This is a genomic window from Pseudomonas segetis (genome assembly GCF_900188155.1).
GTDB classification, from domain to species: Bacteria; Pseudomonadota; Gammaproteobacteria; order Pseudomonadales; family Pseudomonadaceae; genus Aquipseudomonas; species Aquipseudomonas segetis.
Window position 1 is genome coordinate 57,672 of sequence record NZ_FZOG01000007.1, and the last position, 112,738, is coordinate 170,409.

Below are 112,738 nucleotides of genomic sequence, written 5' to 3' on the forward strand. Positions count from 1 at the left end.
ATCCCTTGTTCGTGCGTACTGCCCAAGGCATGGTGCCGACGCCGATGTCGCAAAACATCATCGGGCCGGTACGCAATGCCCTCCAGCAGCTGCGCATATCGGTGCAGGAAAGCCGTACCTTCAACCCCGCCCAAGCCAACAAGACCTACCGCATCAGCATGACGGACCTCAGTGAGGCAATGGTTTTCCCTGTGCTTTTCCAGCGCCTGCGTCGCCTCGCGCCCAAGGTCTGCATCGAAAGCATGCTGGCACGCCGTCGTGAAACGACCAAGGAGCTTGCGGCTGGTCGCCTGGACTTCGCCATTGACGCCCCGCTCAATACCGACCCGCAGGTGCGTCACGTCAAGCTACTGGAAGACCGTTACGTCTGCGCACTGCGTAAAAACCATCCGCTGGCCAAGGACAAGATCAGCCTTGAGGAATACCTGTCGCTAAGCCACATCCACATTTCCAGTCGGCGCAGTGGCTTGGGCTATATCGACCTGGCCCTGGGGAAAATGGGAATTCAGCGCAAGATTGCCCTGCGCTCCCAGCATTACCTGATGGCCAATACGGTTCTACAAAACACCGATATGGCGATGACAGTGCCGGAGCGCTTCGCTCGTAGCAACGAACTGCACTATATCCAGCTACCGGTGAAGGAAATGCCAACCCTGGAAACCCACCTGTACTGGCACGAAAGCACGGACCAGGACCCGGCAAACCGCTGGATGCGTGAGCAGATCATCGAGATTTGCCAGCAAGTGACCTTGCGCGAAAAACAGGCCGAAAAAGCCGAGTAAGCAGGCGTGCAGCTTTAACTGCTACCAGCACTGCCCCTCGGTTTGCTCGTCGTGGCGGCAACCTGGCGTTTCAGGCGCTGTCGCGCATCACGATTTCAAACCCCACATCCACCCGTGGCTGCTTGGGTTTCTCGCCGCGCATCAGGCTCAGGAGCATGTCGGCAGCCAATTCGCCAACCTTGCCGCGGGTCGTGCGTACGGTTGTCAACGCAGGATGTACCCAGGCGGCGGCAGGCAGGTCATTGAACCCGGCAATGGCCAGGCGTTGCGGCACGGCAAGTTCCAACTGCCGCGCCCGGAACAAGGCGCCAAATGCCAAGTCGTCATTGTTGAAGAACACGGCATCGGTTTGCGGATGCTGCTCAAGCAAGCGGTCGAGCAACTCTGCACCCAGTCCAATCGACGAGGCGGCAGGTGTCAGCATTTCCAGCGCCGGGTTGTAGCGCCCCGCCTCGCGCATGGCCTGGCGATAACCTTCGGCACGCTGCAAGGTCCGTGGGTCGAGTTGCGCGGCGGCAAAGGCGATATGCTTGTAACCGCGTTCAATCAATGCCCGGGTCATTGCCGCACCGGCTTCAAACTGCGAGAAACCAACACAGTAATCATCCGCCGACTGGCTCAGCTCCATCATTGTCACTATGGGGCCGTGGTAGTTGGCAAGCACTTCACGGGCAATGCCACTGCGCTCAAAGCCGGTCAAGAGCAATCCGGCGGGCTGATGTGCCAGAAACGAACGTAACAGCCGTTCGTCTTCAGCTTCGCTGTAGTGGCTGACCCCAATCATCATCTCGAAACCTGCGGGCATCAGGACCCGCTGAATGGCTTCGGCGGTATCGACAAATACCGAGTTGGACAATGACGGAAGAATTGCCGCGACCAGGTTCGAACGTGAACTGGCCAGCGCCCGCGCCGCTGAATGCGGCACATAGCCAAGTGCTTTCACGGCTTGCATAACCTGTTCACGCAAGGCATCGGAAACCCGCTCAGGCTGCGACAGGGCCCGAGATGCAGACATCAATGAACAACCTGCAGCCTTGGCTACATCATTTAAAGTGACGCGCTCCGCTGTGCGGCGACGACGCTGACTCATAAACTTGGCTCTTATTCGGGGAAGCAGTTCAAACGGCCAGCAATATTAGCAAGACATCAACCCCCACCGCTGCATGGTTGATAATTCAGCATGCAACGGTGGCATCGAATGTTTACTGGGCTGCTTTCTTGACCTCGGCCTGAACCTGGTCGAACAGTTGCTGGCCAACGGTATCGGTCACTTGCTGGATTGCCGGCTGCGCCTTTTCACGCATGCGCTCGACCTCTGCAGGGCTGATTTCATTGATTTGCATGCCGTTCTCTTTCAACTGGGCCAAGGCCTTGGCTGCTTCCTCACGTGTGTCCTTGCGCTCAAAGTCACGGGCTTTGACCGCGGCCTGCATGATGATGTCTTGCTCGGTCTTGGACAGCCCATCCCACCAGCGCTTGGATGCGGTGACAATCCATGGGCTGTACACGTGATTGGTGATGGTCAGGTACTTCTGCACCTCAAAGAACTTCGAAGACAGGATAGTGTTGAACGGGTTTTCCTGACCGTCCACGGCCTTGGTCTCCAGCGCGGTAAACAGCTCCGAGAACGGCAGCGGCACGGCGTTTGCGCCCATCAACTTGAAGGTTTCGAGGAACACCGGGTTTGGCATCACGCGCAGCTTGATACCGTCGAAATCTTCCATTTTATTGATTGGACGCACGTTGTTGGTCATGTTGCGGAAGCCGTTTTCCCAATAGACCAGGCCTACCAGGCCTTTGTCTTCGAGCTTGTCCATGATTTCGCGGCCAACCGGACCATCAAGCACCTGGTCAGCCTGTTCGGCGCTGCTGAACAGGAACGGCGTATCCCAAACGGCCATTTCCTTGCTGATGCCGACCAAGGTGGCAGTCGAGCCAACCATCATTTCCTGGGCGCCACCGATCAGCGCATTTTGCATCTGGTTATCCGGGCCGAGGCTGGCGGCGCCAAAGGTACGTACTTTCAGCTTGCCGCCAGAAGCCTTGGCCACCTCTTCGGCAAGCAGCTTGGCTGCACGACCCTGGTTGCTGTCTTCGTTGAGGCCGTAGCCAAAACGGATCATGCGCGGACGGATGTCGTCAGCGTGGGCGGCAAAGGTTGCCAGTGGGCTAAGCAGGACTGCGGCAGTCAAGCCGGCGATCAGTGTACGTCTCATGGTTTGCACCTTTTTTGTTGTTGAATGAGTCGGGCCAACAGCATTGAAGCCAGTGTTTTATGCGCCCGTTGCCAGGCGCACGATGGGCAAAGCTGCCAAGGTCAGCGCAGCCAGGCCAGGGGTACCGTGACAATCGCCGGGAACGCGATCAGCAGCAGCACTATTGCCAGGTAAATCAGGAAAAACGGCATGACACCACGCACCAGTATTTCCATGCGCAACTTGCCGATACCACCCACCACGTTGAGTACAGTGCCAACTGGTGGCGTAATCAGGCCAATTGAACCGATCAACACGAACATCACCCCGAAGTACACAGGGTTGACCCCGGCCTTGGCGGCAATTGGCGCCAGCACCGGTGCCAGGATCAAGATGGTCGGCGTCAGGTCAAGCACCATGCCGATGGCGATCATCAACAGCATGATCGCAGCCACCAGCAGGCGCGGATGGTCGGCCAGCGGGCCAAGCATCGAGGCAATCTCGTCCGGTAGCTGAGCCAACGTCACCATGTAGGCAGACACAGTTGCAGCGGCGCATAGGAACATAACCGAGGCCGTTGTGCGGCTGGCACGGGTCATGGCCTCGATCAGTGTTTTCCAATCGAGTTCACGATAAAGCAGGGTCGAGACCGCCAAGGCATAGGTCGCAGCGACAACGGCCGCTTCGGTTGGAGTAAAGATGCCGAAACGCAGGCCGCCAACAATAATCACCGGCAACATCAGGGCCGAGGCACCGTCGATCAATGCTGCACGGCGCACCGCCTTACTGGCTTTAGGTGGCGATGGCTCAGTGAAACCACGGGCAATCAACGTCCAGGCGAAAATCAAACCGGCGCCCATGATCAAGCCAGGCACCAGGCCCGCCATAAACAGTTGACTGATCGAGGTGTTGGTCACCACGCCGTAGATCACGAATGGCATTGAAGGCGGGATGATAGGCGCGATGATCCCGCCAGCAGCCACCAAGCCTGCCGAGGAATGAAGCGGGTAGCCACGTTGGCGCATCATCGGCAGTAGCAAGGTGGCCAGTGCGGCGGTATCGGCCAGGGCTGAACCGGACATGCTGGCCAGCAACACGGCTGCAGCAATGGCCACAAAACCCAGGCCGCCGCGCTTATGGCCGACAAAAGCTTGGGCCATGGTGATAATCCGCCGCGAAATGCCGCCGGCATTCATCAACTCGCCAGCGAGAATGAAGAACGGAACGGCCAGCAGCGGAAAACTATCAGCGCCCGCCAACAGGTTTTGCGCAAGTAATTGTACGTCCCAGAAGTCCAGGTACCACATCAGCACTGCGCCGGTGAGCATCAGGGCAAATGCGATCGGCATGCCAAATGCCATGAAACCAAGCAGTGAAGAAAGGAAAACGGCAACCGTCATGTGCGTGTCCTCGGTGGGCGTTGCCCGTTGTTCTTATGGGTGGATATGGCGGTTAATCAATGGTGACATTGGCTGTTGCATTGGCCAGCGACTGGTCTCTACGCCAGACATTGACCAGCTGCACCATCGCCAGCAGCACCAGCACAGCCATGCTTGCCAGCACCGGCAGCATGGCGATCGCCAGCGGATAACCCACCACCGGGCTGGTATTGCTCCAGCCGTATTGCATCTGTTCCCAAGCGCCCTTGACTGAAAGCGCACTGGCCGCCGCAACCAGCAGCCAACTCAGTGAATCTATGAGTTTGCGCATCAGGTGCGGGAAGCGATCACGAATCAGGGTAAAACTCATCAGTTCGCCACGACGCATGCTTGATGCAACGCCGACGAACACCAGCCAGACAAAGGCCAACCGTGACAACTCTTCGGCGCCGGCCCAGCCGGTGCCAAATGCATAGCGCAGCACCACGTTGCTGAATACCACTATGACCATGAACGCCATGAGCGCCGCCATCATCATGTCGGTTATTTTGTCGAACATCAGCGCAACGCCGCCGGTATAGATAGGCTCGCCGGTCAAACGAGCCCCCTCGTGCTGTTCGTTTACGCTTTGTGCGGACTCGGCATTGTTAGCGCTATCAAATTCAGCGCTATGATCAACCGATTCAGCCAGCAAGCGCTGCTCATTGTGTTGGGCCCAACTGACGATGGCTGCCACCACGGCTTCACGGCTTTGACTGGCATCGACCGTCAATACCCCGCTTTCGTTTGCCGGGGATTCAAGGGTGGCAAACTGGCTGTCGACCAGCGAGGTCGGCATGAAGTGCCCCGGACGAGCCCCCACGCGCTTCAACGCAGTGGCGTGGTCGATCTCCAGGTGAGCAAAGTGCAGGTCGTCGATCGCCGCGCGCAACTGCTCACGGTAGCTGTTTTTCAGTGCTGAGCAGGCCAGGACAAAGCCGTTGCCAGAGGCTTGAACAGCCTGCATTTCGGCAATCAGGGCATCGAGCCACACTTTGCGATTTTCATCACTCAGCGCAATACCAGCACTCATGCGCTGAACATTTTCATCGGGGTGGAACAGGTCGGCTTCGATATGTTGCAAACCGAGTGCACTGGCGACTGCACGGCTGATATCACTTTTACCTGAACCGCTGACACCCATGACAACGAGTGCTTGCATAGCTGGCTCAGCGCCCTGGGCAGGAAGGCTGGTTTTCATTCATGTCTCCGGCACGCTGTCGCTGCAGCGCTATTTTGTTTGCGCAGATGTTAGCGCTACCAAATTTATCAGGCAAGTAAAAATATTAATCCGGGCTAGATGGGCTTATGGAGAATAATCAACGGAACAAGGCTGATAAAGGGGCGTCAGACGCTTGAAAGCCACCAGCATAAACTTATTAAATAGGATTAGATATATAGCTTAACTAATTGTTTTTAATGAATATAAACAAGTTAATGTAAATTCTAGGATAGACTCAAGCTGTCAACACGGCGCTTGCCTGCATACCCAAGCGCCGCTGATCCTGTCCTACGCCTTTAGTCTACAAACCCAGCTCGGCAATGGTCTGCTCGCGCATCCGGAACTTCTGAATCTTGCCGGTTACCGTCATCGGAAACTCATCCACGAAGCGGTAGTAACGTGGCACCTTGAAATGGGCAATATTGGCTTTGCAGTACTCGCGCAACTGGTTTTCATCACAACCACTGCCTGGATGCAGCTTGATCCAGACCGCGATCTCTTCACCATATTTGCTATCGGGCACACCTATCACCTGCACATCGGCAATGGCAGCATGGGTGAACAGAAACTCCTCGATCTCCCGCGGATAGATATTCTCGCCTCCGCGAATGATCATATCCTTGCTGCGCCCGACGATGCGTACATAGCCTTGCTCGTCCATCACCGCCAGGTCGCCGGTGTGCATCCAGCCTCCGGTGTCGATCGCCTCGGCACTGGCCTGCGGGTTGTTCCAGTAGCCAAGCATCACGCTGTAGCCCCGGGTACAGAGCTCACCAGTCTGCCCACGCGAAACAATAGCGCCCTGCTCGTCGATGATTTTACTTTCGAGCTGTGGCTGCGTGCGCCCCACGCTGGTAACCCGAACCTCAAGCGCATCATCCGCAGCGGTTTGCAGCGACACCGGGCTGGTTTCGGTCATGCCATAGGCAATCTGCACCTCACTCATGTGCAATTCCTTGATGACCCGGCGCATTACCTCGATCGGACAGGTTGCCCCGGCCATGATTCCAGTGCGCAGCGAGCTTAGGTCAAAGGCCTTGAGGCGTGGATGATCCAGTTCGGCGATAAACATGGTTGGCACGCCGTACAACACCGTGGCGCGCTCTTGGGCCACCGCTTGCAGGCTTGCCTCAGGCTCGAAGCCGGCACAGGGATAAATCATGGTCGAGCCGTGCGTCACACAGCCGAGATTGCCCATGACCATGCCAAAACAGTGATACAGCGGCACCGGTATCACCATTCGGTCATGCTCGCTCAAGCCCAGGCTTTCACCGACCATATAACCATTATTGAGGATATTGAAATGGCTCAAGGTCGCACCTTTGGGTGCGCCTGTGGTGCCCGAGGTGTACTGGATGTTAATGGCCTGCTCGCAGTGCAGCGTGGCTTGGCGTGCAGCCAACTGCTCAGCGCTCACAGTTTCGGCAAGCTCGGCCAGTTCACGCCAGTGCAGAAAGCCGGCTGGCGCCTGATCCGCCAGACTGATCACACCGCGCAATTCCGGCAAACGACTGCTTGCCAACTGGTCCGGGCTGCTGCTCGCCAACTCCGGCAGCAGCTCGGCCAGCATGGCGTGGTAATCGGATGTCTTGAACGCATCGGCGCAGACCAGCCACTTGCAACCCGATTGCTTGAGCGCGTATTCCAACTCGGAGCAGCGATAAGCCGGATTGATATTGACCAGCACCGCACCGACCTTGGCGCTGGCAAATTGGCTGATGCACCACTGCGCGCAATTGGGTGCCCAGATGCCCAGCCTGTCGCCGGCCTCGATACCCAACGCCATAAAGGCCCGCGCCGCCCGGTTGACCTCCGCCGCCAACTGTCTCCAACTGTAACGCAGTTGCTGATGCACCACGATCAAGGCATCGCGCTCGGCAAAGCGAGTTGCGCTCCTATCGAATGCCTCGCCAATGGTCATGACCAGCAATGCTTTTTCACGGGGTCCCTGGGTATAACTCGGCGCTGTCATTGGATACCTTTCTTATTAGGAGTTGTATAGAGCTTTCAGACCTCTGCCTGCAGCCAGTCAAAAACCGCGAGCAATGACCATGCGCTGAATATCGCTGGTGCCTTCGTATATCTGGCACACCCGCACATCGCGGTAGATCCGCTCCACCGGAAAGTCTTTCAGGTAGCCGTAGCCACCAAGGGTCTGAATCGCCGCCGAGCAGACACGCTCTGCCATTTCCGAGGCAAACAGCTTGGCCATAGAGGCTTCCGTCAGGCAAGGCAGGCCTGCCTGGCGCAAGGTGGCTGCATGCAAGACCATCTGCCGGGCGACTGCGATCTCTGTGGCCATGTCCGCCAAGCGGAAAGCCACGGCCTGATGCTCGATAATTGGCTTGCCGAAGGTCTCGCGCTCATGGGCATATTCCCGCGCGGCCTCAAATGCGGCGCGGGCCATGCCGACTGCCTGTGAGGCGATACCAATGCGCCCGCCCTCCAGGTTGCTCAGGGCGATCTTGTAGCCCTCGCCCTCCTCGCCAAGGCGCAGGCTGGCCGGGATGCGCATGTCGTCGAATTGCAGCTGGCAGGTGTCCGAAGCGTGCTGGCCAAGCTTTTCTTCAATCCGGCTGACGCTAAACCCAGGCGTGTCGGTCGGCACGATAAACGCAGAAATACCACGCTTGCCGAGGCTTGCATCGGTCACGGCAAAGACGATCACCACACCGGCATGGCTGCCAGAGGTGATGAATTGCTTGCTGCCATTGAGCAGGTAATGGTCGCCATCACGTTGCGCCCTGGTGCGCAAAAAGCTTGCGTCGGAGCCTGCTTGCGGTTCAGTCAGGGCAAATGCACCAATCATCGTGCCTTGCGCCAAGGGCAGCAGGTAATCGCGCTTTTGCTGCTCGCTGCCGTATTTCAGGATCGGCATGCATCCCACGGAGTTGTGCACGCTCATGATGGTTGAGCAGGCGCCATCACCAGCGGCGATTTCCTCCAGCGCCATGGCATAGGCAACCTGGCCGGTATCGGCGCCGCCCCATTGCTCGGGCACCAACATGCCGAGAAACCCCAGCTCGGCCATCTCACGCAATGCTTCTGCCGGGAAACGGTGCTCGCGATCCCATTGTGCCGCAAAGGGCTTAAGACGCTCCTGAGCAAACTGGCGGGCAACGTCGCGGATCTGCAACTCTTCGTCTGATGGAATCATCAATTGGCTCCCTTGCTCACCAACTCGACAGCGACGGCAGTGGCTTCGCCACCACCGATGCACACCGAAGCCACTCCGCGCGTCAGCCCTCGTTGTTGCAGGGCATGGAGCAAGGTCACTATGACCCGCGCACCGGATGCACCAATCGGGTGGCCCAAGGCGCAAGCGCCGCCGTGCACATTGACCTTGTCATGGGAAATTGCCAGGTCACGCATGGCCGCCATTGGCACTACGGCGAAGGCTTCATTGATCTCAAACAGGTCAACCTGATCCAGGGTCCAGCCCGTGCGCTTCATCAAGGCCTTGATGGCCCCAACCGGCGCCGTGGCAAATAACCCCGGAGCCTGGGCATGGGAGCTATGCCCGACAACGATTGCCAGCGGTTTCAGCCCGCGCTTTTCAGCCTGAGAGCGGCGCATCAGCACCAAGGCTGCCGCGCCATCCGAAATGGAACTGGCGTTAGCCGCCGTTACTGTGCCGCCGTCACGAAAGGCAGGTTTTAAGCTCGGGATTTTTTCCAACCTGGCCTTTGGTGGCTGTTCATCGCAGGTCACGCTAAGCGTTTCACGTTTGGTTTTGACTTCAACCGCCGCAATCTCCGCCTCGAAATGCCCCTGCTCCATTGCAGCTTGCGCACGCTGTAGGGAACTGATTGCATACTCATCTTGCTGCTCACGGCTAAAACCATAGCTTTGTGCACAATCTTCGGCGAACGTGCCCATTAGACGGCCTTTTTCATAGGCATCTTCCAGGCCGTCAAGGAACATATGATCAAGCACCCGGCCGTGGCCCATGCGGTAGCCGGCCCGGGCCTTGTCCAGTAAATACGGTGCGCTGGACATGCTTTCCATGCCGCCAGCTACCAGCACCTCGGCGCTGCCAGCCAACAGTGAATCATGGGCAAGCATCACCGACTTCATGCCTGAGCCGCACATCTTGTTCAATGTCGAACAGACGGTACCTTCATCAAGCCCGGCACCCAATGCTGCCTGCCGCGCCGGGGCCTGGCCCTGGCCCGCCTGGAGTACGCAGCCCATGATCACTTCATCAACGCCATCATTGGCTAAGCCTGCGCGCTTTACCGCCGCGCGAATGGCGGTGGCACCAAGCTCTGCGCAACTGATGCTGCCCAAATCCCCCATAAAACCGCCCATTGGCGTGCGTGCGGCACTGACAATGACGACTGGATCGCTATTGGTGTTCATCTGCGGACTCCTGTTGTTCGGGGGACTATTTGGCAGACATGCGCAAGGCGCCATCCAAGCGGATGGTCTCACCGTTAAGCATGCTGTTCTGGACGATGTGCAATACCAATGAGGCGTACTCTTCGGGTTTACCCAGGCGCGGCGGAAACGGCACATTGGCCGCCAGGCTCTCACGCACCTCCTGGGGCATGCCAGCCATCATCGGTGTTTCAAAGATGCCCGGCGCAATGCACATGACCCGTATGCCTGAGCGCGCCAGCTCACGGGCCAATGGCAGGGTCAAGCCAACCACTGCGCTCTTGGAGGCCGCATAGGCGGCCTGACCTATTTGACCGTCAAATGCAGCAACCGAGGCCGTGTTGATCATCACCCCACGCTCGCCATCAGCCTGTGGTTGATTGCGTGCAATCGCCTCGGCCGCCAGGCGCAACATGTTGAAGGTGCCGATCAGGTTGATATCAATCACCTTGCGAAAACTCTCCAGCCCATGCACGCCATTGCGGCCCAGCAACTTTTCCGCAGGTGCAATACCTGCACAGTTGACCAGGCCGTGCAGGCCGCCGAAGTGCTCAACAGCCCGGTCAATAGCCATTCGAGTGGCGTCTTCCTGGGTAATATCGACCGCAACGAACAAGGCGTTATCGCCCAGTTCGGTTGCACGTTGCTGGCCTGCTTCGGCATTGATATCTGCCAGCACCACCTTGGCGCCCGCATCGACCAGTTTGCGCGCTGTAGCCAGGCCCAGCCCGGAACTGCCGCCGGTGATTAAAAAGACACGTTGTTCAACCTGCATATTGATTAATCCTGTTTAGTCGCTGCACGTTCAGGCCGTTGCACCAAGCTGGCTCTGCTTGGCGACTTCCTGGTTGCGTAGTAAAAAGCGCTGGATCTTGCCGCTTGGGGTCTTTGGCAACTCATCGACAAACTCGATTTCCCGTGGATAAGCATGTGCCGAAAGCCGCTTGCGCACATGCTGCTGCAACGCTTCGGCAAGGGCTTCAGAGGCCGCAAACTGTGGCTGCAATACGACAAAGGCCTTTACCAGCTCGGTGCGCTCGGGGTCAGGCTTGCCAATTACGGCGGCCTCAATAACAGCCTCGTGCTCGATCAAGGCACTTTCAACGTCAAACGGCCCGATGCGATAGCCCGAAGTCGTGATCACATCATCGGCGCGACCGACAAAGCTGATGCTGCCGTCATCGTTAAGCTCAACCGTGTCGCCGCTCAGGTAATAGCGACCGCTGAAGGAGTTGGTGGGCATGCCTTGATACCCGGGAAACCAGAACAGCGGCGACTGACTCATATCCAGCGCCAGGTTGCCGGGCTGGCCGACACCAAGCTCATTACAGTCGCCATCAACCACCACTACACGATGCCCCGGCACCGCATAGCCAGCCGCACCAATGCGTACCGGATGCGCATAGGCATGATGGTTGCACAAGACCATACCCAGCTCGGTCTGGCCGTAATGGTCATGAATGGTGGTATCCAGCCCATCTGCAAACCAGCGGATGACCTCTGGCGTGAGCGGTTCCCCGGCGCTGCTCACGGCCCGCAAGCGGCCTTTCAACAAGGGCTCGACCTGCTTTTTGGCAGCCAGCAGTAATCGATAAGCCGTTGGCGAACCCGCCAGATTGGTGATGCCGTACTTGCGGATAACCCTGCAGGTGCTTTCGACGCTGAACGCACCTTCGTAAAAGGTCGTGGGATGACCCAGGGCCAATGGCCCGGTCACGGCGTAGTACAAGCCATAGGCCCAACCGGGGTCCGCGACATTCCAGAACGCATCTTCGGGGCGCAAATCCACCGCATCGCGCATATAGCTGACAAACGCCAGAATCGCCTTCAACGGCACGGGAACCGGCTTGGCAGCACCAGTGGTGCCCGAGGTGAACATCATCAGAAAGGGGTCTTCGGCGCTGCGCATCACTGGGGTGAACTGATCGTCATGGCGTTCAAGCTCAGCCCAGAAGCTAAAGTCACCCCGCTCGACACCCTGCCCCTTGGGACCCGATACCGTAACGCGCAGCGCATCATTGGCGACATCATCAAGCTTGGCTCGATTGCTGGCGTCCGTGACTATGACTTTAGAGCCTGCGGTATTGACCCGATGCTCAATCGCCTTGGGACCAAAGGCCGTGAACAGCGGCTGGTAAACCGCGCCCGCACGCCAAGTCCCCAGGATGGTGATAAGCAGCTCAACCTTGCGCCCGAGCATGCCGGAGACACAATCACCCGGCATCACGCCCTGGCTGCGCAGGAAATTGGCAAAGCGTGCAGACTGTTGCTTGAGTTCGGCGAACGTATATGTGGCGCTGGAGCCGTCGGCACCTTCGTAAAACAAGGCCACCCGCCCAGGCAGCGCATGTCGGTCGCAACACTCGATGCAGGCGTTGATCCCATCCAGCGACCCCGCCAGGGTGGCGCTCATGGCGTGGGCAAAATCGAACTCACGGGCAGCAGCAAAGTAGTCACGCATCAGTCAACTCCGAGCTATTTTTGTTTGAGGAGTGGTAACCGATAGTCGCGCCCGGACGCGGTCCGGGCAATGTCTTAAGGGGTCAACCTGTCTGAGCAGTTTTGACAGTGACACCGCCTTGCGGCTGCATCATGGCCTGGTACTGGCCCGGGGTTGAACCTGTCCATTTCTTGAACGCCTTGTAGAACGCACTGGCATCAGCGAAGCCCAGCTCGAACGCCAACTCATTGAAGTTGACTTCACCCTGGTTCAGGCGGTTAAGCGCCAGGTCGCGACGCACATGATCCTTGAGACTTTGGTAAGACTGCCCCTCCTGCGACAGCTTGCGCCGCAATGTCGAAGGCGCCATGAAAAAATGCGCGGAGATGGCTTCGATGTCCGGCCAGCGCTCGGGCTTTATGCCGCGCAGGTAAGCCTTGATGCGGGCCGCATGGCTTTGCGGGTCGCGGTACCTGACCAGAATGCCTTGCGGCGCGGCTTGCAGAAACTGCTTGAGCTCATCGGCACTGCGCCTGATCGGCAGGTCCAGCCATTGCGCATTGAACAGCAGCCTTGAGTACGGACGACCGAACCGCAGGTTGTCACTGAACATCACCCGATAGTCTTCCAGGTAGTCAGGCTGAGGGCGCTGCACATCGATGGCAATGATTGGGATACGTCGCCCAACCAGCCAACACGCCAGGCCATGGACCATCATCCACAGGGTGAAGTCCGCGAATGCCCGAGGCCGCGTGGCCTGGGAATTGGGCGACTGATCAATCGCAATCTCCGCCATGCCGCCGGCGCGCAGCAAGCGCGGGGAAAAGTCTTCAAATATGAGCCCTAAAAAGCGCAAGGCACCGTGCAGAGCGGGCTCCAGGCTGGTTTCCTTGCTTGCGGTACGCGCCATGAATGCAAAGCTGCCAACCTTCATGCGCCGGGCATTGAGGCCAAAGAACTCGTCATCCATTTGCCGCGCCAGGTCTAGCCACAGCCGCGCATATTGCTCGCAGGTAACCCGGGCATAGGGTTTTGCCAATAATGCCGGAGCAATACCCGCTCTTGCGAGCAAGGGGCCGGAGTCCTGGCCTCTGCCCTGCAACTCCAGAACCGCCTCGGTTACCAGCCTTATGGAAATGGTGCCCTTGTCTGACTGCATGAATCCCTTGTTAGATCTTATTGGTCGCGCACATTCTCAGCGAACTTAGTATTTCGCACCTTGCGGCGAAAGTCGTACACCAGATTACGACAGAATGTAGACCGGTTATTTGTAGCACAACAGCTTGACAGCCCTGCAAGGCAGCTTTACGTTTACGTAAAGGTTAATACGAGCAGCCGGCAATGCCTACCTATTCCATTTCCGAACTGGCCCGCGAGTTGGATATCACCACACGCGCCATTCGCTTCTATGAAGAGCAGTCAATGCTCAGCCCAGAACGCCGTGGCCAGGAACGCATCTACAGCGCTAAAGACAAAGTCACCCTCAAGCTGATCCTGCGCGGCAAGCGCATCGGTTTTTCGCTGGCTGAGTGCAAAGAACTGATCGAGCTTTACGATCCCGTCCAAGGCAACCGCAAACAGCTTGAGAGCTTTATGCAGAAGATTTCGGAACGACGCAATCAGCTTCAACAGCAGCTATTGGACATTCAACAGATGCAGCTCGAACTCGATACAGCTGAAGAGCGCTGCCTGAATGCACTGGCTGAAATCGAATAAAAACAATTATTTAGCATTTAAATCTAAAGAAAATAATTACAGGTGAAACCATGAGCTACCCATCACTGAACTTCGCGCTTGGCGAAACCATCGATATGCTGCGCGACCAAACCCGAGCCTTTGTTGCGGCTGAATTGGCACCACGCGCGGCGGCTATCGACAGCGAAAACCTGTTCCCTGCCGATATGTGGAAAAAGTTCGGCGACATGGGTTTGCTCGGTGTAACCGTCAGCGAAGAATACGGTGGCGCGGGCCTTGGCTACTTGGCACATGTCATCGCGATTGAAGAGATCAGCCGTGGTTCCGCTTCGGTTGGCCTGTCCTATGGCGCCCACTCCAACCTCTGTGTCAACCAGATCAACCGCAATGGCACGGCCGAACAAAAAGCCAAGTATCTGCCCAAGCTGATCTCTGGTGAGCACGTCGGCGCACTGGCCATGAGTGAACCCAATGCGGGCTCGGACGTGGTGTCGATGAAGCTTCGCGCCGACAAGCGTGGCGATCATTACCTGCTCAACGGCAGCAAGACCTGGATCACCAATGGCCCAGACGCCAACACCTATGTGATCTACGCCAAGACCGACCTGGAAAAAGGCCCGCACGGCATCACCGCCTTTATCGTCGAGCGCGACTGGAAAGGCTTCAGCCGTGGCAGCAAGTTCGACAAGCTCGGCATGCGCGGCTCCAACACCTGCGAGCTGTTCTTTGATGATGTCGAAGTGCCTATCGAAAACATCCTGGGTGTAGAAAACGGTGGGGTCAAGGTGCTGATGAGCGGCCTCGACTACGAGCGCGTGGTGCTTGCAGGCGGCCCGATTGGCATCATGCAGGCCTGCATGGATGTGGTGGTGCCCTACATTCATGACCGCAAGCAATTCGGCCAGAGCATCGGTGAATTCCAGCTGATTCAGGGCAAGGTGGCAGACATGTACACCCAGCTCAATGCCAGCCGCGCCTATCTGTATGCGGTTGCCCAGGCTTGCGATCGCGGCGAAACCACACGCAAGGACGCTGCCGGGGTGATCCTCTACAGCGCCGAGCGCGCAACGCAAATGGCCCTGGATGCCATTCAGATTCTCGGTGGTAACGGCTACATCAACGAGTTTCCGACCGGGCGCCTGCTGCGCGATGCCAAGCTCTATGAAATTGGTGCCGGCACCAGTGAAATCCGGCGCATGCTCATTGGCCGCGAACTGTTCAACGAGACCAAGTAAGCCTTTGCCTTGGCTGGGCGCCGGTGTCTCGCCGCCCCTTTTCATGGAGTTCGCCTGATGGCTGTACTACACACCCAGATCAACACCCGTTCAGCGGAGTTTGCCGCCAATAGCCAGGCTATGGCTGCACAAGTCGACGCCCTGCATACGCTGCTCGCACAGATTCACCAGGGCGGTGGAGCCAAGACCCAGGAGCGCCACAGCTCCCGTGGCAAGCTGCTGCCTCGCGAACGGATCAATCAATTGCTCGACCTTGGCTCGCCCTTCCTTGAGCTCAGCCAGTTGGCCGCCCATGAAGTCTATGGCGAAAGCGTGCCTGCCGCCGGCATAGTGGCGGGCATAGGTCGGGTCGAGGGCGTCGAGTGCATGATTGTTGCCAACGACGCCACGGTAAAAGGCGGCAGCTATTATCCACTGACCGTGAAAAAGCATCTGCGGGCGCAAACCATCGCCCAACAGAACCGCTTGCCGTGCATCTATCTGGTTGATTCGGGGGGCGCCAACCTGCCCCGCCAGGATGAGGTATTCCCAGACCGCGAACACTTCGGCCGGATCTTCTTCAATCAGGCCAACATGAGCGCCATGGGCATTCCCCAGATCGCCGTGGTGATGGGCTCGTGCACCGCCGGGGGCGCCTATGTGCCAGCCATGGCCGACGAAGCGATCATGGTACGCAACCAGGCCACGATCTTCCTCGCCGGTCCGCCACTGGTCAAAGCGGCAACGGGTGAAGTCGTCAGCGCCGAAGACCTAGGCGGCGCTGATGTACACTGCAAAACCTCCGGCGTTGCTGATCACTATGCCGAAGACGATACCCACGCCCTCGCCTTGTGTCGGCGCAGCATTGCCAACCTAAACTGGCGCAAGCTCGGGCAGATCAATACCCGCGAACCCATTCAGCCGCTGTACGACAGCCAGGAGCTGTATGGCGTGATTCCGGTTGATGCCAAACAGCCTTTCGATGTCCGTGAAGTGATCTCACGGCTGGTCGATGGCTCGGTATTCGATGAATACAAGGCTCTGTTTGGCAGCACGCTGGTCTGCGGTTTTGCGCATATCAATGGCTATCCGGTGGCGATCCTCGCCAATAACGGGATCTTGTTTGCCGAATCGGCCCAAAAAGGCGCTAATTTTATCGAACTGGCCTGCCAGCGCAAAATCCCCTTGGTATTCCTGCAGAACATCACCGGCTTCATGGTCGGGCAAAAATACGAAGCCGGCGGCATAGCCAAGCATGGCGCCAAGCTGGTCAATGCGGTGGCCTGCGCCAAGGTGCCCAAGTTCACGGTCATTATCGGTGGCAGCTTCGGTGCGGGGAACTATGGCATGTGTGGCCGGGCCTATGATCCGCGCTTTCTATGGATGTGGCCCAATGCTCGCATCGGCGTGATGGGCGCCGAACAGGCCGCTGGCGTATTGGTGCAGGTCAAGCGCGAGCAAGCCCAGCGCGCAGGCGAGGCATTCAGCGCCGAACAGGAACAACAGCTCAAACAGCCGATTCTTGACCAATACGAAGCCCAGGGGCACCCGTACTACTCTAGCGCGCGGCTATGGGACGACGGCGTTATCGACCCGGCGCAAACCCGTGAAGTACTCAGCCTGGCGCTTTCAGCCAGCCTCAACGCCGCCATTGAGCCAAGCACGTTTGGCGTATTTCGCATGTAACAGCGCCCCACTCGCGCAAACGCCCTGCCCCGAATATCAAAAGAGTTAATGGCATGACTGACTTCACCACACTCGAACTGACAAAAGCCGCCAATGGCGCTGCTACGCTCTGGCTGGATCGGCCGGACAAGAACAATGCCTTCAACGCGCAAATGATCCGCGAGCTGATTCTGGCACTGGATGATATCCAGGCCGATAAATCCCTGCGTTTCCTGATCGTTCGTGGCCGTGGCAAGCATTTCAGCGCAGGCGCCGACCTGGCCTGGATGCAGGCCAGCGCCCAACTCGACTACAACGCCAACCTGAGCGACGCCCGCGAGCTGGCAGAGCTGATGCACAATCTCTATCAGTTGAAAATCCCGACGCTGGCAGTGGTCCAAGGTGCGGCATTTGGCGGCGCCCTGGGCCTGATCAGTTGCTGCGACATGGCGATCGGTGCCGAGGATGCCTTGCTCAGCCTCAGCGAAGTACGCATTGGTCTTGCACCAGCGGTGATCAGTCCCTTTGTGGTGCAAGCCATAGGCGAACGCGCGGCACGCCGCTTTGCCCTGACGGGGGAACGCTTCAGCGGTAAACAGGCGCAGCAACTGGGCCTGTTTGCCGAATGCTACCCCGCCAGCGAGCTGGAGGCACAAGTCGATGCCTGGAGCGCCAATTTGCTGCTCAACAGCCCACAAGCCATGCGCGCCACCAAGGATTTGCTTAAAGAAGTCGGCAGCGGTGTATTAACCCCAGCCCTGCGCCGCTACACCGAGAACGCCATTGCGCGGATTCGCGTCAGCGCCGAGGGTCAAGAAGGCCTCAATGCCTTTCTCGAAAAACGCACACCCGCCTGGCAGGAGCCTCAAGCATGAGCCAGAAGCTAAATACCATCGACACCATTCTGGTCGCCAACCGTGGCGAAATTGCCTGCCGGGTGATGCAAACCGCCCGGCAACTGGGTTTGCGAACGGTAGCGGTACACAGCTCCATTGACCGCGATGCGCGCCACGTACGCGAAGCCGATGTGGCGGTGGACTTGGGTGGCGCCAAACCTGGCGACAGCTATTTGCGTATAGACGCGATCATCGAGGCGGCCAAGGCCAGCGGTGCCCAAGCCATTCATCCGGGTTATGGTTTTCTTTCGGAAAACGCCGACTTTGCTCGCGCTATCGACAAGGCCGGGTTGATATTCCTCGGCCCGCCCGCCTCGGCAATTGATGCAATGGGCAGTAAATCTGCTGCCAAAGCGTTGATGGAACAGGCTGGAGTGCCCTTGGTGCCTGGCTATCACGGCGCCGCACAGGATGTCGAAACCTTCCTCACCACCGCCGAAGTCATCGGCTACCCGGTGCTGCTCAAGGCCACGGCTGGCGGCGGCGGTAAAGGCATGAAGGTGGTTGAGCACGCCTCGGAAATGGCTGATGCGCTGGCATCGGCGCAACGTGAGGCGCAATCATCCTTTGGCGACTCGCGCATGCTGATCGAGAAATATGTGCTCAAGCCGCGTCATGTCGAAATACAGGTATTCGCCGACCAACATGGCAATTGCCTGTATCTCAATGAGCGCGACTGCTCGATACAACGCCGCCACCAAAAAGTCGTCGAAGAGGCGCCCGCCCCCGGCCTGTCGCCCGCGCTACGCCAGGCCATGGGCGAAGCTGCAGTCAAAGCCGCGCAAGCTATTGGCTATGTAGGTGCAGGCACCGTTGAGTTCCTGCTCGATGCCCGCGGTGAATTCTTCTTTATGGAGATGAATACCCGGCTACAGGTCGAACACCCTGTCACTGAAGCGATCACCGGGCTTGACCTGGTGGCCTGGCAGATCCGTACTGCCCGTGGCGAGCCCTTGCCAATGTCGCAGGACCAAGTCCCGCTTAATGGCCATGCGATTGAAGTGCGCCTTTATGCCGAAGACCCTGCAAATGACTTTCTACCTTCTACCGGCAAGCTCGACATCTACCGTGAAGCGAGCGCTGGCGAGGGTCGGCGCATTGATTCGGGTGTTGCAGAGGGTGATGAAGTCTCGCCGTTTTACGACCCCATGCTCGGCAAGCTGATTGCCTGGGGCGCTAACCGCGAAGAAGCCCGCCTGCGTTTGCTGGCCATGCTCAATGACACCCATGTTGCCGGCGTTCGCACCAACCTGGCCTTCTTGAAGCGCGTACTCGGTCATCCGGCATTCGCCGCCGCCGAACTGGATACCGGGTTTATTCCGCGCTACCAGGATGTGCTCCTACCAGAACCAGGCACCCTGCCCGATGAGTTCTGGCAAGTTGCTGCCGAAGGCTTTGTGCAAAGCCAAACACCACGCCTGGCCGCAGAAGATCCGCACTCACCCTGGGCCCAGCTCAGGGGTTGGCGCGCAGGGTTGCCCGGCGAGGTGGATCTGCACCTTGTCTCTGGAGATCAACAACAGCAGGTACAGCTGCGCAATAGCGCGCCTTCCCAGCTGAGGTTGTACGGCGATCAGCTGCGCGTTGAACGTAACGGGGTACGCACCGCGCACCTGCTTGTCCGCCGTGGTGACAGCCTGTTCATCGAATGGGACGGCGAACTGCACAAGGTCGACAAGCTGGACCCCATTGCAGCCGCCCAACATAGCCACAGCCATCAAGGCGGCCTGGCCGCGCCAATGAATGGCAGCATTGTGCGCATCCTGGCTGAACCGGGCGCCAGGGTTGAAGCAGGTGCCGCGCTGGTGGTGCTCGAAGCGATGAAGATGGAGCACAGCATTCGCGCGCCCCATGCAGGCACAGTCAATGCCTTGTTTTGCACCGAAGGTGAAATGGTCAGCGAAGGCACTGTGTTGGTAGAAATTGCTTTGGATGCAGGGGAAAGTGCGGGCACCTGAATTTACACTTAAGGTTAACTTATGATCATAACCTTTTGATTTTAAAAATAGTTTAATCGCATTGGAGCTAGAGCATGACCCTGCCGCACTATGTTCGACTGGTTGAAGTTGGCCCGCGCGATGGCTTGCAGAATGAGAAGCAACCCATCAGCGTTGGCGACAAAGTCCGGCTGGTCGATGACCTGACCGATGCGGGCCTTGGCTACATTGAAGTCGGGAGTTTTGTCTCGGCCAAATGGGTGCCGCAAATGGCTGGCAGTGAAGAGGTGTTCGCCCAAATCCAGCAGCGCGCAGGCGTAACCTATGCGGCCCTGACACCGAATCTGCGCGGCTTCGAGAGCGCGCTTGCGGCTGGGGTCAAGGAAGTCGCCGTATTTGCTGCGGCATCCGAGTCGTTCTCACGGAAGAATATCAATTGCTCAATCAAGGACAGCCTGGAGCGCTTTGAACCTGTGATGCAGGCCGCCGAGCAACAGGGCATTCGTGTGCGCGGCTATGTATCCTGCGTGCTCGGCTGCCCCTATGAAGGCGAAATCGCGCCTGAACAGGTTGCCTGGGTCAGCAAGGCATTGCTTGATATGGGCTGCTATGAAATATCCCTTGGCGACACCATCGGCAAGGGCACCGCTGGCGCAACCCGCCACTTGCTCGACACCGTTGCTCGGCAAGTTCCACGACACAAGTTGGCCGGACACTTCCATGATACCTACGGCCAGGGTTTGAGCAACATCTATGCAAGCCTGCTCGAGGGCATCAGCGTGTTTGACAGCTCGGTTGCAGGCCTGGGCGGCTGCCCCTATGCCAAGGGCGCCACCGGCAATATTGCCACGGAAGACGTGGTCTATCTGCTCAACGGGTTGGGGATCGAGACCGGGATCGACCTGCACAAGCTCGCGGCAGCAGGCCAGCGAATCTGCAACCTGCTCGGCAAGACCAATGGCTCCCGGGCGGCCAGTGCCTTGCTGGCAGCCGCAGACTAAATGAAGCGGTTAGGATTTGACGTAACCCATCCGCCAACTGATGGCTTCTGCGGTTTGCCTGACACGCTCAGCCGCCATGCCCGCCTCGTCTGCATCAAACACCCTGGCCGAGCCGACAACGGTCAGTACCGCAGCGACGCGTCCATAGGCATCGAACACCGGCGCCGACAACGCATCAACGCCCGGCATCAGCATTCCATGCACCGCATGCAGCCCCTGCTCGCGAACTTGCTGTAGATGTTGCTGATACCGAGTGCTATCCGCCAGCGGATGATTGCAGTCAGCCTGCAACTCGTGTTCACGCAGCTGCCTCGTCTCGGCCTCCGGCAAGTAGGCAGCAAAGGTCAGGCCGGTCGCCGAACTCAACAACGGCAGCACCGAGCCGACCTTGGTCACCAGGGTCACAGCCCGGCTCGCCTGCTGCAACTGGACAACGGTTGCGCCTTTGTTGGCCCAGACAGCCAAAAAGCAGCTTTCATTGAGTGCATCACGCAACTCGGCCAAGGGCACTGCAGCAACCTTGAGTACATCCATGCTGGCCAACGCCGCCAAACCCACCATCAGCGCTTCACGACCAAGGGCGTAATGATTGGTCACTTGATCCTGCTGGGCAAAACCGCTGGCAATCAGTGCCTGGAGGTAGCGGTGAACCTTGCTTGCGGGCATCTGCACATGCTCAGCCAGATTCGACAGGGAGGTCGATGGGCTCAGCTCTGCCAGAGCCTTGAGGATATCGGTGCCAACCTCGGCCGAACGAACCTTATGCTTGTTCGAGACTTCACGACTCAAGGGCTTTTCCATTCAATGCTCGGTAGATGATGATGGCTTTATGGCTTGACGCAAAATTATACACAAATTACGTTAATCAAAATCTGATTACGACTATAGCCGCACAAGCCAATCCAGCGCCTCGCTATATACAACTAAACCAAGCCAGGACGCCCGATTTAGACCTTCTGCGTATAGCCTGGACAGTTTGATTCAGTAACACTGAGCACTCGCTGTCAAACCCGCTGCAACAAAGAACGCTATCTTGGTTGCAGGCATAACAACAACATAGGATCGACCATGCTTTCATCAATTACCACCTTGAGCGTAAAGCTTGTCCAGCGCTACCTGCCCTCACCTTTTGTCTTCGCCATTCTGCTGAGCCTGATCGTGCTGGTCGCCAGTATGCTCAGCACCGGCCAGAGCCTGCCGCAGATGGCCCAACACTGGGGCGGCGGTTTCTGGAACCTGTTGACCTTTGCCATGCAGATGGCCCTCATCCTGGTCACAGGCCATGCCCTGGCCAGCGCGCCCCTGATCCACCGCTTGCTTGGCGCCCTTGCTCGCGTCGCGAAGTCGCCTGGCCAAGCCATTGTTCTGGTGACCTTGGTGGCCTTGGCTGGCGCCTGGATCAACTGGGGTTTTGGCTTGGTCATTGGTGCGGTTTTCGCCCGCGCCCTGGCGCGTGAGGTCAAGGGCGTTGATTATCCACTGCTGGTGGCTTCCGCATATTCTGGCTTCCTGATCTGGCACGGCGGCCTGTCCGGCTCGATCCCGCTGTCGCTGGCCACCGGCGGTGCCGATCTGTCGCGGATGACCGGCGGCGTTGTGACCTCGGCCATTGGCGTGGGCGAAACCCTGTTCACGCCGATGAACCTGACCATTATTGCCCTGCTGGTTATCGGCCTGCCTTTACTCAACCGAGCGATGCATCCCGCCCTTCCGAAGGTTGCAGACCCAAGCCTTTTGGTGGATGCCGAAGACTCGGCACTGCCACGCGAAACGCCAGCACAGCGCCTGGATGACAGCCGTATCCTCAACCTGATCATTGTTGCGGTCGCGGTAATCTATTTCACCTATTACTTCATCAATAACGGCCTTGCCCTCAGCCTCAATATCGTTATTGGCCTGTTCCTCTTTGTTGGCCTGTTCCTGCATGGCTCGCCTGAGCGCTATATGCGAGCGGTACAAGATGGCATTGGCGGCATCAGTGGCATTGTCATCCAGTTTCCGTTCTATGCCGGGATCATGGGCATGATGGTTGGTGCAAATGCCGATGGCATCTCACTAGGCAAGCAGGTCACCGATGCATTTGTCACCTGGTCGAACGCTGACACCTTCCCGGTGCTGGCCTTCCTCAGCGCTGGCTTGGTCAACGTCTTCGTACCATCCGGTGGTGGCCAGTGGGCGGTCCAAGGCCCAATCATGCTGCCTGCGGGCCAGGCACTTGGGGTTGCACCGGCGGTAACCGCAATGGCCATTGCCTGGGGCGACGCCTGGACGAATATGATCCAACCCTTCTGGGCCTTGCCGTTGCTTGGCATCGCCGGGCTGGGTGCTCGCGACATCATGGGCTATTGTCTGCTGATGCTGGTCTACTCGGGCATTGTCATCTCAGGTTGCTTGTATTTTTTCGGCTGATAAAGCCCTTCTAGAGAACAGCAACAAAAGTCGGCGGATTGCTAGTAAATGTCGCTGCAGGTCAAGCCGCCGCAGCCCGGTTAACCTCTACTTATGGACCTAGCCGGGCACTCATCGAGGAGTTAATCAAATGAATAAAATCTACCCCAACGCCCAAGAGGCTCTCGCCGGATTGGTTGAAGACGGCATGACCCTGGCGGTCGGCGGTTTTGGCTTGTGCGGGATTCCCGAGGCGCTGATTGCAGCACTGCGCGAGACCGGCAAACGCAAACTGACAGTGATCAGCAACAACGCCGGGGTCGACGGTTTTGGCCTGGGGCTTCTGCTTGAAAGCCGGCAAATCAGCAAGATGATTTCTTCCTATGTCGGCGAGAACAAGGAGTTCGAGCGCCAGTACCTTGCCGGCGAGCTTGAGCTCGAATTCACCCCGCAAGGCACCCTGGCTGAAAAGCTGCGGGCAGGCGGCGCTGGCATCCCTGCGTTCTACACCAAGACGGGCTACGGCACGCTGGTTGCCGAAGGCAAGGAAACCCGCGAGTTTGACGGCGAGTGGTATGTGATGGAGCGGTCACTGACCGCTGATATCGCCCTGGTCAAGGCCTGGAAAGCCGACAAGTCAGGAAACTTGGTGTTCAGCAAGACGGCGCGTAACTTCAACCCACTGGCCGCAGCCGCAGGCAAGGTTTGCATTGTCGAGGTAGAGGAAATCGTCGAAACCGGCGAGCTTGAGGCAGACCATATCCATCTGCCGGGTATCTACGTACAGCGTCTGGTGCTCAATAAGTCGCCGGAAAAACGCATCGAACAACGCACACTGCGGAGCGCTTAATCATGGCCTGGACACGTGAACAAATGGCGCAACGCGCCGCACAGGAGCTCAACGACGGCTTCTACGTAAACCTTGGCATCGGCCTGCCAACCCTGGTTGCCAACTACATCCCGCAAGGCATGGACGTGTGGCTGCAAAGCGAAAACGGCCTGATGGGCATCGGCCCTTTCCCTACCGAAGCCGAAGTCGACCCCGACCTGATCAACGCAGGCAAACAAACCATTACCACCCTGCCCGGCAGCGCTTTTTTTGATAGCGCCGCAAGCTTTGCGATGATCCGCGGCGGCCACATCAACCTGTCGATCCTGGGCGCGATGCAGGTTTCTGAAAAAGGTGATCTGGCCAACTGGATGATTCCCGGCAAGATGGTTAAGGGCATGGGCGGCGCCATGGATCTGGTCGCCGGGGTCAAGCGTGTGGTGGTGCTGATGGAGCACACCGCCAAAGGTGGCGCCCACAAGATTCTACCCAACTGCGACTTGCCGCTGACAGGCGTCGGCGTGGTTGACCGTATCATTACCGACCTTGCGGTGCTTGATGTGACCGAACAAGGCATGCGCGTCGTTGAGCTGGCCGATGGTGTCAGCTTTGAAGAGCTGCAAGCTGCGACCGGCTGCACCTTGTTGCGCGACTGAACAGCCTCGCCCTGACAGCAAAAAGCCCGGCATGCCGGGCTTTTTGTTGCGCTGCTTGAAAACCGGCTTAAGTAGACTCGCGGTTTTCGGGCATTAGATACCTTGCCTGCCCGGATCTTCCGGCGGGGTATCCACTTCAATGTCTTCAAGCTTCAACTCAAGTCCCCAGTCGGCTGCATCAGCAGTCGGTGCAGGTTTTGCCTGGGCAACCGGCGCCGCTGCCGGGGTTGCTGCAGGCGCAGCGGGTGTTTCGCGATAGAGCTTCAACTTAAGCCGAACGTTGTTTGCAGAATCGGCGTTTTTAACTGCCTCTTCCTCATCAATCGCACCTTGATTAACCAAGTCGATCAAGGCCTGATCGAAGGTCTGCATGCCCAGGTTTTTCGATTTCTCCATGATTTCCTTGATCTCGGAGAACTCGTTGCGCTTGATCAGATCGCGCACCGTCGGCGTGCCCAATAGCACTTCGACCGCCGCGCGCCGCTTGCCGTCCGTGGTCTTGACCAGCCGCTGGGACACGAACGCCTTGAGGTTGTTACCCAGATCATTCAGCAGTTGCGGCCGGCGGTCTTCGGGGAAGAAGTTGATAATCCGGTCGAGCGCCTGATTGGCGTTGTTGGCGTGTAAGGTGGAAATAGCCAAATGACCGGTATCGGCAAATGCCAGCGCGTGCTCCATGGTTTCGCGGTCACGAATCTCGCCGATAAGGATCACATCCGGTGCCTGGCGCAGGGTGTTTTTCAGCGCCGCATGGAAGCTGCGCGTATCAACGCCGACTTCACGCTGGTTGATGATCGACTTCTTGTGCCGGTGCACGTATTCAACCGGGTCTTCAATGGTGATGATATGCCCGCCACTGTTGCGATTGCGGTAATCAATCAAGGCCGCCAGCGAGGTCGACTTGCCTGAACCGGTGCCGCCGACAAACAAAACCAGGCCACGTTTTTCCATCACGGTACTGAGCAGCACTTCTGGCAGTTTCAGGTCTTCAAACTTGGGAATATCGAGCTTGATGTTCCGCGCCACGATCGAGACTTCATTGCGCTGCTTGAAGATATTGATCCGAAAGCGCCCCACTCCCGGCACAGACATCGCCAGGTTCATTTCCAGCTCACGCTCGAACTCTTCACGCTGGGCAACGTCCATGATGGCATCCGCCACCGCAGCAATATCGCCAGGCTTTAACGGCTCTGCGCTCAAGGCCTTGAGCATGCCGTTGAACTTGGCGCAAGGCGGAGCCCCTGTCGACAGGTACAAATCAGAGCCGTCTTGGCTGGCCAGAATTTTGAGTAACGATTGAATGTCCATGTGTGCGTCCGCAAGACAGGTTCTATAACAGTAGGCGAGTTCTGAGGGTCGATAACTCCAGTGTGCAGCCCCCAGATTCACTGCCATCTAGATGTTCGCCGGGATAATTTCAGCGATTTGCTAAATACTGGCACAATACGGCGCATGAACCTGTGAGGAACCGCCCATGGCCAAAGCAATGGCTAAACATATTTTGGTGAAAACTGAAGCCGAAGCGGCTCAACTGAAGAAACGCCTGGCTGCGGGCGAAGCGTTCGACGTACTGGCGCGCAAGTACTCGACTTGCCCTTCGGGCAAGCGTGGTGGTGATCTGGGCGAGGTTCGCCCGGGGCAAATGGTCCGTGCGATCGATCAGGTGATCTTCAAAAAGCCGCTACGCGAAGTCCATGGCCCGATCAAAAGCCAGTTTGGTTACCACCTTGTTCAGGTGTTTTTCCGCGACTGATCCCCCTCAACGCCCACAAATGCGGGCGTTTGGGTCGTAAGCCAAGTCAGAATCAGGAGGCGACTGGATTATTTCTCCAACTCTTGCAACGCCTCATCCAGTTCCTCACGGGCCTCGGCGAGTTTTTCCTTACGTTTGTTGATCTTTTCAAGATCGCCTTTCTTCATGGCTTCATCAAGATCGGACTTGCGTTCGCTGACTTCGTGCTTGGCGTCAAGAACGGCCTTTTCACGGTCTTTCCTAAGCGATTCATCGGTACAGTTTTCATTGATTTCACTGAGCGCTTTTTCCAAACCAGCCTGCTGGTTGGTATTGCCGTGGGATTTTGCAAACTCCAGTTTCTCGATGATGTCCTGCTTCTTGGCGGCACAACCCTTGAGGGTTTCAGGCGCCTGCTCGGCAGCAATCACCGGCACAGCCAATAGGCTGCACAGGGTCAAGATCGACAAGGGGGTAAAAATTTTCATAAAAGATCCATCTAGAATAACAATAGGTGCGATGCGCTAACGCATGCTCAACAAGTGTCATGCTAGCAGGCCCCAGCCCCCAAAGGGACATCATCTCGCACGCTTGCGTAGCAGGAATTTGTTTATATTTCCGGATGTTGACCCAAGTCAGCCCATAAACAAACAGCCCGCCATTAAGGCGAGCGATTTGATAGCACCAACAATCCCGTTGCCTGCCACCGTGCAACTGTAGTCTCACCTATGCGACAATAGGCGTAATGTCTGGCATCACCCCCGCATTCATTTCCCAGCAGCTCAGCCAACCTGTGCCGACGCTGCTCTTTTAGTATGCACGCTGGATCGACTCAAGCTCCGGCCGGAGCTGACTGGAAAAGCCAGGTTTTGGTATCAAATGGGTATCAGGCCAATCCAGACACATCTAAGTTATTGATAGGTAAGCCCTTTGATCTCCACCGCTAACATCACCATGCAGTTCGGCGCCAAGCCACTGTTCGAGAACGTTTCCGTCAAATTTGGCAACGGCAACCGCTATGGCCTGATCGGTGCCAATGGCTGTGGCAAGTCGACCTTCATGAAGATCCTCGGTGATGATCTTGAACCGTCGAGCGGCCAGGTGATGCTTGAGCCAAACGTACGCCTGGGTAAGCTTCGCCAGGACCAATTCGCCTACGAAGAATTCAACGTGATCGATACCGTGATCATGGGCCACGCCGAGTTGTGGCGGGTCAAGGCTGAGCGTGACCGAATCTACTCGCTGGCTGAAATGACCGAAGAAGACGGCATGGCTGTCGCCGAGTTGGAAACCGAGTTCGCGGAAATGGACGGCTACACCGCCGAATCCCGCGCTGGCGAGTTGTTGCTTGGCCTGGGCATTCCGCTGGCCCAGCACTTTGGTCCGATGAGCGAAGTAGCACCAGGCTGGAAGCTGCGGGTATTGCTGGCCCAGGCGTTGTTCTCCGACCCGGATGTGTTGCTGCTCGACGAACCGACCAACCACCTGGATATCAACACCATCCGCTGGCTGGAGAACATTCTCACGGCGCGTAACAGCACCATGATCATCATTTCTCACGACCGTCACTTCCTCAACAGCGTCTGCACCCACATGGCGGACCTGGATTACGGCGAACTACGCCTGTTCCCGGGTAACTACGATGAGTACATGACAGCGGCGACCCAATCGCGCGAACAGTTGCTCGCCGACAACGCCAAGAAGAAGGCACAGATCAGCGAACTGCAAAGTTTCGTTAGCCGCTTCTCGGCCAACGCCTCGAAAGCCAAGCAAGCCACTTCACGCGCCAAGCAGATCGACAAGATCCAACTGGCTGAAGTCAAGCCGTCGAGCCGTATCAGCCCGTTTATCCGCTTTGAACAGACTAAAAAACTGCATCGTCAGGCAGTGACTGTCGAGCACATGGCCAAGGGGTTTGATGGCAAGACCTTGTTCAAGAACTTCAGTTTTACCGTTGAAGCGGGTGAGCGCGTGGCGATCATCGGCCCTAACGGTATCGGCAAGACCACCCTGCTGCGCACCCTGATGGGTGAACTGACGCCGGACGCAGGCTCGGTGAAGTGGACGGAAAGCGCTGAGCTGGGTTACTACGCCCAGGACCATGCCCATGACTTTGAAGATGACCTCACGCTGTTTGAGTGGATGGGTCAATGGACTCAAGGCGGTGAGCAACTGGTACGCGGTACCTTGGGCCGCATGCTGTTCTCCAACGATGACATCCTCAAGTCAGTCAAGGTGATCTCCGGTGGAGAGCAAGGCCGCATGCTGTTCGGCAAGCTGATCCTCAACAAGCCTAACGTGCTGATCATGGATGAACCGACCAACCACTTGGACATGGAATCCATCGAAGCCCTCAACCTGGCGCTGGAAAACTACCCGGGTACGCTGATTTTCGTCAGCCACGACCGTGAGTTCGTAGGCTCGCTGGCCACCCGTATCATCGAGCTGAGCGACAGCGGCGTGACCGACTTTAGCGGCACCTACGATGATTACCTGCGTAGCCAGGGCGTTATCGTCTAAGCGCCCTGCTCTACAGCAAAAAGCCCGCTCTTGTAGCGGGCTTTTTGCTGCGTGTATGACTTGGGCAGCTAGGCTATTGGCGGACAGAAAAGCGCTGTCCGTCCTACGACACCCGTAGGGCGTGACAACGCGAAGCTTGTCCACCATGGGCAGACGATGATCAAGGTCCATCGCCAATAATTCTTTCCCAATAAAAAAGGCCACCCGAAGGTGGCCTCTTTCCAGACAAAAAAGCGATTATGCTTTTTTGACTTCCCAACCAGTCAGCTCAGCCAGGGCTTTGCCGATGTCAGCCAGGGAACGCACGGTTTTAACGCCAGCGTCTTGCAGGGCAGCAAACTTCTCGTCTGCAGTGCCCTTGCCGCCAGAGATGATTGCACCAGCGTGACCCATACGCTTGCCCGCAGGAGCGGTAACACCAGCGATGTAGGAAACGACAGGCTTGGTCACATTGGCCTTGATGTAGGCAGCGGCTTCTTCTTCAGCCGAACCGCCGATCTCACCGATCATAACGATCGCTTCGGTCTTTGGATCTTCCTGGAACAGCTTCAGGATGTCGATGAAGTTGGAGCCTGGGATCGGGTCACCACCGATACCAACGCAAGTCGACTGACCGAAACCGGCGTCAGTAGTCTGCTTGACAGCTTCGTAAGTCAGGGTGCCGGAGCGCGACACGATACCGACTTTGCCTGGCAAGTGGATATGGCCTGGCATGATGCCGATCTTGCACTCGCCCGGAGTGATAACACCTGGGCAGTTAGGACCGATCAGGACAACGCCCAGCTCGTCACACTTAACCTTGGCTTCAAGCATGTCGATAGTAGCAATACCTTCGGTAATGCAAACGATCAGCTTGATACCGCCCATTGCTGCTTCCAGGATCGAGTCCTTGCAGAATGGGGCAGGTACGTAGATAACGCTGGCAGTAGCGCCAGTGGTTTCTACAGCTTCTTTAACAGTGTTGAACACTGGCAGGCCCAGGTGAGTTGAACCACCCTTGCCTGGAGTCACGCCGCCAACCATTTGGGTGCCGTAGGCGATGGCTTGTTCGGAGTGGAAGGTACCCTGCGAGCCGGTGAAGCCCTGGCAGATTACTTTGGTATCTTTATTGATCAGGACGCTCATTACTTGCCCTCCGCAGCTTTGACGACTTGCTCAGCAGCGTCGGTCAAGCTGGTTGCCGCGATGATGTTCAGGCCACTTTCAGCCAGGACTTTAGCGCCCAGCTCAGCGTTGTTACCTTCAAGGCGAACAACAACCGGAATCTTAACGCCGACTTCTTTCACAGCGCCGATGATGCCTTCGGCAATCATGTCGCAACGAACGATACCGCCGAAGATGTTAACCAGAACGGCTTTAACATTGTCATCCGAGAGGATGATCTTGAACGCTTCGGTAACGCGCTCTTTGGTCGCGCCGCCACCAACGTCCAGGAAGTTGGCTGGCTGACCGCCGTGCAGGTTGACGATGTCCATGGTACCCATGGCCAGGCCAGCGCCGTTGACCATGCAGCCGATGTTACCTTCAAGGGCAACATAGTTCAGTTCGAACTTGGCAGCGTGGGCTTCGCGTGGATCGTCCTGCGACGGGTCATGCATGGCGCGCAGCTTAGGCTGGCGGTACATGGCGTTGCTGTCGATGTTGATCTTGGCGTCCAGGCAGTGCAGGTTGCCGTCAGCCTTGATTACCAGCGGGTTCACTTCCAGCAGCGCCAGGTCGTAGTCCTGGAACAGCTTGGCCAGGCCAACGAAGATCTGGGTGAATTGCTTGATCTGGTTACCTTCCAGGCCCAGCTGGAAAGCCAACTCGCGCCCCTGGAATGGCTGAGCGCCAACCAGTGGATCGATAGTTGCCTTGAGGATTTTCTCAGGGGTGTCGTGTGCCACTTTCTCGATGTCTACGCCACCTTCAGTGGACGCCATGAACACGATACGACGGCTGGAACGATCGACTACAGCGCCCAGGTACAGTTCCTTGGCGATGTCAGTGCAGGATTCAACCAGGATCTTGCTGACAGGCTGGCCGCTGGCGTCAGTCTGGTAAGTCACCAGACGCTTGCCCAGCCAGTTGGCTGCGAATGCCTTGGCATCTTCTTTGCTCTTGACCAGCTTCACGCCGCCCGCTTTACCGCGGCCGCCAGCGTGGACCTGGGCTTTAACAACCCACTCATTGCCACCAATTTTGTCGCAAGCTTCTGCGGCTTCTTCTGGGGTGTCTACTGCGAAGCCTTGGGATACGGGCAGGCCGTATTCAGCGAATAGCTGCTTACCCTGATACTCGTGGAGATTCATGCTTGTCTACCGTCTTCGTTTAGGTATTGCGCATTCGGTGCTGCAATTTAATGCCGCACCACCTGTGACCGCCATCTTGAGCAGTCCGACGTACATTCCGCGCTTGACCGGAGTCAAACACGGGCAGTAGTCGTGGTTCTTTTTGTCCAGTAACCGATGGGCCTGCCGTGTAGGCAGACCCAGGGGTTAATAGTCAGTTCACTTAGCGTTTTTTGCGATTGGCAATGTGAATGGCGCCGCCATTTACTGCCAATGCTGCTTCGTGCAACGCTTCGGAAAGGGTTGGGTGCGAGAACACCATCATCCCTAAATCTTCGGCACTGGTGCCGAATTCCATGCCGATTGCACCCTGCTGAACCAACTCAGCAGCGCTTGGGCCAATGACGTGAACGCCCAACACGCGATCAGTCTTGGCATCGGCAATAACCTTGACCATGCCGCCGGTGTCATTTGCAGCCATTGCACGACCACTGGCCGCGAATGGGAAAGTACCGACATTTACAGCAATCCCGTCAGCCTTGAGCTGTTGTTCGGTTTTACCAACCCACGCGATTTCCGGGTGAGTGTAGATAACCGATGGGATCAAGTCATAGTTCATTTGAGCTTTGTGACCGGCGATACGCTCGGCAACCATCACGCCCTCTTCCGAGGCTTTGTGCGCGAGCATTGCACCACGAACCACGTCACCAATGGCATATACGCCTGGAACGCTGGTTTCGCACTGGTCGTTGACGAAGATGAAACCACGCTCATCCATGTCAACACCGCTGTCAGCTGCCAGCAGATCAGTGGTCACAGGACGACGGCCAACCGCGACGATCAGCTTGTCGAAAGTCATTTTCTGCTCGCCATCGGCGTCGGTGAAGCTCACGGTCACTTGCTTCTTCTTCACTTCAGAAGCAGTCAGGCGTGCGCCCAGCAGAATTTTCAGACCCTGCTTGGTCAGGGTTTTCATCGCTTCCTTGGAGATCTGGTCATCAGCTGCTGGCAGGAACTTGTCCTGAGCTTCGATTACAGTCACCTGCGAACCCAGGCGAGACCAAACCGAACCCAACTCCAGGCCAATAACGCCAGCGCCGATAACGCCCAGGGTCTTAGGTACAGCCTGGAAGTCCAGGGCGCCGGTCGAGTCAACGATAACGTCCTGGTCAACAGGTGCTGGTGGGATATCGATCGGCTTGGAGCCTGAAGCGATGATCACATTACCGGCTTCAACAATCTGAGTAGTGCCGTCTTGGGCAGTGACTTCAACTTGCTTGCCAGACAACAGCTTGCCGTGGCCTTCAAGCAGGGTAACGCCGTTGGCCTTGAACAGGGTAGCAACGCCGCCAGTCAGGTTCTTGACGATGGTGTCCTTGCGACCAACCATTGCAGGCACGTCCATGCTCACGCCTTTGGCAGTGATACCGTGGACGGCAAAGCCTTCTTGGGCTTCGTGGTACTTCCACGAGCTGTCGAGCAGGGCCTTGGAAGGAATGCAACCTACGTTCAGGCAGGTACCGCCCAGGGCGATCTTGCCAGCTTTATCCTGATACTTCTCGATACAGGCAGTCTTCAAGCCCAGTTGCGCCGCCTTGATTGCAGCTACATAACCGCCAGGGCCGGCACCGATGACTACCACGTCGAATTTCTGAGACATTACTGATTCCTTCTCAAATAAACCGGGCGGCTCCTTGTGAGAGCCGCCAAGGGAGAAACTGGGTTTAGATATCCAGCAGCAGGCGTGCAGGATCTTCCAGCAGGTTCTTGATGGTCACCAGGAAGGTCACGGCTTCCTTACCATCGATCAGGCGGTGATCGTAAGACAGCGCCAGGTACATCATAGGACGAATAACAACCTGACCATTGATCGCCATCGGGCGCTGCAGGATATTGTGCATACCCAAGATAGCAGCTTGCGGCGGGTTAACGATCGGTGTCGACATCATCGAACCAAAAGTACCACCGTTGGTGATGGTGAAGGTACCGCCAGTCATCTCGTCAATCGACAGTTTGCCGTCGCGGGCTTTCTTGCCGAAAGTGGCGATGCCGTTTTCGATTTCAGCCAGGCTCATCGACTCGGCGTTACGCAGCACAGGTACAACCAGGCCACGGTCGCTCGACACAGCAACGCCAACGTCGGCGTAGCCGTGGTAAACGATGTCGGAACCGTCGATCGAAGCGTTTACAGCCGGGAAGCGCTTGAGTGCTTCGGTGGCTGCCTTGACGAAGAACGACATGAAGCCCAGGCGTACGCCATTGTGCGACTTCTCGAACAGGTCCTTGTACTTCGAACGCAGTGCCATGACTTCAGTCATGTCGACTTCGTTGAAAGTGGTCAACATCGCCATGTTCGATTGAGCTTCAACCAGACGCTCGGCAACCTTGGCGCGCAGACGGGTCATTGGTACGCGCTTTTCAACGCGATCACCAACAGCCATCGCCGGGGCGCTGGCAGGTGCAGCAGCCGGCTTGGCGGCTGGCGCGTTTTTCTTGGCTTCAACAGCTGCGACAACGTCTTCTTTAGTGACGCGACCGCCTTTGCCGGTACCTGTGATGCTGCTTGGGTTGATGCCGTTTTCTTCAGCCAGCTTGCGAGCAGCAGGCGAAAGGATTTGGTCGTCGTCACCAGCAGCCGGCGCGGCAGCAGGTGCCTCTGCCTTGGCAGCAGGAGCCGAGGCAGCGGCAGCCGGAGCAGCGGCGGCAGCGCCTTCGTTCAGGCGGCCCAGCAGTTCGTTGCTCAGTACGGTGTCGCCTTCGTTCTTGACCACTTCAGCGATAACGCCGTCGGCTTCAGCCAATACTTCGATAACAACTTTGTCCGTTTCGATGTCAACAATCAGCTCATCGCGCTTGACTGCGTCGCCCGGCTTTTTGTGCCAAGTGGCAACGGTACCGTCAGCAACCGATTCCGGGAAAGTTGGGGCATTAATATCGATAGCCATTGTGTGTGTCCTTAAATTCGGTTTTCAACGAGGCGGCCTACTCAGGCCGCCTCTTGCGCTCGGGCGTTAAACAGTAAAAGCGTCTTGCAGCAGTTTTTCCTGCTGCTCGGCGTGCAACGATGCATAACCGCATGCTGGAGATGCAGAACCTTCACGGCCGGCATACTCAAGAACCAGGGTTTTCTTATGCGCAGCAACCACACGGCGCATGTGATGCTGGCTGCAATACCAGGCACCTTGGTTCATCGGCTCTTCCTGACACCAGACGATGTGCTTGAGGTTCTTGTACGCAGCAAGCGCCTCAGTCAGATCTTCTTCAGGGAACGGATAGAGCTGTTCGAGCCGTACGATTGCAATGTTGTTCAAACCTTCAGCGCGACGCTTTTCGAGCAAGTCGTAATAGACCTTGCCGCTACACATCACGACACGGTCAACCTTCTTCGGATCGAGTGCATCGACCTCTGGAATCACCGTCTGGAACGAACCTTCGGCCAGATCTTCCAGCGTCGAGATTGCCAATTTGTGGCGCAACAGCGACTTAGGCGTCAATACGACCAATGGCTTGCGCAGCGGGCGAATCACCTGGCGACGCAGCAAGTGGTAGATCTGGGCCGGGGTGGTCGGTACGCAAACCTGCATATTGTGCTCGGCACAAAGTTGCAGATAACGCTCCAAGCGCGCCGAGGAGTGCTCTGGCCCCTGCCCTTCATAACCATGGGGCAAGAGTATGGTCAGACCACAGAGACGACCCCACTTGGTTTCACCGCTGGAGATGAACTGGTCGAATACAACCTGGGCACCGTTGGCGAAGTCACCGAATTGCGCTTCCCAGATAACCAGGCCATTTGGCGTGGTTGTGGAATAACCGTATTCGAACGCCAGCACTGCTTCTTCAGACAGGAACGAGTCGTACAGATCGAAATCCGGTTGCTCGTTATACAGTTTCTGAAGTGGCACGTAGGTGCTGCCATCCTTTTGGTTGTGCAACACAGCATGACGGTGCGAGAAGGTACCGCGACCCACGTCCTGACCGGTAATACGGATCGGATGGCCTTCGAACAACAGGGTGGCGTACGCCATGGTTTCGGCGTAACCCCAGTTGATCGGCAAAGCACCGGCGGTCATCTTCTGGCGATCTTCGTAGATCTTCGAAACCTGGCGCTGAACCACGAAGCCGTCTGGAGTTTCCAGCAGCTTGGCCGACAGCTCTTGCAAGGTCTTCAGATCGAAACGGGTGTCGTGACGCGCAGTCCAGGCGTGGCCCAGATACGGACGCCAATCAACGAACAGCTCTTTGTTAGGCTCTTTGACCAAGCTCTTCACAACATGCTGGCCGTTATCCAGTGCCGCGCGATATTCATCGCTCTTGGCCTGAACTTCCTCGGCGGTCTGGCGCGATGCATTGATCAACATCTCGGCATACAGCTCACGGGTGGTGCGCTGCTTGGCGATTTGCTGATACATCAGCGGCTGGGTGCCGTTCGGCTCGTCGGCTTCGTTGTGACCGCGACGACGGTAGCAGACGAGGTCAATAACCACGTCGCGCTTGTACTGCATGCGGTAGTCGACAGCCATCTGCGTGACAAACAACACGGCTTCCGGATCATCGCCATTTACATGGAAGATCGGTGCCTGGATCATTTTCGCCACATCAGTGCAGTACTCGGTGGAACGAGCATCGTCTACACGGCTGATGGTGAAGCCAACCTGGTTATTGATGACGATATGGATGGTGCCGCCAGTCTTGAAGCCGCGAGTCTGCGACATCTGGAAGGTTTCCATGACCACGCCCTGACCTGCAAAGGCAGCATCACCGTGGATGGAAATTGGCAGAACCTTGTCACCCACATCATCGCTGCGGCGGTCTTGACGGGCACGTACAGAGCCCTCGACAACCGGCGAGACGATTTCAAGGTGAGACGGGTTGAATGCAAGCGCCAGGTGGACTTCGCCACCCGCTGTCATCACGTTCGAGGAGAAACCCTGGTGATACTTGACGTCACCCGAGCTCAGGCCTTCGGTCTTCTTGCCTTCGAATTCGTCGAACAGGTCGCGCGGATTCTTGCCGAAGGTGTTGACCAATACGTTGAGGCGACCACGGTGGGCCATGCCGATGACAATTTCCTTGGTGCCATAGGAGCCACTGCGCTGGATGATTTCATCAAGCAACGGGATCAGGCTCTCGCCACCTTCGAGGCCAAAGCGCTTGGTGCCCGGGTATTTGGTACCCAGGTACTTCTCCAAACCTTCAGCCGCAGTCAGGCGCTCAAGCACATGGCCTTGCACTTCCGCGGAATATTGGGGACGACCACGAACGCTTTCCAGGCGCTGCTGGAACCAGCTGCGCTGCTCGGAATCGACGATGTGGGTAAATTCTGCGCCAATGGTGCGGCAATATGTCTGCTGCAACGCTTCGAGAATTTCCCGCAAACTTGCCTCTTCCTTGCCGATAACAAGGCCACCCGTGCGGAACGTGGTGTCCATGTCAGCGTCGGTCAGGCTGTAGTGATTGATCGACAGGTCAGCCGGCAGCGGGCGCTGCCAAAGACCCAGCGGATCAAGCTGCGCAGCCTGATGACCACGCATGCGGTAGGCCTGAATCAGACGCAGAACCTCGACTTGCTTTTTCTCGTGCTCGCTGCTGACGCTAGCGGCAGAAACCGGTTGCGCACGGGCTTTGTTTTTAGCGAGCAGGACGAAATGGTCGCGAATCGTGGAGTGCGATACGTCTGTTGTGGCGCCACCATCGGCCGGTAACTTCTGAAAGTAAGTGCGCCACTCTTCTGGCACAGCGTTGGGATCGTGCAGGTAAAGCTCATAGAGCTCTTCCACATAGGCAGCGTTTCCACCGGATAGGTGGGCACTGTCCCACATGCGCTGCATCACGCTTTCTTGCATGCTTGGTCACCCTCGGTTAGGGGACACCACCGGCGTAGAAACCGCGTGGGCTTTCGAAGTCCTGATGCAGCGACCTCGGTAAAGCCACCACGGATCCCGCAGATAGTCCGGGCTCCGGCCCAGATGCCCCTGCTGGTCGTCATAATATTTCAAAATAAGAACCGCGGCTTTTTGAGCTGCGATTCTGGCTATAACTGCGGCATCGCATGAAGCACGATACCGCAGGCGTTACAGGTCTAGCAGAAAACGATGAATCAAGTACCGCTTTGCAACAACATACCGCGAATGTGGCCGATTGCCTTGGTCGGGTTCAGACCCTTGGGGCAAACGCTCACACAGTTCATGATGCTGCGGCAGCGGAACACACTGAATGGATCATCCAATGCCGACAAACGTTCAACTGTTTTTGTATCACGGCTGTCAGCCAGGAAACGATAGGCTTGCAGCAGTGCAGCAGGACCGAGGAACTTATCAGGGTTCCACCAGAACGACGGGCAGCTGGTTGAGCAGCAAGCGCACAGGATGCACTCGTACAGACCGTCCAGCTTCTCGCGTTCTTCAGGGCTCTGCAGGCGCTCGATAGCCGGCGTTGGCGTATCGTTCTGCAAAAACGGCTGAACCTTCTCGTACTGCTTATAGAAGATGCTCATATCGACAACCAGGTCACGAATGACTGGCAAACCTGGCAGAGGACGAATCACCAGCTTGTTGTTTTTCACCACAGCCGACAGCGGCGTGATGCAAGCCAGACCATTCTTGCCATTGATGTTCATGCCATCGGAGCCACACACGCCCTCACGGCAAGAACGACGATAGGAGAAGCCTTCGTCCTGTTCTTTCACCAGCGCCAGAACGTCAAGAACCATGATGTCCTTGCCGCCTGTATCGATCTGGAAGTCCTGCATGAACGGCGCGGAGTCGCTCTCAGGGTTATAGCGATAAACACTTACTTGCAACATATCAGCCACCCTTAGTAAGTCCGGATCTTAGGTTCAAAGGTCGGAACTGTCTTCGGCGAGAAGTTGACGGCACGCTTGGCTACGCGCTTTTCACCTGGGAAGTACAGGGAATGGCACAGCCAGTTTTCGTCATCACGATCTTCGAAGTCTTCACGAGCATGGGCACCGCGAGACTCTTTACGTGTCTCGGCAGCAACAGCGGTCGCTTCAGCAACTTCAAGAAGGTTTTGCAGTTCCAGGGCTTCGATACGGGCAGTATTGAAAGCCTGACTCTTGTCAGCGATCTTGACGTTCGCGATCCGCTCACGCAGGTCGGCCAATTGGGTAATGCCCTTCTGCATGTATTCGCCAGTACGGAATACACCGAAGTAGTTCTGCATGCAGCTTTGCAGCTCTTTACGCAACGGGGCTACATCTTCGCCAGTGGTACGTTCGTTAACGCCCGCCAAGCGACCCAGCGACTGTTCAATGTCAGTTGCGCTGGCATTGCGATGCTCAACACCTTCTTTAAGCGATTTTTCGAGGTGCAGGCCAGCAGCACGGCCGAATACCACCAGGTCAAGCAGCGAGTTGCCGCCCAGGCGGTTAGCGCCGTGCACCGATACACACGCCACTTCACCCACGGCAAACAGACCTTCGATGATCTTGTCGTTGCCGTTGGCATCCTGAGTGATCGCCTGGCCATGAATGTTGGTGGCAACGCCGCCCATCATATAGTGGCAGGTAGGAACAACCGGGATCGGGGTTACAGCAGGGTCAACGTGAGCGAAGGTCTTGGACAGCTCAACGATGCCTGGCAGACGGCTCAGCAGGACTTCTTCGCCCAGGTGATCCATCTTCAGCATTACGTGGTCGCCATCAGGACCACAACCGTTACCGGCAATGATCTCTTTAACCATCGAACGTGCAACAACGTCGCGACCAGCAAGGTCTTTGGCGTTTGGCGCATAACGCTCCATGAAACGCTCGCCGTGCTTGTTGATCAGGTAACCACCCTCACCCCGGCAACCTTCGGTTACCAGTACACCAGCGCCGGCAATACCGGTCGGGTGGAACTGCCACATTTCGATGTCCTGAACCGGAACACCCGCACGCAGCGCCATGCCAATGCCGTCGCCGGTGTTGATCAGGGCGTTGGTGGTGGACGAATAGATACGACCAGCGCCACCAGTTGCCAGAACCACGGCCTTGGCACGGATATAAACGGTTTCGCCGTTTTCAAGGCAGATTGCGATTACACCGACAATGACGCCGTCCTGGTTCTTGACCAGGTCTACCGCGTACCACTCGTTGAGGAACGAGGTACCAGCCTTGAGGTTACCCTGATAAAGGGTGTGCAACAGCGCGTGGCCTGTACGGTCGGCAGCTGCGCAAGTACGAGCAGCCTGGCCGCCCTTACCAAAATCTTTCGACTGACCACCGAATGGACGCTGATAGATGCGGCCGGTTTCAGTACGGGAGAATGGCAGCCCCATGTGCTCGAGCTCGAACACAGCTTCCGGACCTACAGAACACATGTATTCGATAGCGTCCTGGTCACCGATATAGTCGGAACCCTTGACGGTATCGTACATGTGCCAGCGCCAATCATCGTTCGGGTCAGCCGAGGCGATCGCACAGGTAATACCGCCCTGGGCCGATACAGTGTGCGAACGGGTTGGGAAAACCTTGGTGACTACTGCGGTTTTGTGACCGCCTTGAGCCAGTTGCAGTGCGGCACGCATGCCTGCACCGCCGCCACCAATGATGATGGCGTCATAGGAAAGTGTACGAATGCTAGTCATGGATCAGATACCCCAAAGAATCTGCACGCCCCAGACGAAAAACGCGAACATGGCAATGCCACACGCAGCCTGGAACAGAAAACGCACGGCCGTAGCCCACTTACCGACAGCCATGCTGGTCAGGTAGTCAGTGGAGATTGTCCACATACCAACCCAGGCATGAACGCTAAGCGAGACTAAAGTCAGCAAGCTGAAGATGCGCATTGCTTGATTGGAGAACAGACCATGCCAGTCGGCATAACCCATGCCAGGATGGGCGATCACATAACCCAGCAAAAACAGTACATAAGCCGCGAGCACGACTGCTGAAACGCGTTGTGCCATCCAGTCATACAGACCCGAACGCGACAAGTTAGTGACATTAGTTACCATATCCATACCCCCAGCAGCAGAATCATGACCGCTGCGACAGCGAGTACGATTTTCGAGCCCAATGCACCGCCCTCGAGCGATTCACCGATGCCCATGTCCATGATGATGTGGCGTACGCCAGCCACCAGGTGGTACAGCAAGGCGGACAACAATGCCCAAATCACGAACTTAGCCAAAGGGCTAGTCAGGCATTCTTTCACCTCGGCAAAGCCTTCCTCTGAGGCAAGCGACTTGTCGAGCGCATAGAGCAACACGGCAATGCCGACAAAGAGGATGACACCGGAGATACGGTGAAGAATGGACGTGTAAGCGGTGATTGGGAGCTTGATAGTCCTAAGGTCTAGGTTTACAGGTCGTTGGCTATTCACGGCTTTTTTTATCACACTGAGAGCCCCGAAGTTGCAGGGCAAAGTTGTCGGGAGGTGCACTGGTCAGGTACCCATCACCCAAGGAGTGAAAACCACCAGATACAGGGTTAAAAGCCCTTAGTGGTTGGCCGCAGAGTATAGACAGTTAGGTTACTAATGACAACGGACCAGCCTATCCTTCGTGCAGATTGCGCGGATTATTTAAATCACGTAAAAGCGCAACTTATCCTTAATAATCAGCAGCCAACAGGCTCTACCCCATAGTGTTTTAGCAAATTGACTTTAGAATTTATCCCACTATAGTGGTGCGGGCCCTGCGTGGGGGGCTGTCTGATGATATCAAGCATAACTAGGAGGCCACACATGGCTGACAAAAAAGCGCAGTTGGTCATCGAGGGCGCTGCCCCCGTCGAGCTGCCTATTTTAACCGGCACCGTTGGTCCCGATGTAATAGATGTAAGAGGCTTAACAGCCACGGGCCGCTTCACTTTTGATCCGGGCTTTATGTCCACCGCGTCTTGCGAGTCGCAAATCACCTACATCGATGGTGAACAAGGCATTCTGCTTCACCGCGGTTATCCGATCGAACAGCTCGCCGAGAAAGCTGACTACCTGGAAACCTGCTACCTGCTGCTCAATGGCGAACTGCCTGACGAAGCGCAAAAAGCTCAATTTGTAACCACCATCAAGAACCACACCATGGTTCACGAGCAGTTGAAGACCTTCTTCAACGGCTTCCGTCGCGATGCACACCCGATGGCCATCATGTGTGGCGTGGTTGGCGCCCTCTCCGCCTTCTATCACGACTCCCTGGACATCAAGAACCCGCATCACCGTGAAGTCTCGGCCATGCGCCTGATTTCCAAGATGCCGACCCTTGCAGCGATGACCTACAAGTACTCCATGGGCCAACCCATGATGTACCCGCGTAATGACCTCAATTACGCTGAAAACTTCCTGCACATGATGTTCAACACCCCGTGCGAAATTAAGCCGATCAGCCCGGTTCTGGCCAAGGCCATGGATAAGATCTTTATCCTCCACGCCGACCACGAACAGAACGCATCGACTTCAACCGTTCGCCTGGCTGGCTCCTCCGGCGCCAACCCCTTTGCCTGTATCGCGGCCGGTATCGCTGCACTTTGGGGGCCTGCTCACGGCGGCGCCAACGAAGCCGTACTGAGCATGCTTGATGAGATCGGTGATGTTTCGAACATCGATGCCTTCATCGCCAAGGCCAAGGACAAGAACGATCCGTTCAAGCTCATGGGCTTCGGGCACCGCGTCTACAAGAACCGCGACCCGCGCGCCACCGTGATGAAGCAGACCTGCGATGAAGTTCTAAAGGAGCTGGGCATTACCAATGACCCACAACTGGAACTGGCAATGCGTCTCGAAGAGATTGCACTGACCGATCCATACTTTATCGAGCGCTCGCTCTACCCGAACGTAGACTTCTACTCGGGCATCATCCTCAAGGCAATCGGTATCCCAACCAGCATGTTTACAGTGATTTTCGCACTGGCACGCACTGTTGGCTGGATCTCGCACTGGAAAGAAATGCTCGAAAGCCCGTACAAGATTGGCCGTCCACGCCAGCTGTACACCGGTAAGGAGCAGCGCGATATCAATAGATAAGCCAACCAGGCCTGTTTAATCGCGTAAAAAAGGCTGCCAACTGGCAGCCTTTTTTGTGGGCAACGGGAGAACACCGCCGGGTTATTTCTTCTCGGCCAGTTCGCGGTAGTTTTTCAGGGTATTGAACGGCGCATCGACCACGAACTTGTTGGCCAGCCACGATGGCACGCTACCGCCTGGCTCGGTATGCACCTCATACACCACTTCGACTTCGCCAGCCTTTTTCGGCGTAAAGACCCAGCGACCTTCCAGCTCGCTGACCCTGACAAAGCCTTTTTCTGGCGGCAGGTAATCAGGCACCCCGTGCATCACCCGGGTCGCGCCGCCATTGGCATCCTGCCTGGTGGTGACTTCCATGACCGAGTCACGCGGAGTTACCGGCCATGGTGTGTTGAATTGAGCATAGGTCCAGGTTTTATCACCTTCGTGCTTGAGCATTTTTTGCATCTTGCACTCATGAATCCATGCACAGGAACCGGCTACATCATTTTGCAGCTTGAGTAGTGTCGGTAAATCGGCCTTGACTGTCGTCACACCGCGATAGGCCTTGTATTCCGAGCCCTTCACATCACTCAGATAAACCTTGATCCCGGCTTCATCCTTCACCAGGTTCCAGTCCTGCCCATGGGCGGTACTTACAGCCAGGACTGTAACGCCAGCCACTAACAACCGTGTAAACAGAGCCATTATTTCTCCCAGGCGTTTGCCTGCTGGTAATTGATTAACACGCCACAGCGGTAGAGCCTTCAAGCCAGGCGAGCAAACGTATTGCGTCTTCCCGAGTGTCGCCACATACCTCTATATCCGCATTGAATGCAGAACAGACTGCGGGACGCTCGGGCTGACCGAAGATCATGCAGAAATTGGCCTCATCCAACTGAACGCAACGCACACCTGCAGGTTTGCCGTTGGGCATTCCCGGAATGGGTGAGCTGATCGAAGGAGAGATGCAGCAAGCGCCACAGCCAGCACGGCATTTCATGACCCGAAAACCCTCTATTAAAAGCATAATCACGACAGGTCGCCGATTTTACCTGGCCGCAGGCGAAATGAGCAGCATTGCGAGTTAAGGTCCCACTCAAAGGCCGTCGACTGGCCCGAAAGTCGAACGCAGTAGCTGTAAAGAGATTCCAAAATCGGGCGTCCGACCGCAACGCCCAATGCTTAGGCAGCAAACAGACTCAGGAGTTCTTTGCCGGCTTAAGTCGTGAAATCAGGCTCGATGTATCCCAGCGCCCTCCACCGGCCGCCTGGACATCGGCATAGAACTGATCAACCAGCGCAGTGACAGGCAATTGCGCGCCATTGCTGCGAGCCTCGGCCAGCAGGATGGACAAGTCCTTGCGCATCCAGTCGACGGCGAAGCCGAATTCGAACTCACCATCGAGCATGGCTTTATGGCGATTCTCAAGCTGCCAGGATTGCGCTGCGCCCTTGCTGATCACCTCCATGGCGCCAATACCATCGAGCCCGGCGCACTGCGCAAAATGCAGAGCCTCGGACAAACCCTGAACAACACCGGCGATACATATCTGGTTGACCATCTTGGTCAGTTGGCCGCTACCAGCCGGCCCCATGAGCCGAACCATCTTGGCATAGGCATCGATAACAGGCTGCGCTCTATCGAAATCGGCCTGCTCGCCACCGACCATGACCGTTAGCACGCCATTTTGCGCACCTGCCTGACCACCTGAAACCGGGGCATCAAGAAAGCCTATGGAGCGCCCCCTGGCGATTTCTGCCAGCTCACGGGCGACAGTCGCCGAGGCGGTTGTGTGGTCAACCAATACGCTTCCGGACTGCATGCCCGCCAACGCACCGTCTTCACCGAGCACGACACTGCGCAAATCATCGTCGTTACCCACGCAAACCATTACCAGGTCCGCGCCTTGTGCAGCTTCACGGGGTGTCGCAGCGCACTCGCCTGCATACTCTTCGACCCACTGCTCGGCCTTGGCCGCGGAGCGATTGTAGACGCAGACTTGATGGCCATCGCGCGCCAAATGCCCTGCCATGGGATACCCCATTACACCTAATCCAATAAAGGCTACGTTGGCCATTTGAAACCTCCAGGTTGATTTATCAGCAGCCTAACATGGCTTTTGCCACACTTGTCGGGCACTTGCATACTGCCGCCATTGTCCTAAAACCTAATAGTAAGTTTGCCGACAGCGCGAGTACAGGCTCGCATGCTCATGGAGAGCCTATGGGACATTGGTTAGTGATTGACCTGGAAGCTACGACCGAGGAAGGCGGCTGGCCGATCGAAGAGATGGAGATCATCGAAATCGGCGCCAGCATGGTGAATGCCCAAGGCCATGAGATCGACCATTTCCAGCGTTTTGTCAGGCCTCTCAGGCGCCCTCACCTGACCAGGTTTTGCCGCGACCTGACCCATATCAGCCAAACCGATGTCGACAGCGCAGGGCCATTGTCTGAAATCTGGCCTCACTTTGAGCGCTGGCTCAGCCAGCACCACCCGCGCCTGATCGGCTGGGCAAGCTGGGGCGAATATGACCGCCGCCAGCTTGAGCAAGACTGGCGCCTGCAACAGCTCAGCAGTCACCTGAGCACGCTCAGCCACCTGAATCTAAAAAAAACCTTCGCCCAGGCGCGCAAACTACAGCAACCGGTGGGCCTGCACACCGCACTGCAACTCTCTGGAATCAATTTCAGCGGGCAACAGCACCGCGCTCTTAGCGACGCGCGCAACACCGCTCGATTACTGCCAATGGTTTTACCTATTCAAAGCTGATGACGACCCGATCAGGCTTCGGCATACTGGCGACCCTTTTTCAGCCCTTGCGAGGATGTGCATATGTTCAAAGTGAATGAGTACTTCGACGGCACCGTCAAATCTATTGCTTTCGATATGGCTGCAGGGCCTGCCACTATCGGCGTAATGGCTGCTGGCGACTACGAATTTGGCACTAGCCAGCTCGAAGTCATGCATGTTGTGGCAGGCGCACTGACTGTTCAATTACCCGGTTCGGAGAGCTGGGAAACATTCGAGTCGGGCAGCACCTTCACAGTGCCGGCCAATAGCAAATTCAAGCTCAAGGTCGCGGTTGAAACGGCTTATCTCTGCGAATACCGCTAATTGCTTGATGGCTGAATAACCGGCCTGCGGGCCGGTTTTTTATTGCACCTGTATTTGATCTGGAATCGACAATGCCCCGCGCCATACCCGCTACCGCCATCGTGCTGCCAATCGCCCTGCTCCTGGTGGCCATGGTGTCTATCCAGAGCGGAGCATCGCTTGCAAAAAGCCTCTTCCCGCTGATTGGCGCCGAAGGCACAACCGCTTTGCGCCTGGGCTTTGGCGCAATCATTCTGGCAATCATCATGCGCCCCTGGCAGGCACGCTTGAGCCTGGCTTCCTGCAAGGCGCTGCTGGCGTATGGGCTGGCGTTGGGCGGCATGAACCTGTTGTTCTATATGTCGCTTAAGACCATCCCGCTTGGGATTGCCGTTTCCCTCGAATTCACTGGCCCCCTGGCCCTCGCCCTGCTGTCATCTCGGAGATTGCTAGACTTTGTCTGGGTGGCGATGGCGGTCACCGGCTTGTGGCTACTGCTACCGAGCAACCATTCCGAGCAAGCGCTTGATCCCCTGGGCATGGCGTATGCGCTCGGCGCCGGGCTGTGCTGGGCGATGTACATCATTTTCGGCCAGAAAGCCGGTGCCCAGCATGGCAAGCATACCGCCTGCCTGGGCACACTGGTCGCCGCCGCATTGGTCATCCCCATTGGCATGTGGCAGGTCGGTTCCGCCCTTTACAACCTCGACCTGCTACCTATTGCGTTGGCGGTAGCGGTACTTTCATCAGCACTGCCCTACAGCCTCGAAATGATTGCCCTGACACGCCTGCCTTCACGCACCTTCAGTATCCTGATGAGCCTTGAACCCGCGGTAGCGGCCCTCACTGGCCTGCTGTTTCTCAGCGAGCAACTGCACTTCAACCAATGGCTGGCCATCAGCTTTATCATCCTTGCGTCCGCAGGCGCGGCGGCCACCATCAGGCCCCAGGTAAAGCCTGTTGATCTGCAAGGCTAAGCCTCGCTCAGGCCTGACTGCGGATTTGAAAACTGCAGCTCGGCCAGACGCGCATACAGCGGGCTGCTGTTGATCAACTGCTGGTGCGCGCCGATAGCCACCAGCCTGCCCGACTCGATCACCGCGATTCGCTCAGCACTTTTAACAGTTGCCAGGCGATGCGCAATCACCAGCGTGGTACGCCCCTGCATCAATCGCGGCAAGGCTTGCTGGATCAGGTGTTCACTTTCAGCATCCAGCGCGCTGGTGGCTTCGTCCAGCAGCAATATCGGCGCATCAAGCAACAGGGCCCGGGCAATCGCCAAGCGTTGGCGCTGACCACCGGACAAGCCCATGCCTCCATCCCCTAGATGAGTTTGATAGCCGTCCGGCAGCTTCATGATGAACTCATGGGCGTGCGCTGCGCGTGCAGCAGCCTCGACCTCGGCGTGGCTTGCAGCCCTTTTGCCGTAGCGAATATTGTCTTCGACAGTGCCAAAGAACAGTGCAGGATTTTGCGAAACCAGCGCAAAGCTCTGCCTCAACTCACTCGGATCGAGCTGATCAATCGGCTGGCCATCAATCAGGATGCGCCCATGTTGCGGATCGAAAAAGCGCAGCAGCAAATCAAAAATCGTTGACTTGCCCGCACCTGAAGGCCCGACCAAGGCGACGGTTTGCCCCGGCTCGACCAGCAAATCCATGCTGTCGATGGCAAAAGTGTCGAGCCGCGACGGATAGGCAAAACTTAACTTCTGCAACTCTATGCGCCCTTGAACCGGCTGCGCCAGGCTCAGCTTATTTACCGTCGGAGCCAGGATTTCATTGCGCGCCTGCAGCAGCTCGGCAATCCGTTCGGCTGCGCCTGCCGCCCGTTGCAGCCCTCCGATCACCTCGCTGAGCGTGCCAAACGACGAGCCGACGATCAGGCTGTAAAACACAAAGGCGGCCAGCTCACCGCCGCTTATACGCCCGGCAATCACATCCATGCCGCCAACCCAGAGCATCACTCCGACAGCGCCCAGCACCAGGACGATCACCACCGTAATCAACCATGCACGCTGGGCAATTCGCTCGCGCGCCGTGTCGAATGCAGCCTCGGCGGAAAGCGCAAAACGGCGGATATCTTCGTGCTGGTGGTTATAGGCCTGAACTGTTTTGATCTGGCCGAGCACCTCGGCCACGTAGCTGCCGACATCGGCCACCCGGTCCTGGCTCTGGCGCGACAGTGCGCGCACGCGACGACCAAAGACAAGAATGGGCGCAACCACCAGCGGCAACGCAACCAGGACGATACCGCTGAGCTTTGGATTCGTGATAATCAGCAAAACCACGCCGCCGATCATGATGATCAGGTTACGCAGCGCCATGGACAGGGACGAGCCAATGACCGATTGCAGCAAGGTCGTGTCAGCGGTCAGGCGCGATTGAATCTCTGAGCTGCGGTTACTTTCATAGAACCCGGGATGCAAGGTAATCAGGTGATCGAACACGCGCTTGCGAATATCGGCAACCACCCGCTCACCCAGCCAGGAAACCAGGTAGAAACGCGTGTAGGTTCCCAAAGCCAGCGCCAGCACCAAGACGAAGAACAAGCCAATCGAATGCTCCAATGCTTCGCGTGACTGGGTGGCCAATCCCTGATCGACCAGCAGCTTGATGCCCTGCCCCATGGAAAGTGTGATTGCCGCGGTAAAGATCAACGCCAGCAGGGCCCCGAATACACGAGCACGATAAGGCGAGATAAAGCGCCAGGCCATACGCAGCGCATTTCTCTGATGTAACGACAGGATCGAAAGCATGAAGGCTCGCTGGCGCGATGACGCCGGTTAAGGGGAAAGCGATTACGGCGTCTGCGCCCGCCAGGCCACCCAGCACAAGGCCAAGGCAGCGAGATTGGTCGACACTGGATTAAACGCCTGTATCAGTAGATGGGGGCTAAACAGTGCCACATCAAGCAGCAAACCAATCAGCAGCGCCCCCGCCAGCAGCAATGGCCAGCGTTGGCGCCGCCACAGCAACAACAGACCCAGGGTGATTTCTACCAAGCCGGCGATACGGGCTATCCATTCGGGGGCTGGCAAGCCATGGGCCTGGATCATCGCCAGTTCATCCGGGCTTAGCCAGAGGATCTTCGGCACCAAGCCGTGCCAGATAAACAACAGCGCCAGGGCAATACGCGCTAGCCAGGCGATCTGCAGTAAACGAGGATCACCCATGCAAGAAACGCCGGGCGTGGTCGGCGCTTGGCAGCAGACACTAATCATAACGGCCAAAGAGCCGATAGCGGTTCAGGGCAATACGGTTGTAGCACCAGTCACGCACAGGCCGCGGAATCAGCCGCAACCACTTTAAATACCGCCAGGGACCGGGCAACTGGGCGAAAATGCGCAGCACTGCATCCGAACGCAGCAGCATCTGGCCATTCTCGATCAATGCCATGCTGTCGAAATGATCAAGGGGCAAACCGCCCCACTCCAACAATGCCTGGCCTTCCTTCGACTGAACCGAAGCCAGGCGAAAGCGTTGCTCAATATCGTGGCGAATCAAGAATTTCGCCCAGCCGTTACACAGCTTGCACACACCATCAAACAGCACCACGCGCTCGTCAGCCTGGATGAAAGGGGGCTGCATATACATCTCCTCTGCGCAGCCCTCAGGCCTCGGGGATGCGGTAATGGCCAGTAATTCTGAAGTTGAACAGGATGTCTTCTTCCTGGGTACCGCGACCAATGTTATGCAGCACCAGGGGCACACCACTGCTCGCCGTGCGGTCGCTGATAATACCGATATGGGTCAGGCCGCCACCCAGGTCCCAGGTGACGATATCGCCGGGACTATAGTGCTCGGCATCTTGATCAAGCGCCAGCGCCCAACCCTGGCGCTTGAACCAGGTCATCAGGTTGGGTACACGACGGTGGTCGATATTACTGTCGGGGCGAGTCAACCCCCAGCTCTTCGGGTACTGGCCAAAGTGGGCGCGCATGTCCTGATGCACTGCCTGCTGCAGATCCAGCCCTTGCTGGCGCAGCGCACGAATCAGCACATCGGTACATACGCCGGTACTGATAGGCACATCACCATTAGGATAGGCCAGGCGCCGGTAGGCCGGGTCATAGCCAAGGGTCACACCCACCTGCTGACGTGCGGCCAGCACCAGTTTGTCCGCCTCGACGGCCTGGGCAGCAAAGGCGAGCAGCCAGATCAGCAACAGACTCACAACCCGCATCACGACCTCCTATCGACTCAGGGGATAAAGCAACTCTTCCTTGTAACCGGCCCACACCCGCACGGCATCGGGAAAGGCATCATCCAGCGCGATGTCGCCGCTGTCCACCAGCAACGGACGACCTTGCAGTGTGCCGAGCTTGCGTTTGGTTGCAACCACTCGCAGGTGCTCAAGGCCGATGGCACGAAGCACCCTTGGACTGATCTGCTGGTTGCCACGGCCAATAATATGGCCCTGGCCGCCAATAGCAGTCACCAATAGGCGCGCCGGATGATCAGCCACCAGCGCGTACAACTGCGCCTCGGTGACATCGCTGGCCAGCAACTGGCCATTTTCGATCACGTCCACGCCCAGCAGCGTGGTCTCCAAACCCAGGTTTCGCGCCAGTCCATGCAGGGTCGAGCCAGGCCCAAATACATAACGCACATCGTCTTCCCAACTGTCCTGCAGCCAATCTGCCAGATCGCCAAGCACCAGCTCTTCAGACTCAACACCACCCTGCTTGACCTGCTGCACATAACCGCCCTCTTCCGGAACGCTCAACTCGCCGTACCAGCGCGCAGTGACACGTCCTTCACGCAATGCGGACTCATCGATGTCACGCACCTCGCCACTGGCCAGGCGCACCAGCCCTCCGGTTATCAATCGTGCGGTTAACTCACCCGCCGCACGGGGACTGATGGCATAGACCCCGGACTGGATCTTCACTCCGGCCGGGATCCCCAGCACTGGCTGGCCTTCGCGCACGGCAGCGCAGATATCACGCGCAGTTCCGTCACCGCCAGCAAACAAGATCAAGGCCACGCCAGCGTCCTGCAACAGTTCCACGGCATTGCGTGTATCAGCGGCCGTCGTCTGCTGCGCTATAGCGCCGATCACACGATGAGCGAAGCCCATGTCACCCAGCAAATCGGCGCCCATGCTGCCCGGAAAGGTAACAAATTCAACCCGGTCCTTAAGCTCGGCCAAACAATCCAGAGCGGTACGTGTACGCAATGCAGCCTTTGGCTCGCTGCCCAGCGCCAATGCCTGCTCTGCAACGCCATCACTGCCTTTGAGACCTGCTGGGCCGCCAAGTCCGGCGAGCGGGTTGATGATTAACCCGATGTGAAAGCGCGACATACAAGAACTCCAAAATAATCCGACAATTTAGCCAATATTGTTGCTTCCCGGCTTTCCAAGTACCGGGCTTTTTTGGCAGAGTAATCCTACGTGAAAGCCTGACTGCATGCAGTGCCGTCAAATGGCCATGCAGGAGTTGCAGTTTCAACCAGACGTTGCGCTGAGGAGACCGACCATGAGCAACTCAAATCCGCCCAAGCAAAGCAGCAACAGCTCGGTTAACCCTGACAAACCTGTTGGCGGGGCGATCATCGACGAGCAAGGGCGTGAAGTCGAGATAACCGAGCACATGATTCAGGATGCCTGCGAAGAGCTCGAAAAAAGCCGCGCAGCCAACCAAGGCAAAGACTGAGCCCCGCACAGCAAACGCGCTAGCCCGCCTGGCGCGTTACCACACCCAGCGCCTTTAGCGCCTGCACAAGCTCTGCCGAAGGCGGGCCTGCGAAACTGACCTCGAGCCCGGTAATTTCGCGGCGCATCGGGTAGTGCTTGCGCAGCGCATCGAATGCCGCGCGCTGTTGTGCGCTATCGGCGAACAAGCTCCTGCGAAAATCCGCATCATCACGGCGTGGGTCGTAAACCGCACGGCAAAGACTGCCAATCAACCAGTCGCGTTCCACCGAGGCATCGAAATGCATCTGCGCCAACCACGCCGGCGGTGTCAGATCTTCAAGTCGGTGTTGCTCGGGCTGTCCCAGAAACGAGCACAATGCACTGTAGATCTGCGCAGTACCACGTAACTTGCCGTCGAGGCTATAGCCTGCAATATGCGGCGTCGCAATCCGGCACAATGCTGCCAGTTCGACCTCGACACTTGGCTCCGCTTCCCAGACATCCAGCACCGCGCGCAGGTCATCACGTTGCACCAGCAGTTCTCGCAATGCTGCATTATCGATCACCGGGCCGCGACTGGCATTGATAAGCCAGGTACCGGGCCTTAACCGACCGAGATTCTCGGCATCGAACAAATGATGGGTCGGATGCTCGCCAGCTTTATCCAGTGGCGTATGCAAGCTGATCACGTCACAGTCACTGATGATTTGCTGCAGGCTGACAAAATCTCCGCCTTCGATGGACTGTCGCGGCGGATCACAGACCAGAACCGTCCAGCCCAGCCCTTGCAGCACCGCTTGCAGGCGACCGCCAACCTGCCCCGCACCGACGATGCCGTAGGTGCGCCTTGACAGGTCAACCCCCTGGTCTTCAGCAAGCACCAGCAAGCTCGAAAGTACGTAGTCGACAACACCACGAGCGTTGCAACCCGGGGCGCTGGACCAGGCAATATTGGCTTGCTGGAAATACTCGAGATCGAGATGGTCGGTGCCAATGGTGCAGGTACCAACGAAGGATACCGGACTGCCTTGCAACAATTGCTGGTCAACCTTGGTAACCGAGCGCACCAGCAGTACATCGGCATTGGCCACCGCAGCGGCGTCGATCGAACGGCCTGGCAGGCGCATTATAGGCCCAAAACCGGCAAAAAACTCATCAAGCAGCGGGATATTTTCATCTGCAACAATTCGCATGGCGTGGCTCCACGGGACAAGCCTGCATTCTAACAGCAAGGGGTCGATATTCATCCGCCAAGGTCTGGCAAATCATTTGTTACAACGCCCTGCGCTATTAACCCGGCCAATGCCTGAAAAACAGGTGGCTACAGCCTTTCCTGACTAAATGGTCAAGGCGTATACTGCGCGGTTTTACGAGAGCATCAACCATGACCGCCACCTCAGCTGCTGAAACAAGGTCACAACGCGTAAGCCGTGAACTTCGCAGCCTGCTGGTGCTCGCCACACCTATCATCATCGCCCAGTTGGCCCACACCGCCATGGGCTTCGTCGATACCCTGATGGCCGGACGCGTAGGCCCCCATGACCTTGCTGCCGTGGCACTGGGCAACTCGATCTGGGTACCGGTTTTCCTGCTGATGACAGGTATTTTGCTTGCGACCACCCCCAAAGTCGCCCAGCGTTATGGTGCCGGTGATGAATCCAGCATTGGCCCACTGGTACGCCAGGCTCTGTGGCTGGCGATCGTTGTCGGCGGTGGCGCCGCGGCCTTGCTCTGGAATGCCGAAGTCGTGCTGCACAGCATGAATGTTGAGCCCGACCTGATCGAGCCATCAATGGGCTACTTGCGCGCTGTGGCCTGTGGTTTCCCCGCTGTTGCGCTCTACCATGTACTGCGCTGTTTCAGTGATGGCCTGGGGCATACCCGACCAAGCATGGTGATTGGCATCTTCGGGCTGATGCTCAATATCCCGCTCAATTATATTTTCATCTACGGCAAGCTTGGGTTGCCGGCCATGGGGGGCGTTGGTTGTGGCTGGGCGACCGGTTTGGTCATGACCTTTATGTTTGCGTGCATGCTGGTATGGGTAAAGTGGGCCCCTGCCTACAAAGCCAGCAAGTTATTCGCACGTTTTGACTGGCCGCAGTGGTTGGTCATCAAGCGCCTGCTGTCCATCGGCCTGCCAATAGGCATCGCCGTCTTCGCCGAATCGAGTATTTTTGCAGTGATTGCCCTGTTGATCGGCGGGCTTGGTGCCACGGTCGTCGCAGGTCACCAGATTGCCCTGAACTTCAGCTCGCTGGTATTTATGATTCCTTATTCGCTTGGCATGGCCGCTACCGTTCGCGTCGGCCAGGCATTGGGGCGCCATGACCCACGTGGCGCGCGCTTCGCAGCCGGTGTCAGCATGGCCACAGCACTGGCCTATGCCTGCTGCTCGGCCACCTTGATCCTGTTGCTGCGCGAACAGATCGTCAGTATATACACCCCGGACCCGACAGTGATTGCCCTGGCATCCATGCTGATTATCTACGCCGCGCTGTTCCAACTATCGGATGCCATTCAGGTGACCGCCGCTGGCGCTCTTCGAGGTTATCAGGATACCCGCGTGACCATGCTGCTGACGCTGTTTGCCTATTGGGGCATAGGCCTGCCGGTTGGCTACGCATTGGGCTTGTCCAACTGGCTGGGTGAACCTTCCGGGCCTGAAGGCCTATGGCAAGGTCTGGTGGTGGGCTTAACCTGCGCGGCCGTGATGCTGGCCATACGCCTGAGCCGCAGTGCACGCAAGCATATTCGTTTATCAAAACAGGCTGCATAACTGCCGCCCAACCTGAGCCAGATCACCAGTAGGCATTGATAAAGCCATGAAGTCCTGCATGGGCATTGCAGGTTTGACAGGGCGCCTCGTCAATATGGCGAGACGCCCAAGGTCGGTGCCTATTGCGGTTGCCGGCCTCAGTCCTAAGCTGACAACAGCAACCAGACTGCTCCGATCAGCAACCGTTCTTGCAAGGTTTGTAATCAGGGTGGCTGGCACCATGAGCACCGTCATCATAAAGATCAAAGGTCAGCACCTTGAGCGGCGCATTGACTGAAAGATTCTTGATCCAATGCTCGGTATCATTATATTCCGCGAAACAATCACCCGCCTTCCAGATGACCGTATCCTTGGACTTGTTGGAGTGCTCTTCGCCTGAACCTTCAAGCACATAAAGAAGCGCTGGACGGTTTTCATGGGAGTGAAGAACGATGGTACCGCCCGGGTGGCACTCGAGTAGCCGACAGCGCATGCGGCGTTCCAGAAGCGGTGCGCCATAGCCGGGAACGACAATATCCTGCATGTTGATGGATGCAAGCTCTGTTGATATTTCATCGTCATTGAGTTTGACGGTAGGCTTCGGAAACTTGTTGTCGTCCATAACTAAATATCTCCAATACAGATTGATAATGTGCGCTTTCCCCAATATGGAAAGCCGTTGGATCAAATGCTGGCAAACACCTGCACTTCAACCACCCAATCAGGGTTGGCAAGGCGCACCACTTGAATGGCAGCACGCGACGGCGCCTGCCCTTTGTCGCTGGCAACCCAGTTATCCCAAACCTGATTGAACGCCTCATAGTCGCCCATATCCGTTAGGAAAATATTGGCATAGAGGATATTCGACTTATCTGCACCAGCCTTGTGTAACAGCAGATCGATGGTCTCGAACACGCCTTGCGCTTGCTCGGTAATGTTTTTCCCTGAACTGACCTGCCCGGACAAAACAATAAGATTCCCGTTCTGCGAGGCCTGGCTCATTCGGTTGTTTTGATCAATCCTGTTAATCACGACTCTGTTACTCCCTATCAGCGCTTACCCGCAAAAAGTGCAGATTATTAAACTGGCGCACGCTCAACGTGCGCACAGACGCCCTGCCTGCGGCGCTCAATAAAACACAGCGCGATGCTCAGACCCATCACCACCGTATAATAATCGCCAGCAACCATCCGAAAGATATGTAGTAATTTTCACCCGCCCACACCAGTACCCCCTCGGGTATGAGGGTATTGCAAATTCAAATCTGGTTAGTGATCGCAATTGGATTGGGTTGGCAGCATAAAACAAGGCCCAGGCAGGACTTCAACCTGCTGGGCCTGCGCAATCATTTTGACCTGGCACCCATTGCGCTGGGGTATCAATCGAGCTTGGTGCGTATCCAGTACAGATAAGCGCCCGCCTCTTCGGCTTGATCGAGCAAATCATGCCCCAGGAATACACAGAACTTGGGCACATCGCGACGGGTTGAGGGGTCCGTCGCTATCACTTTGAGCAAGCTACCCGCCTGTAAGTCGCGCACCTTGTTGTGCAGCATCATCACTGGTTCAGGGCAATTCAATCCACTGGCATCAAGCACCGCGTCAGGCGTGAGGGTTTTAGGGTCGGACATCTAAACACTCCAATTAATGGCGCTATTGTCGCGCAAAGCTGATCCAAAGGTCACCTTCTACGGACTATTTACCCAGTCGGCGCAGGTGGCAGGTTACCTCTTCACGGTCGTGATAGAGCTGCTTGCAGGCAATCGACACCTTTATGCGCCGTTCGGCAAAACCGGCTTCCATTCTGTCTAGCAGCTTGCGCACTTCGGCATAACGCTGCTTCATGGGCAGTTTGAGATTGACCACCGCCTCGCGGCACAGACCTTCTCCGATCCAGGTTTCCAGCAAGGCTGCGTTACGTGCGGGCTTTTCAACAATATCGCAGACCATCCAGTCCACCGGCTGACGTGGCTTGTAGGTAAAGCCATCAGCCATCAAATGCTGAACTAGGCCGGTATCCATCAAGCTTTGCGCCATGGGCCCGTTGTCAATGGCGGTCACCAACATACCTCGCTTGACCAATTGATAGGTCCAGCCACCCGGCGCGGCGCCAAGATCAACGCCGGTCATGTCGCCATTGAGCCGTTCGTCCCACTCTTCCCGTGGAATAAAGGTGTGCCAGGCTTCTTCAAGTTTCAAGGTCGAGCGACTTGGCGCCTCACGCGGGAATTTCAGTCGAGGAATGCCCATCGGCCAGATAGCGCTGTTGTTCGCCTCGGCCAAGCCCACAAATACCTCGCGACCGCTCTTGAACGTCAGCAGCAAACGTGGCTTGCCCGATTGTTCGACCAACTTGCCCGCCTTGCCCAAGGCTTTGCGCAGCGGCACTTCAAATTTCTTACAGAAATTCGACAGCTCCTTGCCCTCATTGGTGTCGAGGACTTCGAGCCAGACACTGCCACAAACCGGAAAATCCTGCAGATGCTCAAGCAGCACACTGATCCGATCCGTTTCAGGCAGCACGATAAAGACCCCGCGCGCCCATTGCCGGGGAAATATAAGGCTCTTGAAGCGCACAGCCTGCATCAACCGCTCTGCGCCACCCTCTTCCGTGCAGACAAATTCCGCACAGGCGCTGCTGGCCTTGGCCTTGGCATAGCCGGCCACTTGCAGATTGGCAGCATGTTCGCTGATTTCAGAACAGACTTCGTTTTCAAATCCGGGGCGGCAATGCAGTAACAAAGTATTCATCGGGGCTCTCCTCAAGGCGCGCATGATAGCGAACTTGGGAACCCAGGGCTGTAAATCATGTCCAGCTTAATGTCCTGCGCGGATTACAGAGCTGAGGTCGCGACAGCTTCGAGCTGGTCAAGATGCAGCTACTAGGGCTCATAAACCACTTGACCAGGCAACCTGATATCCCGGGACGCTGCATCTTCAAATTATCGCCCGATAGCAACTTGATGTTATCGGCCACCAGTGGCAGGGTAAAAATACGACTCTACAAATGGCAGGACAGACCAGCTGCAGCTAGCTTTTAAGCCTGCCTCGAATAAATCACCACGTTCAGCCCGGCCAGCCGTGTGGCCATAGAAGGAGCTTTAAATGCCATCCCTAAATAGCCTGAACAGCCGCCAAAGCCTCAAAGTTGGCGACAAAACCTACCAATACTTCAGCTTGCCCGAAGCGGCGAAGTCGCTCGGCAACATCGACAAGCTCCCCATGTCCCTGAAAGTACTGCTGGAGAACCTTCTACGCTGGGAAGACGATAAAACCGTCACCGGCGACGATCTCAAGGCGATTGCCGCCTGGCTGGAAAAGCGCAGCTCCGACCGAGAAATCCAGTACCGCCCCGCCCGTGTGCTGATGCAGGATTTCACCGGCGTTCCCGCGGTTGTCGACCTTGCGGCCATGCGTGACGCAATGAGCAAGGCTGGCGGCGACCCGCAAAAAATCAACCCACTCTCGCCTGTCGACCTGGTTATCGACCACTCGGTGATGGTCGACAAGTTCGGCACAGACAGCGCATTCACCCAGAACGTGGACATTGAAATGCAGCGCAATGGCGAGCGCTATGAGTTCCTGCGCTGGGGCCAGCATGCGTTCGACAACTTCAGCGTCGTACCGCCAGGCACTGGCATCTGTCACCAGGTAAACCTCGAGTATCTGGGCCGCACGGTTTGGACCAGAGAAGAAGATGGCCACACCTTTGCTTTTCCCGACACGCTGGTGGGCACCGACTCGCACACCACCATGATCAACGGCCTTGGCGTATTGGGCTGGGGCGTCGGCGGCATCGAAGCAGAAGCGGCCATGCTTGGCCAACCGGTATCCATGCTGATACCCGAGGTCATCGGCTTCAAGCTCACTGGCAAACTCAAAGAAGGCATCACCGCGACCGACCTGGTCCTCACCGTCACGCAAATGTTGCGCAGCAAGGGCGTGGTCGGCAAGTTTGTAGAATTCTATGGTGATGGCCTGGCTGAACTGCCACTGGCCGACCGCGCAACCATTGCCAATATGGCACCCGAGTACGGCGCAACCTGTGGCTTCTTCCCGGTGGATGAAATCACCCTGGGCTACCTGCGCCTGTCTGGCCGCCCGGACGAAACCGTGGCGCTGGTCGAGGCCTACTCCAAGGCTCAGGGCCTGTGGCGCGAACAGGGCCAGGAGCCAACCTTCACTGACAGCCTGTCACTTGACATGGGCAATGTTGAAGCCAGCCTGGCCGGCCCTAAACGCCCACAAGACCGCGTGGCCTTGCCCCAGGTGCACAAGGCATTTGATGACTTTATCGGCTTGCAACTCAAGCCCAACGGCAAGGAAGAAGGCCGCTTGCTCAGTGAAGGCGGAGGCGGAGCAGCCGTTGGTAGTGATCACTCCACCGGCGAAATCGATTATGAATTCGAGGGCCAGTCACATCGCCTGAAAAACGGCGCCGTGGTCATCGCCGCCATCACCTCCTGCACCAACACCTCCAACCCAAGCGTGATGATGGCTGCAGGCCTGGTCGCCAAGAAAGCGGTTGAAAAAGGCTTGCAACGCAAACCCTGGGTCAAGAGCTCATTGGCCCCAGGCTCGAAGGTGGTCACCGAATACTTCAATGCCGCAGGCCTCACCCAATATCTGGACAAACTCGGGTTTGACCTTGTCGGCTATGGCTGCACGACCTGTATCGGTAACTCGGGTCCACTGCCGGCTCCTATCGAAAAGGCGATCCAGACTGCCGACCTGACGGTAGCCTCGGTGCTCTCCGGCAACCGCAACTTTGAAGGCCGTGTCCATCCCCTGGTGAAAACCAACTGGCTGGCCTCTCCGCCCCTGGTTGTCGCCTATGCATTGGCCGGTAATGTGCGGATCAATATCGCCGAAGAACCCCTGGGCGAAGATAAAGACGGCAATCCGGTGTACCTCAAGGATATCTGGCCCACCCAGAAGGAAATCAGCGACGCCATCATGAAGGTCGACACCGCCATGTTCCGCAAGGAGTACGCAGAAGTATTCAGCGGCGACGAGCAGTGGCAGGCAATCAAGGTATCTGAAGACGATACGTATAGCTGGCAGGCTGATTCAACCTATATCCAGCACCCTCCTTTCTTTGAAGGTATTGCCGATGCACCGCCGCACATTGGCGATATCAGCAACGCACGCGTGCTGGCATTGCTCGGCGACTCGGTCACCACCGACCATATTTCTCCGGCTGGCAATATCAAAAGTGACAGCCCAGCGGGGCGCTACCTGCGTGAAAAAGGGGTTGAGCCCATCGACTTCAACTCCTACGGCTCGCGTCGTGGCAACCATGAAGTCATGATGCGCGGCACCTTTGCCAACATCCGCATTCGCAACGAAATGCTCGATGGCAGTGAAGGCGGCAACACCCTGCATATTCCAAGCGGTGAACAGCTTTCCATCTATGACGCAGCCATGCGCTACCAGCAGGAAGGCACCCCATTGGTGGTCATCGCCGGCAAGGAATATGGCACCGGCTCATCCCGCGACTGGGCTGCAAAAGGCACCAACCTGCTTGGGGTAAAAGCAGTACTGGCCGAAAGCTTTGAACGTATCCACCGTTCCAATCTGGTTGGCATGGGCGTGCTCCCGCTGCAGTTCAAGGACGGCCAGGACCGTAAAAGCCTCGGGCTAACGGGTAAGGAAACCCTGAAAATCACCGGTCTGGATGGCGTTGAGATTCGCCCGATGATGAACCTTGTTGTCGAAATCAGTCGTGAGGATGGCAGTAGCGAGCGCATTGAAGTGCTTTGCCGAATTGATACCCTCAATGAAGTTGAGTACTTCAAGGCAGGTGGCATTCTGCATTATGTGCTGCGCCAGCTGATCGCGGGCAAATAGCCTGACTAGAGCGCTCGGACATTATCAACACCTGTCCGGGCGCCAGCCCAGCCCTTTATAATTGATTTAGATCAATCAATCTAAAGTTCAGTGACTTTTTTCCCAATTCACCCTCAACTTGCGCCGCTTCAGGCCGATGACATGCAGTATCAACTTCATGGATCTGCCACGTCATGCGTAATAATCAGCCCATCACCCAACGTGAACGCACCTTTCCTGCCGAACAACGGCTGATATCAACGACCGACCTCAAAGGCCAGATCACTTATTGCAACGAAGCATTTACCGCAATCAGTGGTTTCTCTGACGCCGAATTACTTCGCGCGCCGCACAACCTCGTGCGCCATCCTGATGTGCCCTCGGCAGTCTTCGAGCATATGTGGACCACCTTGAAAAAGGGTCGTCCGTGGATGGGGATCGTCAAGAACCGCTGCAAGAATGGCGACCATTATTGGGTTAATGCCTACGTCACACCGGTGCTTGATAACAACCAGGTGGTTGGCTATGAGTCGGTGCGGATCAAGCCCACCAGCGAACAGATCAAGCGTGCTGAAAATCTCTACAAGCGCATCAACGCGGGCAAGCCTGCAATGTCCGGCGCCGCCAAGCTGCAGCCGCTAGTTATCGACTGGCTTCCCTTCCTGTTAGTGGCGATGATCAGTTGCTTGATTGGCGCCTGGCTAAGCCCATCGGCAGGCTTACTGGCTTCGGCGCTGGTTGCCGTGCCTGTCGGCGCCTTGGGTCTGCGCTGGCAGCAGCGTGGCTTCAGGCGCCTGCTGAGCCTGGCGGAGAAGACCACTTCTGATCCTCTGATCGCGCAAATGTACACCGATACCCAAGGGCCGCTCGGCCAACTTGAAATGTCCGCACTGAGCCAGGAAGCACGCCTTAAAACCTGCTTGACCCGCTTGCAGGACAGCGCCGAGAACCTGACCAAACAAGCACGACAGGCAGACAAGCTGGCGCAAAACAGCTCGGCCGGTCTTGAACGTCAACGCCAGGAAACCGAGTTGGTTGCCGCAGCCGTAAACGAAATGGCCGCCACCACGCTCGAAGTTGCGAGCAATGTGGCACGTACCGCCATCGCCACCCAAGAAGCCAATCGCCTGTCCAGTGAGGGGCGCGCGATTGCCGCCGAAACCCGCGAAGCCATCCAGCGGTTGTCGGTATCTGTCGGTGAAACCGGTGAGACAGTGACTCGCCTGGCCCAGGACAGCAACGAAATCGGCGGTGTAGTCGATGTGATCAAAGGCATTGCCGACCAGACCAACCTGTTGGCACTTAACGCCGCAATCGAAGCGGCCCGCGCTGGCGATATGGGCCGTGGCTTCGCCGTGGTAGCCGATGAGGTACGCTCCCTTGCCCAGCGTACAGCGGAGTCAACCGAGCAGATTCACGGCTTGATCGCCAAGCTGCAACGCACAGCCGAAGAAGCCGTGATGACCATGGATATTGGTCGCAAACAGGCTGACGATGGTGTCGAGCGTGTACTGAAAGCCGACGAGGCGCTCTCAGGCATCAGCGACTCGGTCGCCAATATCGCCGATATGGCCGACCAGATCGCTGCCGCCGCCGAAGAGCAAAGCGCGGTGGCCGATGAGATCAACCGCAATATCACCACCATCGCCGAGCTCTCGGACCAAACCGCAGGCGATGCACAAAGCACCGCAGCCCTTAGCCAAGAGCTGACCCAAACAGCGCAGGGTCAATATTCATTGGTCGAGCGTTTCAATCGATAAGCCCTGCATTGGGGTATGAGGTACGGTGGCAAGCACCTCATACCCCGGCATTAAGGCGAAAATACGCTAGAGAAAGGCAATAAACAGCGGCATCATCGCGGCTTTCAATCAAAACCCAGGATCGCGCGATGAATATCAGCAACCTCCCCTTTGTGACCACCGACTGGGCAAGCATTGAACCAACGCAACATCCAGGTGAAACCGGCAGCGCCACCTGGCGCACCGCCCAGTTTGGCGATATTCGCGTACGCATCGTCGAATACTCGGCGGGTTACCTGGCTGATCACTGGTGTAGCAAGGGCCATGTGCTGTTCTGCCTGGAGGGCCAATTGCACACCGAGCTGGCTGATGGGCGCAGCTTCATCCTCAAGCCCGGGATGAGCTATCAGGTCGCTGACAATGCTGAACCCCATCGTTCTTCGACACAGTCAGGCGCCAAGCTCTTCGTAGTTGATTGAATGCAAAACCTACCCTACATTTAATCCATCTAGGACGTGCATTTGCACAACATGCGATTGCAGCGCAACTGTACACCAAGGAAATCAATGGCGTAGACAATACGCTGCAACCTACATCAGGATCAGGTGTCGGCATGAAGCTCAGTTCAACCCCTCTACTCTTGGCATGCATGGGTTCGGTAATTGCCGGTTGCACAACACTACCCTCGCCCGAATACACAGTCACCAACGATGAAAAATTCAACCTGCAAAATGCCGGCATAATCGTCGGTTCGATTGATGATGCCGCCTATGCCGGTGCAGATATCCAATTTCGCGACACCTCGAGCGGCAGCACCTACACCATCACCGATGCGAACGCCTCGGAGTTCTCGATGTGGCTACCTGCCGGTACTTATTCGGTGTCCGCCATCGGCCCGAGCAAAGCCTGGCTTGGCACCTACAGCCGACCGCTGACATTCAGTGTAAGCAATGGCGCAATCAACTATATAGGTGACCTCTCCTACGGCTGCGTGCAACAAAGCCCCAACCTCGCCTGGTACGGTCAGCGCTATTGCGGCATAGGTTCATTACCCGAGCAATGCACCACGGCCCACCCGCTGACCTCAATGTGTATTATCGACAACCAGCAGCAAGCGGTGAACGCATTCAAGGATCGGTTCTCGCAGTTTGCCGACACCCCACAAATGTCCGCATTGATGACCTCATCCGAATAGCCCGGGGTCTTGCGACACAGTGAAACCCGCCAGACTTCAACCTGCCAAACAGGCATGAATCCTATGCCTGTTGAGCACGGCCTTCCATGTTAAAACGCATCCACCATGTAGCCATTATTTGCTCGGACTATCCACGCTCGAAACATTTCTATACTGAAATTCTCGGCTTGCAGGTCATTGCCGAGCATTACCGACAAGCGCGCCAATCCTACAAGCTCGACCTGGCTTTGACTGACGGCTCGCAAATAGAGCTTTTCTCCTTTCCCAATGCACCTGCGCGCCCCTCATATCCGGAAGCCCAGGGACTGCGCCATCTGGCATTCGAGGTCGAGGATATCGCCCAAGTCAAAGCACGACTTGAGCAACAAGGCATCCATGTTGAGCCGATCCGCATCGATCCCTACACGCAGCGCTACTTCACATTCTTTAGCGATCCGGATGGATTGCCGCTAGAACTCTATCAAACCGATTAGTTGTGTAATTTTTAGCAGGCTCGGCCCTCAGTAGATCAACGCACTTGCGAGATTCGATGCATGTGCGAACCCCGATCACCTAAGGACCCAACATGCTTAGCCAAACTGCCAACAGCAACCACACTCGCTTTAATCTTTCGACCCTCGGTGGGGCTGCCATTGCAATGGCGGGCGTGCTTGGCTTTGTTGGCTTTGGTGGCGCACAAGCACTGGGGGCGCATCCGTTTTGGGGAATGAAAATCGCGTATTTCGCAATTGGCGCGGGCCTGGTGATGAGCGTTATGGCCGCTTTAGCCAAACAGCGCCTGGCTCAACAGCTGATCACATTTACCACCCTGCTGGTGATCAGCATTGCCATTACAACCTATGGCAAAACCCAGTTCGCAGCCTCTTATGCCGAAGATGATTTCGCAGGGAAACTATGGTTTTTTGGCTGGATCACGGCACTTGCCGCAAGCTTCAGCATTGTCACTGCCATCACGACTAGCTGGCTGGCTCGCAACAAGGCCAATTAAGCAGCTATCAGGGCATTTATAAATGAAGCCATTTCATCTGCGGCAGACTCCAGGTGCTGCAAATGGGTAAATCCTGAACGTTTAAGCGGCTTGAGGTCATGATCCGCAGCCTCCAGCCACTTCAAGCTAATCGCCGGTGACAAGTCATAACCCTCGACCGCCTGCCGGTCACCCAAGGCATCCCGCTCGCCCTGAACAATCAACGTGCGCGTTTGCAGGCCTGCAAGATGTGCAGTTCTGGGCTTTTCGGGCTTGCCAGGGGCATAAAACGGATAACCAAGACAGACCAAGCCAGCAGCGCCTAACTCATCGACCAAGAGGCTAGCCATACGCCCGCCCATGGATTTACCGCCAATGACAACGGGGCCTTGTGCCTGCCGGCGTATCTCGGCATAAATGCTACGCCACTGTTCAAGCAACTGGGTTTGCGGGTTCGGTGGACGCCGCTTACCGTCATTACGCCTTGCCGCCATATAGGCAAACTCAAACCGCACCACCGCAATGCCACGCTCCACCAGCAATTGGCTGACCTGCTGCATAAACTCACTGTCCATGGGCGCTCCTGCACCATGGGCAAGAATCAAGGTTGCATGACAGGCACCATGGGGTTTATCCCAAAGCAGTTCCGGACTTCGGCTTGCAGCGCAAGATTGATCTTGATCAACACCCGCCAGCGTTGCTTTACCCATACTCGGCTTCACCTTCACACCTCTAATCACTGGCATTGACGTTACCGGCATTTGGCCCTGTAGCGCTGCCTATATTTATCCAGGAGATAACCTAATGGCCCTGTCTGCAACCAGGCAAGTTCGTATCGCCAATACCGCTGCCTCGAAAGCAACGCGCCCCGCCATCTGCTTGAAAGCATGGCTTGCGGATACAGGCGCGTTGTGATTGGCTGGCGGCGTGGCGATATTGGGGTAACCTGGCAAAAACAAAAGTGCGACCTGAAGTCGCACCCTGTCGACCAGTGGCACCCAAGACTGTGGACATGAGCTAATCTTGTTGGCATTCGCCACGCTGCACAAAGCATAAGGCGATCCCCATCTTTGCTTAACAGCAAATTGGTCTAGAGTGCTGTTAATAAAGCGTTTTTGAAATGCTCAAAATGCTTTTTAAATGCCTTTAGACCCTGATCGTGACGGCATGTATCGTTGCAATGCCTTACTGCTTTATACATACTTGCCGCCGATTTTTATCCCTAAAAAATCCATTAACCGTGGAACCCCAGCAATGAGCACAGCAATCAGTCCGACTGCTTATAACTACAAGGTGGTCCGCCAATTCGCCGTCATGACGGTAATTTGGGGGGTCATTGGCATGGGCCTAGGCGTTTTCATCGCTTCACAACTCGTGTGGCCTGAACTCAACTTTGGCTTGGAATGGACGACCTTTGGTCGTTTACGTCCTCTGCACACTAACGCGGTGATTTTCGCTTTTGGCGGATGCGCGCTAATGGCAACTTCACTTTATGTGGTGCAGCGCACCAGTCAGGTACGTCTGATTTCTGACTCCTTGGCATCTTTTGTCTTCTGGGGTTGGCAAGCAGTTATTGTTGCCGCAGTTATTACTCTGCCGCTGGGCTTTACCAGCTCTAAAGAGTACGCAGAACTGGAATGGCCAATCGACATCCTTCTGGGTATCGTCTGGGTCGCTTATGCGGTTCTGTTCTTCGGCACTATTGTCAAGCGCAAGCCTAAGCACATCTACGTCGGCAACTGGTTCTACGGTGCATTCATCCTGGTTACGGCAATGCTGCACATCGTAAACAGTGCAGAAATGCCTGTGAGCATGTTCAAGTCGTATTCGATGTACTCGGGTGCAACAGATGCCATGATCCAATGGTGGTACGGCCACAACGCCGTAGGTTTCTTCCTGACCACCGGCTTCCTGGGCATGATGTACTACTTCGTACCCAAGCAGGCTGAGCGTCCAATCTACTCGTACCGCCTGTCTATCGTGCATTTCTGGGCACTGATCACCCTGTACATCTGGGCCGGCCCACACCACCTGCACTACACCGCACTGCCGGACTGGGCCCAGTCCCTCGGCATGGCCATGTCGGTCATCCTGCTGGCGCCAAGCTGGGGCGGCATGATCAACGGCATGATGAGCCTGTCAGGCGCCTGGCATAAGCTGCGCACCGACCCTATCCTGCGCTTCCTGGTGGTTTCGCTGGCGTTCTACGGCATGTCGACCTTCGAAGGCCCGATGATGGCTATCAAGACCGTCAACGCCCTGTCCCACTACACTGACTGGACCATCGGCCACGTTCACGCTGGTGCGCTCGGCTGGGTTGCGATGATCTCCATCGGTTCGCTGTACCACCTGATCCCGAAAGTCTTCGGTCGCGAGCAGATGCACAGCGTCGGCCTGATCAATGCCCACTTCTGGTTGGCTACCATCGGCACCGTTCTGTACATCGCCTCGATGTGGGTAAACGGTATCACCCAGGGCCTGATGTGGCGTGCAGTGAACGAGGACGGCACCCTGACCTACTCGTTCGTTGAAGCCCTGCAAGCAAGCCACCCTGGCTATGTAGTTCGCGCAATTGGTGGCGGGTTCTTCGTCCTTGGTATGTTGCTGATGGCTTACAACACCTACCGCACCGTGCGTGCCGCCAAGCCGTCCGAGTATGACGCCGCGGCAATGATTCCTGCCGGAGTAGCTCACTGATGAAACACGAAATCATCGAGAAAAATATTGGCTTGATGGCCCTGTTGATGGTGCTATGCGTCAGCATCGGCGGCCTCACCCAAATCGTCCCGTTGTTTTTCCAGGACGTCACCAACGAGCCGGTTGAAGGCCTCAAGCCCTACACTGCTCTGGAACTCGAAGGCCGTGATGTATACATCGCCAACGGCTGCGTCGGTTGCCACTCGCAAATGATCCGTCCGTTCCGTGCTGAAACAGAGCGCTACGGTCACTACTCGGTTGCCGGTGAGAGCGTCTGGGATCACCCATTCCTCTGGGGCTCCAAGCGTACCGGTCCCGATCTGGCCCGTGTTGGCGGTCGCTACTCGGATGAGTGGCAGCGTGCCCACCTGTATAACCCACGCAACGTAGTGCCTGAGTCGATCATGCCGGCATTCCCGTTCCTGGTTGAGAAGAAGCTCGACGGTAAGGACACTGCGAAAAAGATGGAAGTCATGCGTGGTTTCGGCGTGCCTTACACCGATGAAGATATCGCTGGGGCCAAAGAAGCTGTTAAAGGCAAAACCGAAATGGACGCCATCATTGCGTACCTGCAGGTTCTTGGCACCTCTATCACGAGCAAACGGTAACGCACGATGGAAATCGGGACTATTCGCGGTATAGGCACAGCAGTCGTATTCATCGCCTTCTTGGGTCTGTTGCTATGGGCATATAGCAGCAGACGCAAGTCAGATTTTGACGAAGCTGCCAATCTGCCTTTTGCCGACGAGCCGAAACCAAGCGAGCGTGACGAGCAATCTTCCAGGAGCAATAACCAATGACCACTTTCTGGAGTTGGTACGTAACAATACTTTCACTCGGCACTATTTTTGCCTTGACGTGGCTGATCTTCGGTACGCGCAAAGGGCAAACAAACGACGAGGTGACCAACGAAACCGTAGGCCACGCCTTTGATGGCATTGAGGAATATGACAACCCACTGCCTAAGTGGTGGTTCATGTTGTTCGTCGCCACCATCGTTTTCGCCCTCGGCTACCTCGCCCTTTACCCGGGCCTGGGTAACTGGAAAGGCCTGCTTCCAGGCTTTGAGTACCTCGACAATGAGGCCAAGACCCCTTTCGCTACCAACGTAGAGATCGCAGGTGGCGAAGAGCGTAATGGTGGCTGGACTGGTGTTCACCAGTGGGAAAAAGAGATGGCCAAGGCTGATGCCAAATATGGCCCGATCTACGCCAAGTACGCAGCAATGCCAATTGAAGAAGTGGCCAAGGACGACAAGGCGTTGAAAATGGGCGGTCGCCTGTTTGCTTCGCACTGCTCGGTTTGCCACGGTTCAGATGCCAAGGGCGCCTACGGCTTCCCTAACCTGACCGACACTGAATGGCGCTGGGGCGGCGAGCCTGAGACCATCAAGACCACCATCATGGAAGGTCGTGAAGGTGCGATGCCTGCCCACTTGCCAATCATTGGCGAAGACGGCGTGCATAACGTAGCGGCTTATGTCCTGACCGAACTGGCCGGCCGTAAATTGCCTGAAGGCACTGAAGCGGATATCGCTGCAGGGCAAAAAATCTTCAGCACGACATGTTTCGCCTGCCACGGTGCAGACGGTAAAGGCACTCCAGCCATGGGCGCGCCTAACCTGACTGATCCGGCAGCGTTCATCTACGGCACCAGCTACGCTCAGTTGCAGCAAACCATTCGTTATGGCCGTCACGGCAAAATGCCTACGCAAAAAGACTTCCTCGGCAACGATAAGGTCCACTTGCTAGCAGCCTATGTGTACAGCCTGTCGCACAAGCCAGCAGCAGAGTAATACCTTCTTGCCCACCGGGGCGCGACGGTCAGTCGCACCCGGTGGCAAGAGCCTCAGGCGTACCATAGCGTTATTAGAATGACCACGGTCGGCACGTATCGACTGCGGCACCCCATTTAACCGCTTGGGACGATCTGATGAGCCAGATTCCAGTTAAGAACATCACCCCTCCTGCCGCGAAAGTACAGTCCTCGACTGATCTTTACGCCAGCGCTGAAAAAATCTACACCCGCGCCTTTTCCGGCGTTTTCCGCAACCTGCGCAGGGTTGGCGGTGCGTTTCTGTTCCTAGTGTATTTCGGCACCGTCTGGCTCAACTGGGATGGTCGTCAAGCCGTCTGGTGGAACCTGCCAGAACGCAAATTTTATATTTTTGGCTCAACCTTCTGGCCGCAAGATTTTGTGCTGCTTTCAGCACTGTTGATCATTTGCGCCTTCGGTTTATTTTTTATTACCGTATTTGCTGGCCGCGTATGGTGCGGCTATACCTGCCCGCAAAGCGTGTTCACCTGGATTTTCATGTGGGGTGAGAAAGTCACCGAGGGTGACCGCAACAAACGCATGAAGCTCGACAAAGCACCGATGAGCGCAGAGAAGTTCTTGCGCAAACTGGCCAAGCACAGCATCTGGATCGGTGTATCACTGGCAACAGCCGTCACCTTCGTCGGCTACTTCAGCCCAATTCGCGAGTTGATTCCCGACCTCTTCACCCTAGATGCAAGTGGCTGGGCCTTGTTCTGGGTTGGTTTCTTCACGGTTGCCACCTATGGCAACGCTGGTTGGCTGCGCGAACAGGTGTGCATCTACATGTGCCCCTATGCGCGCTTCCAGAGTGTGATGTTCGACGCCGACACCCTGATAGTGTCTTACGATCCACGTCGCGGTGAAGGTCGTGGCCCACGTAAAAAAGGCGCTGACTACAAAGCCCAGGGGTTGGGCGATTGTATCGACTGCCACATGTGCGTGCAGGTCTGCCCTACCGGCATTGATATCCGTGATGGTCTGCAGCTCGAGTGCATCGGCTGCGCCGCATGCATCGACGCCTGCGACAGCATCATGGAGAAAATGGATTACCCCAAGGGCTTGATCAGCTACACAACTGAACACAATCTTTCCGGCCAGAAAACCCACTTGTTGCGCCCTCGCCTGATAGGCTACGCCGTCGCCCTGGTGGCCATGATGAGCGTTTTCGCCTGGGCTGTTACCAACCGCCCTCTGGTAGGCCTTGATGTGATCAAGGACCGGGTTATGTTCCGTGAAAACCAGGATGGCCACATTGAAAACGTCTACACCCTGAAAATCATGAACAAAGCCCAGCATGATATGACATACAGCATCAGCGCCGACGGCATTGAAGGCCTGGAGTTCGAAGGTACGAACCAGGTCAAGGCCGCAGCCGGCGAGGTGCTTTCAGTACCGGTTGGGCTTTCTATTGAGCCTGAGAAGCTGCCGTCCAGCGCCAATAAGATCATGTTCCATGTGCAGGCACTCGAAGACAACAGTATCAACACCAACGCTGACAGCCGCTTCAACGGCCCCAGCATTCGCTAAGCTGCAGGCAAATCAATGACCGAAGAAACAACAGTCGCCCCGTGGTACAAACAATTCTGGCCATGGTTCATCATTGGCCTGCTAAGTTTGTCTGTCGTCCAGGGCGGTTCCATGCTGATTTTCTCAATCAACAATCCGCCAGGGCTGATTTCCGATAATTATTATGAAGTCGGCAAGGGCATCAACCAGTCATTGGATCGCGAGAACCTGGCAAAACAGCTCAAGGTCAGTGCCAACATCATCTTCAACAATGAAACCGGCGTGGTTGATATGCAACTCAAAGGGCTTACTGGGCCCGCCGTACTCAAGCTCAATGTGATCTCACCGACGCAACCCGAGCGTGACCGTCACATCACCATGCAAGCCAGAGGTGACGGCAACTACACCGGCAACCTTGAAGACGCGGTGCAAGGCCGTCGCTTTGTCGAGTTGATCGGCCGCGAAGGTGGCAAGGACTGGCGCGTATTTGAGGAAGAAGTGCTCGAATCCGGCAAGACAATCCGCCTCGGTGACGACAAGTAACCCGATCTTGTGCGGCGCAAAAACTGCGCCGCCCCGCCTGGCTGGCTCTCCATAAGCCACCTGTACCTGCATCAAGATAGTTGATTAATGGCCAGTCCAAACCCTTGCTATCACTGCGGCTTACCAGTCCCTGCTGGCAGCCGCTTCTTTGCCGAAATTCTCGGGGAACGCCGGGACATGTGCTGCCCTGGCTGCCAGGCAGTGGCCGAGGCAATTGTGGCTGGCGGGCTGGAGCACTATTACAAGCATCGCAGCGAATCAGCCAGCAACCCGCAGGACTTGCCACAGGCGCTGCCTGACGAACTCCAGCTGTTTGACCGTGCCGAAGTGCAAGAGCCTTTCGTGCAGCATCAGGGCGAAACCAGCGAGACCTGGCTGCTCATCGAGGGGATCAATTGCGCGGCCTGCGGCTGGCTGATCGAAAAACACCTTCGCGCCCTGCCCGGCGTAAATGATGCGCGGCTCAACCTATCCAACCACCGGCTTAATGTCAGTTGGATAGACAGCCAGGTCGCGCTCAGCCAGTTACTCACTGAACTGCGCAAAATTGGTTATGCCGGCCACCCTTGGCAAGCCGACGAGGCTGCACAGAAACTGGCCACGGAAAACCGCAGGGCCATGCGCCAGCTCGGACTTGCCGGCCTGCTCTGGTTTCAAGTAATGATGGCGACCATGGCCACCTGGCCAGAGTTCAATATCGACCTCAGCCCTGAGCTGCACATGATCTTGCGCTGGGTCAGCCTGTTTTTGACCACCCCGATCATCTTCTATTGCTGTGGGCAGTTCTTCCGTGGCGCGCTGCGTGATCTGCGTACCCGGCACCTGACCATGGACCTTTCGGTTTCACTGGCGATTGGCGGCGCTTATGTCGCAGGGATCTGGTCTGCAATCACCGGCACCGGCGAGCTGTATTTCGATGCCGTGGGCATGTTTGCATTCTTTTTACTTGCCGGTCGTTATCTCGAACGCCGCGCCCGCGAACGCACGGCTGCGGCGACCGCTCAGTTGGTCAACCTGCTGCCTGCATCCTGCTTGCGCCTCAATGAGCAAGGCCAAACGCAGCGCATCCTGCTCAGCGAACTGCGGCTTGGCGAACAGGTATTGGTTCAACCGGGCGCGCTGATGCCTGCCGACGGCTGCATCCTTAGTGGCCAGTCGAGTGTCGATGAATCGGTGCTGACCGGCGAATATTTGCCACAGCCTCGCGTTGAAGGTGACCAGGTAACAGCTGGCACCCTCAATGTCGAAGGTCCCCTCGTCGTAGAAGTCCAGGCACTGGGCGATGCCACACGCCTATCAGCAATAGTGCGGCTGCTGGAGCGCGCGCAAACCGACAAGCCGCGCCTGGCAGAGCTGGCAGATCAGGTCTCGCAGTGGTTTCTGTTGTTCCTGTTGCTGGCGGCTACTGTGGTTGGCGTCATCTGGTGGCAAATTGATCCATCACGCGCATTCTGGGTGGTGCTTGCCCTCCTCGTCGCCACCTGTCCCTGCGCACTGGCATTGGCCACACCCACGGCCCTTACCGCCGCAACCGGCACCTTGCACTCACTTGGCGTCTTGCTGACCCGCGGCCACGTGCTTGAAGGCCTCAACCAGATCGATACGGTTATATTCGACAAGACAGGCACCCTGACTGAAGGCAAGCTGACGCTCAGCGCCATCCACCCACTTGGCGCACTCGACAGCGACGCTTGCCTGGCGCTCGCTGCAGCACTGGAAAATCGCTCCGAACACCCCATAGCCAAAGCCTTTGGCCGCGCCACTCAGGCCGCTGATCAAGTCGACAGTTTCCCTGGTCAGGGCCTGCACGGCACTATCGAGGGTCGGCAGTTGCGCATTGGCCAGGCTGCATTTGTCTGCGCCCTGAGCGGTAAACTGGCGCCTGCCATTCCCGGCGAAAGCGGCCAATGGCTGTTGCTTGGCGACCAGCAAGGCCCGCTGGCCTGGTTTGTGCTCGATGATCGTCTGCGCGCTGATGCCCTGGAACTGATAACCAGCTGCAAGGCCCGTGGTTGGCATGTATTGCTGTTGTCGGGCGACAGCTCACCGGTGGTTGCACAAATTGCCAGGCAACTGGGTATCGAGGATGCCCGGGGCGGCCTGACACCCGATGACAAACTGGCAGCCCTCAAGGTCCTGCATCAACAAGGCCGACGTGTGCTGATGCTTGGCGACGGGGTAAACGATGTACCGGTACTGGCTGGCGCAGACATAAGCGTCGCCATGGGCAGCGCCACCGACCTGGCCAAAACCAGCGCTGATGCGGTGCTCTTGTCGAATCGACTGGGCAGCTTGGTCGATGCATTCAAACTGGCCAGACGCACTCGCCGCATCATCATTGAAAACCTGATCTGGGCCGCGCTGTACAATAGCCTGGTCCTGCCCTTTGCTGCATTGGGCCTGATAACACCTTTGTGGGCGGCGGTCGGCATGTCCATCAGCTCGCTACTCGTGGTATTGAACGCCTTACGCCTTGCCCGGCATTAACCCGCAAGTTTGCTGCACGGAGTCACCATGCCAGCGTTATACATATTGATTCCCATTGCCCTGATCCTGGTCGCAATCGCGATTTGGGTGTTTTTCTGGGCAGTTGATAGCGGCCAGTATGATGACCTGGACGGACCGGCCCATAGCATTCTGTTCGACGATGAAGACCCCATGCATAAGGCCGGCGTAGACGAAGCCCAGACGCCTGCATCAAAGGATCAGTCGGATGCTTGAGCTGGCGCCACTGCTCATTTCCGCGGTGATTCTTGGCTTGCTCGGTGGTGGTCACTGCCTGGGGATGTGTGGCGGACTGATGAGCGCGCTGTCCCTCGCGCTCCCCCCTGAACAGCGCAGCAAGCGCTTCAGATTCATGCTCGCCTACAATCTGGGCCGAATCAGCAGCTATACAGTCGCTGGCCTGTTGATTGGCCTGGCAGGGGTCGCAGTGGCCTCCAGCCCCGCAGCAATGTTGTTGCGCGTGGCTGCTGGCATCTTGCTGATTTGCATGGGCCTGTACCTGGCTGGCTGGTGGAGCGGGCTTACCCGCATCGAAGCGCTGGGGCGTGGCCTGTGGCGCTACATTCAGCCGCTTACCCGACGTTTTATGCCAGTCGACAGCATGCCGCGCGCGCTGATACTCGGTGGCTTGTGGGGCTGGCTACCCTGCGGTCTGGTCTACAGCACCTTGCTTTGGGCATCGAGCCAGGGCAATGCCCTCTATAGCGCGGCGCTGATGCTGGCATTTGGCTTGGGCACCTTGCCGGTACTTATAGCGACAGGCATGGCTGCTGAGCACATCAATCGCTTCCTGCGGACCAAGGGCGTACGTGTGGCGGGCGGCCTGCTGGTCATTGTCTTCGGTATCTGGACCCTTCCAGGACCGCACCAGCACTGGCTGATGGGCCACTGATTTGGCCATGATGGCCTACTGCGCCAGATATTGCCCATAAGCCAGACCTGGTCATGACCCAGATCAACATCGGCGTCACTCGGCGGTTCTAGAATCAACTGCATTCTCCGTCCACCGAGAGCGTATTTATGCTCGATGCCATCCAGTGGAGTCCCGAACTGATCAGCCGCTACGATCACTCAGGCCCGCGCTATACGTCCTACCCTACAGCCATGCAGTTCCATGGTGACACTGGCCCCCTCGACCTGCTCTGTGCGCTACGTGCCAGCAGTGATGCCGGGCGCCCATTATCGCTCTATGTCCATGTGCCTTTTTGCGCCAATATTTGCTACTACTGCGCCTGCAACAAGGTGATCACCAAAAATCGAGATCGAGCTCAACCCTATCTGCAAGCACTGGGCCACGAGATCGAGATGATCAGTAGCCATCTCGCCCCCGGCCAGGTAGTCGAGCAACTGCATTTTGGTGGTGGTACGCCCACCTTTCTCAGTCATGATCAACTGCGCAACCTGATGGGCGACCTGCGTAAATGGTTTACCTTGCTTGATGACGACTCAGGCGACTATGGCATTGAGATTGACCCGCGTGAGGCCGACTGGGCGACCATGGGCCTGCTGCGCGAGCTCGGTTTCAACCGCATCAGCCTTGGTGTACAGGATCTCGACCCGCAAGTGCAGCGGGCCGTCAACCGCATGCAGTCAGTCGAACAGACCCGCGCCATTATCGACGCGGCGCACGCGCTGCAGTTTCGTTCGGTCAATATCGACCTGATCTATGGCTTGCCCCTGCAAACACCAGAACGATTCGCCAAGACCGTGGCTGAGGTTATCGCCATACAGCCGGACCGCTTATCGTTGTTCAACTATGCCCACCTGCCTGAACGCTTCATGCCACAGCGCCGCATTGCCGATCACGACTTGCCCAGCAGTGCCGACAAACTGAGCATGCTGCAGAGCTCGATTGCTCAACTAAGCGCCGCTGGCTATCGCTATATCGGCATGGATCACTTTGCCCTGCCCGATGACGAACTGGCAATCGCCCAGGAAGAAGGCAAGCTGCAACGCAATTTCCAGGGCTACACCACCCATGGACACTGCGACCTGATTGGCCTGGGCGTTTCCGCAATCAGCCAGGTAGATGGCCTTTACTGCCAAAACAACAGCGACCTCAACCTCTACCAGCAAGCCCTCGGTAACGACCAGCTCGCGACCAAACGAGGGCTTCACTGCAATGCCGACGACCTTGTCCGGCGTGCAGTGATCCAGCAATTAATCTGTCACTTCCAACTGGATTTCGCTGATATCGAACGCGGCTATGGGATCGACTTCCAGCACTATTTCAGCGATGTCTGGCCACGGCTGCAACAAATGGCTAGGGACGGTCTGATCGAGTTGACGCAACAAAGCATCAACGTACTACCCAGTGGCCGGCTCTTGGTTCGAGCGCTCTGCATGCTGTTTGACAGATATTTGTCTGAACAGAGCCAACAACGCTTTTCACGGGTGATCTAGCACTCAGCTACCGCAAAGGCTCAACCCGCGATAAAGGTGGCGACGCTAAGGAGCTGTTCACTGCTCAGGTCTTGCTTGCGCATCTGCGAAACCAGCGATGCGTTAGCACTGCTGATAGCCCCTTGCAGGCTGGCAATTTCAGTGGAAACGGCATTCGCCTCGCGTTGAGAGTCACTACTCGGGGGCCTTGCCAGGATGGCATCTAGTTCCGCTTGCCTGGCTGCAAGCTCTGCACGCAATTGGCGGATCATTTTCAGGGTGTTTTTGATGTTGTCCGGCAGGTCGCTGTCATCAATGTCCTGGTTTTTGGAAGCCTGCCCGGACTGAACACTCCCCGCCTGTGAAAGGTTCAGCCGTATACCGCCCCCCGGGCCCGACTCGGTACTGACCCCAACTTTTACTTGCTCATTACCCACGGTCACATTCGACAGACGCAAGGCTGTGGGAGCAAAGCTGCTGGCCTCAGTTGTTTTAATCTGCATATGCCGCCCCTCTCTCCCCAGCAAGACTTAGTGGCTATTTCGGCCGTTCGCTGCAAAACTTGAATTTATAGTCAACTAGCCAATTGCTGGCTGGATAAGCCGCGCTCCTGTAATCTAGAGGCTTTAGCGCGAACATCTAGGACTTAGGATTTTTCGATGACCGGAATCATCAAGACGCATACGCCCCATCAAGCCCACTGCAAGGATTGCAGTCTGGCGAGCCTATGCCTGCCACTTTCATTGAACCTAGAAGACATGGATGCGCTGGATGAAATCGTAAAACGCGGTCGCCCCTTGAAAAAAGGCGAGTTCCTGTTTCGCCAGGGCGACAACTTTGGCTCGGTATTCGCCGTGCGTTCCGGTGCATTAAAAACCTTCACCCTGAGTGACGCCGGCGAAGAGCAGATCACCGGCTTCCATCTACCGAGCGAACTGGTCGGGCTTTCCGGCATGGACAGCGAAACCTACCCGGTATCGGCCTTGGCGCTTGAAACCACCTCGGTCTGTGAGATTCCCTTTGAACGCCTGGATGACCTGACGGCCAAACTGCCCCAGCTGCGCCGCCAACTCATGCGCATCATGAGCCGCGAGATTCGTGACGATCAGCAAATGATGCTGCTGTTGTCGAAGAAAAACGCTGATGAGCGCATTGCCACTTTCCTGGTCAACTTGTCGGCCCGCTTCCGCGCCCGTGGCTTTTCGTCTCAACAGTTTCGCCTGGCCATGTCGCGCAATGAAATTGGCAACTACCTGGGTCTGGCAGTGGAAACCGTGTCACGGGTGTTCACCCGCTTCCAGCAGAACAAGCTGCTCGAAGCCGAAGGCAAGGAAGTTCGCATCATTGCCCCAATCGAACTGTGCGAGCTCGCTGGCGGTAATATCGAGAGCTAAGCAACCCCGAGTCGGGAAGCCATGCAATGCACCATTGGCATTTCGCATTTTCCCAGTGCCGCTTACACCCTTTACCAGATCTGCCCAACGCCAGTATTAAGCGACAATCTACCCAGGACGCAGCATGATTTTCGATGAGTTCAGCCTTAAAACCCTGATTCGCCCCGTGCAGGACTTCCCTAAGCCGGGCGTGGTTTTTCGCGATATCACCCCACTGTTCCAGTCGCCGCGAGCCTTGCGCATGGTGATCGACAGCTTTATTCAGCGCTATATCGAGGCAGACTTCAGCCATATCGGCGTGATGGATGCGCGCGGTTTCCTGATTGGCTCGATCGTCGCCTATGAGCTGAACAAACCGCTGGTCCTGTTTCGCAAACAAGGCAAGTTGCCGGCCGATGTGATCAGCGAGGGTTACCAGACCGAATACGGCGAAGCCTTTCTCGAAATCCATGCCGACAGCCTCGGCAAGGGCGATAAAGTATTGATGTTTGATGACCTTATTGCCACCGGCGGGACCTTGCTGGCAGCCGTACAACTGGTCCGTCGCCTGGGAGCGAGCATCTATGAAGCGGCTGCCATCATTGATTTGCCCGAACTCGGTGGTTCGCAAAAACTCGTGGATGCAGGCATTCCGACATTTGCCCTGACGGCTTTCGCCCTCGACGAAAAATAGCCTGCTTCCCTGCCAGATAAACGCCCGCTTTTGCAGCCCCAAAGCGGGCGTTTTGCTTTGCACCTCATAATCTATTCTGCACAGCATCTCTGAACTTAAGTTGGCAAGAATAAACGCCAACTGGCCAGAATAGACCTCCACAAGCACCCCACCTCCTGCATTACTGATTTGGCGCTGATCACAATACACAGCCCAAGGAGTCAGTCATGCAGCCAAGCAACCATTCCGCGATAGCCAGCTTCCCCGTCAGACGTATGGATTTCAACTTTGCTCAAAGCCGGAAGTATTGGTTTGCCGATGACCCCTTCATGAGCCACTTCATGAGCAACCTGTCTTCACTCTTCCCTTACGGCGAACAGTTTTTTGTCGACAGCGTACGCGCCTGGCGCCAGCACGTTAACGATCCGCAACTGCAAAAAGACATCAGCGCCTTTATTGGCCAAGAAGCCATGCACTCCAAGGAGCACAAGGCCTATAACAATTACGCCGCAGAGCACGGCATTGATTTGCAGCGCCTTGAGCTAAGGGTAAAAGCCTTGCTCGAGTGGTCGAAACACTGGAGCAGCAAAAAACAGCAACTGGCGTCCACCTGTGCGCTAGAGCACTTTACCGCCACCATGGCCGAGCAACTGCTCAAGCGCGAGGACCTCACCACTCAAATGAACGACCCCAAGCTTTATCAGCTTTGGATGTGGCATGCCATCGAAGAAAACGAACACAAGGCCGTGGCTTACGATACCTACAAGGCCATTGGGGGTGGCTACTTCACCCGGATTTGGGCGATGGTTATTGTAACCATCAGCTTTCTCTGGGTGGTTGGCGGCTTCCAGCTGCACCTGATGCGCAAGGACGGCCAACTGTTCAATTGGCGTAGCTGGGGTAAAGGCCTAAGCATTTTGTTGGGCCCGCGCCATGGCTTTTTAACGCGACTGATCAAGCCCTACCTGGCGTACTACCGACCTGATTTTCATCCATTGCAATATGATACCGAAACACTTGTACAGCACTGGCGCAAACGCCTGGGGCTCGCAACAGCTGAGCAAGTTTGAGCAACGCCCGGTGCATGCCGGGCTTGCCCATCAAAGCGGGTTCAAACGGGCAGTTTCAGCTGACCTGCTTCATGCAGCACCATGGCCCCTGTAAAAAGCATGACCACCTGTTCTTCGGCAAGGGCACGAATTGAATCGCGCTGCTCAGGCTGATTGATGTAATCGAGCGACATCTGCAGCAAATTCCGGGTAATCAACCTGGCGACCTGTTCTATTGCTTGCGGATCGACCCTCTTGGGCAGTAGCTCAAGCTCGATTATATCCTCGGCCATGTCCGTCGCCAGTCCCGAGATCATCAGGTGCAGCGCCTTACGCAGTACTGCAGATGGGCCTTGCAGTTCGCGAACGCCCAACATGATCGCCTGAGGGTTATCTGCGACAAAATCAAAAAACAGCACGACAGTCTGATGACATACCTTGCGCCCACGGCCAAGGCTGACACCAAACAATTCTGGTCCGTCGGCGTGGGAGGCTTCTTCAGCACGGCATGCAGCCTCCCGACGTAAATGTCGCAGCGGCTGACGCAATCTGGCGGCCAGTTGATCAATGGCTGCCAGCCCCAGGTCATCGATATCACTGAAGTGACGGTAGAAGGTATTGGGGTTCAGCCCCGCCTCGCGGGCCAGCTCGCGTATGCCCAGGCTCTTGAGGTTGCGGTTGTTTGCAGTGAGTCGCAACGCCGCCTCAAGCAGTAACTGCTTACCCGACACAGTCATTTTTACCTCCTCCTGGCAACATGTCCGGCCCATCTTATAGCTGGTCAGGCAAGGCTGATATTGCCGCCAAGTATACAAGTGTCTACATTGAGTAGCAGCCGTAAGCGCCAGTAAAAAAACCAATAACAGATGGCCATGGAACCTGCCTGTGAATGCATCAGTACCCGCTCAACGCTACGCAGTGGCGATCAATGACAGTGGCTTCTATGGGCTTGGCATGGCAACGGGTCTAAAACAACAGCGCGAGACTGATATCCGGGCTTTCAAAATCGAAGCCGGTTGCGCCTGTGACGTTCCGCATCACCTGCACGCTTTCCCGCCTGCCATCTTCGGTATCGGCGCTGACCCTGATGACCCAATACCGCGCAATGTGGTTTTCGGGCTTGACGGCATGGTCCTGGTCGATCCCAGGCCAGGGTTTACATGGCCGAGACTCAATCTTGAGCCGACAACCTGTCACTTCAATCGCAAGCAGCCTGCGCATTAAGTGCTAGGCAATACTGTTTAACAGCTAGGGAGCCTTCTGCATGAAATCATTCGAGAATAAAGTCGCAGCCATCACCGGCGCCGCCTCGGGCATTGGTCGCGCCCTCGCCTTCGGCCTCGCCCGCCAAGGCTGTGCATTGGCGTTGTCTGATGTAGATGCCCATGGCCTGGATGAAACAGCTGAGCAAGCTCGCAGGCTGGGGGTAAAGGTTCAGAGCACTGTTGTCGACGTTACTGACCGTGAGGCCATGCATGCCTGGGCCAGCGAGGTGGTTGAGACCTTTGGCAAGGTCAATGCGATCTTCAATAACGCCGGGGTCGCCCAGAGCGGCACGGTCGAGGGCAATGACTACAGCGACTATGAATGGGTCATGAACATCAACTTCTGGGGCGTCGTAAATGGCACCAAGGCCTTCCTGCCTCACCTGAAAGCCTCGGGTACCGGCCATGTCATCAACCTATCCAGTATTTTCGGCATTTTCTCGCAACCGGGTATGAGCACTTATAACGCAAGCAAGTTCGCTGTGCGCGGCTTTACCGAAGCACTGCGCCAGGAACTGGACATGATCCACTGTGGCGTATCTGCCAGCTGTGTTCATCCAGGCGGGATAAAAACCAATATCGCCAATACCGCAAGAATGAATGCCAGCATGCAGGCCATGACAGGACAAGATAACGAGCAGGCACGCCAACAGTTCAATGACCTGCTTATGCTCACCACGGCCGAGCATGCTGCAAAAGTCATCATCAAGGGGGTACTGAAGAATAAACGCCGAATACTCATTGGCGCCGATGCCTATGCGATGGACTGGATGCAACGCTTGATGCCTGCTCTCTATCAACGCGTGGTGATCGCGAGCATGAGACAGGGCGTCAAGCTCGGCAAGAAGCAGGCAAAGAGTGCACTGTCCAAGACTGACGCTTGAACTGTCTCATTGGCACGCGCTGCTGAAGAACAGGCCTTAGCCTGGGAAAGCTTGCGCCAAGGTCGAGGCCGGACGCTAGCGCAGTGGCTCACGAGGCTTGCTGCGCAAGGGCTCCAGTAATGCACTCAAACCATTGTGGTCAATCTCTTGCATCAGCTGTAGCAACTGACCAATCTGCCCCTTGGGAAATCCTTCACGGGCAAACCAATTGAGGTAATGGCCAGGCAGGTCGGCAATCAGTCGGCCTTTATATTTGCCAAAAGGCATTTCCAGCGTGACCAGCAGCTTTAAATCTTCAGGCTTCATCACAGACCAATCTTGAACGTTTATGCGCCGGATTATGCCAAAGCTTTAACCCAGATGCAGTGCAATTGAGCGGTTGGGCAAGTCAGCCAAGGCAAACTCAGGTAAGATTCGGGTCCGCAAATTTTCGCCCTGGACGCTTAACCATGTTCATTTCAGCCCTACGCAATGGCTTAGGCCAGATCATTATCTTTATTGACTTCATCACCCGCCCGCGCAAAATGCAGCGTTCGCCAGAGGCTCAAGCGGCGGTGGCCCAGGCTGCATCGAACCTGTCGCTGTATCAGTTCAGAGCCTGCCCGTTTTGCGTAAAGACCCGGCGCACCCTGCACAAGTTGAATGTGCCCCTGCAGTTGCGCGATGCCAAGAACGATGCCCAGGCGCGCAGTGAACTGCTTGAGCAAGGAGGCAAAATACAGGTGCCTTGCCTGCGCATCGATGAGAACGGTCAAAGTACCTGGCTCTATGAGTCCAAGGCTATTGCCAGTTACTTGCAGGACCGCTTCGCCGCCGCATAAGCAAAACGGCGCGGCCTTTTCAGGACGCGCCGCCCAGTACAGTTACCCGTCCGACCTGCTAGGGACTGACTTCAATGCTGCCGACCATTCCCGCCTGGTAATGCCCGGCGATCAAGCATGCGAAGTCAAAGCGCCCCGCCTGATTGAAAGTCCAGATGATTTCACCGCTTTGCCCAGGCGCAACATGCGCCATATAGGCTGCGTGATGCTCCATGCCTGGGTGCTTGAGCATCATCTGCGCATGCTCATCAAGGGTTTCCTTGGTGCCAAGGACATACTCGTGCATTAACTTGCCATCATTGTGCAACACCAACCGTATCGTCTCTCCTTTCTTGAATGTCAGGGCGCCTGGCTTAAACCGCATGTCGTCGCCCATGCGTACATCAATCGTACGAGACACCTGGCTGGAATCCCCGGCAATTCCCCAGCGCATTTGTTCAGGTTGCGAATGCATCGAATGATCAGCCGCTGAATGATCGGCATCCGCCCATAGCACAGGGCTGGCAAGCGCCCCGCAAAGCAATACAAGGGCCAACTGCGTTTTGCTAAAAGTCATATCAAACCTCGATTAAATCCTGCCCTGCAGCAGATGCAGGGCAAGGCAATAAACGGCTCTTTAGAGCCGAAACCAAATGCGAGAATTAAACGAGGTCGTTACGTGGGGGGCGCTTCGGCAGATCGCCTATGTGGCCGATGAACCGAGGGCTCGGCTGGACAGCCAGGGTGGTCGCTACAACTGTCGGGGTTTTCAGCAATGGGGCTGCCAGGGCGGCGGCGCTCAAGCACATTGAACAATGCATGCAAAGCTGGCTGGCGATGGACTGGTGCCCGGTATCACCTGTATTGGTCTCCAGGCTGTGGCACTGGGGCGATTCGGACACTGAAAGCTGGCTAAGCGACAAGCAGTTTTGCATGTTGATCACTGCCATGTTTTGCACAGGCAGTGCAAATAGCATCAGGCAGGCGACCAATACTCGCAGAATCTTGTGCATGTAAGCAGTGCAACGCCAGAAGTGAGAAACCAGCTGGAATTATGCCAACAAAAAAGCTGCAAGCCCAACCCCAGCAGGTTTCATATTGCGTCAATCAAACATGTCGACATGCCCAGGCTGGCTGGAAATCCGATCCAGCCATTGGCGTATCGCAGGAAACTCACCCAATTCAAAGCCACCTTCATGGGCCACATGGGTGTAGGCATAAAGCGCGATATCCGCGATTGAATATTGCTCACCAACCAGATAAGGCGTGTTTTGCAGTTGTTTTTCCATGACTCTCAGCGCTTTGTATCCGAGCACATGGCAGCGCTGGTATTCGGCCAAGCGCTCTTCAGGCATGTTCAGATACAGCTGGATAAAACGCGCCACGGCTATACTTGGCTCATGGCTGTACTGCTCGAAAAACTGCCATTGCAGCACCTGGGTACGCAAGCGCGGTTCCGTCGGCAAGAACCGGCTGCCTTCGGCAAGGTAGTTGAGAATCGCATTTGACTCCCAAAGACAGGTGCCGTCCTCAAGCTCAAGCACCGGGATTTTGCCGTTAGGATTCTTGGCCAGAAATGCCTCGGTTTGCGTTTCGCCCTTGAGGATATCAATGGCTATCCACTCATAAGGCATACCCAGCAGGTTGAGCAGTAACTTGATTTTGTAGCAGTTGCCTGAACGATAATCGCCATAGACCTTCAACATCGCCCTACTCCTGTTTGTGCGAGGCCTACGCCTCGCAATGGCTGATAACGAATCAACAATGGTCGCCCTGTACCGGGCTCAAGCAGCCACCTCTGCTTGCGCAACACGGATCACTCCTGCCAGGCGCTGCAAGCCTTCACTCAAGCGCTCAGGCGCGACGTGGCTGAAATTCAAGCGCAGGTGCCCAGGATTCTGATCCGGATCGATAAAGAAAGGCTCGCCCGGCATAAAGGCAATGTTCTGTGCCAACGCAGGCCCCAGCAGAGTACGCGTATCCAATGGCTGCTTGAGTGTCAGCCAGAAGAACAACCCGCCCTGCGGGATCTCCCAATCAGCCAGGTCGGCAAAGTGCTCGAGCAATGCGGCCTGCATGGCATCGCGACGTAAACGATAGAACTGACGTAACTGCGCCAGGTGATCACGATAATGCTGGCTCCCCAGCCACTGCAGCGCCTGCCATTGGCCAATGCGATTGGTATGTAGGTCAGCCGACTGTTTCAGGCGCAACAGATGCGGATACAGGTCTGGGGTGGCGATCAGATAACCCACACGCAGCCCCGGCAATAATGTCTTGGATACGGTACCGGTGTAGACCCAGCTCGCCTTTTGCAAGCGGCTGACAATCGGGGTTGCGCTCCCCTCATCGAACACCAGCTCACGATAGGGCTCATCCTCGATCAGGGTTACTCCAAACTCGTCGAGTAATGCGGCAACAGCATCACGCTTGGCTTCGCTGTAACGGACAGCCGATGGATTCTGGAAGGTTGGAATCAAGTAAGCGAATGCAGGCTTATGCTTTTCCAGACGCTGGCGCAGAGCCGCGAGCTCCGGACCATCGGCCTCCTGCGGTACGGCGATGCAATCAGCACCAAATAACTGGAAAGCCTGCAATGCAGCCAGGTAGGTTGGCGCCTCAACCAGTACTTCGGTCCCCGGATCGATAAACAGCTTGCTGACTAGGTCCAGGGTTTGCTGCGAGCCACTGACAATCAATACCTGGCTGGCATCGCAGGGCACCCCCAGGGCACGGGCTTCTGCGGCGATTACCTCACGCAACTCCGGCTCGCCCTCACTCATTCCGTACTGGCCGATATTGGCTGGCATTTGCGCCCAATCGACTTTCGGCAGCATCGGCTCTGCAGGCAAACCTCCGGCAAACGACATCACTTCAGGGCGCTGCGCCGCGGAGAGAATTTCACGAATCAAAGAGCTTTTCAGGCGGGCAATACGTTCAGAGAAGGCCATCGTTTACACCAGGTGATTATTTGTCGGAAGTAAGTCAAACTTGTTGACCGAAACTACGCCCACTCATGCAGATACGTCAATATGTTTGACCTTAAAAACTTAGCCGCTCAGCAGTCCGCCATGAAGGCTTTCTTCTTTGGCTACCAGGCATTTACTGCCAAAGCAGATGAAATGCTGGCGCGGCGTGGACTGTCTCGCGTGCACCACCGCATTCTGTTTTTCATCGCCATGTATCCAGGCTTGAGCATGAAAGAGCTGCTCAATTACCTGGGTGTCAGCAAACAGGCGTTGAACATCCCACTGCGTCAGCTGATTGAAATGCACCTGGTAGAAAGCCAGGCGTCGGTGGATGACAAGCGCAAGCGCCTGCTGGCATTCACCGCAGAAGGGGCCAAGCTGGAACTGGCCCTGCGCCGCGAGCAGGCGAAGATGCTGCAACGCGCACTTGGCGATACCGGGGAAGACGCCATGAATGCCTGGATGCAGGTTAACCAGGCACTTGCCAAACACCGTTAGAAATTATCCGGCCCAGCGACTGTATCGGCGATTTTGCTACCTCGCTGTACCGAGACGGCATCAGGCTGAGGATTTAGGCTCTGTATATCCAGGGTGCGCGACTGCGATCACACCCAGAGCATCTGCCTATCGAGTGAGCCTCATGAACGCCGAACTGCTTGTCGCATTTATCGCCTTTGCCTTCGTTACCTCGGTTACACCCGGCCCGAATAACATGATGCTGCTGGCCTCTGGAGTGAACTTTGGTATACGCCGCAGCTTGCCGCACATGTTTGGTATCAGCATTGGCTTTATGATTCTGGTGATTGCGGTTGGCATGGGGTTGGGCCAGTTATTTGAACAGGTACCAATGCTCTACAACGTCCTGCGTTTTGCCGGCGCAGCCTATTTGTTGTACCTGGCCTGGAAAATTGCTAACGCCAGCGCGCCCGAGGGGCAAAACCTGGGCACCAAGCCATTTAGCTTTATCGAGGCGGCGGCATTTCAATGGATAAACCCCAAGGCGTGGGTAATGGCCATTGGCGCAATCACCACCTACACCCCGCATGAAAACTTCGAGCTGAATGTGCTGCTGATCGCGGCGCTGTTCGCCTTGGTCAACTGCCCCAGCGTTGGGCTTTGGACTGCGGCCGGTAGCTTGCTGCGCAAGTGGTTGAACAACCCAATGGTACTGCGCGGATTCAACATCAGCATGGCATTGTTACTCGCGGCATCGCTTTATCCAATATTTGCAGACGTTCAAGGAGTTTTGTAATGGCACACGCGAGCCAGGCCCGACTACGCCCGTTGGCGGACAGTTCGCCGTCCGCAGTGGTTGCAGGCTTTATCGCCATGCTCACCGGCTATACCTCCTCACTGGTGCTGATGTTCCAGGCAGGCCAGGCCGCCGGGCTGAGCAACGGCCAGATATCATCGTGGATCTGGGCGCTATCGATTGGCATGGCTGTGTGCTGCATTGGCTTATCTCTGCGCTATCGCGCGCCAGTCATGATCGCCTGGTCGACACCAGGTGCAGCACTCTTGATCAGCAGCTTGCCGGGTGTGCCCTATAGCGAGGCTATCGGCGCCTATATCATCTGCTCGGCACTGATCGTGATCTGCGGCATGACCGGCAGTTTTGACCGCATCATGCGGCGTATACCGGGCTCCATAGCTGCTGCATTGCTGGCAGGCGTGCTGTTTAAGATCGGCCTGGAGATCTGTGTAGCGGCCGAACAGCAGCCTGTGCTGGTGGTTGCCATGTTGCTGGCCTATCTATTCGGTAAACGCTTGATGCCGCGCTACGCAGTTCTGGCAGCATTGATTGTCGGCTGCGTATTGGCTGGCGTATTTGGCTTGCTCAACTTTGATCACTTCGAACTCAAGCTGGCAACGCCGCAATGGACCACGCCGAGCTTTTCGCTTGCTGCAGCGATCAGTATCGGCATACCGCTGTTTATTGTTGCGATGACCTCACAAAACCTGCCGGGCATGGCGGTTTTACGGGCCAATGGCTATGACGTGCCCGCCTCCCCGCTGCTCAATACCACGGGGATCTGCTCCATATTGCTGGCCCCCTTCGGCTCCCACGGCATTCATATGGCGGCGATCAGCGCAGCCATATGCGCAGGCCCTGAGGCCCATGAAGACCCAAGTAAGCGTTACACCGCCGCCGTCTGGTGTGGCCTGTTCTACGGTATTGCCGGTATTTTTGGCGCCACCTTGGCGGCGCTCTTTGCCGCATTGCCCAAGGCACTGATTCTGTCGATTGCGGCACTGGCACTGTTTGCCTCGATCATTGGCGGCCTGACCCAGGCCATGAGCGAGCCGAAAGAACGCGAAGCCGCGCTGATAACCTTTTTGGTCACTGCCTCGGGCATGACCCTATTCACCATCGGTTCGGCATTCTGGGGGATTGTCGCCGGCCTGCTGACGCTGGTGATATTGAATTGGCGTAAAGCGCATTAATAAACCGGTCAGCCTTGCCTAATGGCCAGGCTGACTGGTGCAACGCTTGAGGATCAGATCGCGGTCGCGCCGCCATCGATTGCCAAGGCCTGGCCAGTGGTAAAGGCAGCCTGGTCACTGCACAGATACAGCACAGCGGCGGCAATCTCCTCGACCTTGCCGATACGCCCAACCGGGTGCATTGCGGCGGCAAACTCAGCCTTTCTCGGGTCGGCCTCATAGGCACGGCGGAACATATCTGTGTCGATTACAGCAGGACACACGGCATTGACCCGAACCTTTTTCTTCGCATATTCGACCGCAGCCGACTTGGTCAAACCAATGACCGCATGTTTGGATGCGCTGTAAATACTCATCTTCGGGGCCGCGCCAAGGCCTGCAACCGAGGCCGTGTTGACGATTGCCCCGCCGCCCTGGGCCAGCAAGAGCGGAATCTGGTGCTTCATGCACAGCCAGACACCTTTGACGTTGACGCCCATGATCGCATCAAACTCGGATTCACTGCCGTCGGCAAGCTTGCCCTGCTCGATCTCGATACCGGCATTGTTGAAGGCATAATCGAGCCGGCCATAACACTGGACAATCTGCTCCATCAGCGCCGCGACCTCGCTGTCGAGCGTGACATTACAGGGGATGAAAACGGCTTCGCCACCGGCCTGGCGAATCATTTCAACGCTCGCCTCGCCACCTGCGTTATCGACATCAGAAACCACGACCTTGAGGCCCTGCCCAGCGAACGCCAACGCCGTCGCACGACCAATGCCAGCTGCAGCCCCCGTAACCAACGCAACCTCTCCACTGAAGCTAAAGCCCATGTGCATATTCCCCTGTTGAAGATTTCTGATGTTCGAGTCTAGTCAGGAACCCAAGGCAGCTGGCAGCACTATCAAGGGCATCATAGTTGTCGGATTTAAAATGGTGATAAAACACCGCGACCTACTATCACCTTGATAAATCGGCCTACATTCGATTTTCAGGCGCAGGTTGCTCATCGGCACATGACGCGCTATCACCCTAGTTTTCGAACAATGAGTAAATTGCCATGACCGTTCAAATCAACCGCCAATTTCTGCTCGCCAAGCGCCCCGTTGGCACACCAACCCGTGACACCTTCAGTTTTGTAGAAACGCCTCTGGCCGAGCCTGCAGAGGGGCAAATAGTGGTCAAGAATGCATTCCTGTCGCTCGACCCTGCCATGCGCGGCTGGATGAACGATGCCAAGTCCTACATCCCGCCAGTGGGCTTGGGCGAGGTCATGCGAGCCTTGGGCGTCGGCGAGGTCATCGCCTCGAAGAACCCTAATTTCGAAGTGGGCGATCATGTCAATGGCGCGCTCGGCGTGCAGGATTACTTTGTCGGCGAGCCGCGCGGCTTTTACAAAGTTGACCCCAGTCGCGCCCCACTGCCGCTGTACCTTTCCGCCCTGGGCATGACCGGCATGACGGCCTACTTCGCCTTGCTTGATGTGGGCGCCCCCAAAGCGGGTGAAACCGTGGTGATCTCGGGCGCTGCCGGCGCCGTGGGCAGCATTGTCGGGCAAATCGCCAAGATCAAAGGGTGCCGGGTCGTGGGCATCGCTGGCGGCGAGAAGAAATGCAAGTTGCTGGTTGATGAACTGGGTTTTGACGGTGCCATCGACTACAAGAATGAAGACTTGGCAGCGGGTCTCAAGCGCGAATGCCCAAAAGGCATCGACGTATTCTTCGACAATGTCGGTGGCGATATCCTCGACACCGCACTGACTCGCATCGCGCCGAAAGCACGTATCGTCATTTGTGGCGCCATCAGCCAGTACAACAACAAAGAAGCCGTCAAGGGCCCCGCCAACTACCTGTCACTGCTGGTCAACCGGGCGCGCATGGAAGGTTTTGTGGTGATGGACTACGCCAGCCAGTTTGCCGATGCAGCCAAAGAAATGGGCGGCTGGATGGCCAGCGGCAAGCTGAAGTCAAAAGAAGATATTGTCGAGGGCCTGGAAACCTTCCCGGAAACCCTGCTCAAACTGTTCAGCGGTGAAAACTTCGGCAAACTGGTGCTTAAGGTCTAGGCGTTCCGCCTTATCCAGCACCGCATACAGATTTCACCGCCATAAAAAACGGCGCTTGGTCGATGGGCCAAACGCCGTTTTTGCCAGTGCGGCTCCCCTTTATTGGCGCATACCGCGACCACTGACCAGCAAGCGCACACAAACCAGGTAAAGCACGGCTGTAGCGAGCAACATAAAGGCCACAGCGACGCTGATGCGAATGTCCGAAACGCCAAGAATGCCGTAACGGAAGGCATTGACCATATGCAACACCGGATTGGCCAAAGAAACCGTTTGCCAGAACGGTGGCAACAGGTTGATTGAGTAGAACACTCCACCCAGGTACGTCAGCGGCGTCAGGACGAAAGTCGGAATAATCGAGATATCATCGAAGTTGCGGGCAAATACCGCATTGACGAAGCCGCCCAGCGAAAAGATCGTCGCGGTCAACAGCACCACCAATACAGTCAAGCCAAGGTGATGAACCTGCAAGTCGGTGAAGAACAGCGACAACAGCGTGACGATAAAACCCACGGCCAGACCGCGCAGTACGCCACCGGTTACGTAACCGATCAGAATGATATGCGGCGACACGGGGGACACCATCAACTCTTCGATCGAACGCTGGAATTTACTGCCAAAAAAGCTTGAAACCACGTTGCCGTAGGAGTTGGTAATCACCGACATCATGATCAAGCCCGGAACGATGTACTGCATGTAGCTGAAACCGCCCATGCCGCCAATCTGTCGGCCAATCAAGTTACCGAAGATGACGAAATACAAGACCATGGTAATGGCTGGCGGCAGCAGGGTTTGCGGCCAGATACGAGTAAAGCGGCGCACTTCGCGATACACAATGGTACGCAGGGCAACCATGTTCGCGGCAAACTCTGAATTTAGGTGTGCGGTGTTCATACTGTCTCCTTGGCCAGGTTCTTCTCGACCAAGTTGACGAACAACTCCTCCAGTCGATTGCTTTTATTGCGCAGGCTGCAGACGTCGATATTCTGCTCTGCGAGCTGGCGGAACAGCTCGGTTACCCCTTGATTCTTGTCGACCTGCACCTCAAGGGTGTGATGATCAACCAGCTTAACCGGATAGCCTTCAAGCTCGGGCTCGACCAGCAAGGAAGCCGTAAGATCGAGCAGGAATGTTTCGACATGCAAGGTTTGCAACAGCTCGCGCATGCTGGTGTTTTCGACAATCCGGCCATGATCGATGATGCCGATATTGCGGCACAGCTGCTCGGCCTCTTCAAGGTAATGGGTGGTCAGGATGATGGTGATGCCCTGCTCGTTGAGCTTGGTCAGAAAACTCCACATCGACCGGCGCAGCTCAATATCAACACCCGCCGTAGGCTCATCGAGAATCAACAGGCGTGGCTCGTGGACCAACGCCCGGGCAATCATCAGCCTGCGCTTCATGCCGCCCGAAAGTTCACGCGACGCTACGTCACGCTTCTCCCACAAGCCAAGCTGCTTGAGGTAATGCTCGGCGCGTTCCTTGGCAATTCGGGCGGGAATACCGTAGTAGCCAGCCTGGGTCACGACAATGTCGAAGACCTTCTCAAACTGGTTGAAGTTGAACTCTTGTGGCACCACGCCGATGCAACGCTTGAGCGAAGCCGGGTCTTTATCGAGGTCGAAACCGAAGACATTGACCGTACCGCTGGATTTATTAACCAGGGTCGAAAGAATGCCGATGGTGGTGGATTTGCCCGCGCCGTTGGGGCCGAGCAATGCGTAGAAGTCGCCTTCAGCTACATCCAGATCAATGCCGTGGAGTGCCTGAAAGCCATTGCCATAGGTTTTTGTAAGTTGACGAATGGACAGAGCGGTAGTCATAAAGAATGCACGCACCCAAAAATAAAAAGTGAGTAAAAGAGACAAGCTGCGCCATGATGCGACTGCGTAAGTCTAACGTCCAAAGCCGCAGGCCCGAAGCAGCAGTCGAAATTTAATGAAATAAATTGGCACCGGCACAGCCTAGCACTGTGCCATAAAGAAGAAAGACCCCAAGCCTGATGGTGACTATTACTGCACTTCATAATGGGCCCGCCAGACCCCGCCTGAATGGCGTCACGCAATCCGGGGCCATGCTCGAGGTGCGGCATCATAAGTTGAGTGGCTAGTGCCAGATGTCACACCTTGGGCATGATCTGCGAACTCAATTAGCGTAGGCTGGTCATTATCGATGAAGCGGTTGGCTTTGACCTATAGCTGCATCGGCGCCTGCCCATGGCCTGGCTAGCCCAGTCCAGCTAGGCTGTAAGTGCTGAAGTGACTATATAAAAGTCAAACTCACCGCCCTTTTCGTCATCTATTGACAGATGACGGCTAAGCTCATGACGCCCAGGCGTCATCATGGAGGACGTTAAATGCTCGCAGTCTGGTTAATTGTTTTAGTGATTGGCGTGGCTTATCTGGCCCACCGCCGCATCTCACCAATACCCGCCTTGGCATGCGTTGCCGTTTACCTGCTGGTCATGGGCTCTTTCAGCCACGCACACGGCGCGCTCATGACGGTGCTTTGGCTGATCCTGCTCGCAGTCGCCCTGCCACTGGCATTGCCTGACTTACGCCGCAAACTGTTTAGCGCGCCTTTGTTCGCATGGTTTCAAAAGGTGCTACCGCCCATGTCCGAAACCGAGCGCGACGCGATTGAGGCCGGCACCGTTTGGTGGGATGGCGAACTGTTCAGCGGTCGTCCGGACTGGGACAAACTGCTGGCTTACCCCAAGGCAGTACTGAGCGAAGAAGAGCAAGCCTTCCTCGATGGCCCCACCGAAGAACTCTGCGCCATGGTCACTGACTGGGACATAGGCCAGCAGATGGACCTTCCAGAAAAGGCCTGGAAACACATCAAGGAACACGGTTTCTTTGCCCTGATCATTCCCAAGGAATACGGCGGCAAAGGCTTTTCCGCCTTCGCCCACTCACAAGTGGCAATGAAACTTGCCACTCGCAGCGGCGACCTTGCCTCGACCGTCATGGTGCCCAACTCGCTCGGCCCAGCAGAGCTGTTGCTGCATTACGGCACCGACGAACAGCGCAACCATTACCTGCCGCGCCTGGCCAGTGGCGAAGACATCCCCTGCTTCGCATTGACCGGCCCATTGGCAGGTTCCGATGCGGGTGCGATGCCAGATACCGGCATCATCTGCAAAGGCGAATGGGAAGGTAAGGAAGTTATCGGCCTGCGCCTGACCTGGGAAAAACGCTACATCACCCTTGGCCCGGTCGCCACCTTGCTTGGCCTGGCGTTCAAGGCCTACGACCCTGACCACCTGCTGGGTGAAGAGGAAGACCTCGGCATCAGCCTGGCGCTGGTACCGACCGATACCGCCGGTGTCGAGATCGGTCGCCGTCACTATCCGCTTGGCGCGGCTTTCATGAACGGCCCCAACTCGGGTAAAGATGTATTTGTTCCGCTTGAGTTCCTGATCGGCGGACAAGAGATGCTCGGCAAGGGCTGGATGATGCTGATGAACTGCCTCTCGGTCGGGCGTTCCATCTCGCTGCCTGCGGTGGGCACTGGCGCTGCCAAGTTCACCAGCCTGGTGACAGGCCAGTACAGCCAGGTCCGGGAGCAATTCAATGTGCCACTTTCGGCCTTTGAGGGTATCCAGGAGGCAATGGCCCGTATTGGTGGCAATGCCTGGATGATGGACAGTGCGCGCATCCTCACCGCCAATGCCGTCGACCTTGGGGAAAAACCCTCGGTTCTGTCGGCTATCCTCAAGTATCACCTGACCGAGCGCGGCCGCGACTGCATCAGTGATGCAATGGATGTACATGGCGGCAAAGGCATCATCATGGGGCCCAACAATTACCTGGGCCGCTCATGGCAAGGCGCGCCGATCTTCATCACCGTCGAAGGCGCGAACATTCTGTCGCGCAACCTGATGATCTTCGGCCAGGGTGCGATCCGCTGCCATCCGTACGTGCTCAAGGAAATGTCCCTGGCCAGTCGCGAAGACAAGGACCAGGCGCTTATCGAGTTCGACGAATTGTTGATGCAGCACATCGGTTTCGCCATCAGCAACGCCGCCAGCACCCTGGTCCTGGGTCTGACCCTGAACCGTCTTGGTGCCGTACCCGGCGACAACCTCAGCCAACCGTACTACCGCGCACTGAACCGCCTCTCCGCAGCGTTCGCCATGCTCGCCGACATGAGCATGATGCTGCTGGGTGGCGAGCTGAAACGCCGTGAGCGTCTCTCTGCACGTCTTGGCGATGCATTGAGCAACCTCTACATGGGTTCGGCTGCGCTCAAGCGCTATCACGACCTCGACTACTCGGCTCATTCCAAACCCATGTTGCGCTGGGCAATGGAAGAAAGCCTGTGCAAGGCCGAAGAAGCGCTGGATGATCTGCTCTGCAACTTCCCCAACAAGTTCCTCGGTTGCGCCTTGCGCGTGCTGGTATTCCCGCTGGGCCGTCGCCACCGTGGCCCAAGTGATGAACTTGACGCAGAAATTGCCGAGATCATCGGTCGCAACAAAGGCGATGCAGCCTTGGAGGAAATCCTTACTGGTTGCTACCGGCCAACCGCCGAGAAAGACCCAGTTGCTGCCTTGCAGCGGGCAATGGATCTGCTTGAGCAGGCTAAACCGCTGCAGAAAAAACTGCACAAAGCGGCCAAGGCTGGTGAGGTCGACGAAGTGCCGGGGCAAACCCTGATCGAAAGCGCACTCGCCGCAGGCGTACTCTCTGCCGAAGAGGCCGCCAGCCTGCAACAGGCTGAAGCGGCGCGGCGCCAGGTGATTGATGTCGATGACTTTGCCAAGGATGAGCTCAAGCTCAGCCGTGGCAAAATCAGGTAAGCCCCATCGTCCATAACAGGACAGCGGGCGCGCGGAGCTTTATACTCCCGCGCCCGTTTTACTTTCAGGATTATCGCCATGACCAGCAGCCACCTTGATCACCACCTCGCCCTGCTCACTCAATTGCGCGGTATTCTGGTCGCCCTCGGTGAAGCCGAGCAAGTTCTCGACGATAGCCATGCGCTGTTCATAGAACGCTACGACGAATTGATCGCCTTGCTGCCAGTCGATACCGAGAGCAGCCTGTACCTCGGCCAGGATCTGATCAGCCAGATATTTCATCGTTACCCGCAAATTGCCCACCTGGTCCCCCGCGACCTGCTGTGGTTCTTCGGTGGCGACTGCCTGCACTTCATGCCCGACGAGGAAATCGAAATGTTCCAGACACTCGATGAGCGCCGCTTTGAGGCAATGGAGAATGACCAGCCATTTGACTGGAACCAGGAAAAGCGCCTGCTCGCCCTGGCACCGCAGACTTCCAGCAAACACTGAACCCACTGACAGACAAAAGCCCGTCAATGCGCAAACATTGAGCGGGCTATTGAAAGAGGTTGATTTACAGGCACAAAAAAGCCGCTCGATGTGAGCGGCTTTTTTGTTTATTTGGAGCGGGAAACGAGACTCGAACTCGCGACCCCGACCTTGGCAAGGTCGTGCTCTACCAACTGAGCTATTCCCGCATTTACAACACACACCTTGCGGAGTGCTTACAACAAAATGGCGTCCCCTAGGGGACTCGAACCCCTGTTACCGCCGTGAAAGGGCGGTGTCCTAGGCCACTAGACGAAGGGGACCTGGAACTTTGCAAACTAAACAGCGCTGTGCCTGCCTAGCCATTGTGCTGCCTGCCGGGCAACACATCTAAAACTGGAGCGGGAAACGAGACTCGAACTCGCGACCCCGACCTTGGCAAGGTCGTGCTCTACCAACTGAGCTATTCCCGCATCTTACATCTGCAACGCCACTTATTGAAAGTGGCGTCCCCTAGGGGACTCGAACCCCTGTTACCGCCGTGAAAGGGCGGTGTCCTAGGCCACTAGACGAAGGGGACGCAGCCCGGAACCTACAACTCTATCTCCGGCTTCCCGTGCTTTGCCATCTGACATTGCGCTAAGAAGTGGCGCGCATTCTATGGAGCCTTGATCGAGTCGTCAACCTCTGTGTAAAAATATTTTAAAATCAATAACTTCAAACCAAAAAATGCGACTGTGCTATCAGCTGATCGCTTAAGGCACTACACTCGCAGAAAACTAAGTGGTCGAGAGGTCGTATAGATGTCCCCGCTCGTGATAACCCTATTGATAGTGGGCGGCATTGGCATGTTGCTAATAATCGCCTACATCAACCATGCCGTTGAAAATAGCAAACTTGAGAAAGCCAGGCTCAAGGCCGAACTCAATGACCGCATACGGCGCTGCGCCGAAGTGTCTGAGTCCATGCCCGGCCAGCTGATGTCACCCAACCTCAAGTTATTGCTTAGCCAAATCCAACAAGCCTACAGCGAACGACTGCTCGCCAAGGATAAAGCCAATACCAGGCTCAAGGAGTCGATTGCCGAGCTTCAACAATTGGTTGCTCAGGGCGAGTCTATTCCGGTCAAGAACCCGCCAGTCAAGATTCTTAACGAGCAGCAAGCCAAGCAAACCCGGTTTATCCTCGAAGACCTGCACAGCCAGATTACCCGCGCAGGCCAGGATGGAATCCTGCCTGCCGCGCAGGCCAAGCAATGGCTGCAACAAATCCCCCCACTGCTCACCCAGCTGCATATCGAATATTTCGGCAATATCGGCCAGCGCGCCCTGCAGCAAAACCAGGCTGGCCAGGCGCGCCTGGCATTCGAGCGCGGCGTTCAGTACCTGCGCAAGCAGAACGATCCGGCACGCTATAGCGCAGCACTCAAGCAGTTCCAGGAACAACTACAGATCGCCAATAACCTGGTACTGAACCAAACCCCCGCGCCTGTCGATGAAAACAGCGAGCTGAACCAGGGCCTTGAGAGCATAGGCAGTGACGAAGATTGGAAAAAGAAGAACATTTACGACTAGATCGGAAAAGTGTCGAACACCCCAACACATAAGGAAACCCAATGAGCATGATCGTCTATGGCGCCCCACTCTCACCCTTTGTGCGCAAAGTTCGCCTGTTTTTGGCTGAGAAAGGCCTCGATTATGACCTTGAGATAATTCTTCCATTCGGCAAGCAGCCGGACTGGTACAAGGAACTCAACCCACTTGGGCGTATTCCGGCCTTCAAGGACGGCGATTTCAGCCTCGCCGACTCCAGCGTGATTTGCCAGTACATTGAAGAGCAATATCCAGACTGCACGCCTTTGCTCGGCACCAACGCTCAAGAGCGAGCACGCATACGCTGGCTGGAAAAATACGCTGACTATGAAATCGCCCCACTCAGCACCTTTTGCGTATTTCGTAACCGCGTACTGAAAACATCAATGGGCAAGGCCAGCGATGAAATTGCGGTTGCACAGACAATCAACGAAAAACTGCCGCCACACTTTGATTACCTGGAGCAGCAGTTGGGCAATAAACAGTTCTTCGTTGGCGACACCTTGACCTTGGCTGACCTGGCGATCACCTGCCAATGGGTGAATATGCAGCACGGCGATGAGCGCATTGACGCCAGCCGCTGGCCCAAGCTTGCCGCCCACTGCTCACGCATCTGCTCGCTCAGCTCGCTACAGGCGGTTTTGGCCGGAGAACATGCAATGCTGGCCAAAATGGCCAGTAAAGCCGCACAGCCCAGCTAAATCACGTTCCAGCAACAAAAAAGCTCGCAGCAGTGCGAGCTTTTTTGTTTGAGCAAAGAGATCTGCACTCAGCAATCTGTCAGGCGCAGGAACACCTCGACCATCTGCTCGACGCCAGCCTGATCTTCAGCGCTGAAGCGCCCCACTTGCGGGCTGTCCAGGTCAAGCACACCTATCAGTTTGCCCGACTTGAGCAATGGCACCACCAGCTCGCTGTTGGATGCGCTGTCGCAAGCGATATGTCCGGCGAATGCGTGTACATCCTCTACTCGCTGGGTCTGCAAGCTTTGCGCCGCGGCCCCGCATACACCCCGGCCGAACGGGATGCGCACGCAGGCGACCTTGCCCTGAAACGGCCCGAGCACCAGTTCATTGTCACGCGCCAGGTAAAAACCAGCCCAGTTCAGTGCAGGCATTTGCTGGAACAGAAAAGCCGAAAACTGTGCGGCATTGGCAATAAAGTCGCGCTCATCCGCCAACAAGGACTCCAGCTGGGCGACCAGCAGCGGGTATTCTTCAGCACCTTCTAATTCAAACATCTGCACGCTCTAAAAGTTGGAGCCCGACCCAATAGCGGGCAAATTGATAAGCACAGCGACCGTTGCGGTTTCCTCGCCCTGTTGCCCAGCGAATAGCGGCTTTCTCCAAAGCCTCATCCCAATGCCAGGTCAAACCTGCTGCCCTGGCCTGCACCGTTACCCAGTGGCGCACCACATTGAGAAAGTGATCCTGGGTGAATGGGTAGAACGAGATCCACAAGCCAAATCGATCCGACAAGGCAATCTTGTCTTCCACCGCTTCGCTTGGGTGCAGCTCACCGTCGACCATCTTGGAGTTCAGGTTATCGCTTTCCTTTTCCGGCACCAGGTGACGACGATTGGATGTCGCATAGAGCAAGACGTTGTCCGGTGCCCGTTCCAACGAACCATCAAGCACGCTCTTGAGAATGCGGTAGTCACCCTCGCCTGCTTCGAACGACAAGTCATCACAGAACAAAATGAAACGCTGCTTGAGCCCTGACAACTGCTCGACGATGCGCGGCAGATCGGCCAAATAGTCACGTTCAATTTCAATCAGGCGCAAGCCACTGCTCGCATGAGTAGCCAGCAACGCACGAATCAAGGAAGACTTGCCAGTCCCTCTTGCGCCCCACAACAGCGCATGATTGGCAGGCAAGCCCCGGACAAACTGCGCGGTATTGCGCGACAGTTGATCACGCTGGGTGTCAACGCCGATCAGGTCCGTCAACTCAAGATCCAGGCTGACCTTCAGCGGTTGCAGGAAGCCACCACGCCCTTCCCGCAGCCAACGCGCCGCCAGGCTCTGTTGCCAGTCAATCACCACCGGCTCGGCAGGCAAAAGCGGCTCAAGGCGTGCCAGGACGCCTTCGGCACGCTCTACAAAATCAATTATCCGCGAATCCACACTCACACTCCCAGGCGTGGCGACCAACCTCTTCGCCGTCCTATAGATGCTATTGTTTCGCAATCAATGAAGGGGCAGCCTGCAAGCGACTGCGCGCCCCTGCGATACCGCCTTGATCGGCGGTTTTCGGCACAAGCCCCAACTGATGCGACCGGGTTAGCCAGTCTACCCGTCAGGCAGGTCATTTCGAAAGCTTAAAGCTGGGATATAAAGCACTGCGGCGCGACATCGACAGCAAATAAAATCAACCCGCCAGCCCCACATCAACATCAGCTATGCTTGCCCGCTGAAACCAACAGGCCCGCCAGTACCCATGGAAATATCGCTAACCCACCGTCTCTCGTATAAGCAGGCCAGCCTGACGGTGTTGGTTGCATTTCTTCTCGGCACGGTGCTCTGCAGCATCCAGGTGGGATTCGACTACCTCAGCGAAGACGCCTCGATCGACCGTGAAATCCAGGCGTTGCTCGACACCAGCTACAACCCGGCAGCGCGCATTGCCTACAATCTCGATGCTGAACTGGCCCAGGAGCTGGTGGTTGGCCTGCTACGCTCACCCGCCGTGATCCAGGCCAGCATCATCTCCGCCGATCACAACCTGATGGCACATGCATCGCGCCCGGCCAGCGATAGCCAATACCGGTTTATCAGTGACTCATTGTTTGGCGCACGTCGCCAATTTGAACGCGTGCTGCTAATCGACCGTGCCCCGGAAGAAAACCTTGGGTCGCTGCGTATTGAGGTGGACACCTACGCCTTTGGCAGCAATTTCCTGCGGCGTTCGATGCTGACCATCGCCAGCGGCTTTGCGCGCACCTTGTTGCTCTCGCTGATTTTGCTGGTCATGTTTTATTTCATGCTGACCAAACCCTTGATCGAAGTGGTCAGGGCCTTGAGCTCGCGCACCCTGGACAAGCCCAATGCGGCCTTGCTGCCCTGCCCGCGGGGTCACGAGCATGATGAGATCGGCACCTTGGTCGGCGTTGCCAACCAGCAGTTGCTCAATATCGATGATGAAATCAAGCAACGTAAAAATGCCGAGCAACGCCTCAACCAATCCCTGCTCGAATTGGAAAGTGCCGTAGCGCAACGCACCGCAGAGCTAAAGGCGACTAATGCCCGCCTGCTCAAGTCAAACCACGAACTGGAGCACGCCCAGCAACAAGCCCTGCAAACGGCACAGAGCCGTGCCACCTTCCTGGCCAATATGAGCCATGAAATACGCACGCCCTTGAATGGCTTGCTCGGCATGCTCTCGCTGGCACTCGACAACCCGTCCAACAGTGAACAGCAGCAACAACTGAGCATCGCCCATCACTCGGGAAAAGTACTGGTCGATCTACTCAATGACATCCTCGACCTGTCCAAGTTTGAGTCGGGCCAGTTGCAGCTTGAGCACATTGCCTTCGATCTCTGCGCCCTGGTCGAAGATACCGCCAGCCTGCTCTCGCAAAACGCCAGCCCCGGCGTTGAACTGACCTGCCTGATCGATCCCGAGCTACCCGCCGAGGTGCTTGGCGACCCGACGCGAGTCGGCCAGATCATCAGCAACCTGATATCAAATGCCTTGAAATTCACCCGATTCGGCCGAGTTGATGTGCGTATTCGACCAGCAGGTGCCGGGATTGAGCTTTCCGTGCGCGATACGGGTATCGGCATTACTGAAGATGCCTACGAACGGATCTTCGAACCTTTTACCCAGGCCGATGCTGGCATCACCCGCCAGTACGGTGGCACCGGGCTCGGCCTGGCACTGAGCCGCCATTTGTGCGAAATAATGCAGGGCACGCTCAGCCTGCAATCAAAGGTAGGCTTCGGTTCAGAGTTTACTGCCTATCTGCCGCTCACAGGCTGCGCTCCCGCCCCGGCCTGGGGACCGCTAAGGGGCAAGATCATCGCCCTGACCTCGGTCAGCTCCGGCCTGCACGAAATGCTCAAGACCCAACTGCCACACTGGGGACTTGAGTACCAGCGCCTGGACACCGATGCCAGCCTGCTTGGGTACACCGCCGATGTTGTCATCAGCGACTGCCCTGAGTGCCTGTACAGCACGCGCCTGAACTGTCAGGCGCCAATCCTGCTGGTTACAGCCTATGGCAGCTTCCTCGCGCCGGAACAGGCAAAGTCACTCGCTCCGCTTGAGCAATTGGCCCGCCCAATGCCACGCAAAGTCTTGTATCACGCGCTGGAACGCCACTTCCACACGCGCCCGCTGGAATTGAAAAACAGAGCTGCAGGACACGCCGAGATTGATTACAAAGCCTGTGTGTTGCTGGTTGAGGACAACCCGGTCAACCAGTTGGTGGCCAAAGGCATGCTTATCAAGCTGGGCTACAAGGTAATCATCGCCAACGACGGCGAACATGCACTCAAGCAACTCAGCGAGCACGCCGTCGATCTAATTCTGATGGACTGCAACATGCCCATCATGGATGGCTATGAAGCCAGTCGGCGTATTCGCCAGAGCGGTCAATACGCCGGCCTGCCAATCATTGCTCTCACCGCCAACGCCCTCAGTGACGAACGCCAGCGCTGCACCGCCGCAGGCATGAGCGATTACCTGGCCAAGCCATTCACCCGTGAAGAACTGATCAGCGTGCTCGAAACCGCACTCAATAACCGAGCATAGGCGCGATGCGTTCAAGCAGCCCGCCAACCTGGGCACGCAACTCGTCCAGCTCATTCAGGTCGGCGCCAGACTCACAGATCAACTGCGCCTTGAGCGGTATGACTCGCTCACGCAATTGCACACCCTGATTGCTCAGCTGCAGATTGACTGCCCGCTCATCACTGGTCGAACGCTGGCGAATCAGCAAGCCCTGCTGCTCAAGACGCTTGAGCAATGGAGTCAAGGTGCCCGAATCGAGCATCAGCCGGGTTCCAAGCGCCTTGACCGTGGCTTGCTCGGGCGCAGCTTGATGCCACTCCCACATCACCAGCATCACAAGATATTGCGGGTACGTCAGGCCAAGCTCGTCGAGCATGGGCTTGTACGCACGCACCACTGCCCGCGATGCGGCGTAGAGCTTGAAACACAGCTGATCATCAAGCTGTAGCGACAACTCAGGATTCATTTGAGCAATGCTTCAATCTCGTTAGTCAGCTCTTCGGGCTTGGTCGTGGGTGCAAAACGCTTAACCTGAGTGCCATCGGCGCTTAGCAAGAACTTGGTGAAATTCCACTTGATGCCTTTGCTACCGAGCAAACCTGGCGCGCGCTGCTTGAGTTCGACAAACAATGGATGGGCATCGCCGCCGTTGACATCGATCTTTTTGAACAGCGGGAAGCTCACACCAAAATTAAGCTCGCAGAACTGCGAGATATCACTTTCATCACCCGGCTCCTGCTTGCCGAATTGATTGCAGGGAAACCCCAGGATAACCAGGCCTTGGTCTTTGTAGGTCTGCCACAGCGCCTCAAGCCCCTTGTATTGCGGGGTAAATCCGCACTTGCTGGCCGTATTGACCACCAAAACCGCCTTGCCGGCAAAATCGGCCAGGGTCTTTTGCTCGCCACTGATTGTGGTGCACGGGATATCCAGCAATGAATTGGCCATGATTGTGATTCCTGATTGCTAATTTAGGACAAAAGATAGCTCGCAATTAAATTGCACACAATCTAAATAAGCCAGAATGATACTGCTTGATGAACGCAACCGCCTGACGCAAGCAGGCACTCACGCACCGTTAGCGCTTTGGCGAAAAAAGCCTGCCAAGTCACTTTGCCTAACCCAAGCTGCAACGTATCATTCCAGCCCTGTTGTGCGGCGCGCCTGGCTAACAGCCGCCTAACGCCAACGGTGCCCGTGGGATTAGTTATTTACTTGGGATCACTTCACATGCAGTTCAGCAAATCGAACAAGCTCGCCAACGTCTGCTACGACATTCGTGGTCCTGTGCTAAAGCATGCCAAGCGCCTCGAAGAAGAAGGCCAGCGCATTCTCAAATTGAATATCGGCAACCCGGCACCCTTCGGCTTCGAAGCCCCTGAAGAGATCCTCCAGGACGTCATTCGCAACCTGCCCACAGCCCAGGGCTATAGCGACTCAAAAGGTTTGTTCAGTGCACGCAAGGCGGTGATGCAGTATTACCAGCAGATGAACGTCGAAGGCATAGGCATCGAAGACATCTACCTGGGCAATGGCGTTTCCGAGCTGATCGTCATGGCCATGCAAGCCTTGCTCAACAATGGTGACGAGGTGCTGATCCCGGCCCCGGACTATCCACTCTGGACCGCATCTGTCGCCCTCTCCGGCGGCAAGCCGGTTCACTACCTGTGTGACGAGCAAGCAGGCTGGTTTCCTGACGTTGCCGACATTCGCGCGAAAATCACGCCGAACACCAAGGCTCTGGTATTGATCAACCCGAACAACCCGACGGGCGCGGTCTACTCCAGGGAAGTTCTACTCGATATCGTCGAACTGGCCCGCCAGCACAATCTGGTGCTGTTCTCCGACGAAATATACGACAAGATCCTCTACGACGGCGCACAACACATCTGTACGGCTTCGCTGGCGCCAGACGTGCTGTGCCTGACGTTCAACGGCCTGTCCAAGTCCTATCGCGTCGCTGGCTTCCGTTCTGGCTGGGTGGCGATCTCAGGGCCCAAGCATCGCGCGCAAAGCTATATCGAAGGCATTGATATCCTGGCCAACATGCGCCTGTGCGCCAACGTACCCAGCCAGCATGCCATTCAAACCGCGCTTGGCGGCTACCAGAGCATTAACGACCTGGTGCTGCCCCATGGCCGGCTGCTCGAGCAGCGCAACCGTACCTGGGAGTTGCTCAATGACATCCCAGGGGTGAGCTGCGTAAAACCAATGGGGGCGCTCTATGCGTTCCCCCGGATCGACCCCAAGGTCTGCCCGATCCATAACGATGAAAAATTCGTTCTCGACCTGCTGCTCTCGGAGAAACTCCTGATTGTCCAAGGCACCGCGTTCAACTGGCCGTGGACCGATCACTTCAGGGTCGTGACCCTGCCGCGAGTGGATGACCTGGAACAAGCCATCGGCCGCATTGGCAGCTTCCTCAAGGGTTACAGCCAATAACAGGCTTTGCAGCGTCGACTCGATCCACGCCGCAAAGCTGACCTTTAGACAATGAGTGCGCCAAGATTTATGGACCTGCAAATCGACGATTTCTATAAAGACGCAGCGGCAGGCCTACTTATGCTTTACCAGGCCTTCCCACGCAAAATCGGGCTGTACATCGAAGACCTGATTGGCCGCGAGGAACCCGATGAGTTCGGCCTGCCAAGCAAGCGCCATCAAAGCTGCCTCGGCGCACAGCTTTGGCTGGCTGAAGAAGGTTATATTCGCTTTGAGTCCAGCATTGCCTATGACGCGCTCGACCAGGCGGTGCTCACCGAGAAAGGTTTTTTACGCCTCTCGCGCAGCATTCCCCATGTTGTCAGCGATGAACCAGACCTTCCGTCAAGCGTTCGCCGGGTCCATGCAACCCTGGCATTCCAACTGCGCCAGGCCATCAGCCAACAGGACAGCGAACAACTTGCCCGCCTCGCCCGCTTATTGTTTATTGGCAATCTGGGCATTGATAACGAAACAGCTTGAAATAGTCGCCCGGTTGAAGCCTGGAGCCTGCGGCCTTATATAGCCTGCATACCGTGAATACCTATCCCTCGAGGAGTAGTTTCAAACCATGAAACGCATTTTCTTATTTCTGGCCACCAACATGGCTGTGTTGCTGATTGCCAGCATCACCTTGAAAATACTGGGAGTCGACCGCTATACCGGCCAAAACTACGGTAGTTTGCTGGCTTTCTGCGCGGTATTCGGTTTCGCCGGCTCGATTGTTTCGCTATTTCTGTCCAAGTGGATGGCGAAGATGGGCACGGGCACACAAATCATCAGCCAGCCGCGCACCCGTCACGAACAGTGGCTACTGCAAACGGTCGAGGAGCTGTCACGCGAGGCAGGCATCAAAATGCCTGAAGTCGGTATATTCCCGGCTTATGAGTCCAACGCTTTCGCCACCGGCTGGAACAAGAACGACGCATTGGTTGCTGTCAGCCAGGGCTTGCTTGAGCGCTTCTCGCCCGATGAAGTCAAAGCCGTGCTGGCCCACGAGATTGGTCACGTTGCCAATGGCGACATGGTGACCCTGGCCTTGATCCAGGGTGTGGTAAACACCTTTGTGATGTTCTTTGCACGGATCTTCGGCAACTTCGTCGACAAGGCAATCCTCAAGAACGAAAACGGCCCAGGCATCGGTTATTTCGTGGCAACCATTTTTGCCGAGCTGGTACTGGGGATTCTCGCCAGCATCATCGTCATGTGGTTCTCGCGCAAACGTGAGTTCAGGGCGGACGAAGCCGGAGCCAAGCTGGCCGGCACCAACGCCATGATTGCCGCCCTGCAACGCCTGCGCTCCGAGCAAGGCGTACCGGTCGAGATGCCAAGCACCCTCGCCGCCTTCGGCATCAATGGCGGCCTGAAAAACGGCCTGGCTGGCCTGCTGATGAGCCATCCACCGCTTGAGGTACGTATTGAGGCGCTGCGTCAACGCGGCTAACCCGCCAAACGCAAAAAAGGCGACCTTAGGGTCGCCTTTTTTTATTGCTTCGGGGGATGTTTAGCGGTTTACCCGCAACAGCCGCTGATCCTTGCAACTGAACATCAACGGCGCAGCACGGTCGACACCAATAAGGCACAGCACTTTGTGTAGCCGTTTGCCCCTACAACCAAAAGCAGGAGTACGACCATGAAGTACAACTGGGATCTCATTGAACGCTTGCTGCAACATGTCCAAAGCTCGGCCAACGAACGTTTCAATCCACGCAAGTACGCGGTGCAGTTGGCAGAAGAAGAGCAACGCGCAGGCGCTGGCCCTATTGATGAGGACGAACTCAAAGCTCAGGCATGCGACTATGAGGCGCTGCTGCTCAAGGCTGACTTTATTGCACCACGGCCCGAAGCCGAGGGCGGTAACGGCGAGAACTTCGTCCTCACCGATCGTGGCCTGCAGCTATTGAACATGATCGACAGCAGTTTCCCCGGCGAGCAACACCCTCGCGAAGTACTCGACCGCGAAGGACTTGCTGCGCTTACGCCGGAAATCTTTGACAAAATCGCGCTCAAGGCGACCTGAGCTGCGCTCGCACTCAGCAGCGGCGCAGCCGGTACACAGACTCTTCAAGCGTCTCAAGGCCACGATCTGCAAAACGTCGATTGAATGCGTCCTCGGTACGCAGGTGCTGACATTGCCAGCCGCTGCTGAATAAGCGCTCGACCTCCTCATCAGCCACCGAGAATGGCGGGCCATCCATCTTTGCCTGATCATAAATCAGGGTGACCAGAATCCCCTGGCAGCCAATTGGCAGGATCGAGCGCATATGCTGCACATAACGCGCCCGCATCTCCGTCGGCAAGGCGATGAGTGCCGCACGGTCATAAAAGCCCTTGCAGTTTTCAACCAGGTTCGCATCGAACTCAAAGAAATCGCCGCAGTAGATCTCTATCGAGCCGGCGCGATAGACCTTGAACGCGCCCTCCTGGGTGATGCTGGGCTCAAGTTGCTGCTCTGCGAAAAAAGCTTCCACGGCAATGTGCGACAACTCGACACCGGTGACCCGCAAACCCTGGGCAGCCAACCAGGTCAAATCCAGGCTTTTGCCGCACAGAGGCACGAATACCTGATCTCCCGCCTGTAAACCGAGCGCAGACCAGTTGTCCTGCAAATAGCCGTTGATTTGTTTCGCGTGAAAACCAATTTCATTGTTTTCCCAGCGAGCCTGCCAAAAATCCGCCTGCATTGCATGCCTCATCTAGTCATTCCGTTGAACAGTATCTTCACCCATAACCGCGCTAAATGCCATTGCAGCCAAAGGCTTAGGGTCGAGGCAGGATAACATCAAGTTTATCGATTAATTGCTCCGGTTTTTAGCATTTGATACCTCGCACGCCAGATCAAATAATGTTCCTACAAGCACTGTTCCATTCGGCATCAGCCTCGTATTTATCAGGATAAGCCATGCTCCCCAGCCTCTATATTTCCCACGGCTCGCCCATGCTCGCACTTGAGCCTGGCGCTAGCGGCCCTGCACTGCGCGCTCTTGCTGCAAGCCTGGACAGGCCCAAAGGCATAATCCTGATGTCAGCACACTGGGAAACCCAGTCATTACAGGTCAGCAGTGCAGCGCAACCCAGCACCTGGCATGACTTCAGAGGCTTCCCGCCCGAGCTCTATCAAGTCAATTATCCCGCTCCCGGTGATCCTGAGCTCGCCAGCCGGGTTGCTCGATTATTGAATGACCAAGGCCTGCCCGCCACCCTCGATGCCGACCGCCCGTTTGACCACGGCACCTGGGTGCCACTTTCACTCATGTATGCAGATGCCACCATCCCGGTGGTCCAGGTATCGCTGGCGAGCCAGGGCCCCGCGATGCAGTACAGAATCGGCCAGGCATTAGCCCGGCTGCGCGGCGAAGGTTATTTGCTGATTGGCTCGGGCAGCATCACCCACAATCTGCGCGAACTCGACTGGCAGGCAACCCACGATGCTGCACAGCCCTGGGCCCAGGCGTTTCGTGATTGGGTTGTACAAGCCCTGACCGATAACGCGCAAAGCGCCCTGCTCGATTATCGACAGCAGGCGCCCCATGCAGCGCGCAACCACCCCACGGATGAACACCTGCTCCCGCTATTTTTTGCCTACGGCGCAGGCACGGCATTCAGCGTTGCTCACACAGGCTTCACCCTGGGCGCCCTGGGCATGGATATATACCGTTTCGATTAGCGCCGTATGCCGGCAAGACAAGGTGTAAACCTTATTCAGGACAGGACAAGACAATAAAAAAGGCCGCTTAGCGGCCTTTTTTATCATGCGGACAAATTAGTAACGCTCAATGTCCGCCTTGGCTTCAAGCTGTTTGCGGTAAGCCGCAAAGTCTTGCTGGCCGATACGCGACGCCAGCACGCGACGATAAGTGGTTTTCTCTTCGTCAGTCAGGGCTTGTTCCTGCTTGCTCACACCGTCGAGACGAATCACCACGAAATCACCATTGGCCAAGCTCACGCCTGTATAGGTTGGCTTTCCATCATCAGCTGGCTTGGGCATGCGGAACAGCGCCTGCAGCACGGCTGGATCGACACCTTCCTGGGCGCGCGCCGCCGCTTCAGTGACAACCCATTGGGCATTACTGCTCGAGGCGTCACCCGCAGCAAGCTGGGCAATCTGCTTCTCACCAGCGGCTTTTGCAGCCTCACTGGCGCGCACGGTCGTCAGGTGCTCACGGATGCTGTCAGCGACCTCTTCAAGCTTCAACTGCTCAGGCTTGAGGTGTTGCTTGACGTGAACCACTACCGCAGTGCTTGGATCAAGTTCGATCACCGCGCTATTGCTACCACCTTCGAGCACATCACTGCTGTAGGCCGCTTCAACCACCTTGCGGTTGGCTGTAATGCCTTCGCCGCCTTCGCGCCCGAATGGCTTGCTGGTTTCGATTTTCAAACCAAGCTCTTGAGCAGGCTGGGTCAGATCAGAGGCTTCGAATGCAGAGTCTTCAAGTTGCTTGGACGCCTCGACAAAACGTTTTTCGACCTTTTGTTCCTTGAGGTCGTTGACCAGTTTTTCTTTCAGGCTATCGAAGCTAGGTACTTGCGGCGCCTGCACGCCCAGCAACTTGATCAGGTGCCAACCGAAGCTACTGCGCACCGGCGCGGACACTTGATCCTTGTCCAGCGCATACAATGCCTTTTCAAATTCAGGATCGTAAACGCCAGGGCCGGCGTAGCCTAGATCGCCGCCGTTATTGGCAGAACCCGGGTCTTGCGACAGCTCTTTAGCCAATGCCGCGAAATCTTCACCGTTTTGCAGACGCTTCTGGATTTCCTCGATCTTGGCCTTGGCTTGGGCATCGCTGACCTTGTCATTGACTTCAATCAGGATATGCGCGGCGTCACGCTGCTCAGTGAGATTGGCGATTTCGGTTTTGTAGGCAGCCTGCAAGTCCTTGTCAGCAACCTCGACCTGATCGAAGAACGCGTCCTTCTTCAGCTCGACATACTGGACTACAACTTGCTCAGGGCTCATGAACTGGCTGCTTTGCGCGTCGTAATAAGCTTTGACGTCATCATCGCTGACCGTCACTGCAGCTGGATCAGCCTTGATTGTCTGCGTTGCAAAATCACGGGTCTGCTTTTCCAGTGCGGCAAATGCCTGCACTTCTTCGTCGGTTACAAAGCTGCTGGCAGCCAAACCTGCACGCAGTTGGCCGATAAGCATTTCCTGCTTGAGCATCTGCCGGAACTGCATACGGGTGTAGCCCAACTGACGAATCACCTGGTCAAAGCGGTTAGCGTCGAACTTGCCGTCAACACTGAACTCAGGCGTCATCAGGATGACCTGGTCCAGCGCAGCTTCGGAAAACCCGAACTTGGCTTCAGTCGCGCCTTGCAGCAACAGGCTACGTTCAATCAGGCCTTTGAGCGAAGCATCACGCAATAGTTTTTCATCAAGCAGTGCGGGATCAAAATTCCGGCCCAACTGCTGAACCAGTTGGCGACGCTGCATTTCTACAGCCTGGCCAAGCTCGTTTTGTGTGATTTTTTCGCCATTAACCTCGGCGGCGTTCTGACTATTACTGGTGCCGGTAAAGATCGCATCGATACCCGTCAAAGCGAGCAGCGCAACGATAATGCCGATAATAGTCTTGGCAATCCAACCTTGTGAATTGTCCCTAATATTCTGAAGCATGCATCCCCCAGAACGACTGTATAAAGAAATCAGCCGCGCAGTGTGGGTAAGTTCCGGATAGAAGAAAGGCGCATCCGAGGATGCGCCTTCTCGTAACTGGCGGAGCGGACGGGACTCGAACCCGCGACCCCCGGCGTGACAGGCCGGTATTCTAACCGACTGAACTACCGCTCCGCTGTCAGATCAGCGATCAAGCCGATCTGATGGGCAATGCCCGAAAGGCGCTTAGTTAACAGCGTCTTTCAGTGCTTTACCAGCTTTGAAACCTGGGATCTTGGCTGCCGCGATGCTGATTGGGTTGCCAGTCTGTGGGTTGCGGCCAGTGCGAGCTGCGCGCTCTTTAACTGCGAAAGTACCAAAGCCTACCAATACAACAGAATCACCAGCCTTCAGAGCACCAGTTACAGATTCAATTACTGCATCTAGCGCGCGGCCAGCAACAGCTTTTGGGATATCAGCAGATGCTGCGATAGCATCGATCAGTTCCGACTTGTTCACTCTAAGTCCCCTTAATTTCTGTTGAGAATATTTCTTCGTTTTTTAGTGTACGTGAAGCGAGTGCTGGAGGGCTCGTTAGCCCCAATTAGAGCCGCTTTATAACAAGGGCTCTAAAATGGTGTCAAGGAACCCTTCCGGCTAATGCGTGCTGATTCGCTCCTTGGAATCAGACTCGCGAGTTTCGTCCTTTGCAACTAACTCTGGAGCCGCATCAGCTAAGGGCTCCGGGGCGTATTGCAGCGCAATTTGCAGGACCTCGTCAATCCATTTCACGGGTTTAATCTGCAGGTCTTGTTTGATGTTCTCCGGAATCTCTTTCAAATCACGCACATTTTCTTCCGGAATAATCACGGTTTTGATGCCGCCACGGTGAGCTGCAAGCAGTTTTTCCTTGAGGCCGCCGATGGCCAAAACCTGACCGCGCAAGGTGATTTCACCGGTCATTGCAACGTCTGCGCGCACCGGGATCTCAGTCAACGCAGAAACCAGCGCCGTACACATCCCCACGCCCGCGCTGGGGCCGTCTTTGGGCGTAGCCCCTTCCGGCATGTGGATATGGATGTCGCGCTTCTCATAGAAGTCCAGAGGCACGCCCAAACTTTTCGCCCGACTGCGCACTACCGTCTGCGCGGCAGTGATGGATTCGAGCATCACGTCACCCAATGAGCCGGTTTTAATCAACTGGCCCTTGCCGGGTACAACGGCGGCTTCAATGGTCAGCAATTCTCCACCAACCTGAGTCCAGGCAAGCCCGGTAACTTGACCAATCTGGTCCTGTTGCTCGGCCAAACCGTAGCGATGCTTGCGCACGCCGAGGAAATCTTCGAGGTTTTCGGCGGTCACCAGGACCTTGAAACGCTTTTCCTTGGCGTGATCCTTAACCGCTTTACGGCAAACCTTGGCAATCTGCCGTTCAAGGCTGCGCACACCGGCTTCACGGGTGTAATAACGGACGATGTCGCGAATCGCGTCGACCTCAAACTCCAGCTCGCCCTTCTTCACGCCGTTGGCCTGAGTCTGTTTTGGCGCCAGGTACTTGATGGCGATGTTGATTTTTTCGTCTTCGGTGTAGCCAGGCAGACGAATCACTTCCATGCGGTCGAGCAACGGCCCCGGAATATTCATCGAGTTGGCGGTACAAAGGAACATCACATCCGAAAGGTCGTAGTCGACCTCCAGGTAATGATCGTTGAAGTTGTGGTTTTGCTCGGGATCGAGCACTTCCAGCAATGCCGAAGCCGGATCGCCGCGCATGTCCTGGCCCATCTTGTCGATTTCATCGAGCAGGAAGAGCGGATTGCGCACCGCAACCTTGGTCATCTTTTGTATCAATCTACCGGGCATGGAACCGATATAAGTGCGGCGATGACCGCGAATTTCCGCCTCATCACGCACGCCACCCAGCGCCATGCGGACAAATTTACGATTGGTTGCGGTAGCGATCGACTCCGCCAGCGAGGTTTTACCTACGCCAGGAGGCCCCACCAGGCATAACACCGGCCCCTTGAGCTTCTTCACCCGCTTTTGCACGGCGAGGTACTCGAGGATACGGTCTTTGACTTCTTCCAGGCCATAGTGATCGGCGTCGAGAATGGTCTCGGCGCGCGCCAGGTCAAGGCGAACCTTGCTCTGCGCCTTCCACGGCACGTTAGTCAGCCATTCGATGTAGGAGCGCACCACAGTGGCTTCAGCCGACATAGGCGACATCTGCTTGAGCTTATTCAACTCACTGGTGGCCTTGGCATGGGCATCCTTGCTCATACCCGATGTTTCGATGCGCTTTTTCAGCTCATCGATCTCATTGTGGCCCTCGTCGATATCGCCCAGTTCTTTTTGAATGGCCTTCATCTGCTCATTCAAATAGTACTCGCGCTGGCTGCGCTCCATCTGCTTCTTGACCCGCCCGCGGATACGCTTTTCAACCTGAAGCAGGTCAACCTCGGCGTCGAGCAGGGCCAGCACGTGCTCGACACGCGCAGACAGATCGGTAATTTCGAGGATTTCCTGCTTTTGCTCGATCTTCAGCGCCATGTGCGCGGCCATGGTATCGACCAGGCGACTTGGCTCATCGATACTGTTGAGCGATGACAGCACTTCAGCCGGGACCTTCTTGCCCAGCTGCACATACTGCTCGAACTGGCTCAACAGGCTACGGGTGAAGACCTCTGACTCACGCTCGGCGACCTCAGCTTCGTCAAGCAGCTGGACTTCCGAGCGGAAGTAGCCATCGGCCTCGATAAACTGCTCGATTTCACCCCGCTGCTCACCCTCAACCAGCACCTTGACGGTACCGTCGGGCAGTTTGAGCAGCTGCAACACCGTGGCGACGGTGCCAACTCGGTAGAGGCCTTCTTCATTTGGATCATCGTCAGCCGGATTCTTTTGTGCGACCAGCAGGATCTGCTTTTCGCCCGACATCGCGGCTTCGAGTGCTTCTATGGATTTTTCACGCCCTACGAACAACGGGATGACCATGTGCGGATAGACCACGACATCGCGCAGCGGCAGGAGAGGCAATTCGATGGTTGTCTTCATGATTTCGGCTCTACAGCGACCATACGGCCGTAAACGATGGGAATGACCCTTGACCCTAAGATGGGGCTACCCCCAAGAAAAAACAAGCGCCATGACTAAAAAACAAAAAGGGCCCGCAGGCCCTTTTGCATTCAGGATGTAACAGACGAATTATGCGTCTGGCGCAGCCTTGGCTGGCGGCTCACTGTTTTCGTAGATCAACAGTGGCTGCGATGTGCCATCAATCACGCTTTCGTCGATGACGACCTTGCTGACATCCGTCTGAGATGGAATCTCATACATGGTGTCAAGCAGGATGCCCTCGAGGATGGAGCGCAAACCACGTGCACCGGTTTTACGTTCCAGCGCCTTTTGCGCGACCGATTTCAGGGCGTCTGGACGGAACTCCAGGTCAACCCCTTCCAACTCGAACAACTTGGCGTACTGCTTGGTCAGGGCATTTTTTGGCTCGGTCAGAATCTGCATCAATGCAGCTTCATCCAGCTCGTCCAGAGTTGCAATAACCGGCAAGCGGCCAACGAACTCGGGAATCAAACCAAACTTGACCAAATCATCAGGTTCGACATTGCGCAGCGATTCGCCGATCTTCTTACCCAGGTCCTTACTGCGAACCTGCGCATTGAAACCAATACCGCCCTTCTCGGAGCGACCCTGGATCACTTTTTCCAAGCCAGAGAAAGCGCCACCACAGATAAACAGAATGCTGCGGGTATCAACCTGCAGGAACTCTTGCTGCGGATGCTTGCGACCACCCTGGGGTGGAACCGAAGCAACGGTGCCCTCAATCAGCTTCAGCAACGCCTGCTGAACGCCCTCACCCGATACATCGCGAGTAATCGACGGGTTGTCAGACTTGCGTGAAATCTTGTCGATTTCGTCGATGTAGACAATGCCCATCTGGGCCTTTTCCACATCGTAGTCGCACTTCTGCAACAGCTTCTGGATGATGTTCTCGACGTCTTCACCCACATAACCAGCTTCGGTCAGGGTGGTCGCGTCGGCAATGGTGAACGGGACATTGAGCAAGCGCGCCAGGGTTTCAGCCAGCAGGGTCTTACCCGAGCCGGTTGGACCGATCAGCAAAATATTGCTTTTGCCCAGTTCAACATCGTCACTTTTCTTGTCGCGCTGGTTAAGGCGCTTGTAGTGGTTGTACACCGCTACCGCCAGAACCTTTTTCGCACGCTCCTGACCAATTACGTACTGGTCAAGGATTGCGCTAATTTCTTTGGGCGCAGGTAATTTGTGCGCAGTACTTTCGGCCTGGGCTTCTTGCACCTCCTCGCGGATGATGTCGTTGCACAGGTCGACGCACTCGTCGCAGATAAAGACGGAAGGACCAGCAATCAATTTACGTACTTCATGCTGGCTTTTGCCGCAGAAGGAGCAATAAAGCAGCTTGCCGTTGTCCTCGCCGTTGCGGGTGTCAGTCATTCGATCAATCCAATACGGTAGGCTTGAAACACAAGATGAAGGCAAACGTGGGCTTTTTCAAGTCCACAGGTGGTTAGATAGACCAACCACCTTCATCTGAACTGCTTAGGCAGGCATATCACGCTTCATCATTACCGAGTCGATCAGGCCATATTCAGCCGCACGCTCAGCGCTCATGAAGTTGTCACGCTCGGTAT

Annotated in this window: 108 protein-coding genes, 5 tRNA genes and 3 pseudogenes (2 of these 116 only partly in view); 55 read left to right on the top strand and 61 right to left on the bottom strand. The window is 56.4% G+C overall.

Annotation, left to right across the window (positions count from 1 at the left end; all coding sequences use genetic code 11):
* Positions 1–782, top strand: the 3' portion of a protein-coding gene (locus CHB79_RS18955; protein ID WP_010490002.1) for a LysR family transcriptional regulator. 148 nt of this gene lie to the left of the window's left edge; the window shows 782 of its 930 coding nt (coding positions 149–930); its start codon lies off the left edge, out of view; it ends in the stop codon at positions 780–782.
* Positions 783–852: 70 nt separating this feature from the next.
* Here CHB79_RS18955 and gntR read toward each other — a convergent pair whose 3' ends face one another.
* The 10 genes from gntR to CHB79_RS19005 all read right to left on the bottom strand — a co-directional run bounded on the left by gntR (position 853) and on the right by CHB79_RS19005 (position 13,596).
* Positions 853–1,872 (bottom strand): HTH-type transcriptional regulator GntR, encoded by a 1,020-nt coding sequence (gene gntR, locus CHB79_RS18960; RefSeq protein ID WP_089361053.1) that lies wholly within the window; start codon positions 1,870–1,872, stop codon positions 853–855.
* A gap of 112 nt (positions 1,873–1,984) precedes the next feature.
* Complete coding sequence (locus tag CHB79_RS18965; protein WP_089361054.1) at positions 1,985–2,998, bottom strand: TRAP transporter substrate-binding protein; 1,014 nt, start codon at positions 2,996–2,998, stop codon at positions 1,985–1,987.
* A 101-nt stretch (positions 2,999–3,099) separates the two neighbouring features.
* Positions 3,100–4,377, bottom strand: coding sequence for a TRAP transporter large permease (locus tag CHB79_RS18970; protein WP_010490008.1), 1,278 nt, complete (start codon positions 4,375–4,377; stop codon positions 3,100–3,102).
* Positions 4,378–4,429: 52 nt separating this feature from the next.
* Positions 4,430–5,557 (bottom strand): gluconokinase, GntK/IdnK-type, encoded by a 1,128-nt coding sequence (locus CHB79_RS18975; RefSeq protein WP_245851576.1) that lies wholly within the window; start codon positions 5,555–5,557, stop codon positions 4,430–4,432.
* 361 nt (positions 5,558–5,918) lie between these two features.
* Positions 5,919–7,589: an AMP-binding protein gene (locus tag CHB79_RS18980; protein ID WP_089361055.1), complete on the bottom strand. Its 1,671-nt coding sequence runs from the start codon at positions 7,587–7,589 to the stop codon at positions 5,919–5,921.
* 57 nt (positions 7,590–7,646) lie between these two features.
* Positions 7,647–8,774 (bottom strand): acyl-CoA dehydrogenase family protein, encoded by a 1,128-nt coding sequence (locus tag CHB79_RS18985; RefSeq protein WP_089361056.1) that lies wholly within the window; start codon positions 8,772–8,774, stop codon positions 7,647–7,649.
* Positions 8,774–9,979, bottom strand: a complete 1,206-nt coding sequence (locus CHB79_RS18990) for an acetyl-CoA C-acyltransferase (protein ID WP_089361057.1) — start codon at positions 9,977–9,979, stop codon at positions 8,774–8,776. Before CHB79_RS18990 ends, CHB79_RS18985 begins: the two co-directional genes overlap by 1 nt.
* A gap of 25 nt (positions 9,980–10,004) precedes the next feature.
* Entirely contained in the window at positions 10,005–10,772 is a 768-nt protein-coding gene (locus tag CHB79_RS18995) for a 3-hydroxyacyl-CoA dehydrogenase (RefSeq protein WP_089361058.1), read from the bottom strand.
* A gap of 30 nt (positions 10,773–10,802) precedes the next feature.
* Entirely contained in the window at positions 10,803–12,458 is a 1,656-nt protein-coding gene (locus tag CHB79_RS19000; RefSeq protein ID WP_089361059.1) for an acyl-CoA synthetase, read from the bottom strand.
* Positions 12,459–12,540: 82 nt separating this feature from the next.
* Positions 12,541–13,596 (bottom strand): AraC family transcriptional regulator, encoded by a 1,056-nt coding sequence (locus CHB79_RS19005; RefSeq protein ID WP_089361060.1) that lies wholly within the window; start codon positions 13,594–13,596, stop codon positions 12,541–12,543.
* A 182-nt stretch (positions 13,597–13,778) separates the two neighbouring features.
* Here CHB79_RS19005 and CHB79_RS19010 point away from each other — a divergent pair, with 182 nt between their 5' ends.
* From CHB79_RS19010 to CHB79_RS19035, 6 genes are all read left to right on the top strand, one after another.
* Complete coding sequence (locus CHB79_RS19010; RefSeq protein ID WP_089361061.1) at positions 13,779–14,153, top strand: MerR family transcriptional regulator; 375 nt, start codon at positions 13,779–13,781, stop codon at positions 14,151–14,153.
* Between the two features lie 50 nt (positions 14,154–14,203).
* A complete protein-coding gene (locus CHB79_RS19015) occupies positions 14,204–15,367 on the top strand; it encodes an isovaleryl-CoA dehydrogenase (protein WP_089361062.1) in 1,164 nt (387 codons plus the stop codon).
* Positions 15,368–15,424: 57 nt separating this feature from the next.
* Positions 15,425–17,032, top strand: coding sequence for a carboxyl transferase domain-containing protein (locus CHB79_RS19020; RefSeq protein ID WP_089361063.1), 1,608 nt, complete (start codon positions 15,425–15,427; stop codon positions 17,030–17,032).
* A 53-nt stretch (positions 17,033–17,085) separates the two neighbouring features.
* Positions 17,086–17,886: a gamma-carboxygeranoyl-CoA hydratase gene (locus CHB79_RS19025; RefSeq protein ID WP_089361064.1), complete on the top strand. Its 801-nt coding sequence runs from the start codon at positions 17,086–17,088 to the stop codon at positions 17,884–17,886.
* Positions 17,883–19,865 (top strand): acetyl/propionyl/methylcrotonyl-CoA carboxylase subunit alpha, encoded by a 1,983-nt coding sequence (locus CHB79_RS19030; protein WP_089361065.1) that lies wholly within the window; start codon positions 17,883–17,885, stop codon positions 19,863–19,865. The genes CHB79_RS19025 and CHB79_RS19030 overlap by 4 nt, the downstream gene beginning before the upstream one ends.
* Positions 19,866–19,939: 74 nt before the next feature.
* Positions 19,940–20,845: a hydroxymethylglutaryl-CoA lyase gene (locus tag CHB79_RS19035; RefSeq protein WP_010490033.1), complete on the top strand. Its 906-nt coding sequence runs from the start codon at positions 19,940–19,942 to the stop codon at positions 20,843–20,845.
* Between the two features lie 9 nt (positions 20,846–20,854).
* Here the strand turns inward: CHB79_RS19035 and CHB79_RS19040 are convergent, their stop codons facing one another.
* Entirely contained in the window at positions 20,855–21,646 is a 792-nt protein-coding gene (locus CHB79_RS19040; RefSeq protein ID WP_089361066.1) for an IclR family transcriptional regulator, read from the bottom strand.
* Between the two features lie 267 nt (positions 21,647–21,913).
* Here CHB79_RS19040 and CHB79_RS19045 point away from each other — a divergent pair, with 267 nt between their 5' ends.
* From CHB79_RS19045 to CHB79_RS19055, 3 genes are all read left to right on the top strand, one after another.
* Positions 21,914–23,254, top strand: a complete 1,341-nt coding sequence (locus tag CHB79_RS19045; protein WP_089361067.1) for a short-chain fatty acid transporter — start codon at positions 21,914–21,916, stop codon at positions 23,252–23,254.
* Between the two features lie 130 nt (positions 23,255–23,384).
* Positions 23,385–24,083, top strand: coding sequence for a CoA transferase subunit A (locus CHB79_RS19050; protein WP_089361068.1), 699 nt, complete (start codon positions 23,385–23,387; stop codon positions 24,081–24,083).
* A 2-nt stretch (positions 24,084–24,085) separates the two neighbouring features.
* Positions 24,086–24,718: a CoA transferase subunit B gene (locus CHB79_RS19055; protein WP_089361069.1), complete on the top strand. Its 633-nt coding sequence runs from the start codon at positions 24,086–24,088 to the stop codon at positions 24,716–24,718.
* A gap of 93 nt (positions 24,719–24,811) precedes the next feature.
* Here the strand turns inward: CHB79_RS19055 and CHB79_RS19060 are convergent, their stop codons facing one another.
* Positions 24,812–26,026, bottom strand: coding sequence for a PilT/PilU family type 4a pilus ATPase (locus CHB79_RS19060; protein WP_089361070.1), 1,215 nt, complete (start codon positions 26,024–26,026; stop codon positions 24,812–24,814).
* Positions 26,027–26,192: 166 nt separating this feature from the next.
* Here CHB79_RS19060 and CHB79_RS19065 point away from each other — a divergent pair, with 166 nt between their 5' ends.
* A complete protein-coding gene (locus CHB79_RS19065; protein ID WP_010490046.1) occupies positions 26,193–26,471 on the top strand; it encodes a peptidylprolyl isomerase in 279 nt (92 codons plus the stop codon).
* A 68-nt stretch (positions 26,472–26,539) separates the two neighbouring features.
* On the opposite strand, the gene CHB79_RS19070 is transcribed toward CHB79_RS19065, so the two are convergent.
* A complete protein-coding gene (locus CHB79_RS19070; protein WP_010490048.1) occupies positions 26,540–26,938 on the bottom strand; it encodes a DUF1090 domain-containing protein in 399 nt (132 codons plus the stop codon).
* Positions 26,939–27,380: 442 nt separating this feature from the next.
* On the opposite strand from CHB79_RS19070, the gene CHB79_RS19075 reads away from it, so the two are divergent.
* Complete coding sequence (locus CHB79_RS19075) at positions 27,381–28,970, top strand: ABC-F family ATPase (RefSeq protein ID WP_010490050.1); 1,590 nt, start codon at positions 27,381–27,383, stop codon at positions 28,968–28,970.
* Positions 28,971–29,207: 237 nt separating this feature from the next.
* Here CHB79_RS19075 and sucD read toward each other — a convergent pair whose 3' ends face one another.
* From sucD to sdhC, 9 genes are all read right to left on the bottom strand, one after another.
* The gene (gene sucD, locus CHB79_RS19080; protein ID WP_010490052.1) at positions 29,208–30,095 is read right to left on the bottom strand and encodes a succinate--CoA ligase subunit alpha; all 888 of its coding nucleotides are present in this window, start codon (positions 30,093–30,095) and stop codon (positions 29,208–29,210) included.
* Positions 30,095–31,261 carry an ADP-forming succinate--CoA ligase subunit beta gene (gene sucC, locus CHB79_RS19085; RefSeq protein ID WP_010490054.1) on the bottom strand — a complete coding sequence of 389 codons (1,167 nt, stop codon included), beginning with the start codon at positions 31,259–31,261 and terminating at the stop codon, positions 30,095–30,097. Before sucC ends, sucD begins: the two co-directional genes overlap by 1 nt.
* Before the next feature lie 202 nt (positions 31,262–31,463).
* Complete coding sequence (gene lpdA / locus CHB79_RS19090; RefSeq protein ID WP_010490056.1) at positions 31,464–32,900, bottom strand: dihydrolipoyl dehydrogenase; 1,437 nt, start codon at positions 32,898–32,900, stop codon at positions 31,464–31,466.
* Positions 32,901–32,964: 64 nt separating this feature from the next.
* Positions 32,965–34,185, bottom strand: a complete 1,221-nt coding sequence (odhB, locus tag CHB79_RS19095; RefSeq protein ID WP_089361071.1) for a 2-oxoglutarate dehydrogenase complex dihydrolipoyllysine-residue succinyltransferase — start codon at positions 34,183–34,185, stop codon at positions 32,965–32,967.
* 66 nt (positions 34,186–34,251) lie between these two features.
* A complete protein-coding gene (locus CHB79_RS19100) occupies positions 34,252–37,083 on the bottom strand; it encodes a 2-oxoglutarate dehydrogenase E1 component (RefSeq protein ID WP_010490061.1) in 2,832 nt (943 codons plus the stop codon).
* Positions 37,084–37,337: 254 nt separating this feature from the next.
* Positions 37,338–38,042 (bottom strand): succinate dehydrogenase iron-sulfur subunit, encoded by a 705-nt coding sequence (locus CHB79_RS19105; protein ID WP_010490063.1) that lies wholly within the window; start codon positions 38,040–38,042, stop codon positions 37,338–37,340.
* 11 nt (positions 38,043–38,053) lie between these two features.
* Positions 38,054–39,826, bottom strand: coding sequence for a succinate dehydrogenase flavoprotein subunit (gene sdhA, locus CHB79_RS19110; RefSeq protein WP_010490065.1), 1,773 nt, complete (start codon positions 39,824–39,826; stop codon positions 38,054–38,056).
* 3 nt (positions 39,827–39,829) lie between these two features.
* Positions 39,830–40,198 (bottom strand): succinate dehydrogenase, hydrophobic membrane anchor protein, encoded by a 369-nt coding sequence (gene sdhD / locus CHB79_RS19115; protein ID WP_010490068.1) that lies wholly within the window; start codon positions 40,196–40,198, stop codon positions 39,830–39,832.
* Entirely contained in the window at positions 40,192–40,578 is a 387-nt protein-coding gene (sdhC, locus tag CHB79_RS19120; protein ID WP_176443230.1) for a succinate dehydrogenase, cytochrome b556 subunit, read from the bottom strand. The genes sdhD and sdhC overlap by 7 nt, the downstream gene beginning before the upstream one ends.
* Before the next feature lie 351 nt (positions 40,579–40,929).
* Between sdhC and gltA the strand changes: the two genes are divergently transcribed.
* On the top strand, positions 40,930–42,204 hold the full coding sequence (gene gltA / locus CHB79_RS19125; RefSeq protein ID WP_010490072.1) for a citrate synthase: 1,275 nt from the start codon (positions 40,930–40,932) through the stop codon (positions 42,202–42,204).
* 81 nt (positions 42,205–42,285) lie between these two features.
* On the opposite strand, the gene CHB79_RS19130 is transcribed toward gltA, so the two are convergent.
* The 3 genes and pseudogenes from CHB79_RS19130 to CHB79_RS19140 form a co-directional block, all read right to left on the bottom strand.
* Positions 42,286–42,891, bottom strand: coding sequence for an START domain-containing protein (locus CHB79_RS19130; protein ID WP_089361072.1), 606 nt, complete (start codon positions 42,889–42,891; stop codon positions 42,286–42,288).
* Positions 42,892–42,925: 34 nt separating this feature from the next.
* The gene (locus CHB79_RS19135) at positions 42,926–43,186 is read right to left on the bottom strand and encodes a YkgJ family cysteine cluster protein (RefSeq protein ID WP_010490076.1); all 261 of its coding nucleotides are present in this window, start codon (positions 43,184–43,186) and stop codon (positions 42,926–42,928) included.
* Between the two features lie 199 nt (positions 43,187–43,385).
* A pseudogene (locus tag CHB79_RS19140) lies at positions 43,386–44,273 on the bottom strand (NAD(P)-dependent oxidoreductase); the annotation flags it as partial.
* 137 nt (positions 44,274–44,410) lie between these two features.
* Here CHB79_RS19140 and CHB79_RS19145 point away from each other — a divergent pair.
* The 3 genes from CHB79_RS19145 (at position 44,411) to rhtA (ending at position 46,260) form a co-directional block, all read left to right on the top strand.
* Positions 44,411–44,959 carry a 3'-5' exonuclease gene (locus CHB79_RS19145; RefSeq protein ID WP_089361073.1) on the top strand — a complete coding sequence of 183 codons (549 nt, stop codon included), beginning with the start codon at positions 44,411–44,413 and terminating at the stop codon, positions 44,957–44,959.
* Positions 44,960–45,022: 63 nt separating this feature from the next.
* Entirely contained in the window at positions 45,023–45,304 is a 282-nt protein-coding gene (gene ppnP / locus CHB79_RS19150) for a pyrimidine/purine nucleoside phosphorylase (RefSeq protein ID WP_089361074.1), read from the top strand.
* A gap of 71 nt (positions 45,305–45,375) precedes the next feature.
* Positions 45,376–46,260, top strand: a complete 885-nt coding sequence (gene rhtA, locus CHB79_RS19155; protein ID WP_176443227.1) for a threonine/homoserine exporter RhtA — start codon at positions 45,376–45,378, stop codon at positions 46,258–46,260.
* Here the strand turns inward: rhtA and CHB79_RS19160 are convergent.
* The 5 genes from CHB79_RS19160 to CHB79_RS19180 are packed head-to-tail and all read right to left on the bottom strand — an operon-like array spanning position 46,257 to position 50,590.
* Positions 46,257–48,041, bottom strand: a complete 1,785-nt coding sequence (locus CHB79_RS19160; RefSeq protein WP_089361075.1) for an ABC transporter transmembrane domain-containing protein — start codon at positions 48,039–48,041, stop codon at positions 46,257–46,259. The two genes, rhtA and CHB79_RS19160, sit on opposite strands and share 4 nt — an antisense overlap.
* Positions 48,042–48,083: 42 nt before the next feature.
* Positions 48,084–48,458 carry a DoxX-like family protein gene (locus tag CHB79_RS19165; protein WP_089361076.1) on the bottom strand — a complete coding sequence of 125 codons (375 nt, stop codon included), beginning with the start codon at positions 48,456–48,458 and terminating at the stop codon, positions 48,084–48,086.
* 40 nt (positions 48,459–48,498) lie between these two features.
* The gene (locus CHB79_RS19170; RefSeq protein ID WP_089361077.1) at positions 48,499–48,873 is read right to left on the bottom strand and encodes a thiol-disulfide oxidoreductase DCC family protein; all 375 of its coding nucleotides are present in this window, start codon (positions 48,871–48,873) and stop codon (positions 48,499–48,501) included.
* 22 nt (positions 48,874–48,895) lie between these two features.
* Positions 48,896–49,468: a DUF1287 domain-containing protein gene (locus tag CHB79_RS19175; RefSeq protein ID WP_089361078.1), complete on the bottom strand. Its 573-nt coding sequence runs from the start codon at positions 49,466–49,468 to the stop codon at positions 48,896–48,898.
* Between the two features lie 9 nt (positions 49,469–49,477).
* On the bottom strand, positions 49,478–50,590 hold the full coding sequence (locus CHB79_RS19180) for an ATP-NAD kinase family protein (RefSeq protein WP_010490093.1): 1,113 nt from the start codon (positions 50,588–50,590) through the stop codon (positions 49,478–49,480).
* Between the two features lie 175 nt (positions 50,591–50,765).
* On the opposite strand from CHB79_RS19180, the gene CHB79_RS22090 reads away from it, so the two are divergent.
* Positions 50,766–50,942, top strand: a complete 177-nt coding sequence (locus tag CHB79_RS22090; protein ID WP_176443229.1) for a PA1571 family protein — start codon at positions 50,766–50,768, stop codon at positions 50,940–50,942.
* A 19-nt stretch (positions 50,943–50,961) separates the two neighbouring features.
* Here CHB79_RS22090 and pdxB read toward each other — a convergent pair whose 3' ends face one another.
* Positions 50,962–52,116 (bottom strand): 4-phosphoerythronate dehydrogenase PdxB, encoded by a 1,155-nt coding sequence (gene pdxB / locus CHB79_RS19185; RefSeq protein ID WP_089361079.1) that lies wholly within the window; start codon positions 52,114–52,116, stop codon positions 50,962–50,964.
* Positions 52,117–52,307: 191 nt separating this feature from the next.
* Between pdxB and CHB79_RS19190 the strand changes: the two genes are divergently transcribed.
* Positions 52,308–53,702 (top strand): MATE family efflux transporter, encoded by a 1,395-nt coding sequence (locus tag CHB79_RS19190; RefSeq protein WP_089361080.1) that lies wholly within the window; start codon positions 52,308–52,310, stop codon positions 53,700–53,702.
* Between the two features lie 175 nt (positions 53,703–53,877).
* Here CHB79_RS19190 and CHB79_RS19195 read toward each other — a convergent pair whose 3' ends face one another.
* The 4 genes from CHB79_RS19195 to rlmM form a co-directional block, all read right to left on the bottom strand.
* Complete coding sequence (locus CHB79_RS19195) at positions 53,878–54,303, bottom strand: cupin domain-containing protein (protein WP_089361081.1); 426 nt, start codon at positions 54,301–54,303, stop codon at positions 53,878–53,880.
* Positions 54,304–54,365: 62 nt separating this feature from the next.
* Complete coding sequence (locus tag CHB79_RS19200; RefSeq protein ID WP_141133440.1) at positions 54,366–54,713, bottom strand: RidA family protein; 348 nt, start codon at positions 54,711–54,713, stop codon at positions 54,366–54,368.
* A 346-nt stretch (positions 54,714–55,059) separates the two neighbouring features.
* Positions 55,060–55,311 carry a sulfurtransferase TusA gene (gene tusA, locus CHB79_RS19205; protein WP_010490104.1) on the bottom strand — a complete coding sequence of 84 codons (252 nt, stop codon included), beginning with the start codon at positions 55,309–55,311 and terminating at the stop codon, positions 55,060–55,062.
* Between the two features lie 64 nt (positions 55,312–55,375).
* Positions 55,376–56,431 (bottom strand): 23S rRNA (cytidine(2498)-2'-O)-methyltransferase RlmM, encoded by a 1,056-nt coding sequence (gene rlmM / locus CHB79_RS19210; protein ID WP_089361082.1) that lies wholly within the window; start codon positions 56,429–56,431, stop codon positions 55,376–55,378.
* 354 nt (positions 56,432–56,785) lie between these two features.
* On the opposite strand from rlmM, the gene acnA reads away from it, so the two are divergent.
* From acnA to CHB79_RS19240, 7 genes and pseudogenes are all read left to right on the top strand, one after another.
* Positions 56,786–59,530 carry an aconitate hydratase AcnA gene (gene acnA, locus CHB79_RS19215; RefSeq protein ID WP_089361083.1) on the top strand — a complete coding sequence of 915 codons (2,745 nt, stop codon included), beginning with the start codon at positions 56,786–56,788 and terminating at the stop codon, positions 59,528–59,530.
* 173 nt (positions 59,531–59,703) lie between these two features.
* Positions 59,704–60,030, top strand: a pseudogene (locus CHB79_RS22460) (PAS domain-containing protein); the annotation flags it as partial.
* A 153-nt stretch (positions 60,031–60,183) separates the two neighbouring features.
* Complete coding sequence (locus CHB79_RS19220; protein WP_425439614.1) at positions 60,184–61,269, top strand: methyl-accepting chemotaxis protein; 1,086 nt, start codon at positions 60,184–60,186, stop codon at positions 61,267–61,269.
* 128 nt (positions 61,270–61,397) lie between these two features.
* Positions 61,398–61,727: a DHCW motif cupin fold protein gene (locus tag CHB79_RS19225; protein ID WP_089361085.1), complete on the top strand. Its 330-nt coding sequence runs from the start codon at positions 61,398–61,400 to the stop codon at positions 61,725–61,727.
* A gap of 134 nt (positions 61,728–61,861) precedes the next feature.
* On the top strand, positions 61,862–62,443 hold the full coding sequence (locus CHB79_RS19230; RefSeq protein WP_141133441.1) for a hypothetical protein: 582 nt from the start codon (positions 61,862–61,864) through the stop codon (positions 62,441–62,443).
* Between the two features lie 86 nt (positions 62,444–62,529).
* Positions 62,530–62,916, top strand: coding sequence for an SMU1112c/YaeR family gloxylase I-like metalloprotein (gene gloA2 / locus CHB79_RS19235; protein WP_089361087.1), 387 nt, complete (start codon positions 62,530–62,532; stop codon positions 62,914–62,916).
* Between the two features lie 92 nt (positions 62,917–63,008).
* Positions 63,009–63,431, top strand: coding sequence for a hypothetical protein (locus CHB79_RS19240; protein ID WP_089361088.1), 423 nt, complete (start codon positions 63,009–63,011; stop codon positions 63,429–63,431).
* On the opposite strand, the gene CHB79_RS19245 is transcribed toward CHB79_RS19240, so the two are convergent.
* Positions 63,428–64,120 (bottom strand): alpha/beta family hydrolase, encoded by a 693-nt coding sequence (locus tag CHB79_RS19245; protein WP_245851581.1) that lies wholly within the window; start codon positions 64,118–64,120, stop codon positions 63,428–63,430. The two genes, CHB79_RS19240 and CHB79_RS19245, sit on opposite strands and share 4 nt — an antisense overlap.
* Positions 64,121–64,664: 544 nt before the next feature.
* On the opposite strand from CHB79_RS19245, the gene ccoN reads away from it, so the two are divergent.
* From ccoN to hemN, 10 genes are all read left to right on the top strand, one after another.
* Positions 64,665–66,107 (top strand): cytochrome-c oxidase, cbb3-type subunit I, encoded by a 1,443-nt coding sequence (ccoN, locus tag CHB79_RS19250; RefSeq protein ID WP_010490123.1) that lies wholly within the window; start codon positions 64,665–64,667, stop codon positions 66,105–66,107.
* Positions 66,107–66,715, top strand: coding sequence for a cytochrome-c oxidase, cbb3-type subunit II (ccoO, locus tag CHB79_RS19255; protein WP_010490125.1), 609 nt, complete (start codon positions 66,107–66,109; stop codon positions 66,713–66,715). Before ccoN ends, ccoO begins: the two co-directional genes overlap by 1 nt.
* A gap of 6 nt (positions 66,716–66,721) precedes the next feature.
* Entirely contained in the window at positions 66,722–66,907 is a 186-nt protein-coding gene (locus CHB79_RS19260; RefSeq protein WP_010490127.1) for a CcoQ/FixQ family Cbb3-type cytochrome c oxidase assembly chaperone, read from the top strand.
* Positions 66,904–67,902: a cytochrome-c oxidase, cbb3-type subunit III gene (gene ccoP / locus CHB79_RS19265; RefSeq protein WP_089361089.1), complete on the top strand. Its 999-nt coding sequence runs from the start codon at positions 66,904–66,906 to the stop codon at positions 67,900–67,902. The genes CHB79_RS19260 and ccoP overlap by 4 nt, the downstream gene beginning before the upstream one ends.
* A 134-nt stretch (positions 67,903–68,036) precedes the next feature.
* A complete protein-coding gene (gene ccoG, locus CHB79_RS19270) occupies positions 68,037–69,452 on the top strand; it encodes a cytochrome c oxidase accessory protein CcoG (protein WP_085987599.1) in 1,416 nt (471 codons plus the stop codon).
* A 15-nt stretch (positions 69,453–69,467) separates the two neighbouring features.
* Entirely contained in the window at positions 69,468–69,974 is a 507-nt protein-coding gene (locus tag CHB79_RS19275; protein WP_089361090.1) for a FixH family protein, read from the top strand.
* An 87-nt stretch (positions 69,975–70,061) separates the two neighbouring features.
* Positions 70,062–72,461 carry a heavy metal translocating P-type ATPase gene (locus CHB79_RS19280; protein ID WP_089361091.1) on the top strand — a complete coding sequence of 800 codons (2,400 nt, stop codon included), beginning with the start codon at positions 70,062–70,064 and terminating at the stop codon, positions 72,459–72,461.
* A 27-nt stretch (positions 72,462–72,488) separates the two neighbouring features.
* Positions 72,489–72,695 (top strand): cbb3-type cytochrome oxidase assembly protein CcoS, encoded by a 207-nt coding sequence (gene ccoS / locus CHB79_RS19285; protein WP_089361092.1) that lies wholly within the window; start codon positions 72,489–72,491, stop codon positions 72,693–72,695.
* Complete coding sequence (locus tag CHB79_RS19290) at positions 72,688–73,371, top strand: sulfite exporter TauE/SafE family protein (RefSeq protein ID WP_089361093.1); 684 nt, start codon at positions 72,688–72,690, stop codon at positions 73,369–73,371. Before ccoS ends, CHB79_RS19290 begins: the two co-directional genes overlap by 8 nt.
* Positions 73,372–73,499: 128 nt before the next feature.
* Positions 73,500–74,882 carry an oxygen-independent coproporphyrinogen III oxidase gene (gene hemN, locus CHB79_RS19295; protein WP_089361094.1) on the top strand — a complete coding sequence of 461 codons (1,383 nt, stop codon included), beginning with the start codon at positions 73,500–73,502 and terminating at the stop codon, positions 74,880–74,882.
* 20 nt (positions 74,883–74,902) lie between these two features.
* Here the strand turns inward: hemN and CHB79_RS19300 are convergent, their stop codons facing one another.
* Positions 74,903–75,364: a hypothetical protein gene (locus CHB79_RS19300; protein ID WP_089361095.1), complete on the bottom strand. Its 462-nt coding sequence runs from the start codon at positions 75,362–75,364 to the stop codon at positions 74,903–74,905.
* 156 nt (positions 75,365–75,520) lie between these two features.
* On the opposite strand from CHB79_RS19300, the gene fnr reads away from it, so the two are divergent.
* The 3 genes from fnr to CHB79_RS19315 all read left to right on the top strand — a co-directional run bounded on the left by fnr (position 75,521) and on the right by CHB79_RS19315 (position 77,977).
* Complete coding sequence (fnr, locus tag CHB79_RS19305) at positions 75,521–76,255, top strand: fumarate/nitrate reduction transcriptional regulator Fnr (RefSeq protein WP_010490140.1); 735 nt, start codon at positions 75,521–75,523, stop codon at positions 76,253–76,255.
* A 124-nt stretch (positions 76,256–76,379) separates the two neighbouring features.
* Complete coding sequence (locus CHB79_RS19310; protein WP_010490142.1) at positions 76,380–76,928, top strand: adenine phosphoribosyltransferase; 549 nt, start codon at positions 76,380–76,382, stop codon at positions 76,926–76,928.
* A 206-nt stretch (positions 76,929–77,134) separates the two neighbouring features.
* Positions 77,135–77,977: a metal-dependent hydrolase gene (locus CHB79_RS19315; protein WP_089361096.1), complete on the top strand. Its 843-nt coding sequence runs from the start codon at positions 77,135–77,137 to the stop codon at positions 77,975–77,977.
* A gap of 41 nt (positions 77,978–78,018) precedes the next feature.
* Here the strand turns inward: CHB79_RS19315 and CHB79_RS19320 are convergent, their stop codons facing one another.
* Positions 78,019–78,693: a TetR family transcriptional regulator gene (locus tag CHB79_RS19320; protein ID WP_089361097.1), complete on the bottom strand. Its 675-nt coding sequence runs from the start codon at positions 78,691–78,693 to the stop codon at positions 78,019–78,021.
* 148 nt (positions 78,694–78,841) lie between these two features.
* On the opposite strand from CHB79_RS19320, the gene CHB79_RS21960 reads away from it, so the two are divergent.
* A complete protein-coding gene (locus CHB79_RS21960) occupies positions 78,842–79,180 on the top strand; it encodes a hypothetical protein (RefSeq protein ID WP_141133442.1) in 339 nt (112 codons plus the stop codon).
* A 40-nt stretch (positions 79,181–79,220) separates the two neighbouring features.
* Positions 79,221–80,105, top strand: coding sequence for an SDR family NAD(P)-dependent oxidoreductase (locus tag CHB79_RS19330; RefSeq protein ID WP_089361099.1), 885 nt, complete (start codon positions 79,221–79,223; stop codon positions 80,103–80,105).
* A 75-nt stretch (positions 80,106–80,180) separates the two neighbouring features.
* On the opposite strand, the gene CHB79_RS19335 is transcribed toward CHB79_RS19330, so the two are convergent.
* Complete coding sequence (locus CHB79_RS19335; protein WP_010490152.1) at positions 80,181–80,411, bottom strand: DUF3820 family protein; 231 nt, start codon at positions 80,409–80,411, stop codon at positions 80,181–80,183.
* A 143-nt stretch (positions 80,412–80,554) separates the two neighbouring features.
* Between CHB79_RS19335 and CHB79_RS19340 the strand changes: the two genes are divergently transcribed.
* The gene (locus tag CHB79_RS19340) at positions 80,555–80,926 is read left to right on the top strand and encodes a glutaredoxin family protein (protein ID WP_010490154.1); all 372 of its coding nucleotides are present in this window, start codon (positions 80,555–80,557) and stop codon (positions 80,924–80,926) included.
* 58 nt (positions 80,927–80,984) lie between these two features.
* On the opposite strand, the gene CHB79_RS19345 is transcribed toward CHB79_RS19340, so the two are convergent.
* The 4 genes from CHB79_RS19345 to CHB79_RS19360 form a co-directional block, all read right to left on the bottom strand.
* Entirely contained in the window at positions 80,985–81,482 is a 498-nt protein-coding gene (locus CHB79_RS19345; RefSeq protein ID WP_089361100.1) for a cupredoxin domain-containing protein, read from the bottom strand.
* Between the two features lie 85 nt (positions 81,483–81,567).
* A complete protein-coding gene (locus CHB79_RS19350) occupies positions 81,568–81,918 on the bottom strand; it encodes a hypothetical protein (protein ID WP_089361101.1) in 351 nt (116 codons plus the stop codon).
* Positions 81,919–82,008: 90 nt separating this feature from the next.
* Positions 82,009–82,611 (bottom strand): glutathione S-transferase family protein, encoded by a 603-nt coding sequence (locus CHB79_RS19355; RefSeq protein ID WP_010490160.1) that lies wholly within the window; start codon positions 82,609–82,611, stop codon positions 82,009–82,011.
* Between the two features lie 78 nt (positions 82,612–82,689).
* Complete coding sequence (locus CHB79_RS19360; RefSeq protein WP_010490163.1) at positions 82,690–83,856, bottom strand: aminotransferase-like domain-containing protein; 1,167 nt, start codon at positions 83,854–83,856, stop codon at positions 82,690–82,692.
* Between the two features lie 81 nt (positions 83,857–83,937).
* On the opposite strand from CHB79_RS19360, the gene CHB79_RS19365 reads away from it, so the two are divergent.
* The 3 genes from CHB79_RS19365 (at position 83,938) to CHB79_RS19375 (ending at position 86,319) form a co-directional block, all read left to right on the top strand.
* Positions 83,938–84,372 carry a MarR family winged helix-turn-helix transcriptional regulator gene (locus CHB79_RS19365; protein WP_010490165.1) on the top strand — a complete coding sequence of 145 codons (435 nt, stop codon included), beginning with the start codon at positions 83,938–83,940 and terminating at the stop codon, positions 84,370–84,372.
* A 142-nt stretch (positions 84,373–84,514) separates the two neighbouring features.
* Positions 84,515–85,126: a LysE family translocator gene (locus CHB79_RS19370; RefSeq protein WP_089361102.1), complete on the top strand. Its 612-nt coding sequence runs from the start codon at positions 84,515–84,517 to the stop codon at positions 85,124–85,126.
* Positions 85,126–86,319: a benzoate/H(+) symporter BenE family transporter gene (locus CHB79_RS19375; protein WP_089361103.1), complete on the top strand. Its 1,194-nt coding sequence runs from the start codon at positions 85,126–85,128 to the stop codon at positions 86,317–86,319. The genes CHB79_RS19370 and CHB79_RS19375 overlap by 1 nt, the downstream gene beginning before the upstream one ends.
* A gap of 53 nt (positions 86,320–86,372) precedes the next feature.
* Here the strand turns inward: CHB79_RS19375 and CHB79_RS19380 are convergent, their stop codons facing one another.
* A complete protein-coding gene (locus CHB79_RS19380) occupies positions 86,373–87,134 on the bottom strand; it encodes an SDR family oxidoreductase (RefSeq protein ID WP_010490171.1) in 762 nt (253 codons plus the stop codon).
* A 227-nt stretch (positions 87,135–87,361) separates the two neighbouring features.
* Here CHB79_RS19380 and CHB79_RS19385 point away from each other — a divergent pair, with 227 nt between their 5' ends.
* A complete protein-coding gene (locus CHB79_RS19385) occupies positions 87,362–88,366 on the top strand; it encodes an NADP-dependent oxidoreductase (RefSeq protein WP_089361104.1) in 1,005 nt (334 codons plus the stop codon).
* Between the two features lie 99 nt (positions 88,367–88,465).
* On the opposite strand, the gene CHB79_RS19390 is transcribed toward CHB79_RS19385, so the two are convergent.
* Positions 88,466–89,260: an ABC transporter permease gene (locus CHB79_RS19390; RefSeq protein WP_089361105.1), complete on the bottom strand. Its 795-nt coding sequence runs from the start codon at positions 89,258–89,260 to the stop codon at positions 88,466–88,468.
* Positions 89,257–90,189, bottom strand: a complete 933-nt coding sequence (locus CHB79_RS19395) for an ABC transporter ATP-binding protein (protein WP_010490174.1) — start codon at positions 90,187–90,189, stop codon at positions 89,257–89,259. Before CHB79_RS19395 ends, CHB79_RS19390 begins: the two co-directional genes overlap by 4 nt.
* 533 nt (positions 90,190–90,722) lie before the next feature.
* On the opposite strand from CHB79_RS19395, the gene CHB79_RS19400 reads away from it, so the two are divergent.
* Both CHB79_RS19400 and CHB79_RS19405 read left to right on the top strand, forming a co-directional pair.
* Positions 90,723–93,170, top strand: coding sequence for an acyl-CoA dehydrogenase (locus CHB79_RS19400; RefSeq protein ID WP_089361106.1), 2,448 nt, complete (start codon positions 90,723–90,725; stop codon positions 93,168–93,170).
* Positions 93,171–93,248: 78 nt separating this feature from the next.
* A complete protein-coding gene (locus CHB79_RS19405; RefSeq protein WP_010490177.1) occupies positions 93,249–93,662 on the top strand; it encodes a PA2817 family protein in 414 nt (137 codons plus the stop codon).
* 112 nt (positions 93,663–93,774) lie between these two features.
* Here CHB79_RS19405 and CHB79_RS19410 read toward each other — a convergent pair.
* The 4 genes from CHB79_RS19410 to CHB79_RS19425 form a co-directional block, all read right to left on the bottom strand.
* Positions 93,775–93,850: transfer RNA gene (locus CHB79_RS19410), tRNA-Gly, on the bottom strand.
* 38 nt (positions 93,851–93,888) lie between these two features.
* A tRNA-Glu gene (locus tag CHB79_RS19415) sits at positions 93,889–93,964 on the bottom strand.
* 74 nt (positions 93,965–94,038) lie between these two features.
* A tRNA-Gly gene (locus CHB79_RS19420) sits at positions 94,039–94,114 on the bottom strand.
* 31 nt (positions 94,115–94,145) lie between these two features.
* Positions 94,146–94,221 (bottom strand) — tRNA-Glu (locus tag CHB79_RS19425).
* A 223-nt stretch (positions 94,222–94,444) separates the two neighbouring features.
* On the opposite strand from CHB79_RS19425, the gene CHB79_RS19430 reads away from it, so the two are divergent.
* Positions 94,445–95,215 carry a hypothetical protein gene (locus CHB79_RS19430; protein ID WP_089361107.1) on the top strand — a complete coding sequence of 257 codons (771 nt, stop codon included), beginning with the start codon at positions 94,445–94,447 and terminating at the stop codon, positions 95,213–95,215.
* 41 nt (positions 95,216–95,256) lie between these two features.
* On the top strand, positions 95,257–95,934 hold the full coding sequence (locus CHB79_RS19435; protein ID WP_089361108.1) for a glutathione S-transferase family protein: 678 nt from the start codon (positions 95,257–95,259) through the stop codon (positions 95,932–95,934).
* A gap of 68 nt (positions 95,935–96,002) precedes the next feature.
* On the opposite strand, the gene CHB79_RS19440 is transcribed toward CHB79_RS19435, so the two are convergent.
* Together CHB79_RS19440 and CHB79_RS19445 are read right to left on the bottom strand one after the other, a co-directional pair.
* Positions 96,003–96,473 carry a GAF domain-containing protein gene (locus CHB79_RS19440; protein WP_010490183.1) on the bottom strand — a complete coding sequence of 157 codons (471 nt, stop codon included), beginning with the start codon at positions 96,471–96,473 and terminating at the stop codon, positions 96,003–96,005.
* A complete protein-coding gene (locus CHB79_RS19445) occupies positions 96,466–97,359 on the bottom strand; it encodes an ATP-binding protein (RefSeq protein WP_089361109.1) in 894 nt (297 codons plus the stop codon). Before CHB79_RS19445 ends, CHB79_RS19440 begins: the two co-directional genes overlap by 8 nt.
* Positions 97,360–97,672: 313 nt before the next feature.
* Here CHB79_RS19445 and CHB79_RS19450 point away from each other — a divergent pair, with 313 nt between their 5' ends.
* The gene (locus tag CHB79_RS19450) at positions 97,673–99,988 is read left to right on the top strand and encodes a hybrid sensor histidine kinase/response regulator (protein WP_089361110.1); all 2,316 of its coding nucleotides are present in this window, start codon (positions 97,673–97,675) and stop codon (positions 99,986–99,988) included.
* Here CHB79_RS19450 and CHB79_RS19455 read toward each other — a convergent pair.
* Together CHB79_RS19455 and CHB79_RS19460 are read right to left on the bottom strand one after the other, a co-directional pair.
* Entirely contained in the window at positions 99,972–100,433 is a 462-nt protein-coding gene (locus tag CHB79_RS19455; protein WP_089361111.1) for a MarR family winged helix-turn-helix transcriptional regulator, read from the bottom strand. The two genes, CHB79_RS19450 and CHB79_RS19455, sit on opposite strands and share 17 nt — an antisense overlap.
* A complete protein-coding gene (locus tag CHB79_RS19460; protein ID WP_010490191.1) occupies positions 100,430–100,915 on the bottom strand; it encodes a glutathione peroxidase in 486 nt (161 codons plus the stop codon). The genes CHB79_RS19455 and CHB79_RS19460 overlap by 4 nt, the downstream gene beginning before the upstream one ends.
* Positions 100,916–101,197: 282 nt before the next feature.
* On the opposite strand from CHB79_RS19460, the gene CHB79_RS19465 reads away from it, so the two are divergent.
* The 4 genes from CHB79_RS19465 (at position 101,198) to CHB79_RS19480 (ending at position 104,468) form a co-directional block, all read left to right on the top strand.
* Positions 101,198–102,409, top strand: a complete 1,212-nt coding sequence (locus CHB79_RS19465) for a pyridoxal phosphate-dependent aminotransferase (RefSeq protein ID WP_010490192.1) — start codon at positions 101,198–101,200, stop codon at positions 102,407–102,409.
* A gap of 69 nt (positions 102,410–102,478) precedes the next feature.
* Positions 102,479–102,931, top strand: coding sequence for a hypothetical protein (locus CHB79_RS19470; RefSeq protein WP_010490194.1), 453 nt, complete (start codon positions 102,479–102,481; stop codon positions 102,929–102,931).
* Positions 102,932–103,019: 88 nt separating this feature from the next.
* A complete protein-coding gene (gene htpX, locus CHB79_RS19475; protein WP_010490196.1) occupies positions 103,020–103,892 on the top strand; it encodes a protease HtpX in 873 nt (290 codons plus the stop codon).
* A 189-nt stretch (positions 103,893–104,081) separates the two neighbouring features.
* A complete protein-coding gene (locus CHB79_RS19480) occupies positions 104,082–104,468 on the top strand; it encodes a hypothetical protein (RefSeq protein ID WP_010490197.1) in 387 nt (128 codons plus the stop codon).
* A gap of 13 nt (positions 104,469–104,481) precedes the next feature.
* Here the strand turns inward: CHB79_RS19480 and CHB79_RS19485 are convergent, their stop codons facing one another.
* Entirely contained in the window at positions 104,482–105,132 is a 651-nt protein-coding gene (locus CHB79_RS19485; protein WP_089361112.1) for a thiopurine S-methyltransferase, read from the bottom strand.
* Between the two features lie 218 nt (positions 105,133–105,350).
* Here CHB79_RS19485 and CHB79_RS19490 point away from each other — a divergent pair, with 218 nt between their 5' ends.
* Complete coding sequence (locus tag CHB79_RS19490) at positions 105,351–106,115, top strand: DODA-type extradiol aromatic ring-opening family dioxygenase (RefSeq protein ID WP_089361113.1); 765 nt, start codon at positions 105,351–105,353, stop codon at positions 106,113–106,115.
* 96 nt (positions 106,116–106,211) lie between these two features.
* Here the strand turns inward: CHB79_RS19490 and CHB79_RS19495 are convergent, their stop codons facing one another.
* The 6 genes and pseudogenes from CHB79_RS19495 to clpP form a co-directional block, all read right to left on the bottom strand.
* Positions 106,212–108,074 (bottom strand): SurA N-terminal domain-containing protein, encoded by a 1,863-nt coding sequence (locus tag CHB79_RS19495; protein ID WP_010490204.1) that lies wholly within the window; start codon positions 108,072–108,074, stop codon positions 106,212–106,214.
* A 97-nt stretch (positions 108,075–108,171) separates the two neighbouring features.
* Positions 108,172–108,248 (bottom strand) — tRNA-Asp (locus CHB79_RS19500).
* A gap of 51 nt (positions 108,249–108,299) precedes the next feature.
* Positions 108,300–108,596: pseudogene (locus CHB79_RS19505) on the bottom strand (HU family DNA-binding protein); the annotation flags it as partial.
* 114 nt (positions 108,597–108,710) lie between these two features.
* Positions 108,711–111,107 carry an endopeptidase La gene (gene lon, locus CHB79_RS19510; protein ID WP_010490209.1) on the bottom strand — a complete coding sequence of 799 codons (2,397 nt, stop codon included), beginning with the start codon at positions 111,105–111,107 and terminating at the stop codon, positions 108,711–108,713.
* Between the two features lie 150 nt (positions 111,108–111,257).
* Positions 111,258–112,541: an ATP-dependent Clp protease ATP-binding subunit ClpX gene (clpX, locus tag CHB79_RS19515; RefSeq protein WP_010490212.1), complete on the bottom strand. Its 1,284-nt coding sequence runs from the start codon at positions 112,539–112,541 to the stop codon at positions 111,258–111,260.
* 105 nt (positions 112,542–112,646) lie between these two features.
* Positions 112,647–112,738, bottom strand: the end of a protein-coding gene (clpP, locus tag CHB79_RS19520) for an ATP-dependent Clp endopeptidase proteolytic subunit ClpP (RefSeq protein ID WP_010490214.1). The gene runs 550 nt beyond the window's last position; 92 of the gene's 642 nt are visible here — the last part of the coding sequence; the start codon falls outside the window, past its right edge; its stop codon occupies positions 112,647–112,649.

What these genes read in the sequence shown, in the direction of transcription:
- gntR (WP_089361053.1), bottom strand. Translation starts at nt 1,872, where the DNA reads ATGAGTCAGCGTCGTCGCCGCACAGCGGAGCGCGTCACTTTAAATGAT.
- CHB79_RS18965 (WP_089361054.1), bottom strand. Translation starts at nt 2,998, where the DNA reads ATGAGACGTACACTGATCGCCGGCTTGACTGCCGCAGTCCTGCTTAGC.
- CHB79_RS18970 (WP_010490008.1), bottom strand. Translation starts at nt 4,377, where the DNA reads ATGACGGTTGCCGTTTTCCTTTCTTCACTGCTTGGTTTCATGGCATTT.
- CHB79_RS18975 (WP_245851576.1), bottom strand. Translation starts at nt 5,557, where the DNA reads ATGCAAGCACTCGTTGTCATGGGTGTCAGCGGTTCAGGTAAAAGTGAT.
- CHB79_RS18980 (WP_089361055.1), bottom strand. Translation starts at nt 7,589, where the DNA reads ATGACAGCGCCGAGTTATACCCAGGGACCCCGTGAAAAAGCATTGCTG.
- CHB79_RS18985 (WP_089361056.1), bottom strand. Translation starts at nt 8,774, where the DNA reads ATGATTCCATCAGACGAAGAGTTGCAGATCCGCGACGTTGCCCGCCAG.
- CHB79_RS18990 (WP_089361057.1), bottom strand. Translation starts at nt 9,979, where the DNA reads ATGAACACCAATAGCGATCCAGTCGTCATTGTCAGTGCCGCACGCACG.
- CHB79_RS18995 (WP_089361058.1), bottom strand. Translation starts at nt 10,772, where the DNA reads ATGCAGGTTGAACAACGTGTCTTTTTAATCACCGGCGGCAGTTCCGGG.
- CHB79_RS19000 (WP_089361059.1), bottom strand. Translation starts at nt 12,458, where the DNA reads ATGCGTGACTACTTTGCTGCTGCCCGTGAGTTCGATTTTGCCCACGCC.
- CHB79_RS19005 (WP_089361060.1), bottom strand. Translation starts at nt 13,596, where the DNA reads ATGCAGTCAGACAAGGGCACCATTTCCATAAGGCTGGTAACCGAGGCG.
- CHB79_RS19010 (WP_089361061.1), top strand. Translation starts at nt 13,779, where the DNA reads ATGCCTACCTATTCCATTTCCGAACTGGCCCGCGAGTTGGATATCACC.
- CHB79_RS19015 (WP_089361062.1), top strand. Translation starts at nt 14,204, where the DNA reads ATGAGCTACCCATCACTGAACTTCGCGCTTGGCGAAACCATCGATATG.
- CHB79_RS19020 (WP_089361063.1), top strand. Translation starts at nt 15,425, where the DNA reads ATGGCTGTACTACACACCCAGATCAACACCCGTTCAGCGGAGTTTGCC.
- CHB79_RS19025 (WP_089361064.1), top strand. Translation starts at nt 17,086, where the DNA reads ATGACTGACTTCACCACACTCGAACTGACAAAAGCCGCCAATGGCGCT.
- CHB79_RS19030 (WP_089361065.1), top strand. Translation starts at nt 17,883, where the DNA reads ATGAGCCAGAAGCTAAATACCATCGACACCATTCTGGTCGCCAACCGT.
- CHB79_RS19035 (WP_010490033.1), top strand. Translation starts at nt 19,940, where the DNA reads ATGACCCTGCCGCACTATGTTCGACTGGTTGAAGTTGGCCCGCGCGAT.
- CHB79_RS19040 (WP_089361066.1), bottom strand. Translation starts at nt 21,646, where the DNA reads ATGGAAAAGCCCTTGAGTCGTGAAGTCTCGAACAAGCATAAGGTTCGT.
- CHB79_RS19045 (WP_089361067.1), top strand. Translation starts at nt 21,914, where the DNA reads ATGCTTTCATCAATTACCACCTTGAGCGTAAAGCTTGTCCAGCGCTAC.
- CHB79_RS19050 (WP_089361068.1), top strand. Translation starts at nt 23,385, where the DNA reads ATGAATAAAATCTACCCCAACGCCCAAGAGGCTCTCGCCGGATTGGTT.
- CHB79_RS19055 (WP_089361069.1), top strand. Translation starts at nt 24,086, where the DNA reads ATGGCCTGGACACGTGAACAAATGGCGCAACGCGCCGCACAGGAGCTC.
- CHB79_RS19060 (WP_089361070.1), bottom strand. Translation starts at nt 26,026, where the DNA reads ATGGACATTCAATCGTTACTCAAAATTCTGGCCAGCCAAGACGGCTCT.
- CHB79_RS19065 (WP_010490046.1), top strand. Translation starts at nt 26,193, where the DNA reads ATGGCCAAAGCAATGGCTAAACATATTTTGGTGAAAACTGAAGCCGAA.
- CHB79_RS19070 (WP_010490048.1), bottom strand. Translation starts at nt 26,938, where the DNA reads ATGAAAATTTTTACCCCCTTGTCGATCTTGACCCTGTGCAGCCTATTG.
- sucD (WP_010490052.1), bottom strand. Translation starts at nt 30,095, where the DNA reads ATGAGCGTCCTGATCAATAAAGATACCAAAGTAATCTGCCAGGGCTTC.
- sucC (WP_010490054.1), bottom strand. Translation starts at nt 31,261, where the DNA reads ATGAATCTCCACGAGTATCAGGGTAAGCAGCTATTCGCTGAATACGGC.
- lpdA (WP_010490056.1), bottom strand. Translation starts at nt 32,900, where the DNA reads ATGTCTCAGAAATTCGACGTGGTAGTCATCGGTGCCGGCCCTGGCGGT.
- odhB (WP_089361071.1), bottom strand. Translation starts at nt 34,185, where the DNA reads ATGGCTATCGATATTAATGCCCCAACTTTCCCGGAATCGGTTGCTGAC.
- CHB79_RS19100 (WP_010490061.1), bottom strand. Translation starts at nt 37,083, where the DNA reads ATGCAAGAAAGCGTGATGCAGCGCATGTGGGACAGTGCCCACCTATCC.
- CHB79_RS19105 (WP_010490063.1), bottom strand. Translation starts at nt 38,042, where the DNA reads ATGTTGCAAGTAAGTGTTTATCGCTATAACCCTGAGAGCGACTCCGCG.
- sdhA (WP_010490065.1), bottom strand. Translation starts at nt 39,826, where the DNA reads ATGACTAGCATTCGTACACTTTCCTATGACGCCATCATCATTGGTGGC.
- sdhD (WP_010490068.1), bottom strand. Translation starts at nt 40,198, where the DNA reads ATGGTAACTAATGTCACTAACTTGTCGCGTTCGGGTCTGTATGACTGG.
- gltA (WP_010490072.1), top strand. Translation starts at nt 40,930, where the DNA reads ATGGCTGACAAAAAAGCGCAGTTGGTCATCGAGGGCGCTGCCCCCGTC.
- CHB79_RS19130 (WP_089361072.1), bottom strand. Translation starts at nt 42,891, where the DNA reads ATGGCTCTGTTTACACGGTTGTTAGTGGCTGGCGTTACAGTCCTGGCT.
- CHB79_RS19135 (WP_010490076.1), bottom strand. Translation starts at nt 43,186, where the DNA reads ATGAAATGCCGTGCTGGCTGTGGCGCTTGCTGCATCTCTCCTTCGATC.
- CHB79_RS19145 (WP_089361073.1), top strand. Translation starts at nt 44,411, where the DNA reads ATGGGACATTGGTTAGTGATTGACCTGGAAGCTACGACCGAGGAAGGC.
- ppnP (WP_089361074.1), top strand. Translation starts at nt 45,023, where the DNA reads ATGTTCAAAGTGAATGAGTACTTCGACGGCACCGTCAAATCTATTGCT.
- rhtA (WP_176443227.1), top strand. Translation starts at nt 45,376, where the DNA reads ATGCCCCGCGCCATACCCGCTACCGCCATCGTGCTGCCAATCGCCCTG.
- CHB79_RS19160 (WP_089361075.1), bottom strand. Translation starts at nt 48,041, where the DNA reads ATGCTTTCGATCCTGTCGTTACATCAGAGAAATGCGCTGCGTATGGCC.
- CHB79_RS19165 (WP_089361076.1), bottom strand. Translation starts at nt 48,458, where the DNA reads ATGGGTGATCCTCGTTTACTGCAGATCGCCTGGCTAGCGCGTATTGCC.
- CHB79_RS19170 (WP_089361077.1), bottom strand. Translation starts at nt 48,873, where the DNA reads ATGCAGCCCCCTTTCATCCAGGCTGACGAGCGCGTGGTGCTGTTTGAT.
- CHB79_RS19175 (WP_089361078.1), bottom strand. Translation starts at nt 49,468, where the DNA reads ATGCGGGTTGTGAGTCTGTTGCTGATCTGGCTGCTCGCCTTTGCTGCC.
- CHB79_RS19180 (WP_010490093.1), bottom strand. Translation starts at nt 50,590, where the DNA reads ATGTCGCGCTTTCACATCGGGTTAATCATCAACCCGCTCGCCGGACTT.
- CHB79_RS22090 (WP_176443229.1), top strand. Translation starts at nt 50,766, where the DNA reads ATGAGCAACTCAAATCCGCCCAAGCAAAGCAGCAACAGCTCGGTTAAC.
- pdxB (WP_089361079.1), bottom strand. Translation starts at nt 52,116, where the DNA reads ATGCGAATTGTTGCAGATGAAAATATCCCGCTGCTTGATGAGTTTTTT.
- CHB79_RS19190 (WP_089361080.1), top strand. Translation starts at nt 52,308, where the DNA reads ATGACCGCCACCTCAGCTGCTGAAACAAGGTCACAACGCGTAAGCCGT.
- CHB79_RS19195 (WP_089361081.1), bottom strand. Translation starts at nt 54,303, where the DNA reads ATGGACGACAACAAGTTTCCGAAGCCTACCGTCAAACTCAATGACGAT.
- tusA (WP_010490104.1), bottom strand. Translation starts at nt 55,311, where the DNA reads ATGTCCGACCCTAAAACCCTCACGCCTGACGCGGTGCTTGATGCCAGT.
- rlmM (WP_089361082.1), bottom strand. Translation starts at nt 56,431, where the DNA reads ATGAATACTTTGTTACTGCATTGCCGCCCCGGATTTGAAAACGAAGTC.
- acnA (WP_089361083.1), top strand. Translation starts at nt 56,786, where the DNA reads ATGCCATCCCTAAATAGCCTGAACAGCCGCCAAAGCCTCAAAGTTGGC.
- CHB79_RS19220 (WP_425439614.1), top strand. Translation starts at nt 60,184, where the DNA reads ATGATCAGTTGCTTGATTGGCGCCTGGCTAAGCCCATCGGCAGGCTTA.
- CHB79_RS19225 (WP_089361085.1), top strand. Translation starts at nt 61,398, where the DNA reads ATGAATATCAGCAACCTCCCCTTTGTGACCACCGACTGGGCAAGCATT.
- CHB79_RS19230 (WP_141133441.1), top strand. Translation starts at nt 61,862, where the DNA reads ATGAAGCTCAGTTCAACCCCTCTACTCTTGGCATGCATGGGTTCGGTA.
- gloA2 (WP_089361087.1), top strand. Translation starts at nt 62,530, where the DNA reads ATGTTAAAACGCATCCACCATGTAGCCATTATTTGCTCGGACTATCCA.
- CHB79_RS19240 (WP_089361088.1), top strand. Translation starts at nt 63,009, where the DNA reads ATGCTTAGCCAAACTGCCAACAGCAACCACACTCGCTTTAATCTTTCG.
- CHB79_RS19245 (WP_245851581.1), bottom strand. Translation starts at nt 64,120, where the DNA reads ATGGGTAAAGCAACGCTGGCGGGTGTTGATCAAGATCAATCTTGCGCT.
- ccoN (WP_010490123.1), top strand. Translation starts at nt 64,665, where the DNA reads ATGAGCACAGCAATCAGTCCGACTGCTTATAACTACAAGGTGGTCCGC.
- ccoO (WP_010490125.1), top strand. Translation starts at nt 66,107, where the DNA reads ATGAAACACGAAATCATCGAGAAAAATATTGGCTTGATGGCCCTGTTG.
- CHB79_RS19260 (WP_010490127.1), top strand. Translation starts at nt 66,722, where the DNA reads ATGGAAATCGGGACTATTCGCGGTATAGGCACAGCAGTCGTATTCATC.
- ccoP (WP_089361089.1), top strand. Translation starts at nt 66,904, where the DNA reads ATGACCACTTTCTGGAGTTGGTACGTAACAATACTTTCACTCGGCACT.
- CHB79_RS19275 (WP_089361090.1), top strand. Translation starts at nt 69,468, where the DNA reads ATGACCGAAGAAACAACAGTCGCCCCGTGGTACAAACAATTCTGGCCA.
- CHB79_RS19280 (WP_089361091.1), top strand. Translation starts at nt 70,062, where the DNA reads ATGGCCAGTCCAAACCCTTGCTATCACTGCGGCTTACCAGTCCCTGCT.
- ccoS (WP_089361092.1), top strand. Translation starts at nt 72,489, where the DNA reads ATGCCAGCGTTATACATATTGATTCCCATTGCCCTGATCCTGGTCGCA.
- CHB79_RS19290 (WP_089361093.1), top strand. Translation starts at nt 72,688, where the DNA reads ATGCTTGAGCTGGCGCCACTGCTCATTTCCGCGGTGATTCTTGGCTTG.
- hemN (WP_089361094.1), top strand. Translation starts at nt 73,500, where the DNA reads ATGCTCGATGCCATCCAGTGGAGTCCCGAACTGATCAGCCGCTACGAT.
- CHB79_RS19300 (WP_089361095.1), bottom strand. Translation starts at nt 75,364, where the DNA reads ATGCAGATTAAAACAACTGAGGCCAGCAGCTTTGCTCCCACAGCCTTG.
- fnr (WP_010490140.1), top strand. Translation starts at nt 75,521, where the DNA reads ATGACCGGAATCATCAAGACGCATACGCCCCATCAAGCCCACTGCAAG.
- CHB79_RS19310 (WP_010490142.1), top strand. Translation starts at nt 76,380, where the DNA reads ATGATTTTCGATGAGTTCAGCCTTAAAACCCTGATTCGCCCCGTGCAG.
- CHB79_RS19315 (WP_089361096.1), top strand. Translation starts at nt 77,135, where the DNA reads ATGCAGCCAAGCAACCATTCCGCGATAGCCAGCTTCCCCGTCAGACGT.
- CHB79_RS19320 (WP_089361097.1), bottom strand. Translation starts at nt 78,693, where the DNA reads ATGACTGTGTCGGGTAAGCAGTTACTGCTTGAGGCGGCGTTGCGACTC.
- CHB79_RS19330 (WP_089361099.1), top strand. Translation starts at nt 79,221, where the DNA reads ATGAAATCATTCGAGAATAAAGTCGCAGCCATCACCGGCGCCGCCTCG.
- CHB79_RS19335 (WP_010490152.1), bottom strand. Translation starts at nt 80,411, where the DNA reads ATGAAGCCTGAAGATTTAAAGCTGCTGGTCACGCTGGAAATGCCTTTT.
- CHB79_RS19340 (WP_010490154.1), top strand. Translation starts at nt 80,555, where the DNA reads ATGTTCATTTCAGCCCTACGCAATGGCTTAGGCCAGATCATTATCTTT.
- CHB79_RS19345 (WP_089361100.1), bottom strand. Translation starts at nt 81,482, where the DNA reads ATGACTTTTAGCAAAACGCAGTTGGCCCTTGTATTGCTTTGCGGGGCG.
- CHB79_RS19350 (WP_089361101.1), bottom strand. Translation starts at nt 81,918, where the DNA reads ATGCACAAGATTCTGCGAGTATTGGTCGCCTGCCTGATGCTATTTGCA.
- CHB79_RS19355 (WP_010490160.1), bottom strand. Translation starts at nt 82,611, where the DNA reads ATGTTGAAGGTCTATGGCGATTATCGTTCAGGCAACTGCTACAAAATC.
- CHB79_RS19360 (WP_010490163.1), bottom strand. Translation starts at nt 83,856, where the DNA reads ATGGCCTTCTCTGAACGTATTGCCCGCCTGAAAAGCTCTTTGATTCGT.
- CHB79_RS19365 (WP_010490165.1), top strand. Translation starts at nt 83,938, where the DNA reads ATGTTTGACCTTAAAAACTTAGCCGCTCAGCAGTCCGCCATGAAGGCT.
- CHB79_RS19370 (WP_089361102.1), top strand. Translation starts at nt 84,515, where the DNA reads ATGAACGCCGAACTGCTTGTCGCATTTATCGCCTTTGCCTTCGTTACC.
- CHB79_RS19375 (WP_089361103.1), top strand. Translation starts at nt 85,126, where the DNA reads ATGGCACACGCGAGCCAGGCCCGACTACGCCCGTTGGCGGACAGTTCG.
- CHB79_RS19380 (WP_010490171.1), bottom strand. Translation starts at nt 87,134, where the DNA reads ATGGGCTTTAGCTTCAGTGGAGAGGTTGCGTTGGTTACGGGGGCTGCA.
- CHB79_RS19385 (WP_089361104.1), top strand. Translation starts at nt 87,362, where the DNA reads ATGACCGTTCAAATCAACCGCCAATTTCTGCTCGCCAAGCGCCCCGTT.
- CHB79_RS19390 (WP_089361105.1), bottom strand. Translation starts at nt 89,260, where the DNA reads ATGAACACCGCACACCTAAATTCAGAGTTTGCCGCGAACATGGTTGCC.
- CHB79_RS19395 (WP_010490174.1), bottom strand. Translation starts at nt 90,189, where the DNA reads ATGACTACCGCTCTGTCCATTCGTCAACTTACAAAAACCTATGGCAAT.
- CHB79_RS19400 (WP_089361106.1), top strand. Translation starts at nt 90,723, where the DNA reads ATGCTCGCAGTCTGGTTAATTGTTTTAGTGATTGGCGTGGCTTATCTG.
- CHB79_RS19405 (WP_010490177.1), top strand. Translation starts at nt 93,249, where the DNA reads ATGACCAGCAGCCACCTTGATCACCACCTCGCCCTGCTCACTCAATTG.
- CHB79_RS19430 (WP_089361107.1), top strand. Translation starts at nt 94,445, where the DNA reads ATGTCCCCGCTCGTGATAACCCTATTGATAGTGGGCGGCATTGGCATG.
- CHB79_RS19435 (WP_089361108.1), top strand. Translation starts at nt 95,257, where the DNA reads ATGAGCATGATCGTCTATGGCGCCCCACTCTCACCCTTTGTGCGCAAA.
- CHB79_RS19440 (WP_010490183.1), bottom strand. Translation starts at nt 96,473, where the DNA reads ATGTTTGAATTAGAAGGTGCTGAAGAATACCCGCTGCTGGTCGCCCAG.
- CHB79_RS19450 (WP_089361110.1), top strand. Translation starts at nt 97,673, where the DNA reads ATGGAAATATCGCTAACCCACCGTCTCTCGTATAAGCAGGCCAGCCTG.
- CHB79_RS19455 (WP_089361111.1), bottom strand. Translation starts at nt 100,433, where the DNA reads ATGAATCCTGAGTTGTCGCTACAGCTTGATGATCAGCTGTGTTTCAAG.
- CHB79_RS19460 (WP_010490191.1), bottom strand. Translation starts at nt 100,915, where the DNA reads ATGGCCAATTCATTGCTGGATATCCCGTGCACCACAATCAGTGGCGAG.
- CHB79_RS19465 (WP_010490192.1), top strand. Translation starts at nt 101,198, where the DNA reads ATGCAGTTCAGCAAATCGAACAAGCTCGCCAACGTCTGCTACGACATT.
- CHB79_RS19470 (WP_010490194.1), top strand. Translation starts at nt 102,479, where the DNA reads ATGGACCTGCAAATCGACGATTTCTATAAAGACGCAGCGGCAGGCCTA.
- htpX (WP_010490196.1), top strand. Translation starts at nt 103,020, where the DNA reads ATGAAACGCATTTTCTTATTTCTGGCCACCAACATGGCTGTGTTGCTG.
- CHB79_RS19480 (WP_010490197.1), top strand. Translation starts at nt 104,082, where the DNA reads ATGAAGTACAACTGGGATCTCATTGAACGCTTGCTGCAACATGTCCAA.
- CHB79_RS19485 (WP_089361112.1), bottom strand. Translation starts at nt 105,132, where the DNA reads ATGCAGGCGGATTTTTGGCAGGCTCGCTGGGAAAACAATGAAATTGGT.
- CHB79_RS19490 (WP_089361113.1), top strand. Translation starts at nt 105,351, where the DNA reads ATGCTCCCCAGCCTCTATATTTCCCACGGCTCGCCCATGCTCGCACTT.
- CHB79_RS19495 (WP_010490204.1), bottom strand. Translation starts at nt 108,074, where the DNA reads ATGCTTCAGAATATTAGGGACAATTCACAAGGTTGGATTGCCAAGACT.
- lon (WP_010490209.1), bottom strand. Translation starts at nt 111,107, where the DNA reads ATGAAGACAACCATCGAATTGCCTCTCCTGCCGCTGCGCGATGTCGTG.
- clpX (WP_010490212.1), bottom strand. Translation starts at nt 112,541, where the DNA reads ATGACTGACACCCGCAACGGCGAGGACAACGGCAAGCTGCTTTATTGC.